The sequence below is a fragment of the Fluviibacterium sp. S390 genome, from assembly GCF_049800695.1.
Taxonomy (GTDB): domain Bacteria; phylum Pseudomonadota; class Alphaproteobacteria; order Rhodobacterales; family Rhodobacteraceae; genus Meridianimarinicoccus.
Map to the genome: position 1 here is coordinate 1 of NZ_JBNAFN010000007.1, position 111,993 is coordinate 111,993.

Here is a 111,993-nt window from a genome sequence, read left to right on the forward strand (position 1 = left end):
CTGGGCTGGCCGCCGAACACAGTGAAGAAAAGACCGTGATGATCGACGCGACGTATCTGAAGGCACACCGCACCGCGTCCAGCCTGGGCGTTAAAAAGGGGGGCGTGGCCGCCTGATCGGCCGAACCAAGGGCGGTATGAATACAAAGCTGCACGCCGTCTGCGACAGCCTGGGGCGACCAATCAATCTCTTCGTCACCGCCGGGCAGGTGAGCGATTACATCGGCGCACGGGCATTGGTGAGCAGCCTGCCGAATGCCGAGTGGCTGCTCGGGGACCGGGGCTATGACGCAGACTGGTTCAGAGAAGCATTGAAAGACAAGGGGATACGAGCCTGTATCCCCGGCCGAAAGCAGCGCAAGACAGCCATCAAGTATGACAAGCGTCGATACAAGCGCCGCAACCGCATCGAGATCATGTTCGGAAGACTGAAAGACTGGCGGCGTGTGGCCACTCGCTACGACCGATGCCCAAAAGTCTTCCTCTCAGCCATCGCATTGGCCGCAACCGTCATGTTCTGGCTTTGAGACAAGAACGAGTCCTGACCCTAGAAAGACAAAGCCTGTTGTTCTACTGATTCCAATATCCCAACGGTTTCTCAGGCCGCGAATTTGCTCCAGATAGCCTTTGGGGTTTGTGAGTATGGACTCGGAGTTTCTAATCCGTGCGTTCCAAAGTCCGGCTCGTTCGACAAAGAACTTCTCGTCTTCCGAAAGCTCAATCTTGACGAGCGTTGCAAATCTTCTTCCGAAGGTGCCCGAGGTAATATACCTTTTCCGATAATAGATCATCGTACATCGCCCTAATTGGCCATGATTTAGTCATTAACTGTAGCAGTTGGTGTTGGCGGTTGTCCAGAAAAAATTGACGACGCAAGTGGAGATTTAGGCTTCTTAAAGTTATATCCAGTAAAATGGGGATTAGAACCTGCAATCGGGTATAACTTGGCTTTTCCTCAATTTCTTGGGTCTATCTGGCCTTGGTCATCCAGCTTGTCATCAACGACAGGCCGACACAGCCGGTGAACAGCCACAACCCCCAGGCGGTCTCGATCCGGCCAACGCCGACGCCCTTGGCCACTACTACATACAGCGCGATCAAGAACACATCCGCCATTGCCAGCCGGCTGAGCTGTTTGACCAGTGGAAGGGCGCGGCGCGACAGGTAGCCCCATTGGATGCCCGCCAGCGTCAGGATCTTCAGGTAGGGTGCCACCATCGCCAGCGCCGCCACCAGCGCCGCCAGCGCCGGATCGGTTCCCCAAAGCGCGCGGATGCCGGACAGGATCGACACCTCGGACATGCCGAAGAACGGCAGCAGCCCGGCCCGCAACAGCGGCGCGGCCCAGGCTACGGGAAAGGCGATCAGAAGCACCAGGTTGAGCGCGGCCAGAAGGCGGGACAGGGGCATGGGCGGCTAGCGCACCGCCTCGATCGGTCCCTCGGCAGAGCCGTTGATGAACTGTTGCATGTAGGGATCGCCGGTGTTGTCCAGCTCGCTGACCGGGCCGGTCCACTGGATCACCCCGTCGTGCAGCATCGCCACCTTGTCGGCGATGGCCCGGACCGATGTCATGTCGTGGGTGATGGTCATGGCGGTTGCCCCCATTTCCACCACGATTTCACGGATCAGGTCGTTGATGACGCCCGACATGATCGGGTCGAGCCCGGTGGTGGGTTCGTCGAAAAAGATGATCTGCGGTTCGGCGGCGATGGCACGGGCCAGGCCCACACGCTTTTGCATGCCGCCCGACAGTTCTGCCGGAAACTGATCGGCGACGCTGGCACGCAGGCCGACGCGGCGCAGCTTCTCGATGGCGATCTCGCGGGCTTCCTCGCGCGGTTTCTTCAGGCGGCCGCGCAGCAGGCGGAAGGCCACGTTTTCCCAGACATGCATGGAATCGAACAGCGCGCCGCCCTGAAACAGCATACCGAAATGCGACAGGAACTCGTCCCGGTCTGCGCGGGTGATGTCCTCGCCATCGACGCGGATCACGCCCTTGTCGGGCCGGACCAGCCCCAGAACGCATTTCAGCGCCACCGATTTGCCGGTGCCCGAGCCGCCGATGATCACCATGCTCTCGCCCTTGGGCACCTCAAGGTTCACCCCACGCAGCACGGCGTTGTTGCCAAAGGATTTATGGACGTTTTCAAGCTGGATCATGACGAGAAGAACGCCTCGGTCAGAAGATAGTTGGAGGCCAGGATCAGCACCGACGCCGACACCACGGCGGCCTTGGTGGCCTTGCCCACGCCCTGCGCGCCGCGGCTTGAGTTCATGCCGTAGTAGCAGCCCATCAGCGCGATGATGAAGCCGAAGACTGCGCCCTTCACAAGGCCCGAGCCGATGTCCCAGAACTCCAGGAAGTTGACGGTGTTCTTGAGATAGTTGATCTCGTTGAAGCCCAGCCGCGTGGTGCCCACCAGATAGCCACCGAAAATGCCGATGGCATCGCCCACCGCCACCAGCAGCGGCACCGTCAGGGTGGCGGCCAGCACGCGCGGGGCGGTCAGGTATTTCATCGGGTTGGTGGACAGGGTCACCAGCGCGTCGATCTGCTCGGTCACTTTCATGGTGCCGATCTCGGCGGCGATGGACGACGCCACGCGCGCGGCCACCATCAGGCTGCCCAGAACCGGGCCAAGTTCGCGCACCATGCCGATGGCGACGATCTGCGGCACAACCGCCTCGGCCGAGAACCGGGCCGAGCCGTCGAAGATCTGCAGCGCCAGGGCTGCGCCGGTAAACACGGCGGTCAGGCCCACCACCGGCAGGCTGAGCCAGCCGATGGCGATCACAGCCGTCCAGAATTCGCGCGGATAGAAAGGTGGCGTCACAATATGGCGCAGGGTCTGGGCGATGAAGATCGACACCCGCCCAAGGCTGGCCACGGTGGCCAGCGTGCTGCGTCCGATCCCGGCAACGGGGGCCAGTGCGTTCATGATCTTTCCCTTTGCTCGGGTGCGGAAACGCAGGTCGAAGCCTGCCCCGTCAGGTTCTGTGCGCCCCGGCGGGGGTGCGGCTCAGAACCGATTGTAGCGCCGGTCATAGCGGGCTCCCAGCGAGGTCAGGATTTCATAGCCGATGGTGCCCGCGGTGTCCGCCAGAGCATCGACGCCTTGATAGGGGCCGAGGATTTCCAGCGTTTCGGGGTCTTCGTCAAGATGGGTCACATCAATGGTCAGCAGATCCATCGACACCCGACCCACCAGCGGGCAGGGGGTGGCGCCCGCGAACAGCGTGGCCTTGCCCGACAGCGACCGGAGCAGCCCGTCGGCATAGCCCACGGCGATCGTCGCGATGCGCGAGGGGCGCGAGGCCACCCAGGAATTGCCGTAGCCGACGGTTTCGCCCAAAGCCACGTCGCGGCACTGGATCACCGGGATGCGCAGTTGCACCGCCGGGACCGCGGCCGAGAACGGCGCGCCGCCATAAAGGCCAATGCCGGGGCGGGTCAGGTCAAAGTGATAATCCGGCCCCAGCAGGATGCCGCCGGTGGCCGCCAGCGACCGGCGCAGGCCCAGACCGTCGGTCATTGCCCGGAAGGCCGCCAGTTGCTGGGCGTTCATCGGATGATCGGGCTCGTCGGCGCAGGCCAGATGCGACATCACCAGCCACGGCCCGCGGTCCAGCAGGCGGGCTTTCTGGCTGTCCCATTCGGCGGGCTCCATCCCCAGCCGGTTCATGCCGCTGTCCAGTTGCACGCCGAAGCGTGCGTCGGGCAGGGCGTCCAGATGGCGGTCTACCTGGGCGGCGCTGTTCAGCATCGGGATCAGGTCGTTGGCGCGGATCAGGTCGGTGTCGCCGTCCATATGCCCCGAGAACACCGCGATGGCGGGCACCTCGCCCACGGTCTGGCGGACCCGCGCGCCTTCGGCGGCAGTGGCCACGAAATAGGTGCGCGCGCCGGTTGCGGCCAGCCGGGCGGCCACGCGCTCGGCCCCAAGGCCATAGCCATCGGCCTTGACCACGGCGGCGGTTTCGGTGTCCGGCCCGGTCCGGGCGTCCAGCGCCCGCCAGTTGTCGGCCACGGCGTCGAGGTTGATTGTCAGGTTTGCTTGAGCCATGGGGCCGTTTGTGGCAGCGCCTGTGAAAAGGTCAAGGTGGCGCGAATGCCTCGTGGCTTTTCTTTCACGCTCGGCTCCGGTAATCCCGCACGGAAACTCGCGCCACCACCCGCCGGAAGCAAGACGACCATGGTCCAGATTAGCCTATACAACACCAAGTCGCGGAAGCAGGAGCCTTTTGTTCCGCAGGACCCCCGGAACGTGCGCATGTATGTCTGCGGGCCGACGGTCTATGACCGCGCCCATCTGGGCAATGCGCGCCCGGTGGTGGTCTTCGACGTGCTGTTTCGGCTGCTGCGCCAGGAATATGGTGCTGAACACGTGACCTATGTGCGCAATTTCACTGACGTGGATGACAAGATCAACACGCGCGCTGCGCAATCCGGCCGTTCGATCACCGAGATCACCGACGAAACCATCGGCTGGTTCCTGGAAGACATGGGCGCGTTGGGAGCGTTGGAGCCGACCCACGCGCCGCGCGCCACCGACTACATCGGCCAGATGGTCACCATCTGCGCGGAACTGATCGCCAGGGGCCACGCCTACGAGGCCGAGGGTCATGTGCTGTTCGCCGTGGACAGCTATGCCGATTACGGCGCGCTGTCGGGGCGCTCGGTCGACGACATGATCGCCGGCGCGCGGGTCGAGGTCGCGCCTTACAAGCGCAATCCGATGGATTTCGTGCTGTGGAAGCCGTCCAGCGACGATCTGCCGGGTTGGGACAGCCCCTGGGGCCGGGGCCGTCCGGGCTGGCACATCGAATGCTCGGCCATGGCGCAGGAACTGCTGGGCGCCACGTTCGACATTCACGGCGGCGGCAACGATCTGCAATTCCCGCACCACGAGAACGAGATCGCCCAAAGCCGCTGCGCCCATCCCGAGGGCGATTTTGCCCGCGTCTGGATGCACAACGAAATGCTGCAGGTCGAGGGCAGGAAGATGTCCAAGTCGCTGGGCAATTTCTTCTCCGTGCGCGATCTGCTGGATCAGGGCGTGCCGGGCGAGGTGATCCGCTTTGTCTTCCTGTCCACCCATTACCGCAAGCCGATGGACTGGACCGCGAAGAAGGCAGACGAGGCCGATCGCACCCTGCGCAAGTGGTATGCTCAGGCGGCAGCGGCTGAAACCGGCGCGCAGGATGCCGAACTTCTGGCCGCACTGGCCGACGATCTGAACACCCACGGTGCGCTGACCGCCTTGCATCGCCTGTCGGGCGACGGGCAGGGTGGCGCATTGCGGGCGGGGCTTCAGCTTCTGGGCCTGATGACCGATGCGGTGCCCGACTGGGCAGCCACCCCGACGGTGGACCTGTCCGGCTGGGCCACACGGCTGGCCGATCTGCGCACGGAGGCCATGGCCAGCAAGGATTTCTCGGACGTGGACCGCCTGAAAGCCGCGCTGATCGACGCGGGCGTGGAAGTGCGCATGAGCAAGGCGGGCGTGGAACTGTCGCCGCAACCGGGCTTCGACCCGTCCAGGCTGGAGGCACTGGCATGACCATGTCGACCCACCGCGAATGGACCGCGCCGCGCGAACGGCTGTACCTGTTCGACACCACCCTGCGCGACGGCCAGCAGACCCAGGGCGTGCAGTTCCAGACCCCGGAAAAGCTGCGCATCGCCAAGGCGCTGGACGATCTGGGCATTGACTATATCGAAGGCGGCTGGCCCGGCGCGAACCCCACCGACAGCGAGTTCTTCGCCGCCCCGCCGCAGACCCGCGCCACCCTGACCGCCTTTGGCATGACCAAGCGGGCGGGACGCTCGGCCGAGAATGACGAGGTTCTGGCCGGGGTTCTGAACGCCAATACTCCGGCGGTCTGTCTGGTGGGCAAGACCCATGACTTCCACGTCACCACCGCGCTTGGCATCGAGTTGGAGGAGAACCTCGACAACATCAGCCGCTCGATCGCGCATATCGTGGCGCAGGGGCGCGAGGCGCTGTTCGATGCCGAGCATTTCTTCGACGGCTACAAGTCCAACCCGGAATACGCGCTGAACTGCCTGCGGGCGGCCTATGAGGCCGGGGCACGCTGGATCGTGCTGTGCGACACCAACGGCGGCTCGCTGCCCGGCGAAGTGGGGCGGATCACCGGGCTGGTCATTGACGCGGGCATTCCCGGCGACCGGCTGGGCATCCACACCCATGACGACACCGGCAACGCGGTGGCAAACTCGCTGGCGGCCATCGACGCCGGTGCGCGACAGGTGCAGGGCACGCTGAACGGGCTGGGCGAACGCTGCGGCAATGCCAACCTGGTGTCGCTGATCCCGACCCTGCTGATGAAGGACCCCTATCGCTCGCGGTTTGACACCGGGGTGAGCCTTGACGGGCTGAAAAGCCTGACACGGGTGTCGCGGTTGCTGGATGACATCCTGAACCGGGTGCCGCAGAAATCCGCGCCATACGTGGGGGCGTCGGCCTTTGCCCATAAGGCGGGGCTGCACGCCTCGGCCATCCTGAAAGACCCCACCACCTATGAACATGTCGAGCCGGGCACCGTCGGCAATGCCCGCGTGATCCCGATGTCGAACCAGGCGGGGCAGTCGAACCTGCGCCGCCGGCTGGCCGAGGCCGGGTTCGACGTGGCACCCGGCACGCCGGCCCTGGGCCGCATTCTGGACCGGATCAAGGAGCAGGAATCGGCGGGCTATTCCTATGACACCGCGCAGGCCAGTTTCGAGCTGATCGCCCGGCAGGAGCTGGGCGGGGTGACGGATTACTTCAGCGTCGACTGGTACCGCGTGGTGATCGCGCGGCGGCGGACCGACAGCGGGGTCGAGCATTCCTCGGAAGCTTCGGTTCAGGTGCGGGTCGGAGACGAGGCGCTGCGCCTGCACGCCTTCGGCAGCGACAGCCTTGGCCGCGACAGCGGGCCGGTCAGCGCGCTCTATTCGGCGCTGGTGCAGGGCCTGTCGCCTTATCGGTCGTCGATCGAGGACATGCGGCTGGTCGATTTCCGCGTGCGCATCATCGGCGCAGGCACCGAGGCCGTGACCCGCGTCATCATCGACAGCGTGGATCGCAGCGGCAACAGCTGGTCGACGGTGGGGGTTTCGGCCAACATCATCGACGCGTCCTTCGATGCGCTGCTGGATGCGATCAACTGGAAGCTGGCCCATGACGGGGCCGCGGTGGCGGCCGGGTCGACGGCGGTGCCGGATGCCGCGCCGGTCTGATCGGCAGGGCCGGGGATGAGCCTGCAAGCCTGCGCCGACCTGCTGGAACGCGGTGACCCCGACCGGTTCCGCGCGGTTCTGGCCGCCCCCGTGGCGGCGCGCCCGGTGCTGCTGCCGCTCTATGCCTTCAACCTTGAGGTCGCCCGCGCGCCCTGGGTCAGCGCCGAGGTGATGATCGGCGAGATGCGCTTGCAATGGTGGCGTGACCTTCTGGACGAGATCGTGGCGGGCGGTACCGTGCGCAAGCATGAGGTCGCCACCCCCCTGAGCGGTGTGCTGGATGCAGACGGGGCAAAGGTTCTGATCCCGCTGGTCGAGGCGCGACGGCTGGACCTGCAGCGCGACCCTTTCGAAGATCGCGCGGCTTTTGACCAGTATCTGCAGGACACCTCGGGCGCGCTGTTCTGGACCGCGGGCCGGGCGCTGGGGGCGCAGGCCGCGGCGGAACCGGTGTTTCGGGATGCCGGGCAGGCCTCGGGGCTGGCGGCATGGCTGCTGGCGGTGCCCGAGTTGGAAGCCCGTGGCCGTGTGCCGCTGCCGGATGGACGTGCCGCGGCCGTGCAGGCGCTGGCCCGCGACGGGCTGGGCTGGCTGGTCCGCGCGCGGCAGGGATTTGGTGCTGTGGATCGACTGGCCCGGTCCGCGCTGCTCAGCGGGTGGCGCGCATCGGTGGTGTTGGGTCGGGCCGCACAGGTGCCGGGCCGGGTCGCCGACGGCCAGCTTGCCGAAAGCGAAGCGGCACGGCGGCTGGCCCTGCTGCGGGCCTCCATGACACGGCGCATCTAGCGGCCGCGCGGCCTGTCCTGCCCGTCTGGGGCAGGCCCCTTGCAGCGGTTGTGCGGCGTCAGTCCTGCGGTCTGAGGGTCAGCCAGATCAGAGCGCCGCCGGCCAGGGTCAGGAAGGGCACCATGGCCAGGTTGACCGCGCTCCACCCGGCCTCGGCCGTGCCGCCCGAGCAGTTCATCAACCCGCCCGAGGCCAGCGAAGCCAAAACCACGCCGCCGAAAACCAGCGCATCGTTCATGCCCTGCACCCGCCCGCGTTCATGCGGTTCATGGGCGCTGGCCAGCATGGTGGTGGCGCCGATGAAGCCGAAGTTCCAGCCGATGCCCAGCAGGACCAGCGCCAGGAAGAAGTTCTCCAACTCTACCCCTTGCAGGGCGACCACGCCGGCGATGCCGAGGATCACGAGACCCAGGGCAACGATGCGCGTGGCACCGAAGCGCGCGATCAGGTGGCCGGTGAAGAACGACGGCGCGAACATGGCCAGCACATGGCCGGTGACAATGTCGGCGGCATTGCCTTCCGTGAAGCCACAGCCCACCACGGCCAGCGGGGTCGAGGTCATCACCAGGTTCATCAGCGCGTAGGAAACCATGGCGCAGATGACGGCCACCGCGATGGTCGGCTGGGACAGAAGCTCCAGCCAGCTGCGCGCCGGGGCATCGGTGGCGCGGCGTGGCGGTGCCTTGGGAATGTCGAGCAGGAAGAACAGCGCCATGCCGACAAGGTTCAGGCCGATGACCAGCGCATAGGTGCCCATGAAGGGAATCGCCGTGGCATTGGTCGTCACCTTCACCAGTTGCGGACCCAGCACCGCCGACAGCAACCCGCCCGCCATGACATAGCTGATGGCCTTGGGCCGGAACGCCTCGCTGGCGGTATCGGCGGCGGCAAAACGGTAGAACCCCTGCGCCGACATGTAGATCCCGGTCAGATACGAGCCCAGCAGGAACAGCGCGAAAGAGCCCTGCGACAGCGCCAGCACGCAGATCAGCGCCCCGATCATGCCGCCCATGGCGCCGATCAGGAAACCCGTGCGACGGCCCATCCGCTGCATCAGCGGGCTGAGCCAGGGCGCCGTGGTCATCGAGCCGAAGACGATCAGCGAAATGGGCAGCGTCGCGAGGCAGGCGTTGGGGGCCAGCATCTGCCCCGCCAGCCCGCCGATCACGAAGATCATCGGCATCTGGCTGCCAAGGATGGCCTGTGCGGCCACCAGAACCGCCACGTTGCGTTTGGCGCGGCGGTCGCTATCAGGGCTGGCGATGGGGATATCGGTGCTCATGCGTCGGGGATTACACCTTGCGCCGGGGCGGGAAAAGCCCGGTCGATCAGATGGGCGAAGGAGCCGCAGACAGCGCCCTGCACCAGCCCCATGTCGGGCAGGGGCGTGCCTTCGGCATCTCTGGCCGTGAACAGCGGCGCGCCTTCGGCCTTCACGGTGGTGGCGTAGTGAAATTCATGCGCGGCCCAGATGCCGGACATCGGCCCTTGGGAGGCCTGTACCGTGCGATAGCCCAGATGCAGCTTGCGGTGGGCAAAGCTGGTTTCAAGCCGCAGCAACCCGGCCATTTCGTGACGCGCACCCTGGGCATCGATCAGCCCGTCGCCCAGCACCATGTAGCCGCCGCATTCGCCATAGATCGGTGTGCCTGCCTGCGCCGCGGTCCTGAGACCGGACAGAAAGCGGGTATTGGCCGCCAGTCGCCCGGCGTGCAGTTCGGGGTAACCGCCGGGCAGAAAGACAAACCCCGCCTCGGGCACAGGGTCATCGGCCAGCGGGGAAAACGGGCGGATCTCGGCCCCTTGTGCGCGCCAGTCGGCCAGAAGATGCGGATAGGCAAAGGCAAAGGCCACATCCTGTGCCACCGCGATTGTCTGCGCTGGCGGTGAAAGGCGCGGCGCGGGGCTTGCGGATGGCAAAGGCGCGGACAGGGCCACAAGCGCCTCAAGGTCGCAATGGCTGGACACGGTGTCGGCGGCGCGGTCGAGGAAGCTTTCCAGATCACCGTGTTCCGCCGCCTGCACCAGCCCAAGGTGGCGCGAGGGGGTTTCCAGCCCCGGCAATCTTGGCAGCGCGCCCAGCACCGGCAGACCGAGCGGAGCCAGCGCTCGGCGCAACAGCGATTCGTGCCGGGGGCTGCCGACGCGGTTCAGGATAATTCCGGCCAGACGCACCTCGGGGTCATGACCTGCGAAGCCGGCCACAAGCGGCGCCACCGATTGTGCCATGCGGCCGGCATCGACGATCAGCACCACCGGCAGGCCAAGGTGCCGGGCCAGATCGGCACAGGCACCGCGCCCGTCTGGGGGCGCACCATCAAACAGCCCCATGGCCCCTTCGATCAACAGCAGCCCCGGTCCGGCGGCCAGCGCCCGCAGGCGTGCAGGCGACATCGCCCAGGCATCGAGGTTGACACAGGGCTGGCCCGTGGCGGCTTCGTGAAAGCGGGGGTCGATGTAGTCGGGGCCGGATTTGGCGCTGCGCACCGGCAGGTCCTGCCGCGACAGTGCCCGCAACAGGCCCAGCGTCACCGTGGTCTTGCCCGCGCCCGAGGAGGGGGCGGCCAGGATCAGGCCGGTGCCGCCGGTCACGACATCTCGGCTGGGCGTCCGCGTCCCAATGGATCCAGGTTGCGGGGTGTCTCGCCCGCAGCCAGTGCCTGCCAGTCCAGCACCTGCCGCATCAATACCGACCGGCCGATGCAGATGACCGCGGGCGGGGTCATCTCGGCAGCGGCAATATCGTCCGCGGCGGTCTGAAGGGTGGTTTCCAGCACCCGCTGGTCGGGCAGGCTGGCGGCGGTGATCACCGCGACGGGTTCGTCCGGCGCGCGTCCACCCGCCATCAACTCGTCGGCAATGGCGCGGATGTGCTTCATGCCCATGTAGATCACGATGACCTGTGCCGCTTTCGCCAGCGATGGCCAATCGACCGACCCGGGGGCCAGCCCCTGCCGGTCATGGCCGGTGACGAAGGCCACGGTCTGGTTCACATCGCGATGAGTCACCGGGATGCCGGCATAGGCCATCCCGCCGATCCCGGCGGTGATGCCGGGCACGATGCGCACCGGCACCTGGTGCTGGATCAGGGTCTGCGCCTCTTCCCCGCCGCGCCCGAAAACGAAGGGGTCGCCGCCTTTCAGCCGCAGCACGCGCTTGCCTGCGCGGGCCAGTTCGACCAGTTGCAGCGAGATGTCGCGCTGCTGGGCCGAGGGTTTGCCGCCGCGCTTGCCTGCATAGATACGCTCGGCCTCGGGCCGCGCCCAGGTCAGGATCTCGGGGTTCATCAAGGCGTCGTAGACGATCACATCGGCTTGGCGCAGCGCGTTCACCGCATGCAGGGTCATCAGGCCCGGATCGCCCGGACCCGTGCCGCACAGCCAGACCCAGCCGGGCAGAAGCTCGGGCCAGGGGCCATCGGGGAATTGAAGCGAGTCGGTCATGGCCTGCTTATGCCGTCCCTTGCGCCGCTGGGAAAGTCCGTCGCGGCCCCGGTGTTGCGAAACGCCGTCGATTGCGCGCAGGCCTGCCTTTCTTGTAGGCACGTTGGCATGACCGCTCGCACACCTCCCGCGCTGCGCCGTGGCTGGACCACGGGCGCCTGTGCCACCGCCGCCACCCTGGGCGCGCTGGAACGGCTGTGGGGCGGGGCGTTTCCGCCGACGGTGCGGATCGTGCTGCCCAAGGGCGAAACCCCGCTGTTCGACCTACAGGACTGCGCGACGGGGCCCGATTGGGCGGAATGCGGGGTCAAGAAGGACGCGGGCGACGATCCGGATGTGACCCATGGCGCGGTGATCCGCGTGCGCGCGCGGGCGTTGGCGCCGGGGGCGGGGGTGGTTTTCCGTGCGGGTGCGGGGGTTGGCGTGGTCACCATGCCCGGCCTGCCGGTGGCAGTGGGCGAGCCTGCGATCAACCCGGTGCCCCGGACCATGATGCAGGGCGTGGTGGCCGAACAGGCCGCACACTTTGGCCAGCGCGGGGATGTGGAACTGACCGTCTCGATTCCCGGCGGGGCGGAACTGGCGCAAAAGACGTGGAACCCGCGGCTGGGCATCAAGGGCGGGCTGTCGGTGCTGGGCACCACGGGCATCGTGCGGCCGTTTTCCTGCGCGGCCTGGATCGCCTCGATCCATCGCGGCATCGATGTGGCGCGCGCTGCCGGGCTGACCCATGTGGCGGGCTGCACCGGGGCCACCAGCGAGACAGCGGTGCAGCGCCTGTACGGTCTGCCGGATCACGCCATGCTGGACATGGGCGATTTCGCGGGCGGGTTGTTGAAATACCTCGCAAGGCACCCGGTGGCGCGCATCACAATCGGCGGCGGCATCGGCAAGCTGACCAAGCTGGGGCAGGGGGCGCGGGACCTGCATTCGGGGCGCAGCCAGGTGGACTTCGCGGTGCTGAACGGCTGGGCGCAGCAGGCCGGACTGGCCGATGTGTCCGCCGCCAATACCGCATTGCAGGCGCTGGAGATCGCCGGTCCGGGGCTGGCGCAGATGGTGGCCGACCGGGCGCTGGACACCGTGTTTGCGCTGCTGCGCGACGCGCCGGTGCAGGCTGATGTGGTGGTGATTGACCGCAAGGGCACGATCCTTGGTCGGGCCGGGGCGACATGAGCCTGCGCTTGCTGCTGCTGGCCGGTACCACCGAGGCTCGGCAGGTCGCCCGCGCACTGGCCGGGATGCCCGAAGTCGCGGCGACCGCCTCGCTGGCAGGAACCACTGCGCGCCCTGCGGACCTTGGGCTGCCGACACGGGTCGGGGGGTTTGGTGGGGATGCGGGGTTTGCCGATTATCTGGCGCGGCACCGGGTGCAGGCGGTAATGGTTGCCACCCATCCCTTCGCGCACCGGATCGCGGCCCGCAACGCGCGCCTGTGCCGCCAGAACGGCGTCGCCCATGCGCGGCTTCTGCGCCCCGCATGGCAGGCTGGACCGGGTGACCGCTGGACCGAGGTGGCCAGCGAAGCCGAGGTCGCCGCGCAGGTGCCCGAGGGTGCGCGGGTGTTCATGGCGACGGGGCCCGAGCATCTGGACGCCTATACCGGGATGGACCGGCACCACGTGATCTGCCGCCGCATCGATCCGTCCCCTGCGCCCTTCCCCTGGCCACGGGGTGACTACGTGGTCGGACGCCCGCCCTTCACCCGTGACGCCGAGATCGCGCTTTTCCGCAGGTTCCGGGTCGACCTGCTGGTGACCAAGAACGCAGGAGGGGCGGCAGGCCGGGCCAAGCTGGAAGCCGCCCGCGCGTTGGGCCTGCCGGTCGTCATGGTCGCGCGCCCGCCGCAGCCAGAAGGCCGGGTGCTGGCCTCGGTCACGCAGGCATTGGATTGGATCAGGGAGCAGACATGGACGAACGCATCATCATGACGCCCGATTGCGTGGCAGAAGGCGCCGCGCATCTGGCCCGGATCGAACCGCGCTTTGCCGACGCGCTGGCCCTGACCGGCCCGTTGCCGCTGCGCCGCCGCAAGGACGGGTTCGAGGCGCTGCTGGGCGCCATCGTCAGCCAGCAGGTCTCGGTCGCGGCGGCGGATGCGATCTGGGGCCGGCTGAAGGCGGCGCGGCTGACAGGCCCGCGCAAGATCCTCTGGGCCAGCGAGGAAGAGTTGCGGGCCTGCGGGCTGTCGCGCCAGAAGATCCGCTATGCCAGGGCGCTGGCCGAGGCGCGCATCCGCTATGCCGCCCTGCGCGACTGCCCCTGTGATGAGGTGATCGCCACGCTGGTCGAGGTGCCGGGCATCGGCCGCTGGACCGCCGAGATCTACGCCATGTTCTCGCTGGGCCGGGCGGATGTCTTTGCACCGGGGGATCTGGCGCTGCAGGAAAGCGCGCGCCTGCTGTTCGGTCTGGAGGATCGCCCCAGCGAAAAGGCCCTGCGCGAGATGGCCGCGCCCTGGACGCCATGGCGGTCGGTTGCCGCCCGGCTTCTGTGGGCCTACTACCGGGTGGCAAAGGATCGCGAGGGGATCAGATGACACGGGTACTGGAATTTGGCCGCAAGGACGCGGCATCGGGCACAGCCGATTCGATCGTGGTGTTCCTGCACGGCTATGGCGCCGACGGAAACGATCTGCTGGGCCTGTCCGAGCCGCTGGCGCAGCATCTGCCCAACGCCGTGTTCCTGGCGCCCAACGCGCCCGAGGTCTGCCCGATGAATCCGGCGGGCTTCCAGTGGTTCCCGATCCCCTGGATCGACGGCTCCAGCGAGGAAGCGGCGATGCAGGGCATGGGCCGCGCCATCGAGGATCTGAACGCCTTTCTCGACCAGGTGCTGGTCGACGAAGGCCTGCCGGCCAACCGCATGATCCTTGTGGGCTTTTCGCAAGGCACGATGATGAGCCTGCATGTGGCCCCCCGGCGAACCGAAGAACTGGCCGGCGTCGTGGGGTTCTCGGGCCGCCTGGTCGAGCCTGAAATGCTGGCCGCCGAGGTGGTGAGCCGCCCGCCGGTGCTGCTGCTGCACGGCGATCAGGACGACGTGGTGCCGCCACAATCCCTGCCCGAAGCCGCAAATGCGCTGACGGCCGCGGGATTCGAAGTCTACGCCCATGTCATGAAAGGCACCGGCCACGGGATTTCGCCTGACGGTCTGGGCGTGTCGCTGTCCTTCATCCGCAAGCAACTGGGTCTGGAACTGCCTGAATAGGCGTCACATTCGCGTTACAGCGACCCTCTATCCCGAAAGCGACCTCTACAGCATCTAGCGGGGGTTGTCGGATGGCGAACGCCATATATAGTCATGGTGCCGAAGGGGCGTTGGCGCCGTCCCGCCGGTCAGGCTAGGGATCAGCGCACAGATGAACGTGGAATTCAGGACCAACTTCGTTCGGGAACCTCAGAACCTCAAGCACCACCCGGCGCTTGTGCTGAACGCGGACTACCGTCCGCTGTCCTATTACCCGCTGTCGCTGTGGCCCTGGCAGGAGGCGGTGAAGGCGGCTTACCTGGATCGGGTGGACATCATTGCCGAATACGACACGGTGGTCCGAAGCCCCACGACCGAGATCAAGATCCCTTCGGTTGTTGTCCTCAGAGATTTCGTCAAACCTCAAAAGCGCGTGGCCTTCACGCGCTTTAATTTGTTTCTGAGGGATGAATTTTCATGCCAGTACTGCGGCGACAAGGGCGACCTGACCTTCGATCACGTGATCCCACGCGCCCGTGGTGGCATCACAAGCTGGGAAAACGTGGTTGCGGCCTGCGGGCGGTGCAACCTTCGCAAGGGCTCCAAGACACTCAAACAAGTGGGCTTTTCCCTGCGCAAGCCGGTGCGCGCGCCCACTGCGATGGAATTGCGCAACCTGGGCCGAAAATTCCCGCCCAACCATCTGCATCACACCTGGATGGACTTCCTGTACTGGGATGCCGAACTGGACACCGAGTTGGACGGCTGATCCGAACGGGCAGGGGTCAGGCGACCGGCGCAGGTTCGGAGGTCAGCCGAGCGCCGGTAGAGCCGTCGAAATAATGCAGATCCGCCGGATCATAACCCAGGGAAATCCGCTGCCGCGGGGCCAGCGGAATATGCGGGTCCAGTCGGGCGGTCAGTTCATGCCCGTCCAGTTGACAGATCGCCAGCGTGTCCGATCCCAAGGGTTCATAGACATCCACCGTCGGCGCGATCCGCCCCTTGCCCGCCTCGGCCCATGTGAAATGCTCAGGCCGCAGGCCCACGTCGATCCGGTCGCCGTCTTGCGCGGCCACCGCGCCCAATTCCAGCGCCGTCTCGCCGAACCGCAGTTTCGGGCGGTCGCCGCTGCGATCCACCTTGCCGGAAAAGATGTTCATCTGCGGCGAGCCGATGAATTCGCCGACAAAGCGGCAATTGGGGCGGGCGTATAGCTCCATCGGCGGGCCTTCCTGCACGATGTGGCCGCCCTTCAGAACCACCACCCGGTCCGACAGGGTCATCGCCTCGGTCTGATCGTGGGTCACATAGATCATAGTGGTGCCAAGCATCGCATGTAACCGCTTGATCTGGGTGCGCATTTCCACCCGCAGCTTGGCGTCGAGGTTGGACAGCGGCTCGTCGAACAGGAACACCGCGGGTTCCCGCACGATGGCGCGGCCCATGGCGACGCGCTGGCGCTGACCGCCGGACAATTGGCCCGGCTTGCGGTCAAGATAGTCATCGATCTTCAGGATGCGGGCGGCCTCGGCCACACGCGCGGCGATCTCGGCGGGTTTCCAGCCGCGCATCTTCAGGCCGAAGCCGATGTTGTCGCGAATCGTCATGTGCGGGTACAGCGCGTAATCCTGAAAGACCATCGCCACATCACGGCCCTTTGGTTCGATCTCGTTCACGATGCGGCCGCCGATTCGCAGGATCCCGCCCGAGATTTCCTCAAGCCCCGCGATCATCCGTAACATGGTGGACTTGCCGCAACCGGACGGGCCGACGAAAGCGACGAATTCGCCATCGTTTACAGACAGGTCGACGCCGTGAATGGCGCGGACAGCGCCGTAGTCCTTCACGATCCCCTCCAGCCGGATGTCCGCCATGTGCTGTCTCCTTCCGGGTGCAAGCCAACTGCAACCTTGCGTTATCGATAATAAGGATGTTATCGATAATGAGATGCACGAACAAGCCCGTTGACCGGGCGACGGGGAGCGCACGCAGGCCATGGCCATCGAAAGCTTTGACACATCCGCGGTCCCGACGCTGGTGCCGCGCCAGTCCAGCCGCCGCAGCCATGCGCTGTTCGTGGCGCTGCAAAAGGACATCGTGCTGGGCGATCTGGCGCCCGGAAAGGCCCTGACCGAGCTGGATCTGGCGCAGCGGTTTCAATGCAGCCAAAGCACGGTGCGCGAGGCGCTGATGCAGTTGCACGAGGAGGGGCTGGTGATCCGCCAACCCAATCGCGGCACTCATGTGGCGCCCTGCAATGCCGACGATGCCGCCGCACTGCTGAGGATCCGGCACGAGGTGGAATGCAGCACGCTGGACCGCGTTGTCGCGCGCACCGACGAACCATTGCTGGCCGATCTGCGCAATCTGCTGAATGCCATGCGCAATGCCGCGCGGGATGCGGATGAATACCTGCTTTCGGTCTATGACCGGGCCTTTCACCTGCGCCTGTTCGAAACCGCCGATCTGCCGCTGGTGACGCCGATCCTGACCCGCTGCCTGATCCACAACCACCGTTACAAGATCCAGCGGTCCCAGCCCAACCGCGCGCTGGAGGAAACCGCCGAACGCCATGTGCCGATCATCGAGGCGCTGGCAGCGCGGGATGCGCCCGCACTGCACCGGCTGCTGTCGCATCATATCCTGACCATCGTGGATTTCGGTCCCGACCTGACCCTGCAGGGAGTGTCCACATGACCCAGCCCAGCCCCTCGATGCGGCGGGTGCTTGACCGCCTGGCCCGCGAGGATGCGGACCTTGGCGATCCGACCCGGATGGCGCCGCAGCACGGGCGCACGATGGCCGCCCTGTGCAACCTGCGCTGGAACGATCCGCTGCCCGAAATGGCCGAGGCGCGCAATGTGCTTCATGCGGGTCTGCCGGCGCGCTGGGTGGTGCCCGCCAATGACAAGGGCACCCATGCGCTGCTGCATGTGCATGGCGGTGGATGGGCGTTCTGCTCGCCGATCACGCACGAAGGCGCGGCCCGGCGTCTGGCGCTGGCCTGTGCCTGCCCGGTTCTGACGGTGGACTACCGGCTGGCCCCGGAAAACCCCTATCCGGCGGGTCTTGAGGATGTTCTGGCGGCCTGGCGGGGGCGAGACAGCGCGCGTGTCTGGGGCATTTGCGGCGACAGTGCCGGCGCGAACCTGGCCTTCGCGGCGATGCTGCGCATGATCGACGCGGCAGAGTATCTGCCCGTCGCGGCCTTGCTGTTCTACGGCGTCTACGACGCGGATTTCGATACCGAAAGCTATGTCGCGCATGGCGAAGGGCCGGGCCTGACGCGGGACAAGATGAATCGCTATTGGAACTGGTACGCCGATCCCGATATGCGCGCCGATGCCTGTGTCGCCCCGCTGCGGGCAAGCGATGCGCAACTGGCCGCGCTGCCGTCGCTTTATCTCAATGCCGCCGAACTCGACCCGCTGCTGTCGGACACCGAACAGTTGGTTGCCCGCCTGCGCGGGCTGGGGCGGGACGATCGATATGACCGGATCGATGGCGTTGTGCACGGCTTCATGCAGATGGGGCAGGCGCTGCCGGAAGCGCGGGGCGCTTTCGACCGCGCCGGGCAGATCTTTCAGGACATCACCGCCTGAGAAGGGCGGACTAGCAAGGGAGGACTTCGAATGAAACTCGCGAAAACACTGGGGTTTGCCTCGGCACTGGCGCTGGTGGCCGGTCTGGCGCAGGCCGACAGCACGGTTCGGTTCTGGTATCACTTCGACAATGCCGACAACCCGATGGATGCGCTGATCGCAGCCTTTGAAGAGGCCAATCCCGGCATCAAGATCGAAGCCGACAACGTGCCATGGAACAGCTATTACGACCAGTTGTACACGGCGATCATCGGCGGCAACGCGCCCGATGCGGCCATGGTCAAGGCCTTCGCCCAGCCCCGACTGGTGGAAATGGGCGCGCTGGCTCCGATCGACGACGAACTGGCAAGCTGGGACGGGCGGGACCAGCTTCTGGACAACCTGCTGGAGCTGGCCAAGGGACCGGATGGCAAGCAGTACTACCTGCCGGTGCAATACGTGGTGCTGTACCTGTATTACCGCCCCGACATGTTCGAGGAACTGGGGCTGGCGGTGCCCACCACCTGCGAGGAATTCCGCGATGCGGCCAAGGCGCTGACCCGCGACACCGACGGCGATGGCCAGATCGATGTCTATGGCTTCGGGTTTCGCGGTGCCAAGGGCGGGCACGACCATTGGGCCAGTTTCACGTTGGGTCGCGAGGGCGTCAGCCTGACCGATGGGCTGACCTCCGAAGCGGGGGTGGCTGGCACGCAATTCGTAGCCGACCTGTTCCAGACCGACGAGGCCTTCCCGCCATCCGCGCCCAACGACGGCTTTCAGGAGATCATTGGTGGCTTCAAGGCCGGCAAGACGGCCATGACGATCCATCACATCGGCTCGGCCAACGGCATGGTCGAAGCCCTGGGCGACAAGGTGTCGGCCGCGCCGGTGCCGGAATGCGGCGGCGGACGCTGGACCGCCTTCGGGGACGAAAGCACCGCCGTGCTGGCCAACGCCGAAGACAAGGAGGCCGCCTGGAAATGGATCAGCTTCCTGTCCTCGGCGGGCAACAATTCCATGTTCAACGCGGCCACCGGGCAGCTTCCCGTGGTCAAGGCCGACAGCCAAAGCTGGTCGCTGCATCCGCAGCGCTTCGTGCAAGCCACCGTCGACAGTCTGCCGTTCGCGCAAATGCTGCCCAACAGCTCGGCCACGGCGGACTTCGTGAACACGGTCTGGCCGACCTCGATGCAACGGGTGCTGATCGGGGACATCACACCCGCCGAGATGAATGCCGAGATTGCCGAGCTTTTCGGCAAATAGGGTCCTCCCCTGGCCGGGGCGCCTGTCGCGCCCCGGCCGCTTGTCTTCCTTTCCCGAACGCCGCAGGTCATGACAGACGCATCCTTGCCCCCCGTCCAGAACGCCGATGTCCCGCCCGCGCGGGCCCTGTCGCGGCGGATCCTGCCCTATGCCATGCTGTCGCCTGCGGTGATCGTCACCCTTGCGATCGTGTTCTTTCCGATGGTGCAGACCGCCTGGATGAGCCTGCATGACTATGTCCTGTTCCGTCCCAATGACTTCGAATGGGTGGGCTTGGGCAACTTCAAGGCCGCCCTTCAGGACGAGGTGTTCTGGATTTCGCTGCGCCACACCATCATCTGGATGGCCACCACCATCCCCGCGCAATTGCTGCTGGGACTGGTCACCGCGCTGTTGCTGAACCAGCCGTTCCCGTGGCGGCCCGTCGCGCGTGCGCTGATCATCATTCCCTGGGCGTTGCCCTCGGTGGTGATCGCGCTGATGTGGGTCTGGATCTATGACAGCAACTACGGCATCGCCAACGAGTTCCTACTGCGGCTGGGCCTGATCCAGCGCGCCATCCCGTGGCTGGCCGATCCCGATACCGCGCTGGCGGCGATCATCCTGACCCTGACCTGGCAGGGCTTTCCCTTCTTCGCGGTGATGATCCTGGCCGGGCTGCAATCCATCCCGCGCAGCTATTACGAGGCGGCGTCGATCGATGGCGCCAGCACCTGGAACCAGTTTCGCTACATCACCCTGCCGGGCATCTCGGGGGTGATGATGACCGCCGTGCTGCTGCGGATGATCTGGGTCGCCAACAGTTTCGACGTGATCTTCGTGATGACCGGCGGCGGGCCGGGCTATGCCACCTACACGCTGCCGCTCTATGCCTTCGTGAAGGCGCGCACCAATCTGGACTTCGGCTATGGCTCGGCCATCGCGGTGCTGTTCACCCTGCTGTTGATGGTGGTCGTGGTGTTCTATCTGAAGCGGACCGGAAAGGCGGTGTCCTGATGGCGCTGCACAAACCGTCGCTGGGCAAGCGCCTGCTGACCGTCGATCTGCCGATGCTGGCGATCCTGACCTTTACGCTGGGCCCGTACCTGTGGATGTTCCTGACCTCGATCAGCCGCGAAAGCACCCTGTTCACAGAAGGCCCGTCGATCTGGAATGCCACCATCGAGAATTACACCCGCCTGTTCAATACGGTCGGCTTCGGTGACAACCTGCTGGACAGCCTGATCGTGGCCAGCGGCACCGTTCTGGTTGGCCTGTCGCTGAGCGTCACCGCCGCCTATGCGTTCTCGCGCTTCAACTTTCCGGGCAAGCGGCTGCTGATGCTGCAATTCCTGCTGATCAACATGTTTCCGCTGGTGTTGCTGATCTTGCCGCTGTTCGTGCTGATGCGGGTGCTGGGGCTGCTGGACACGCATCTGGCGCTGATCATCGCCAATTCCACCATCGCGATCCCGTTCTCGATCTGGATGATGGTCAGCTACATGAACGGCATCCCGCGATCGCTGGACGAAGCCGCGATGACCGACGGCTGTACCCGGATGCAGGCGCTGGTGCGGGTGGTGCTGCCGCTGTGTCTGCCGGGGATCATCGCCACCGGCATCTACATCTTCATCACCTCGTGGAACGAATACCTTTATGCGCTCACGCTGGGCGGGCGTAACGTGCGCACCATCACCGTCGCGGTGCAGACGCTGATCGGCGAATACGAAGTGCAATGGGGCTTGCTGACCGCAGGCGGCATCGTCGGGGCCATGCCCGCCACGGTGCTGTTCCTGCTGGTACAGAAGCGCCTGATCTCGGGGCTGACGCAGGGCGCGGTCAAGGGCTAGGAAAGGACAAGGCTTTGGACAATCCCATCGGCATCATCTCCATGCAGTTCACGCGTCCGTTCACCGGCCGCGACCTGCACTATTTCAAGACGGCCGCCGGGCTTGGCTTCGACTTCATCGAACTGCTGGTGCCCGAGCCGGAGGATGCGTTGCCTCTGGCCGATGTGAAGGCCGCCGCAGCCGAGGCGGGCGTGTTTCTTGTACTGGCCGCACGGGTGACGCCGCAACGTTCCATCGCTTCCGACGATCCGGCGCAGCGGCAGGGCGGGCTGGACTACCTGAAGCACTGTGTCGAGGTGGCGGCGGAACTGGGCGTGTCCATCGTCGGCGGGCCGCTGTATGGCGAACCGATGGTCTTTGCCGGTCGACCCCCGGTGCCGCGCACAGATGCCGAGATTGCGGCCCGTGCTGCCCACACGGTCGAAGGGCTGGCGCAGGTGGCGCCGATTGCCCGCGCCGCCGGGATCACCTTCGCGGTCGAGGCGCTGAACCGGTTCGAGACCGACATCCTGTCCACCACCCGGCAAGCCGTCGAGGTGGTGCAGGCCGTCAACGATCCGGGGCTGGGCGTGCTGCTGGACACCTTTCACATGAACATCGAGGATCGCTCGATCCCCGACGCCATCCGGCTGGCCGGGGGTCACATCGTGCATTTTCAGGCCAACGAGAACCATCGCGGCCATCCCGGCACCGGCCACATGGACTGGCCGGCCATCATGCGGGCGCTGCACCAGGTGGGCTATTCCGGGCCGATCTCGCTGGAGCCGTTCCGCCGTGCCGATGACCGCGTCGCCCTGCCCATCGCCCATTGGCGCGCCCCGCGCGAGGATGAAAGCGCCAAGCTGCGCGCCGGGCTGGGGGTGATCCGACATGCGCTCACACTGGCAGGGGTGGACCAATGATCAATATCGGCTGGATCGGGTGCGGCCGTCACGCACGGCAGATGCTGCTGCCGCAACTGGGGCGCAACGACATTCGCATCGCCGCCCTTTGTGATCGCGACGCGGCGGCGCTGCGCCGCACGGCCCTGGAATACGGGGTCACCGCCTGTCACAGCGGTTATCGCGACCTGATCGCCACGCCCGGTCTGGATGCCATCGGCATGGCGGTCGGCCCCGACCTGCATCAGGCCGCGGCCATCGCCGCGCTGGAGGCCGGGCTGCCGGTGTTCATGGAAAAGCCGCCCGCCGCCACCGCCCAGGGCGCGCGCGCTGTGGCCCGTGCCGCCGAAGCGGCCGGAAAACCGGTGATCGTGGGGTTCATGAAACGCTATTCCACCGGAAACCGCATCGCCCGTAACGTCTTGCAAGGCGGTGAATTCGGCGCGATTCTGGGCCTTGGCGGTACCTATATGACCGCGCCCACCTATTTCGAGGGCGCGCCGGACTATACCGGCTTCTATCTGCATCACTGCGTGCACTACATGGATCTGATCCCGTGGTTCATAGGCGAAGACTTTGGCGACATGCAGGTGCGCAGCGTTTCTCCCCAGCCCGGAAAACTGCTGCTGCACCTCAACTTCACCACCGGCGCCGGGGTGATCGGCAATGTGGTGATGGGCACGGTCCAGTCGCGCGGCACCCCGATGGAGGAATTGCGGATCATGGGCGATCACGCCCGCCTGCACGTGGACAATATCATCAATGTCGCCCTCTACCGCGATCCGCCCTTCAAGGCCGAAGATCCCGGTGCCACCCTGAACCCGGCCTGCGATACCCTGTCATGGACGCCGAATTTCACGGCCGCGGCGAACGAGGATCACAAGGGTTATGCCGCGTTGCTGCGCGATGCGGCGGCGGTCCTGCGCGGCGAGGCGCGCGATGTGCCGGAGATTGCCGATGGCGTGCGTGCGATGGAGCGTCTGGAACGCATGGTGGCCCAGATCGACGCCTGAGGCATTTTGGCTGGCCGGTCCTGTGGCCGTGTCGGCTGCGGGATCAGGCCGAGCAGCTGGCGCCGCCCAGAACGCAGAATTTCGCGCAATGGGGGTGGTTCAATTGCACCGGCTGTTCGGCCTCTTCCAGCGTGCGGCCCAATTCAAACTCTGGATCATAGGCCAGCAGCGTGCAGGCCAGCACCGTGGCATGATCCGACCCCTTGCGGCGCACCACCATCCGGCTTGAGGCGCACATCACGTCGTCGGGGCTTTTGCCAAGGATGTCCCAGCAGTCGGTCGTGATCTCGGGCACATCGACGCTGGCGTCCATCTCGGGAAACAGGATCAGGCGTCCGGGGTCAGTGGCGTCGATGTCGAAACCATGGGCATCGAACAGCCGGGCAAAGCCGTCCCGTGCTTCGGCTTCGGCCTCGCCCCACATGGTGCGCCCGGCCACATCCATCGCGATGCCTTGCTCGCGCAGCCAGATCATGCCCTCAAGGGTCTTGTCGAAACTGCCCGTGCCGCGTTCCTCGTCGTGGTGCGCGGGCGACCAGTGGTCAAGCGAGATGCGCAGGGTCAGCTTGTTGCCAAACGTCTCTTGCAGCCGTGTCAGACCGGCCCGGACCGTCGGGCGCATCATCGGGCGCATGGCATTGGTCAGGATCAGTACGGAAAAGCCGCGACCAAGGGCATCCTCGGCCATGGCGATCATCTGCGGGTTCATGAACGGCTCACCGCCGGTAAAGCCGATCTCGCGCACCGGCCAGCCGCGCGTGGCGATCTGGTCAAGGTATTCCGCGACCTCTTCGGCGGTCAGATAGACCAGTTGATCATTGGTGGGAGAGCTGTCGATGTAGCAGTTCACGCATTCGATGTTGCACAGGGTGCCGGTGTTGAACCACAGCGTCTGCGGATCGCGCAGCGCCACCGAAGCGCGCGTTTCGCCTTTCGCCGTGACGAACGGATCGGAGAACTTACCCGGTACCTGCGCTGCAACGTCTTTCATCCACTCGCCCCACGACTTTTTCGAATGACCGTTGTATTGCTGTGTCAGTCATATGGGAAGCATTGCAGCGATAGAGTGACACGCTTGTGATAATCTCAGGTTCTGCTAGTAACCGCTGGAATGGAAATGTTTGCGCTATCAGGGCGCGGATGCTCTGCTGCCCGACAAGGGCTTTCCAGGGAGGGAAAGGGTACCATGGTTTCTCGCACGATACCGGTCGACAGCTTCGACCTGGTGATTTTCGGCGCCACAGGCGATCTGGCGCGCCGCAAGATCCTGCCAGGTCTGTTTCGCCGCTTTGCCTCGGGACAGATGCCCGAGGATGCCAAGCTGATCGGGGCCGCGCGATCCCAAATGGATGTGACCGCCTATCGACAAGTGGTGCGCGAAGCCCTGTTGGAGTTCGCCGATCTGGAATCCAAGCCCGATGATGTGATCGAAGGCTTCCTGCGGCACCTGGAATTCGTCACCGTCGATGCCACCGGCGATGACGGCTGGGCGGAATTGCGCGGGCTGTTGCGCGACGGCGTGGTGCGGGCCTTCTATTTCTCGGTTGCACCGTCGCTGTTCGGGGATATCGCGGAACGGCTGAAAACCAAGGGCCTTGCCGATGAGGACAGCCGTATCGTGGTGGAAAAGCCCTTTGGCCGCGATCTGAAGTCTGCCAAGGCGCTGAACGCCGCGCTGGCGACCTATTTCGACGAAGGTCAGATTTACCGGATCGACCATTATCTCGGTAAGGAAACGGTGCAGAACCTGATGGCCGTGCGCTTTGCCAACATCCTGTTCGAACCGCTGTGGAACGCCCAGTTCATCGACCACGTTCAGATCACCGTGGCCGAAACCGTCGGTGTCGGCGGACGTGGCAGCTATTATGACAAATCCGGGGCCATGCGCGACATGGTCCAGAACCACCTGATGCAGCTTTTGTGCCTGATCGCGATGGAGCCGCCGTCGCGGTTTGAGCCCGACGCGGTCCGCGACGAGAAGCTGAAGGTGATCCGGGCGCTGGACCCGGTGCCGCCTACGGACGTGGTGCGCGGCCAGTATCGCGCCGGCAAGGATCTGACCGGTTATCTGGAAGACGTGGAGGATCCCGACAGCATCACCGAAAGCTTCGTGGCGATGAAGGTGCAGATCTCGAACTGGCGCTGGCAAGGCACGCCGTTCTACATGCGCACCGGCAAACGCCTGCGCAACCGCACCTCGGAAATCGTCATCCGGTTCAAGGAAACCCCGCATTCGATCTTCGGGCCGAACAGCGGCAGTGCGGCAAACGAGATGTCGATCCGGTTGCAGCCCAACGAAGGCATCGACCTGCGCCTGACCATCAAGGAACCGGGGCCGGGCGGCATGCGCCTGGTGGATGTGCCCCTCGACATGACGTTCTCTGAAATCCTGGGCGTCAAGCTGAAGGACATCCCGGACGCCTACGAACGGCTGATCATGGATGTGATCCGGGGCAACCAGACCCTGTTCATGCGCGGCGACGAGGTCGAGGCGGCCTGGGCCTGGTCCGATCCGATCATCGAAGCCTGGGAAAACGGGGATCAGCAGCCCGACGGTTATGATTCCGGCAGCGCCGGTCCCGAAAGCGCGCTGGAACTGATCCACCGTGACGGGCGCAGATGGAGGGAGTTGAGGGGATGAACCTGGAAGACTATCCCGATCGGGAATTTCTGATGATCGACCTGGCCCACAAGCTGGCCGGCGATCTGAACACCGCGCTGATGACCCATGACACCGTGACCTTCGCGGTGCCCGGCGGCACCACGCCGGGTCCGGCCTTCGACGCGCTCAGTGCGGCGGACCTGGACTGGAGCCGCGTGCAGGTGTTGCTGACCGACGAACGCTGGGTGCCGGAAACCTCGGACCGCTCCAACGCCCGGCTGATCCGCGAACGGCTGTTGCAGGACAAGGCGGCAAAGGCCCGGTTCATCGGCTATTACGACGGCAGCGACCTGTCCGACGCCGGTGTTGCCAAGGCGGCGGATCGCATCGCGCCGCTGCTGCCCATTTCGGTGCTGTTGCTGGGGATGGGCGCAGACATGCACACCGCTTCGCTGTTTCCCGGCTCGGACCAGCTTGCCGCGGCCCTGGACGATGACGCGCCTGCGCTGATGGCGGTGACCGCCCCCGGTGCGCCCGAGCCACGCGTTACCCTGACCGCACCGGCGCTGAAATCGGCACTGGCGGTTCATGTGCTGATTACCGGGCGCGACAAACGCGACGCGCTGGAAAAGGCCGTGGCGCTTGATGATCCGATGCAGGCACCGGTATCTGTCATTCTTGGGGCCGCTTCGGTCCATTGGGCGGAGTAACAAGTCATGTCGTATAACTGGAACGCACTGGCACAGCATCGTGCCGCAACCGAATCCCGGCCGATCCTGTCGCTGTTTGACGGCAATGGCCGGGCAGCGGAGTATTCCGTCCGCCTGGGCAATCTTCTGTTCGACTATTCCAAGACCAACATCGACGCCACCGCGCGCGGCCTGCTGCTGGACCTGGCACAAGAGGCCGAGATCGAGGCCCGCCGCGATGCCATGTTCGCCGGCGCAAAGATCAACGAGACCGAGGGCCGCGCGGTGTTGCACACGGCGCTGCGCAATCTCGATGGCGCCCTGATGGTCGATGGCGCCGATATCATGCCGGAAATTCGCACCACGCTGGCGCGGATGGACGCCTTTGCCGAGGATGTGCGCAACGGCGTGATGCTGGGGCAGGGCGGGCCGATCACCGATGTGGTCAACATCGGTATCGGCGGCTCGGATCTGGGACCGGCCATGGCGGCCATCGCGCTCAGCCCCTATTCTGACGGTCCGCGGCTGCACTTCGTGTCGAACGTGGATGGCGCCCAGATTACCGAAACGCTGGCCGGGCTGAACCCCGCCACCACGCTGGTGATCGTCGCCTCCAAGACCTTCACCACCATCGAGACCATGACCAACGCCGAAACCGCGCGCCGCTGGATGGCCGAAACCGTCAGCGACCCGGCGGCACAGTTCTGCGCGGTCTCCACCTCGGCCGAGCGTACCGCCGCTTTCGGCATCCCGCCCGAGCGGGTATTCGGTTTCGCCGATTGGGTCGGCGGGCGCTATTCCATGTGGGGGCCGGTGGGGCTGGCCCTGATGCTGGGCATCGGCCCGTCGAACTTCCGCCGCTTTCTGGCCGGCGGGGCGGCGATGGACACCCATTTCCGCGAAGCACCTTTGAACGCCAACATGCCGGTGCTGCTGGCGCTGGTGGGGCTGTGGCACCACCAGGTCTGCGGTCACGGCAGCCGCGCCGTGCTGCCCTACGATCAGCGCCTGTCGCGCCTGCCGGCCTATCTTCAGCAGCTTGAGATGGAGAGCAACGGCAAGCGGGTCAGCATGGACGGGCAGGACCTGACGCGGGTCTCCGGCCCCGTCGTCTGGGGCGAACCCGGCACCAACGGCCAGCACGCCTTCTATCAGTTGATCCACCAGGGCACCGCCGTTGTGCCTTGCGAGTTCATCCTGGGCGCCAAGGGGCATGAGCCCGATCTGGCGCATCACCAGACCCTGCTGGTGGCCAACTGCCTGGCCCAGTCCGAAGCCCTGCTGCGCGGCCGGACGCTGGAGGAAGCACGCGCCATGATGGCCGCCGCCGGTCTGCAAGGGGCCGAGCTGGACCGCCAGGCCCGGCACCGGGTGTTCCCGGGCAACCGGCCTTCGACGACACTGATCTACCCGCAGCTCACGCCCGAGGTGCTGGGCCAGATTATCGCGCTTTATGAACACCGGGTGTTTGTCGAAGGGGTGATCCTGGGGATCAACAGCTTCGACCAATGGGGCGTGGAACTGGGCAAGGAACTGGCCAACGCCCTGAAACCGGTGCTGGAAGGCCATGCCACCACCGAAGGCAAGGACGGCTCCACCACCCAGCTTGTAGAGTATGTGCGCGGGGCCTGAGGCTCAGTCCAACGACTTGCGCATGATGGGCCGCGTCCGAGACCGGCGCGCGATTTCGGTAAAGCCGGCGCTGCGATAGGCGCCGGCGAACCCCGTCCAGCCATAGACCGGCGGGTATTTGTCTTTCCCGTCGATGGGATAGCCCTCGATCGCCGGGGCACCGCGTTCAGACGCGAAGGCGCAGGCGGCCTGCAGCAGGTGTACGGACAGCCCCTGCCGCCGATAGGGCGGCATGACCAGAAAACACGACACGCTCCACACCGGCAGATCGTCCACCGGCTGCAGGATCCGCGAGGCCTTGAGCCGGGGAAACTCCGTCCGGGGGGCGACCGAAATCCAGCCCACCGGCGTTGCTCCGTCCATGGCCAGCAGACCCGGCACCGCGCCGCTGTCGAAGAGGGCGCGCATGGCGTCGCGGTTGCCGTCGCCCTTGTCGGCGTCATGGACTTTCTTCGGCACCCGCCACAATCGGCACCAGCAGCCGCCGCAACCGCCCTTGGGGCCCATGACGATCTGGAACCCGGACCAGTCGGCAGGGGTGATCTCAAACGTCACTTGCGGCCCCGCGCGGAATGTCGAAGCCCGCAGGTGCCAGTTCGAATCCGGCGAAATCGAACCCCGGCGAAACGGTGCATCCCACCAGCGTCCAACCGCCTTGGCTTTCCGCCGCCTGCCACCAGTGCGGCGGCACGATCCCCTGCGGCCTGTGCCCGGCGCCCAGATCGGGGCCCAGGGTCTGCGCGGTCGCCGGGCCAGCCTCGGATTCCGCCAGGTGCAGGGTCAGCGGCGCGCCCGCGTAGTGGTGCCAGATCTCTGTTGCATCCACCCGGTGCCAATGGCTGCGCTCGCTCGCTTTCAGAAGAAAATAGATCGCCGTTCCGGTCGGCCTCTGACCCGACCCGCTGGCCGCACGCCAGGTTTCGGCATACCAACCGCCTTCGGGATGCGGCGACAGATTCAACGCGGCGATGATCTGGTCGGCGGTCATCTGATCCATGCGATATTTCCCCTAGCTGGCCGGACACATCACGGCGTTGCCGCCCGGTCCCGTGCCCCCGATATCTTGGCCAAGCCTGACCCTTGGTCAACAGTATCCCCTGCGGCCCCTTGAAAACAAAAAAGAATTTTTTCGGAACCTTTTGCCGGTGTCTTCCGTTGTCAGCCTGTACAAAGCGAAAGGAGTACACGATGAAAAAGTTTACCGTTTCCGCCCTGGCCCTTGCTGCTTTTGCCCTGCCGGTCGTTGCCGACACCAAATCGACCATGGAAATCGACCCGTCGACGATGATCGTCGCCGATGACATTACCGGCGGCAATATCTACACCGACCTGTCGGATGTGCCGTGGAAGGACGATGGCCCCATCGACGCCGCGGTCCAAAGCTGGAAGGCCATCGGCGAGATCGAGGATATCGTTCTGAACTCCAGCGGCCAGATGGTCGGCATCGTCGCAGATGTGGGCGGCTTCCTGGGCATCGGCGACAAGCATGTGCTGCTGCCGATGGAAAATGTGCGCATCGTTCCGCTGGTAGATGGCGATGACGACTATGCGCTGGTCACACGCCACACCGAAGAGTCGCTGATGGGTCTGCCCGAGGTTGAAAAGGGCTGGTTCGAATAACCGCCCGTCCCGCTGCCTGTCTGCCAACCTGCCTTTCCCACACATGCAAAAGGGGGCCATTGCGGCCCCCTTCGTGGTGCCATGTCGGCAAGGATTACTTCAGGATCGACCGCCCGGCATATTCGGCGGTTTCGCCCAGCATCTCTTCGATGCGGATCAACTGGTTGTATTTGGCCAGCCGGTCCGAGCGCGACAGCGAGCCGGTCTTGATCTGGCCGCAATTAGTGGCAACCGCCAGATCGGCGATGGTCGCGTCCTCGGTCTCGCCCGAACGGTGCGACATCACGTTTGTATAGCGCGCGCGATGCGCCATATCGACGGCCTTGAGGGTCTCGGTCAGCGAGCCGATCTGGTTGACCTTCACCAGCATCGAGTTCGCCACGCCCTGCTTGATGCCATCCGCCAAACGCACCGGGTTGGTCACGAACAGGTCGTCGCCCACCAGTTGCACCTTGTCTCCGATGGCGTCGGTCAGGGCCTTCCAGCCGTCCCAGTCATCCTCGGCCATGCCGTCCTCGATCGAGATGATCGGGTAGTTGGCGCAAAGATCGGCCAGATAGGCGACGTTTTCAGCCGAGCTGAGAACCTTGCCCTCGCCCTTCATGTCGTATTTGCCGTCGCGGTAGTATTCGGTCGAGGCGCAGTCGAGCGCGAGATAGATGTCTTCGGCGGGCTTGTAGCCGGCCTTCTCGATCGACCGCAGGATGAAGTCCAGCGCCTCGTTGGTCGACGACAGCCCCGGTGCGAAGCCGCCCTCATCGCCGATGCCGGTGTTATAGCCCGCGCCCGACAGTTCCTTCTTCAGGGTGTGGAACACTTCCGACCCCATGCGCACCGCGTCGCGGATGTTGGTCGCGCTGACCGGCATGATCATGAATTCCTGGATGTCGATCGGGTTGTCGGCATGCTCGCCGCCGTTGATGATGTTCATCATCGGCACCGGCAGGACCCGGGCCGAGGTGCCGCCGACATAGCGATACAGCGGCTGGCCGGTGTAATCCGCCGCAGCCTTGGCAGCGGCCAGCGACACGCCGAGGATGGCATTTGCGCCCAATCGGCCCTTGTTGGGGGTGCCGTCCAGTTCGATCATGGTGCCGTCGATGGCGACCTGCTCGGTCGCATCCATGCCCACCAGGCTTTCGGCAATCTCGCCATTGACGGCGGCGACGGCGTCCAGCACGCCCTTGCCGGAATAGCGGGACTTGTCGCCGTCGCGCTTTTCCACGGCCTCATGGGCGCCGGTCGAGGCCCCCGAGGGCACGGCGGCGCGGCCCAGGGTGCCGTCCTCCAGGATCACGTCCACTTCCACGGTCGGGTTGCCCCGGCTGTCCAGGATTTCGCGGCCGACGATGTCGATGATGATGCTCATGAAGACGGTTCCTTCGCTGTGCGCAAGTTGATCTGCGCGTTGTTTACCCTGCTGCCCCTGCCGGGGGAAGCGTCAGTTGTGGGGCATGTTAGCGCAATCAAGGCGTCCGCCCAGCCAACGCCCGCTGCGCGGCCCGGCGGCGCATCTGTTCCCGCATCAAGGTGTACAGCCCCGACCCGATGATCACGGCCGATCCGATCAGCGTCCACAGGTCAGGCCGTTCGCCGAAAACCAGCATCCCGATGATGACCGCGAAGATCAGGCGGGAATAGCGAAACGGGGTCACAACCGCCACATCGCCCACCCGCATCGCCAGCGTGATGGCGTAATACGCCGCGACACCGCAGCCCAGGGCGCCGCCCAGCATCAGCCAGTGATCCGGCGCAGGCCAGCGCGGCGCGCCTGACACCGGGATCAGCACCAGACCGGCCACACCGGCGGCGACAAAGCCCCAGCAGGACAACACCGGCGAGGACAGATGCGCCGGGGCCGCGCGCGTGGCCAGATCCCGCGCCGCAAGGCAGAAGACCGCGCCAACGGCCAGCAACGACGCCGGATCGAACCCGGCCAGACCGGGGCGGACCACCATCAGCACCCCGGCGAATCCCACAAGGATTGCCGACCAGCGCCGCCAGCCGACCTCGGCCCCCATGAACAGCGCCGCGCCCAGCGTCACCGCCAGCGGCGTGGCCTGCAGGATGGCCGAGGCCGTGGCCAGCGGGATCAGCACGATGGCATTGACGAACATCACGGTGCCGATCATCTCGCCAAGGTTGCGCAGGATCATCAGGGGGTTCTTGATTTCCGGCGGCAGAAGACGCTCGCCGCGCAGTTTGGCCCAGATGCCGAAGATCAGGGCGCCCGCGAATCCCAGCAGGATCAGGATCTGGCTGACCGGCAGCCCGTCTGCCACCGATTTGACGAACATGTCTTCCAGCGCGAAGCCCGCCATCGAGGCGACCATCAGCACGATGCCGCGGATGTTTTCCATTGCCGTCACATGTTGTTAGGAGCGGCGCCATCGCGACCCTTGCCGCGCGCGCCGAATGCCTGTCCGACATCGCCGAAAGGCGACGGCGCTGCAAGCCACCGGATCGGGGGACGGCGGCGGACCGCTCAGCCGGGGCGCTTCTTGGGCACGCCGTAAAGCTCCAGCCGATGGCCCTTCAACTCGTAGCCCAGCTTGGCGGCAATGCGTTCCTGAAGCTCCTCGATCTCGGCATCGACGAATTCGATGACCTCGCCCGAGTTCATGTCGATCAGGTGATCGTGGTGATCGCGGTCGGCACTTTCATAGCGCGCCCGGCCATCGCCGAATTCATGCTTTTCGAGGATGCCGGCCTCCTCGAACAGTTTGACCGTGCGATAGACCGTGGCGATCGAAATGCGCGGATCCACCGCCGAGGCGCGGGTGTAGAGCTCTTCCACATCGGGGTGATCCGAGGTCCGCTCCAGGACCATGGCAATGGTCCGTCGCTGCTCGGTCATGCGCAGGCCCTTTTCTTCGCAGCGGGCTGTGATGGTGTCGGTCATCGCGTCGTCTCGTGGCTTCGATGGGCACTGACTTACGGGATTTGTGCCGCCGTCTCCACCTCTAAACCTGCGGCACCGGCGCTCAGGCGAAGGCAGGTTCAGGTGCCGCAGAAGGTCTGGCGCACTTCCTCGTCCGGTTCGGGCGGGCGGGTGAAGCTTTCGGGTGCGGCGTCAAAGGGCCGGGTGACGGTTTCCAGCAGGGCGCGAAAGGGGGCGAGGTCGCCCTCGACGCCACTGGAGATCATCGCCTCGATCATATGGTTGCGCGGAATGACCTGCGGGTTGGCGGCACCCATCGCCGCGGTGTCGGCACCGCCCTGTTGCGCCAGCCGGGCGGTATGGCGCGCTTGCCACGGGGCCAGCGGGGCGGGGTCGGCAAAGGCCTGCTCGGCGGTGCCGGTGGCCAGACCGGCGAAAGTGTTGGTGAAATCGGCGCGCCCGGTTTCCATCGCGGACAGCAGGTCGTTGATCAGATGGCTGTCAGCCTCGGCCAGATCCCCGTCGTCGGGATCGGCGGTCAGCCCCAGCTTGGCGCGGAACACCGCCAGCCATTCCAGCGCGAACACCTCCGGGAAGCGGTGCACAGCCTTGGTGGCGATCTCGACCGCGCGATCCTGGTCCGGGTTGATCAGCGGCAGCAGGCAGGTGGCCAGTTGCGCGATGTTCCACACCGCGATGTCGGGCTGGCGGTTGTAGGCATAGCGGCCGAACTGGTCGATGGAACTGAAGACCTTGCCGGACTCGAACCGATCCATGAAGGCGCAGGGGCCATAGTCGATGGTCTCGCCCGAGATCGTCATGTTGTCGGTATTCATCACCCCGTGGATGAACCCCACGCCCAGCCATTTCGCGATCAGCCGGGCCTGCGCGTCGATCACCGCGTTCAGCAGGTCCAGCGCGGTTTCGGCCTGCGGGTAGTGGCGGGTCCGCGCGTGGTCGGCCAACAGCCGCACGGCCTCCTCATCGCCACGAGCGGCGAAATACTGGAAGGTGCCGACGCGGATATGGCTGGCGGCCACGCGGGTCAGCACCGCGCCGGGCATTGCGCCGCCTTCGCGGAACACCCGGTCGCCGGTGGTGACGGCGGCCAGCGCGCGGGTGCTGGGGATGCCCATGGCGTGCATCGTTTCCGAGACCACGTATTCGCGCAGCACCGGGCCAAGCCAGGCGCGGCCATCGCCCATGCGCGAAAACGGCGTGCGGCCCGAACCCTTGAGCTGGATGTCGCGGCGGTTGCCGTTTCGGTCCAGAACCTCGCCCAGCAGCAGCGCCCGGCCATCGCCCAGTTGCGGCGACCAGCCGCCGAACTGGTGCCCGGCATAGGCCTGCGCCAGCGGTGCCGCACCCTCGGGCACGGCGTTGCCGGCGAGAACGGCGAGACCCGCCTCGCTGGCCAGGGCTTCGGCCTCGATCCCCAGATCCGCCGCAAGGGCGGCGTTGATCACGATCAGGCCGGGACGGGTCACCGGATCGGCGGGTTGCCGGACATAGAATCGGTCCGGCAGGCGGGCGTAGCTGTTGTCGAATGGGATCTGGAGCGTCATGGCGAGCCTCTAAGGGATACAGAAGATATAGGTTCTGCGGCCCCCGGATGCCATGCGCCTTTGGCAGGGGGCGGGACGCCTTCGACGAGAGTATTTAGGCCAAGAAGAAGTTGGGCCCCGGAAATGTGCGCCTAGAGCCGCGCGATGCGGTCGATCAGCAGTTTGAAGAAGCCGTCGGCATCCACATCTCCGATGAACAGGGCGTTGGGCGCCCGGTCGGTGACGCCCCACCAGTCGGCGACGGTCATGCCACGGGTCAACGCGCTTTGGGTCTCGATCTCGACGTTGATGAAGCGTCCTGAAAAGAGTTCGGGCCGGATCAGCCAGGCGATGACGCAAGGGTCGTGCAGGGGGGCACCGGGGCTGTCGTATTTCTCCATGTCGAAGCGTTCGAAGAAATCGGTCCATTCGGCCACGGCGCGGCCCACCGGGGTGCCCATGTTGCGGAAGGCCTCGACCCGCGGTTCGGTGGTCAGCGCCTTGTGGGTCACATCCAGCGGCATCACCGTGAGCGGCACGCCGGATGCAAAGACGATCTGTGCCGCTTCGGGATCGACGTAGATGTTGAATTCCGCCGCCGGGGTGATGTTGCCGACCTCGAAATAGGCGCCGCCCATCAGCACGATCCCGGCAATGCGGGGGGCGATGTCGGGCGCCTGTTGCAGCGCCATGGCGATGTTGGTGAGCGGGCCGAGGGGGCACAGGGTGACGCTGCCCGCGGGTTCGCGCCGCAGCGTGTCGACAATGAAATCCACCGCGGAGGTGTCCTGCAGCGGCATTAACGGATCGGGCAGGGCAGGGCCGTTCAGCCCGGTGTCGCCGTGGACATGTTCTGCCGTGCGCAGGAGGCGTTCGAGTGGTGCCTCGGCCCCGGCATAGATCTTCACGTCGCTGCGCCCGACCAGTTCGCAGATGATGCGGGCGTTCTTCGAGGTCAGTGCCAGCGGCACATTGCCGGCCACGGTGGTGATGCCAAGCAGATCGATCTCTTCCGGCGACGCCAGTGCCAGCAGGATGGCGACGGCATCGTCCTGTCCGGGATCGGTGTCGATGATGATCTTGCGCGGGGTGGGGGCGTTGTCTGTGCTCATGTGCGCAGTCTTGGCAGGTTGGGAGAAAAAGAAAAGCCCCGGCGGTGGGGACGCCGGGGCATATCGCGGGTCAGGTCCGCGATCAGCCGTCGAAATCGACGGTTTCGGTCAGGCGCAGGGCGGCCGGGCGCAGTTTGGCGAGATCCATGAGGTTCACGTCATCGGCGGTGAAGCTGCCCCACGAGGAGACCAGCTCCGAGGCCGGAACGCTCGGGTCGACAGGATATTCGTTGTTGATCTCGGAATAGAGTTCCTGGCCTGCGGTCGAGGACAGGAATTCCATCAGCTTGATGGCATTCTCGCGGTTGGGCGCGGATTTGGTCATTGCCATGCCCGAGACGTTCACATGGGTGCCGCCGTCCTCGAAGGTGGGGAAGACGATGCGCACGCTGTCGGCCCAGGCCTTCTGTTCGTCGTCCTTCAGCATCAGGCCCATGTAGTAGGTGTTGCCGATGGCGATGTCACATTCGCCGGCCCAGATTGCCTTGACCTGTGCGCGGTCATTGCCCTGGGGCTTGCGGGCCAGGTTGGATTTGACCCCTTCCAGCCATTCGGTGGCCCCGTCTTCGCCGTGATGCGCCAGCACCGCCGCCGTCAGTGCGACGTTATAGGCGTTGGTGCCCGAACGGGTGCAGATGCGGCCTTCCCATTTGTCCGAGGCCAGGTCTTCATAGGTGGTCACCTCGCCATCGGCGACACGGTCTTTCGAGGCATAGACGACCCGCGCGCGGCTGGTCAGGCCAAACCACTGGTTGCCGGGATCACGGAACAGCGCCGGGATCTGGGCCTCGAGCGTGGCGTTTTCGACCGGCTGGGTGACGCCTTCTTCCACCAGTTGCGACAGGCGCGAGATGTCGGTGGTCAGCACCAGGTCGGCGGGGGAGCGGTCGCCTTCGGATTTCAGACGCTCGACCAGACCCTTGCTGAGGAACACCGAATTGACGGAGATGCCGGTTTCCTCGGTGAAGGCGTCGAACAGCGGTTCCACCAGTTCGGGCTGGCGGTAGGAATACACGTTGACCTCATCCGCGAAGGCGGGAACTGCGGCAACGACCAGAAAGGCGGCGCTCAGGCCATGGTTCAGACGGGTCAGCATCAGGAAACTCCGGTTTTAGCTTGACTGTTTTTGTCGTGTTTGGCGGAGATAAATCGAAACTTGCGGGGCCGGTCAAGGCCCCGATCGGGATAACTGACAAAAAAAGTCGGAATGTCGCGCCGCGGATCTGTGCCGGGGCGATTGCCGGGCGCTCAGCCCTGGCGCGCGGCCTTTTCCGCGGCCTTGGTCGCGTTCCAGATGGCGTCCATTTCCTCCAGCGAGGAGTCCTCGGGGGCGCGGCCCTGCGCGGCCAGCGCGGCCTCGATGGCTTCGAATCGGCGGGTAAACTTGGCGTTGGCGGCGCGCAGGGCCGTTTCAGTGTCCACGCCCAGATGTCGGCCCAGGTTGATAACCACGAACAGCAGGTCGCCGAATTCCTCGGCAATCTCGGCGGCCCCCAGGGTGTCGCGGGCTTCGACCAACTCGCGGCTTTCCTCGGCCAGCTTGTCCAGAACCATGCTGGTGTCGGGCCAGTCGAAACCGACGCGGGCGGCACGGTTCTGCAGCTTTTGCGCCCGCATCGCCGCCGGCAGTCCCAGGGCCACATCGGCCAGCACACCGGCGCGTTGTCGGGACGCCCGTTCGCGCGCCTTCTGGGTTTCCCAGTCCAGCGTCTGTTGTTCCGCCGACTTGTCGCGGCTTTCATCGCCGAACACATGGGGGTGGCGGTCCACCATCTTGTCCGAGATGCCGTTGGCAATGGCGTCGAAATCGAAATGCCCGGCCTCGGTGCCGATCTCGGCGTGATAGACCACTTGCAACAGCAGATCGCCCAATTCGCCCTTCAACTCGCCCATGGCGCCGCGTTCGATGGCGTCGGCGACCTCATAGGCTTCCTCGATGGTATAGGGGGCGATGGTGTCGAAGGTCTGCTCGATGTCCCAGGGGCAGCCGCTGTCGGGGTCGCGCAGGCGGCGCATGATTTCCAGCAGGCGGGGCATGCCGCCCTTGGGGTCATGGATCAGGTCGTCGGTCATCGGGATCTCCACGGCAGGGGTTGCCGCAGATGGGCAGAGCCGGGCGGGCTTGTCCAGCCGGTTGCCCGATCCGCGCCGGAATGGGACGGGGTTGCGCAGGGCGGCGCAAGGCCTACCTGAATGTCAGGATCAGGAAAGCAGGCAGATGCGCGTGATGGTTTGGATTGCAATCGGATTGGCGATGCTGGTCGCCGCGGCGATGCTCTATGTCCGGCTGGCGCCGTCGGATCCGGCGGTCTGGCATGTGGACCCGCTGACGGTGACGCGTCCTCAGGACAAGGCACATGTTCTGTATCGTCCGGGCGATGGCGATCAGCCGGGTGTGGTGGTGGCCGCTGCACCGGATCAGGCGCTTGCAGCCCTGACCGAAGTGGCGTTGCAGACACCACGCGTGCGGGTTCTGGCCGAAAGCCCGGACCGCGTGACCTTTGTTGCCCGCTCGGCCCTTTGGGGGTTTCCCGATTACATCTCGGTGCGGGGCGTGCCCGAAAGCGATGGCGCGCGGCTGGTTGTCTTTGCCCGGCAACGGTTCGGCCGCGATGATCTGGGGGTCAACGCGGCGCGGGTCACCGCCTGGATGCAGGCCTTGCGGGCCCGGTCTCTGCCCAATCCCTCTTGACCCGATGGCTTGGGTCGGACAGATGCCACAGGCATGGTACCTGAAGACAAGCTAGAGCAGATCACGGCCCGGTTCGAATACCTCGAAGCCAGAATGGCCGACGGCACGGCGGGCGAGGATATCGCCGCGCTGGCCAAGGAATATTCCGACCTGCGCCCGGTAGTGACCCAGATCCACCGCTATCGCCAATTGCGCAAGGACATCGCCGAGGCGGAATCGATGCTGGACGATCCCGAGATGAAGGAGCTGGCCGAGGACGAACTGCCCGAGCTGACCGCGCAATTGCCCGAGGTCGAACACGCGCTGCAACTGGCGCTGTTGCCCAAGGATGCCGCCGACGAACGCGCCGCCCTGATCGAGATCCGTCCCGGCACCGGCGGTGACGAGGCGGCCCTGTTTGCCGGCGATCTGCTGCGCATGTACCAGCGCTATGCCGAGGCGCGCGGCTGGCGCTTTGAAATCCTGGAAGAAACCGGCACCGAATTGGGCGGCATATCCAAGGTTGTCGCCCGCATCGACGGCGCCGGGGTGTTTGCCCGGATGAAGTTCGAAAGCGGCGTGCACCGGGTGCAGCGGGTGCCAACCACCGAATCCGGGGGGCGGGTGCATACATCGGCAGCGACCGTGGCGGTGCTGCCGGAAGCTGAAGATGTGGACATCCACATAGATCCCGGCGATTTGCGCATCGACACCATGCGCGCCAGCGGCGCCGGTGGCCAGCACGTGAATACCACCGATTCGGCGGTGCGGATCACCCATGTGCCCACCGGCATCGTCGTCACCAGTTCCGAGAAGTCACAGCATCAGAACCGCGCCATCGCCATGCAGGTGCTGAAGACGCGTCTTTATGATGAAGAACGCCAGCGGCTGGCCGATGAACGCGCGGCGGATCGCAAGGGGCAGGTGGGGTCGGGCGACCGTTCGGAACGCATCCGCACCTATAATTTTCCGCAAGGGCGGGTCAGCGATCACCGCATCAACCTGACGCTTTACAAGCTGGATCAGGTGCTGGCGGGCGATCTGGATGACTTCATCGACGCGCTGATATCCGATGCGCAGGCCGCGCAACTGGCGGATATGCAGGCATGACCGGCGCCCAGGCGCTGCAGGCCGCTCTGCCGCGTCTGAAAGCGGCGGGGATAGTGGCCCCCATGGGCGATGCCCGCCGCCTTCTGGCCCATGCGATGCAGGTGCCGCCGGGCCGCCTGACCCTGCTGCTGCACGATCCGCTGCCCGAGACGGCGCAGACCCGATTCGAGGCCGCCATTGCCGCACGCGCGACCCGCCAGCCTGTGTCACAGATCACCGGCACCCGGGCTTTCTTCGGGCGCGATTTCCACGTCACCCCCGATGTGCTGGATCCGCGCCCCGAGACCGAGGCGCTGGTGCTGGCGGCCCTGGACCGGCCCGCCGCGCGCCTGTTGGATCTGGGCACCGGCAGCGGCTGTATCCTGTTGACCCTTCTGGCGGAATGGCCCAAGGCAACGGGGCTGGGCATTGACGCCTCCGAGGCCGCGCTGGCGGTGGCGGCGCGCAACGCGCGTGCATTGGGCGTGCGGGACCGCGCCGACCTGCGCAAGGGCGACTGGCTGACCGGCGTGGCCGGCCCCTTCGACCTGATCGTATCGAACCCGCCTTATATCACCGAAGCCGACCACGCGACCCTGTCGCCGGAAGTGCGCGATTGGGAACCGCGCGGTGCGCTGACGCCGGGCGGTGACGGGCTGGACGCCTATCGCCGCATCCTGCCGGGGGTGCCCGCGCTGCTGGCCGAGGGCGGGCGCGTCCTGCTTGAGATCGGGGTGGGGCAGGAAGACGACGTGGGCCGGATAGCCCGCGACGCCGGATTTGCCCGCGTGGCCTGCCTGCCGGACCTTGACGACCGGGGCCGGGTCATGACCCTGTCGTGCGGTTGAGGCCGCCAAAGGGTTCACCTTGTGCCCAATTTTTGCTTGTCTTGCCCCGCCGTGCATGGTTTACACCGAGAAGTCGGATGCTTGGAGCGCCAACGAAGGCTGTTCCCCCGACGCTAAGCCGTAAAATGGACAGCGCTGTATCGAGACCGGGCAGAATTGCCTCGCCGCGCTGAAGGCAGAAACTAAGGCCGAGAAAACTACGTATGAGATCTTCCAAGTCACGATCGCGGTCGAAGTCGAACCGCAACCGGTCGTCGGTCGGCAATATTGTCAATCGCGTTTTCGACAGCTCTGGCCCCGAGGGCAAGGTCCGTGGCACGCCGCAACAGATCATCGAGAAATACAACCAGCTGGCCCGCGACGCGCAGTTGAGCAACGATCGCGTGGCCACCGAGAACTTCCAGCAGCACGCCGAGCATTATACCCGCCTTGTGGGCGAGGCGCAGCGCGAAGCCGATGCCAAGCGCGAGCAGCAGGAACAGCAGAACCGTGATCGCCAGCGCGACCGGGACGAGCCGCGCCAGAATCAGCAGCCCGCGCAGGGCGACAATCGTGGCGACGACACCGGCGACAGGTCGCGGGACGCTGCCGCGCAGGACAACAACAGCAACAATACCAATACCAACAATACCAACAGCGACAACGTCGCCGTCGCACCCGAGCCGCAGAAGACCACCAGCAACGATGTGCTGGATCTGGCGCCCGCCGACAGCCAGGACAGCGGCTTGGTGGAGACGCCCGAAAGCGCTCCGGCCAAGCCCAAGCCGAAGCCCCGCCGCGCCCGCAAGCCCAAGGCCAAGGATCCCAAAGACGCCGCCCCCGGCGACGCCGTCGCCCCCGAGTCCGCCGCCAGTGATGCCGCGCCCAACGATGGTGCTGCAACCGACGCGGACAACGGCAATTCAGCCCCCGCCGCCGCGACCGAAGAGCCGCCGAAAGCCGCCGAATAGGCCCGCGATCGCCGCGAACTTGCCACAACGTTTTCAAGGCCATGCAGTCCGCTGCGTGGCCTTTTGCATGTGCGTAGGGCGTGGGGACTCTAGCTGCCGTCCAACTGCCGGGCCAGCGCGCAGAACCCTTCCAGCGAGATCTCCTCGGCCCGTGCGGTGGGGTCCAGTCCGGCAGCGCGCAGCTGATCTTCGATATCCGGGGCCATCCCCTTGAGGGCCGCGCGCAGCATCTTGCGGCGCTGGTTGAAGGCCGTGGCCACCACATGCGACAGGGTCTTTGGGTTGGCCTCGAACCGCGGCGCGTCCAGACGGGTCAGATGCACCACCGCCGAGCTGACCTTGGGCGGCGGCGTGAAGGCCTGCGGCGGCAGGTCCAGCACGATTTTCGCATCGCAGCGCCATTGCGCCAGCAAGGCCAGCCGCCCGTAGGTTTTCGAGCCGGGCTTGGCCACGATTCGCTGCGCCACCTCGCGCTGGAACATCAGGGTCAGGCTTTCCCAGAAAGGCGGCCAGCTGTCCGGGGTCAGCCAGCGCACCAGTAACTCGGTGCCGACGTTATAGGGCAGGTTGGCGGCGACCCGCACCGGGCCGGTCAGATGGCCCGACAGGTCCACCTCCAGCGCGTCACCCTCGATGATCTCCAACCGGCCGGGGTAGGCATCGGCAATCTCCTGCAAGGCGGGCAGGCAACGGCGATCCTTCTCGACGGCGACGACCTTGCGCGCGCCTTCGGCCAGAAGGCCCCGCGTCAGTCCTCCGGGGCCGGGGCCGATCTCCAGCACGTCACAGCCAGTCAGATCACCGGCCTTGCGGGCGATCTTGGCGGTCAGGTTCAGATCCAGCAGGAAGTTCTGGCCCAGCGACTTGCGCGCGCTCAAGCCGTGGTTGGCGATGACCTCGCGCAGGGGCGGCAGGGTGTCGATGGCGCTCATGCGGTGGCCTGGGCACGGAAGCGGGCCATGCGGTCGGCCTGGATCAGCGCCTCGATCAGGCTGGTGGGATCGGCCTGCCCCTGACCGGCGATGTCAAAGGCGGTGCCATGGTCGGGCGAGGTGCGGATGAACGGCAGCCCGAGCGTGATGTTGACGCCGGTGTCGAAACCGATGGTCTTGATCGGGATCAGCGCCTGATCGTGGTACATGGCCACCGCCACGTCATAGTTCCGCCGCGCGGCCGCATGGAACATCGTGTCGGCCGAGGCCGGACCCTTCAGATCCAGCCCCTCGGCGCGCAGCGCCTCCAGCACCGGCGAGATGATCGTGATTTCTTCGTGACCCATGGCCCCGCCTTCGCCCGCATGGGGGTTCAGCCCGGCCACGGCGATGCGCGGTGCCTGGATGCCAAAGTCGCTTTGCAGGGCGCGATGGGTCAGCCGCAGGGTGTCGCGCAACAGTTCCGCGGTCAGGGTGCGGGGCACGTCGCCAAGGGCGATGTGGATGGTGGTGGGAACCACCCGCAGCCCCTCGCAGGCCAGCATCATGACGACCCGTTCCACCCCGGCCAGCGCGGCCAGGTATTCGGTATGGCCGGGATAGGCGAACCCGGCGCCATCCTTCAGCGCCTTCTTGTGGATCGGTGCGGTGCACAGCGCCGCCGCACTGCCACGCTGCACCAGGTCGACGCCGCGCGCGATCACCTCGATCACCTGCGCCGCGTTGGCGGGCGAGGGCACGCCGGGATGGGCATGTTCGGGAAAGCGATGGGTCAGCACCGGCAGCGCGCGCTTGCAGGCGGTCAGGGCCTCCATCGGATCGGCGATCTCGGTCACCGGCGTGCCCGAGGGCAGATGCCGGGGATCGCCGATGTAGAAGAACGGCAACCGGGTGCGCAGGGCATCCCAGGCCTTGGCGGCGATCTCGGGGCCGACCCCCGCCGGTTCTCCGCAGGTCAGCGCCACCGGCAGCATTATCGCACGATCTCGATGAACGCGTCGGCGCGCAGCTCTTCAAGGTAGCTTTCGCCATAGCTGTCCAGGCGCCGCGCCAGCAGTTGCACCTGCACGTCCTCGCGGCTCAGGTCCTCGTTCGGAATGCCGGTGCGGGCACAGAGCATCACGATGCCGCTGCCCAGCGGCGCCATTTCGCCCTCGTCCAGAATATCCAGCGTACGGGTGATGTCGCCCGGAACCTTGGCGCGCGCTTCGGTGGTGCGTTGCAACTGCTCGGGCGGGCCGTTGAAGTACACCCCGTACAAATCTTCGCAACGATCGACCTCGGGCCGGATCCGGGCGATCTCGGCGGTCGGGCTGGTGCCGAGGGGCAGGGCGACCCGGATGAAATCCAGTGTCACATTGCCAGTCAGCGACGGCCGCGCGTCCTGCAGCGCGCGGAACTGGAACAGCACCAGTCCGCCATTGGTCATCAGCGGTTCGGTCACCTCACCGGGTTGCATGGACAGAAACAGCGGCGCGATCTGCGGCGGCAGTTCCGACAGTGGCCGCCAGGGCATCTCGCCGCCATTGACCCGCGACGGCGACACCGAATACTGCCGCGCCGCGTTCGAGAACTGCGAAAAGCTGGTCATCTTCTGGAAGGCCTCGGCGCGCACTTCGTTGATCTCGGCCACCTGAGGGTTCATCGGCAGCACGATCTCGGCCAGCTTGACCTGGGTCGAGCGATCCCCGGTGCCAAGCGCCATGGCGCGGTCGACTTCTTCCTCGGTCGGGCGGGCGCGGCTGGCGAACCGTTCACGCACCACGTCGCCCCAGGCCAGCAGGGCGCGCACATAGTCGCGGAAGGTCTGCTCCTGAATGCCCACATCGGCAATCGCGGCGACGAATTCTTCCTTGCTGACATTGGCGCGGCCCGCAAAATTCTCCATCGCGAATTCCAGCTCGTCGGTGGTCGGCAGAATCCCGGCGGTGGCGGCGGCGTCCAGCTTCAGACGATCCTCGATCAGCGACTCCAGCGCGACCTCGCGATCCGCGGCCAGAATGCTGAGAACGTTCAGGAACAACTCGCGCTGCTCGACCTCGAACCGGGTCACCACGCCATCGTTGACCCGCGCCACCGTGTCGAACGGCGATTGCGCCGCGGCCGCGACGGGCGCGAGGGCAAGGGAAGCAGCCAGGATCGATCGGCGCAGCAGGGGCAGGATGGCCATGGGTCTGTGGTCCTCAACTGGTGCAGCGGCGGCGGCGCGCAGCGGTCTCGTTGCTGCCGAACCCGGGCAGGCTGACGGACAGGCCGTAGCTGAGCGTGGGTTCGACATCTGTGGTTGCTCTAAATCTGCGGCGGGCGAAAAGATCAACCCTGACGCATTCGTTTTCATAGGCCAGGCCAAGCTCGGCAAAGTTTGTCCGTTTCGCGGTATAGTCCCGCCGGATGACCAGTTCGCTCGACCATCTTTCGTTGATCTGGTAGTCGAGATTGGCGGCGATTTCGTTCAGATCCTTGGTCTGGTCGCTGCTGCGATCTTCGCGCTGCCAGATGTAGCTGGAACTGAGATCAAGGTCGCCATAGGCCAACGACAGCCGGGTTTGCGACAGCGCCGGTTCAAAGTCGTTGTCCAGCAGCGTCAGGGTGCGCAGCGCCAGGTTGTTCGCAAAATCGATGTCCACTTGCGCCAGCCAGTCCGAGCGTGGCCCGCTCAGCCCCGATCCGTCGGGGAAGATGTCCCAGTCGTCATAGCGATAGATACGCCCGCTCGTCAGTGCCAGCGTCAGGCCTTCGGTGGACTGGCGGCTCCAGCGCAGGGCCAGGTTGACCCGGCCGCCGTCCTCGTAACGATCCAGCCCCGGAAAGCGGTTCAGGCGGAACAGGTTGCCCGTGTCCAGCGTCACCGCCCGGCTGTCGTCGTTGGGCGACCTGATCTGGCCCGCATCGGACCAGGCGAACTGGGCGACCGGTTCCAGCATGTAGGACACGCCGTCATTGGTCGGGCTGATCATCGGCCACGACAGGGTCACGGCGGCTTCGGGGATCAGCGCGGTCTGAAAGGTGGGGTAGCGATCGTCGTTGGTGATCTGCTTGGCCTCGGCGTTGAGCCGGGTGCGCGCCTGCATCCGCAACCCGTTCCACCCGGTCCAATCCCGCGCCCAGTCGACCCGGCCGCGCAACTGCGCCATGTCGCGGCCGATGATGTTCTGATCTGAATCACGCACGTGAAAATGGCCGATCAGATCCGAGTCCAGCCACCCACCGAAGGATGCGGGCTGATAGCGGCGGTTCCAACGCAGATCGCCCGAAAGCACGGGTTCGTATTCATCCTCGTTGGTCGTGTCGGCGCGCAGCGACTGGTAGTGGGTGATATTGGCCCAGATCCGCTCGTCCTCGCGGGTGCGCAGCAGCGAGATAGCGCTGTCCAGGCGGTCCTTCGCGGAATAGCCGTAGTCGCGCAAATAGGGGTCGTCCGACGTCGTCTCAAGATCGAAATTCAGCGAGAAGTCATAGGGCACCCGGAACGCCCCGTTGACGAACAGATAGCCACGGGTCTCTCCCGGCTCGATGGAATCCTGCGAAACCGCACCTTCGACGGTGATGTTCCCCTTGGCAAACGCCTGCCGGTACCGCGCCTCCAGCGTCGTGGTATGGTCGGTGGCGACATAGGGTGTCAGCTTCAGGTCGGAATGCTCGTTGATGACATAGAAATACGGCAGCTTGATGCCGTTGCCGAATTCCGTCGTCGAATAGAACGACGGGGTCAGGAAGCCCGACACCCGGTCTTCGGTGCCATCGGGCACGCGCAGGGTGGGCAAGTAGAACACCGGCACGCCCCAGATGCGAAAGCGCGCGTGGTAGAAGTAGATCTGTTTCAGTTCTTCATCATGGACGACACGCTTGGCACGGATTTCCCACAGCGGGGCGCGGCCATCCTCGCAGGTTTCGCAGCTTGAGGCCGCCACCTGCCGCAGATCGGAATAGCGGCCCTGGCGACGGGCCATTTCCGCACCGGTGATCTGCAATTGCCGGTCCAGGATCAGGCGCACGCCACTAAGCAGGCCGGTTTCCAGATCGGCTTGCAGTTCGGCCTGATCGGCCAGAAGGATGGTGCCGTCGGGATCGATGATGGTGATCGGACCGGAGACGAAAATCCGATCCTTGGCCCGGTCATAGCGCAGGCTGTCGGCGCGCAACTGGGTGTCGCCGTGGAAGATCTCGACGTTGCCGGTGGCCACCAGCACATCCTCGCCTTCGATCCGCACCAGGTCGGCGGCCAGCGCGGTCAGTACCGGGGCCTCCGCTGCGTCCTGCTGCGCCCAGGCAGGCGCGGCCAGCCCCAGACCGGTCAGGGTCACGACCAGCAGGGTCAGCAGGGCAGGTAGAAGGGGGCGTCGCGACACGATGCTCAACCGTCCTCGAAATGCAGCAATGTGGCCAGCGCCATGCAGATGGCGGCGGCGGGTGGGGCCCAGATGGCCACCATTACCGGCAACTGTCCACTGTCGCCCATGACCTGCGCCAGATTGCCGACGAAATGGACCCCGAAGCCACACAGCACCGCGGCCAGGACCATCAGCCCGGTGCGACCGAAACGCGTGTGGCGCAAGGTGAACATGGCCCCCACCAGAACCATCGCCAGAAAGCTGATCGGTTTGGACAGTTCCGCCTGGAACCACACCCGGTGCGACCGTGCCGAGAACCCGGCGGAGTCCAGCCGGGCGATGAATTCCGGCAATTCCCAGATCGGGATCGCCGAGGGGGTGCCGAAGCTGTCGCGGATCTGGTTGCGGGTCAGATCGGTGGGCACCGTGGTCGCCTGGATGATCTGGGCCCTGGCCTCGGGATTGCCCTCGGTGTCGAAATCCCAGCGCTTGGCCTGCATCAGCACCCACGCGCCATTGCCCAGTTCCGCCGAGGCCGCGTCGATCCGGTACAGCGGCCGATCCTCGCCGTCGAAGCTGAAGAAGGACACGCCAAACAGCTTGGTGCCGTCCATGTTGGCGCTTTCGGCATGGATGGCGACCTGTTCGCCGGGGCGGCCCTGGCGCAGCCACAGGCCTTCGCGGCTGACCGAGACGACCCGTTCCGAGCCGCGGATGCGGTTCTCGGTTTCGTTGTATTCCTTGGAAATCGTGGCCACCACCGGGTTGCCGATGGCCACCACCACGCAGCCCAGCAGCATCGCCGCCAGTGCCGGGGCCACAAGGCTGCGGATCGCCGAGCGCCCGGTGGCGCGGGTGATGACCAGTTCCGACGTGCGCGCCAGCGAGATGAACATGGTCACCGCCGTCAGCAGCACGATCAGCGACAGGATCTGGTACAGCACCTCGGGCAGATGCAGCAGCGCCATATAGGCCAGCATCCCGAAACTGACCTCGCCGGTGTCGAAGCGGCGGATATGCTCCAGCAGTTCCACCAGCCACATGAACAGGGTGAACCCGCCCAGGATCACCGCGAAGGTGGTCAGGAACTTGCGGGCGAAATACAGGTGCAGGATCATGCGCGCCCCCGCCGTCGCAGCAGTGCGCCCAGGGTGCTGTCGGCCACTGCCAGCAGCAGCAGGCACAGCGCCGCCGCCATCAGGCAGGGCACATAGACCAGCGGCCATTTCGACGGATCGGTCTTGGCCACGTCGATGGCGGCATTGTCCACCAGCTTGACCAGCACCACCAGCACGATGGCAAAGGCCACCTGCCGCCACAGGCCGAAGCGGCTGAAGCCGCCCAGCATCAGGGCCGCGAAGCCCACCACGGCGGCGGTGGCCGACAGCAGCGCCTGGGTGATCCGCAGATGCGCCTCGCGTTGCAGGTAGGCGGCGCTGCGGCGGGTCCGTTCCTCGATCTCGGGGGTGGGGTTCAGCAGGGTCAGGGTCGACAGTTGCCGCTGATCCAGCCGCCGCTGCGCAGGGGTGGTGGCCAGATCGCCGATGGCGACGGTGAAATCGTCGAACACCGTGGTGGCCAGCCGTCCGGTGCTGTGGGTCAGGGTCTGGGCCATGCCGTCGAACATTACCAGCCGTGGTCCGTCTTCGTGCCGGACCAGCAGGGCCTGATGAGCGCTGTAGGTGGTCTCGCGCACCGGCTCGCGGCGATCGGTGACCAGCAGCCCCTCCAGCGTGCCATCCTGCGAGATGTCGCGGACATAGACGGTGACGCCGCGTGTCGGGCTCTGGAAGGTGCCGGGCACCAGCAGCCTCGACGAGATCGCATCGGCCAACTGGGCCTCCAGACGGTTCAGCTCGCGGGCGGCGGCGGGCACCACCAGATGCGCCAGCAGGGACATCAGCAGCAGCACGATCACCCCGAACATCGCAAACGGCCGCACCAGCCGGAAGGCGGAATAGCCGGTCGCCTGCACCACCACCAACTCGCTGTCCGCATGCAGACGGTTGGTGGTATAGGCGGCGGCCACGAAGCCCGCCACCGGCAGCACGATCAGCATGATGCCGGGCACGCTGAGCAGCGTCAGTTGCAGCACAAGCCCGCCGCCCTGGCCTTCGGCCAGATAGCGGTCCAGCAGGATCACCGCGCGGTTGACCCAATAGATCCCGACCAGCACCAGTGCAAAGAAGCCGAAGACCCGCATCAGCTGGGACAGGATATACCGGTCGAAACGCCCCACTCACCACCCTTTCCGTGTTCGTGACCCCGGTCTTAACCGATCCCGCCGCAATGGAAAACTGGTCTCTGGCCATCGCGGCGCGGCACGATTACTGAAAAGGGGCAGACAACGCTGGAGATTGCCCCATGACCACCCCCGTCGCCATCCGGTTCGAAGAGCTTGATCTGGACAGGATCGCCCAGGCCGAAGGCCGTGTCGTCGTTCTGGTGGGCGCCGAGGCCAAACTGGATCCGGCCGCGCGCCGGGTCAACAAGCTGACCCGCGGGGCCTTGCTGCGCGCGGTGGAAAGTGCGGGCTTTGCCGATCTGAAGGCCGGGCAGGCGTTGGAGATGGGCTTTCCCGCCAATATGGCCGCCACGGCGGTGCAGGTGATCAAGCTGGACCGCAAGGCCGATGCGCTGTCGGTGCGCAAGGCCGGGGCCACCATTGCCGGGGCCAAGGATGGCAAGCCGCTGCTGGTGCTGGCCGGCGCTCATCCGCGCGCCGCAGATCTGTCCTTCGGGCTGGCGCTGCGCACCTATGCCTTCACCGATCACAAGTCCGAGGCCGCGCCGGTCGAAGGCGGGGTTTCGGTGATGGTCACACGCCCCGAGGCTGTGGCCGCCGCCGCCCGCGACATGGCCGCCCGCGCCGAGGGCGTGTTCTTCACCCGCGACCTGATCAACGCGCCCGCCAACATCCTGACCACCGACGATTTCGCCGCCCGCCTTGCCGCCATGCAGGAGATCGGGCTGGACGTGGAGATTCTGGAAGAACCCGAGCTGGAAAAGCTGGGGATGCGCACCCTGCTGGCGGTGGGGCAGGGCTCGGAAAGCCCGTCCAAGGTGGTGGTGAGCCGCTGGAACGGCGGTGCCGAGGGCGAACCGCCGCTGGCGCTGGTCGGCAAAGGCGTGGTCTTCGACACCGGCGGCATCAGCATCAAGCCTGCCGGCGGTATGGAAGAGATGACCGCCGACATGGGCGGCGCGGGCGTCGTGGCGGGTGTGATGCGCACCCTGGCCCTGCGCAAGGCGCGCGCCAATGTGGTGGGTCTGGTCGGGCTGGTCGAGAACATGCCCGACGGCAAGGCCATCCGTCCCGGCGATGTCATCACCTCGATGAAGGGCGACACGGTCGAAGTCATCAACACCGATGCCGAGGGGCGGCTCGTTCTGGCCGATGTGCTGTGGTACGCGCAGCAGCGGTTCGAGCCGCGCGGCGTGATTGATCTGGCCACCCTGACCGGGGCGGTCATCATCGGGCTGGGCCATGCCAGGGCTGGGGTGTTTGCCAATGACGACGCGCTGGCGGGCGCCTTCCTGAAAGCCGCCGAGGCCGAGGGCGAGGGCGCCTGGCGGATGCCGCTGGACCCGGCCTATGACAAGCAGCTGAAATCCCAGATCGCCGACATGAAGAACGTCGGCGGCCGCCCGGCGGGATCGATCACCGCCGCGCAGTTCCTGCAACGCTTCATCAAGGACGGCACGCCTTGGGTGCATCTGGACATTGCCGGGGTCGCACGCACCCCCGAGGCCACCGCCTTTGCCCCCAAGGGTGCCAGCGGCTGGGGCGTTCTGGCGCTGGACCGGCTGGTGCAGGACATGCTGGAAGACTGATGGGCGTCGTGCGCTTCTACCACCTGACCAAAAGCCCGGTCGAAAACGCGCTGGCCCGTCTGCTGGAACGCGCCATCGGCGCCGGGCTGCGGGTCGAGGTGCGCGGGCGCAGCGCCGAAAAGCTCGACTGGCTGGATCAGAAGCTCTGGCTGGGAGATGAGGCCGCCTTTCTGCCGCATGGCATCGCGGGCGGGCCGCAGGACGATCTGCAACCGGTGCTGCTGACCCTGTCCGAAACCCTATCGCCCACCACCCGCTGCCTGATGAGCATCGAGGGCGCCCCGGTAGGGGAGGGGGAGGCCGCCGTGCTGGATCGGGCGTTTATCCTGTTCGATGGCGGCGATGCCGATGCGCTTGGCCATGCTCGTGGACAATGGAAGGCGCTGACCGCCGCCGGGGCCGAGGCCGAATACTGGAGCGAGGAAAGCGGCCGCTGGGAACGCAAGCGCTGAGCGCGCGGGCAGGGGGCCGTCAGCGGGTCAGCACCATGCGGTCGCCGTTGATGGTGATCTGCTCGAACCGCGACAGATAGGACATGCCCAGAAGCGAGCCCGGCATCTCGCCCCGGCTGACCTGTGCGGGCACCTTGGTTTCCACCTGTCCGGCCAATTCGACCCGGTCCAGCCAGACCCGCGCGGTTTCGATCTGGCCGTTGGCGGTGCGGGCGCGCCCCAGGAAGGCCAGCTTGCCGGTGTCGATCCCGACCTTCTCGGCATCCTCAAGGCTCAGCACGATCTCGGTGGCGCCGGTGTCCACCAGGAAGTTGACCGGCGCGCCGTTGATCTTCAGCGCCATGTGGAAATGCCCGTCGCGCAGCCGGTTCAGGGTGATGGTCTCGCCCTCGGCCTGTACGCTTTGCTGCAGGGCGCTGCCCTGCCGGATGTCCTGCCACAGCCCGGCCCCGACGGCGATGCCCAGAAAGATCAGCCCCCAAAGCACCGCGTGCCGGGTCATCTGTCCCAGGTTGCGCCGGTTCGCCACCAGCACATAGCTGCCCACCAGCAACCCCAGAAGAATGAGATAGATCAGCGATCCGATCTGGTCAGAACCCATATGCGCCTCCAAGCCTGCCCTTTCAGATAGGTACTGCCGGGGCCGAAGTCACGTCAGGCTCAGCACCCCGAGGTCGCGCAGCCCGTCCAGCACGAATTGCACCGCCAGTGCGGCCAGCAGCATCCCCAGCAGGCGGGTGACCACCAGAATGCCGGTGCGGCCCAGGATATGCTCGATCACACCCGAGATCAGGAACAGCAGCAGCACCAGCCCGATGACGGCGGCCAGCACCAGATGAACCTCGAGAATGCCCAGCCAGCCCGGTGTGCCGCTGCCGGTCAGCAGGACCATCGCCGCCATCGAGCCGGGCCCGGCGATCAGCGGCGTGGCCAGCGGAAACACCGACGGATCGTGATCGGCATCGGTGGTGCGTCCCTCGCGGCGTTCGGTCCGGCGTTCGAACAGCATGTCCACGGCAATCAGGAACAGCATCAGCCCGCCCGAGATCCGGAAGGCGGCCAGTGAAATGCCCAGCCCTTCCAGCACCGCGTTGCCGAACAGGCCGAAGATCGTCAGCACCACGAAGGCGATGGCGCAGGCGCGGAAAGCGATGCTGCGGCGGCGCGCCTTGTCCATGCCGCTGGTCAGCGCCAGAAACAGGGGCGACATGCCGATCGGGTCGATGACCAGAAACAGCGTCACGAAAGTGCTGAGCGCAAAGGCAAGATCCATCCGGTCCTCCGGCGTTGTGGCAAGGCTGGGCGCGCCGGGTCAGCCTCCTGCCTTTTCCAGTTTGTCCTGTGCATCCAGCCACAGGCTTTCGGCGCGGTCCAGCGCCTCCATCACCTCGGCGTATTTCTTTTGCCAGACCTCGGCTTCGTTGATGCGCGGCGCGTCGTACAGTTCCGGGTCGGCCAGCTTGCCGGCCAGCCGGTCACGCATCGCGTTCAGCTTGCCGAGACGCTCCTCGCATTTGCGGACCTCGGCCCGCAACGCAAGGATGCGGTCGCGCGACGGCTTCTTCGGCGCCGGTTTCGCTGCCGCAGCGGCCCTGGCCCTGGACTCGGGCTTGGGTTCGCCCGCCAGCAGCATCTTGCGATAGGCTTCCAGGTCGTCCTCATAGGGCGTCACGCGGCCATCCTTGACCAGCCACAGGCGATCGGCCACCAGACTGAGCAGATGCATGTCATGGCTGACAAGGATCACCGCGCCGGAATAGGCGGCCAGCGCTTCGACCAGCGCCTCGCGGCTTTCCATGTCCAGGTGGTTGGTCGGTTCGTCGAGGATCAGCATATGCGGCGCATCCAGCGTCGCCAGCAGCAGCGACAGCCGCGCCTTCTGACCCCCCGACAGCCGGGCGACCACCGTGTCGGCCTGATCCGCGCCCAGCCCGAACCCCGCCAGTTGTGCCCGCAGCTTCGCCGGCGGGCTGCCGGGACGCTCGCGGCGCAGGTGGTCCAGCGGGGTTTCGTCGATCTCCAGCTCGTCCAGCTGGTGTTGCGCGAAATAGCCGATGCGCAGCTTCGACGCCCGCACGATGCGCCCCGACATCGCCGGCAGGCGGTCCGACAGCAGCTTGGCCAGCGTCGACTTGCCCTGACCGTTCTTGCCCAGCAGCGCGATGCGGTCGTCCTGGTCGATGCGCAGCGACAGCTTGCGCAGCACCGGTGTGTCGCCATAGCCCACCTCGGCGCCCTCCATGGCGATGATCGGTGGCGACAGTTCTTCCGGCGCGGGGAACGAAAACGCCCGGCTTTTCGCTTCCTCGGGCGAGGCGATGGGCGTCATCTTCTCCAGCATCTTGACCCGGCTTTGCGCCTGTTTGGCTTTGCTGGCCTTGGCCTTGAAGCGGTCCACGAAGGCTTGCAGATGGGCGCGCCGCGCATCCTGTTTCTTGGATTGCGCCGCCAGCACTGCCCGCTGTTCGGCGCGCTGGCGCACGAACTGGTCATAGGGACCCTGGTAGAAGGTCAGCTTGCGGTTTTCCAGGTGCAGGATCGCGCCCACCGCCCGGTTCAGCAGCCCGCGGTCGTGGCTGATGATGATGACCGAATGGGGATAACGCGCCAGATAGCTTTCCAGCCAGACCGCGCCTTCCAGGTCCAGATAGTTGGTCGGTTCGTCCAGCAGCAACAGGTCGGGTTGGGAGAACAGCACCGCCGCCAGCGCCACCCGCATCCGCCAGCCTCCCGAAAAGGCCGAACACGGCATCCGCTGTTCGGCATCGTCAAAGCCCAACCCCTTGAGGATGGCCGAGGCGCGGCCTTCGGCTGACCAGGCGTCGATATCGGCCAGCCGGGTCTGGATGTCGGCGATGCGGGTCGGATCGCTGGCGGTCTCGGCCTCGGCCAGCAGGGCGGCGCGCTCGGTATCGGCGGCCAGCACCGTGTCCAGCAGCGAGGTTTCGGAAGACGGCACCTCTTGGGCGACGCCGCCGATGCGGGCGCGCTCGGGCAGGCTGATGCGCCCGCCTTCCAGCACCAGTTCGCCGCGGATCAGTCGGAACAGCGTGGTCTTGCCGGTGCCGTTCCGGCCGACAAGGCCAACCTTGTGGCCAGTGGGTATGACGGCGCTGGCCCCTTCAAACAGGGGACGGCCTTCGACGGAATACGAGATATCTTCGATGCGCAACATGAGGGGCGGTTATCACCCCGGACGGCCCGGCAAAAGGGGGGATCAGCCCCAATCCTCGGTTCCGGGCACATGGCGCACCTCGCCCAGGGCATGAGCGACGAAGCCGGGGATGCGGCCGGGCAGGATCTCGGCCTCGGACCACAGCGCGGTCAGCGGTGCCAGATCGAAACGATGATCCGCCAGCACCGGCACCAGTTGGCCGCGATCCAGCGCCGGGGCCAGCGCCCATTCCGGCCCGAACAGCACGCCTTCGCCGCTGCAAGCGGCCTCGACCGCCGTGGACAGGGCACCCAGGCTGAGCGCGCCGTTGCGGCGGACCGAATGGCGGCGCCCGTCACGCCCGGTCAGGCGCAGCTGCGCGGTCATCTCGCTGCGGTGGCGGAACACATGCTGGTGGCCCGCCAGATCGGCGGCCTCGCGCGGGGTGCCGTGGCGTGACAGATAGCCGGGGGCGGCGACCAGCATTTGCCGACATTGGGCCAGTTTCTGTCGCCCCAGCCCCAGCCGCCGCGCCACCGGATCGCAGGTCAGCACCAGATCGGCGCCGGTCTGGTCCGGGGCCGGTGTCGGATCGCCCAGCACCAGGTCGATCTCAAGCCCCGGATGCCGGGCGCGGAACGACAGCAGCCAGGCCGCCACATGGGCACGGCCGAAATCGGCCGGCGCCGCCACCCGCAACAGCCCCTTCAGGCGCTCGGGCTGCCGGGCGATGCCCGCTTCCAGCATGTCGATCTGGGCCAGCAGGCGGCGCAGCGCCTCGTAATACTGCCGGCCGGCCTCGGTCGGTTCGGTCGCCCCGGTGCCGCGTTCCAGCAGGCGCACGCCCAGCCGGGTTTCCAGCCGTGTCAGCCGCCGCGAGACCGAAGAAGCCTCCAGATCCGCCTCCCGCGCAACCGCGCGCAGGGAGCCAAGTTCGATGACCCTCAGAAACAGGCGTTGATCGAGATATCCGCGGGTCATTCTGCCAAACTGTTGCAATTTAAACAACAAACTGCGTCTGACTGCATGATTTTGCAAGAAAATATGCAACACTCGGCGGTTCCGGCGGACTCTGGCCCAAACTCTGCTCCGGCCCGGAATCCGACCGCACAATGAAAGCCCGCCGTCGCCATCACAACAGGTGACTTTTCAACCGCCCGCGCGCGTGTTAGCAGACGCGCGATTTCGTCCGGACACGGCGTCCGGCACGATCCAATCTTCTGAAGGATTTTCCAACATGGCGACCGAACGCACCCTGTCGATCATCAAACCCGATGCCACCAAGCGCAACCTGACCGGCAAGATCAACGCCAAGTTCGAAGACGCGGGCCTGCGCATCGTCGCGCAGAAGCGCATTCACCTGACCAAGGCGCAGGCCGGCCAGTTCTATTCGGTACACGCCGAACGCCCGTTCTATGACGAACTGTGCGAGTTCATGGCCTCCGAGCCGGTGGTCGTGCAGGTGCTGGAAGGGGAAAGCGCCATTGCCAAGAACCGCGAAGTCATGGGCGCCACCAACCCCGCCGATGCCGCCCCCGGCACCATCCGCGCCGAATTCGCGGAATCGGTCGGCGAGAACTCGGTCCACGGTTCCGACGCGCCGGAAACCGCGGCCGAGGAAATCGCCTATTTCTTCTCGGGTCTTGAACTGGTCGGCTGATCGGTCCGCCTGATCACCCCGATTTCGGCAAGGGCCGCGTCCATCCGGGCGTGGCCCTTTTGCTGTGCGGGGGGCGCGCTGGCCGCCGCTTTCAAGGCGTCGAATCGCGCGCGCAGGGCGGTTTTCTCGGCGCCCTGGCAATCGTTCCACGGGCGGCCCTGCAGGCCCATTACCATGGCATAATAGGCAATGAAATGGGGGCGGTGGCCCTGGGCCAGCAGACGGCCATAGGCGGCGTCTGGGCCCAGTTCATGCAGGTCCTCGGCGGACTGGATGCCCACCTTGGCAAAAGCCTCGGCCATGGCCGGACCAAGATTGCGGATCTGGTCAATCGGGGTGGGCATGAGCGCGTCCTCTTACGCAGGGCATAGCCCGGACGCGCCCACAAGGGAAAGGGTCAGATCATGGCCCAGTCGGTGAAGACAAAACCGGGGCGCCGGCTTTCCTGGCCGGGTTTCTGCGCAGGGGTCGGGCGGGTCGGCGCGGCTGTCTTTTTCATGTCGTGTCCTTTCGATCACTCACGGTCACTGAAGCCTCAACGCCGACGACGCGGGGATGTTCCCCGGCCTCGGGTCAGGCCGCGCCTGAGATAAGCAGAGCAGACGCCACTCCAAGGGGCACGGGGCGAAAAAGGTTCAGATTGACGCCCAGTCACGAAATTGAACCGGCGGGTTTTGCACGGGCGCAGAGGGTGCCTGCGAAGTTGTCGGTCGTTGCGGGTCAGGCTGTGTGACGGGCGTTGGCATTGGAACCTTCCTTGATCCTTTTGTCCCATTCAATAATTACAGAGTAATATAATTACAAAATCAATGTCAATTTAGACTAATGGTTACCGTTAAGATTTCCAGTCGGGAAAGCCTCACTGTCATCCAACGGCAACAGGTTGCGCCAAGGCACTGACATCTATGTGTTTTCAGAGGGGGTGTCGAGCGGAGCGTGGCGGTGGACCAGGGAGGAGCAATGGGACATGCCACCTCCGCTTGACAGGACCAGTCTGCCAGATTCGGGGGCGTGCACACAACGCGCTTGCAGCATTGTTCGGGGTCGGCGCGTTCACAATGCCGTAAAACGGGCGTGCACATGCCCATATGATGAAGTTTCAGGCGGTGCCGGTGCCGGGATTTGGCCCGCCCTGAACGTCGGGGCAAGAACGGAAAGACCCGGCGCGATGGCCGGGTCCGGTCTGTGAGCCCTGGTCCGTGGTCCTACAGGTTTTCCGGCTGCGCCATGCCCAGAACGTGGAAGCCGCCATCAACGCGGACGATCTCGCCGGTGGTGCAGGCGCCGTAATCCGACGCCAGGTAGACCGCGGTGCCGCCCACGGCCTCCAGCGTTGCGTTGGCGCGCAGCGGCGCGTTCATCTCGGTGTTGCGATAGGTCTTGCGTGCCCCGCCGATGGCGGCGCCGGCCAGGGTTTTCATCGGGCCGGGCGACACCGCGTTGACGCGAATCCCGTCCGGGCCCAGGTCATTGGCCAGATAGCGCACCGAGCTTTCCAGCGCCGCCTTGGCCACGCCCATCACGTTGTAGAACGGCGTCACCCGGTTCGACCCCTGGTAGGTCAGGGTCAGGATGGTGCCCCCGTCGGTCATCATCGGCTTGGCGCGCCGCGCCAGTTCGATCAGCGAATAGCACGAGATGTTCAGGGAGTTCAGGAAGTTGGCACGCGAGGTGTCGGAAAACCGGCCGTTCAACTCGGCCTTGTCCGAAAACGCCACCGCATGAACCAGGAAATCCAGCCGATCCCAGCGCGCCGACAACTGCTCGAAACAGCGATCCATCGACGCGTCGTCGGTCACATCCACATCGACCAGAAAGTCGGATCCCACCGACTCGGCCAGCGGCGCCACGCGTTTTCCAAAGGCCTCGCCCTGATAGGTGAAAGCCAGTTCCGCGCCCTCGGCGGCCATGGCCCGGGCAATGCCCCAGGCGATGGAACGTTCGTTGGCAACCCCCAGGATGAGGCCGCGCTTTCCGGTCATCAGATCCGCCATGATCGCGTTACCCGTGATATTTGCTCATGATGAGAGTTGCGTTGGTGCCACCAAAACCGAAGCTGTTGGACAGAACCGTGTCCAGGTCGACGTTGTCGCGCCGCTCGGTCACGATCTCGTCGGGCTTCAGGGCAGGGTCCAGTTCGGTGACATTGGCCGAGGCCGCGATGAAGTTGTTCTCCATCATGATCAGGCTGTAGATCGCCTCATGCACGCCGGTTGCGCCCAGCGAATGGCCGGTCAGCGACTTGGTCGAGGCGATGGGCGGGGTGTTGCCTTCGCCAAAGACCCGGCGCACCGCTTCCACCTCGGTCACATCGCCCGCGGGGGTCGAGGTGCCATGGGCGTTGATGTAGTCGATCTTGCGATCGCCGACGGTGGCCAGCGCCTGCCGCATCGACCGTTCGCCGCCCTCGCCGGACGGGGCCACCATGTCGTGGCCATCCGAGGTGGCGCCATAGCCGGTGATCTCGGCATAGATCTTGGCGCCGCGCGCCTTGGCGTGCTCCAGTTCTTCCAGAACCACCATGCCGCCGCCGCCGCCGATGACGAAGCCGTCGCGGGTGGCATCGAAGGGGCGCGAGGCGGTTTCGGGGGTGTCATTGTACTTCGACGACATGGCGCCCATGGCGTCGAACAGGCACGACAGGGTCCAGTCGACTTCCTCGCCGCCGCCGGCAAAGACCACGTCCTGCTTGCCCATCTGGATCAGCTCTGCACCGTTGCCGATGCAATGGGCCGAGGTCGAGCAGGCCGAGGTGATGGAATAGTTCACGCCCTTGATCTTGAACGGCGTCGCCAGGCAGGCCGACACGGTGGACGACATGCAGCGGGTGACCATGAACGGCCCCATCCGCTTGGGCGCGCCCTTTTCGATCACGGTCTTGTGGGCCGAGAAGAAGTTCGACGTGGAGGGCCCGCCAGACCCGGCCACCAGGCCGGCGCGCTCGTTGCTGACCTGTTCGTCGGTCAGGCCGCTGTCGGCGATGGCCTGCTGCATCGCCAGAAAGGCATAGGCGGCGGTCGGCCCCATGAAGCGCAGCTGGCGCTTGTCGATGGCTTCGGTCAGGTCGATCTGCGGGATGCCCGCAACCTGGCTGCGGAACCCGTGTTCGGCATAGACCTCTTCTTTGCGGATGCCGGATTTGCCGTGGTACAGGCTGTCCTTGACCTCTTCCACGGTGTTGCCGATGGGCGAGATGATCCCGATCCCGGTGATGACGACGCGGCGCATGGCGGTCTCCTTGTGGTCGGTTGTGGGCGGGTGGCTCAGCCTTCGGCGGCGGCCAGGCCCACTTTCATGTTGGTGACGGCACAGACCAGTTCACCATCGGCCAGAACCCGGCCATCCGCCACACCCATTTTCAGGCGGCGGTCGATGACGCGGGTGAAATCCACCTCATAGGTGACCAGCGTGCGATCGGGACGGATCATGCCCGACAGTTTCACCTCTCCGGCCCCCAGGGCAAAGCCCTGGCCCTGCCAGCCGCGCCAGCCCAGGTTGAAGCCGGTCAACTGCCACAGCCCGTCCAGCATCAGGCAGCCGGGCATCACCGGGTTGCCGGGGAAATGGCAGGGGAAGAACCACAGGTCGTCGGTGATATCCAGCTCGGCGCGGATATGGCCCTTGCCGTGTTCGCCCCGGTCCGCGGACACATCGGTGATGCGGTCCATCATCAACATCGGGGGTTCAGGCAGTTGCGCGTTGCCGGGGCCGAAAAGCTCTCCCCGCGCGCAGGCGATCAGCGCATCCTTGTCAAACGTGGTCGGATAGTCGGCCATGGAAGCCTGCCCCTTCGTCGTTTTTATCGGTTGGTTCCCATTAGCATCTGCTTTCGCCGGGATTCAAGGGCGGCGCGACGGAGCGCCGGCCCCCGCAGGTTTGCGATTTCAATTGAAAATAACTCGCAACGCCCTTTATAAAGGCAGTGATGACACAGACGCCATTTCCCTCGACCACATCCCCGGCTGCACGGGCTTCCGACTGGCTCAAGACCGCCGGGCTGCGCCCGACGCGGCAGCGCCTGATCCTGGCCGACCTTCTGGTCGGCGACGGGCAGGACCGCCATGTGTCCGCCGAAAGCCTGTTTGCCGAGGTTCTGGGCCGGGGCGAGCGTGTGGCGCTGGCCACGGTCTACAACACCCTGCGCGCCTTTTGCGAGGCCGGGCTGCTTCAGGAAATCACCGTCGATGGTTCGAAAAGCTACTTCGACACGCGCACCGACGATCACCCGCATTTCTACTGGGAAGACACCGCCGAACTGACGGATGCCCCCAGCGGAGAGCTAGAGATCACGCGCCTGCCCACGCTGCCCGAAGGGGCGCGTATCGCCAAGGTGGATGTGGTCATCCGTCTGCGGCGCGGCTGACCTTCCCCCCGGTTCTTCGTTGATCCATCGCGCGGGGCCGAGCCGCTGATGATGTCCGGCCTTCTGGATGAAATGGTGACGCTGCTGGCGGCGGGGCTGGCGATCACGCTGGGCACCAATCTGGACAATATTGTCGTGCTGACCGCACTTGCCGGCACGCTGGCCGATGGCGCGCGGCAGGGGCGGCGGGCATTGTGGATTGCCGCGGCGCTGGTTCTGGCCGCGGCCTGGGTCCTGTCGCTGCTGGCCGCAGGTCTTCCGGCGCATCATTCCCGCTGGATGGGGCTGGTGCCGCTGGGGCTGGGGCTGTTTGCCGGATGGCGCGCGCTGCGTGGCGGCGCGTCCGCAGACGAGGCGCCGGTTGCGGCGGGCGGCTCCATGGTGGCGCTGTTGCTGGTCAACAGCACCGATACGCTGGCCACGCTGACGCCGCTGCTGGCCGAAACCGCCAGCCCGCTGCGGCTGGCCATCGTCGTGGGCATGGCCATGGGCACGGCGGTTCTGGCGGCGGTGTTGGGCCGGGTTCTGGGCCACGATCGGCTGCGCGCGGCGCTGGAACGGCATGGCGCCTGGCTGGCGCCGCTCATCATGATCTGCGTAGGCCTGTATATCCTTGCCGACACCGGCACCGACCTGGTCTGACCCGCCGGTCATTGCGTCGCAGGCCGGCTTTCGCTACACCGCGCCAATCCCGCATCCCCGCCAAAGGCCCGCATCCCATGTCCGACCCCCGGAAGCTTTTCATCAAGACCTACGGCTGTCAGATGAACGTCTATGACAGCGAGCGTATGGCCGAGGCCCTTGGCCCCTCGGGTTATGTCACCACCGACACGCCCGACGATGCGGACATGATCCTGCTCAACACCTGCCACATCCGCGAAAAGGCCGCCGAGAAGGTCTATTCCGAACTGGGCCGGCTGAAGGCGCTCAAGGTCGACAACCCGGATCTGAAGATCGGCGTCGCCGGGTGCGTCGCCCAGGCCGAGGGGGCCGAGATCCTGCGCCGCCAGCCCTCGGTGGATCTGGTGGTCGGCCCGCAAAGCTATCACCGCCTGCCGGATCTGGAAGCCCGCGCCCGCAAGGGCGAGGCGGCGCTGGACACCGATTTCCCCGAGGAAGACAAGTTCGACAAGCTGGCGGACCGCCCCAAGGCCAAGCGCGGAGCGACCGCCTTCCTGACCGTGCAGGAAGGCTGCGACAAGTTCTGTGCCTTCTGCGTGGTGCCCTATACGCGCGGCGCCGAGGTGTCCCGCCCGGCATCCCGCCTGATCGCCGAGGCCGAGGATCTGGTGGCGCGCGGCGTGGCCGAGATCACCCTGCTGGGCCAGAACGTCAACGCCTACCACGGGCCGGGGCCGGATGGCGGCGAATGGGGGCTGGCCCGGCTGATCCGCCGCCTGGCCGAGATCGACGGGCTGGAGCGTATCCGCTTCACCACCTCGCATCCCAACGACATGGAAGACGACCTGATCGCCGCCCATGGCGATTGCCCCAAGCTGATGCCCTATCTGCATCTGCCGGTGCAGTCCGGCTCGGACCGCATCCTGAAGGCGATGAACCGCAAGCATACGGCGGCGGACTATATCGCGCTGATCGACCGCATCCGCGCCGCGCGTCCCGATCTGCTGCTGTCGGGCGATTTCATCGTCGGCTTCCCCGGCGAGACCGATCAGGACTTCGAGGACACGATGGATCTGGTCCGCACCGTCGGCTACGGGCAGGCCTATTCGTTCAAGTATTCGCCGCGCCCCGGCACCCCCGCCGCCGAACGCAAGGGGCAGGTGCCCGCCGAGGTCGCCTCGGACCGCCTGCAACGGCTTCAGGCGCTGCTGACCGAGCAGCAGAAAGCCCGGCAGGATGCGATGGTCGGGCAAGTGGTCGGCGTTCTGTTCGAAAAGCCCGGACGTCTGGACGGCCAGCTTGTCGGCAAATCCGACCATCTGCACGCGGTCCATGCGCTGGCCCCGGCGGACCTGATCGGCAAGGTCGCCCGCGTCCGTATCGTCGAAAGCGCGCCGAACTCGCTGAAGGGCGAGTTGATCTGACCGGGCGGCTGGCGCGGGTTTCTGCGCCTGCACTGCCATACGCCGGCCATACCTTTTCCAGACGCTTGCCAACCGGCGGGTTTGCCGCCAATGCTGCGCCCGCATCCGCGCCGCCCGCCGCAGGGGGCTCTGGCGCCGGAGGTGGGGAAAACCATGGCGTTGTCGTGACAAATCGCGCACCGCGCTTGCCTTGCCGCCGGGGAGTTGGCAGGCTGGCCTCAAGCCCCCTGCAAGGAGACGTCTTTGACCACCAGCATGCTGACCCCGCCCACGGAAGGGGCGGAAGTTCCCGAGGTCCAGGTCGAGTTTCAGGACAACCGTCTGCTCATTGATCTTTGCGGCGAATATGATCGCAACCTCACCCAGATCGAAACCGCCCTGGGTGTTCAGATCCTCCGACGTGGCAACCAGCTTGCTCTGTATGGTCCCAAGGACGCGCAGTCGCGCGGGATCGAGGTTCTTGGCGCACTCTATCACCGTCTGGAATCGGGCCGAACCGTCGGCCCCGGCGACATCGACGGCGAATTGCGAATGACCAACACGCCGGTGCCGCCCGAAGAGGGCGACGGCGATCAGCTTGAGATGTTCCGCCGCGAAGAGGTCGAGATCAAGACCCGCAAGAAGACCGTCGAGCCGCGCACAGACGCCCAGAAAGCCTACGTCAAGTCCTTGTTCGACAACGAACTTGCATTCGGCATCGGCCCGGCGGGCACCGGCAAGACCTATCTGGCCGTGGCGGTGGGCGTGTCGATGTTCATCGGCGGTCATGTGGACCGGATCGTGCTCAGCCGCCCGGCGGTCGAGGCCGGCGAAAAGCTGGGCCATCTGCCCGGCGACATGAAGGACAAGGTCGATCCCTTCATGCAGCCGCTGTATGACGCGCTGAACGATTTTCTGCCCGGCAAGCAGGTCACCAAGCTGATCGAGGAAAAGAAGATCGAGATCGCGCCGCTGGCCTTCATGCGCGGCCGCACCCTGTCCAATGCCTTCGTGGTGCTGGACGAGGCGCAGAACGCCACCACCATGCAGATGAAGATGTTCCTGACCCGTCTGGGCGAAGGGTCGCGCATGGTGGTCACCGGCGACCGCAGCCAGGTCGATCTGCCGCGCGGGGTAAAAAGCGGGCTGCGCGATGCCGAAAGCCTGCTCAGCGGCGTCAAGGGAATCTCGTTCAACTACTTCACCGCCAAGGATGTGGTCCGCCACCCGCTTGTGGCCCGGATCATCGAGGCCTATGACGCTGCGGATGCCAGAAAAACCGGTTGAAACCACCCTCGACGCTGACGGCTGGAGCGCCCTCGATCTCGACGCCCGCGCCAATGCGGCGGCGCGCGCCGTGCTGTCGCATCTGGGCCATGACCCGGCAGGGTTCGAGATCAGCCTGCTGGGTTGCGACGACGCCCGTATCGCCGATCTGAATGCCGAGTTTCGCGGCAAGCCCGCACCCACCAACGTGTTGTCGTGGCCCTCGGACGAACGCGCCGCCGATGTGCCGGGCGGCGCACCGCAACCGCCACAGGGATTGTTTCCCGATGAGCCGATCGAATTGGGCGATGTGGCCATCGCCCTGGAAACCTGCCTGCGCGAGGCCGAAGCCGTCGGCCGCAGTGCCGACGATCACGTCACACACCTTCTCGTGCATGGCATCCTGCATCTTTTGGGGTACGATCATGAAACCGATGCAGATGCAGCCTTGATGGAAGGGCTCGAGACCACGATACTTGCGAAGCTTGGGATCGCAGACCCATATGCCGAGCAGGGTGGATTCCCTGATCAAAACGGATGAGACAATGAACGACGGAGACGGGTCCAGTCCGGAGACGGCCGACTCGCAAGACGACCAAACCAGCCGATGGGGCCTTCTGGGGCGCGTGTTCAGTCGCGCCGACCGGGCCTCGGACCCTCACGTGAAAAACGGCCACGCCATCGACGCAGGCGATCAGAAGGAACGGCCCGGCCTGTCCAACTTGCGGGGCATGCAGATCTCGGATGTGGCGGTGCCCAAAGCCGAGATCACCGCCGTGACGATGGAATGCCCGCTCACCGATCTGGTGGACCTGTTCCGAACCAGCGGCTATTCGCGGCTGCCGGTCTATGACGGCACGCTCGACAGCCCCATTGGCATGGTGCACCTGAAAGACGTGGCGCTGAAGCACGGCTTCGATCACGACAACAACGGGTTTGACCTGCGCGATCTGGTGCGTCCGCTGATCTATGCGCCGCCCTCGATGCCCATCGGCGTGCTGCTGCAGAAAATGCAGACCCAGCGCACCCATATGGCGCTGGTGATCGACGAATACGGCGGCACCGATGGGCTGGTGACGCTGGAGGACCTGATCGAACAGGTCATCGGCGAGATCGAGGACGAGCACGACGAAGAAGAAGTTCAGCCCTGGACCGAAGAGGCGCCGGGCACCTTCGTCGCATTGGCGCGGGCCCCGCTGGACGAGTTCTCGGAGGCTATCGGCGTTGATCTGCACATGCCGGGTGTGGACGAGGATATCGATACCCTGGGCGGCGTCGTTTTCCTGCTCATGGGCCGGGTGCCGGCACGGGGCGAAGTTCTGAAGCATCCCGCCGGGGTCGAGATCGAGGTTGTCGATGCCGACCCGCGCCGAATCAAGCGGTTGCGCATTCGCACACCCAACAGCAAACCGGATGCGGGCTGAGCTTTCGGGCCGCAGGCTCTGGCTGGCACTGACGCTCTGCGGGGCGGCGGCGGCGCTGGGGCAGGCGCCCTTCGGCTGGCCGCTGGTGGCGCTGCTGGTGCTGGCCGTGGGGCTGGGGCTGGCCTTGCCCGCGCCGACCCCGCGCGCCGGGTTCTGGCGCGGTTGGGGACTGGCGTTGGGCTATTTCCTGGCCACCCTGCATTGGATCGTCGAGCCGTTCCTTGTGGACATCGCCCGCCACGGCTGGATGGCGCCCTTCGCGCTGGTGCTGCTGGCCGGCGGCATGGCGTTGTTCTGGGGTGTGGCGATGGCGGCTGCGGTCTGGTTGGGGCGCGGGGCAGGGCTGGGCCTGCGGGTGCTGGCACTGGCCGCCACCCTGCCGCTGGCCGAGATGATCCGCGCGGTGCTGTTCACCGGCTTTCCCTGGGGCATGGTGGCCAGCTTCTGGATCGACACGCCGGTGCGCATGGGCGCGGCCTGGGGCGGGCCCTACGCCCTTGTGGCACTGACTGTTCTGGCCGCAGGCGGCATTGCGGTGCTGCTGTTCGGGCAAGGGGCCAGACGCTGGCGCGGGGCCGCGGGCCCGGTGCTGCTGCTGGCGGTCTGGGTCGGCGGGACGGCCAGCTTGCCCGCTGAGTCACCCGTGGCGCCCGAAGGCCCGGTGGTGCGGGTGGTGCAGCCCAACGCGCCCCAACACCAGAAATGGCAGCCCGACATGATCCCGGTGTTCTGGCGACGCAAGCTGGAGTTGACCGGCCAGCCCGGCACGCTGACCCCGGATGTGGTGGTCTGGCCCGAGGTGACGCTTCCCTACCTCTGGGGCGGCGAGACCGAGGGCAATGCCCAGATCGCTCGCGCGGCAGGTGGGGCGGTGACGCTGGTGGGCGCGCAGCGGTTCGAAGGATCTGAACTGCGCAATGCGGTCGGGGTGCTGGATGGCGATGGCAAGCCTCTTGCGGTTTACGACAAGTTCCATCTGGTGCCCTTTGGCGAGTATTTTCCCGGCGGCGCGCTGGCGGCCCGTCTGGGGCTGGCGGGGCTGGCCACCGACATGCTGGGCGGTTTTACCTCTGGTCCGGGCCCGCAGGTGTTGGACCTGCGCGGGCAGGGGCTGGGCCGGGTGCTGCCGCTGATCTGCTATGAAGCCATCTTCCCGCGCCACGGCTTCGCGCCCGGCCCCCGCGCCGACTGGATCGTGCAACTCACCAATGACGCCTGGTTTGGCGAGTTCGCGGGCCCGCAGCAGCATCTGGCGCAGGCGCGGATGCGGGCAGTGGAACAGGGCGTGCCGCTGGTGCGCGCCGCCAACACCGGCATATCGGCGGTGATCGGTCCGGCAGGCCGGATGCTGGCCGAGATCCCATTGGGCGTGGCCGGGGTGATCGACGTGGCGCTGCCCGCGCCGCTGCCGCCGACGCTCTATTCCCGCACCGGGAACTGGCCGGTGCTGATCGCGGCCCTGGTCCTGATCGCCGGTCTGGGGTTGCGCCGCGTGCGAGGGGCTTGACCTTTCGTCGCCAGCCGCGCACATCCCCGGCCCATGACCGACAGCAATTCTCCCTCCGGCGCTCCGTGGCGCAATTTCTATGGCCGCCGTCGTGGCAAGGGCCTGCGGGATAGCCAGAAGGGCTATCTGAACGAAGACCTCGTGGCGCTTTCGCCGGGCAAGGTGGACTGGGACGCCAACCCCGAACGCGTGCCACTGGATCTGGACGCCATGTTCGGCGGCAAACCGGTCTGGCTGGAGATCGGTTTCGGCGGCGGCGAGCACATGGTGCATCAGGCGGCCCAAAACCCCGATGTCGGCATCATCGGTTGCGAGCCCTATATCAACGGCGTCGCGATGCTGCTGGGCAAGATCCGCCGCGCCGGGGTCGAGAACCTGAAGGTGCATCCGGGCGACGTGCGCGACATGTTCGATGTTCTGCCCGAGGCCAGCATCTCGCGCGCCTTCCTGCTGTATCCCGATCCCTGGCCGAAAAAGCGCCACCACCGACGCCGGTTCGTGACGCCCGAGCATCTGGATCCGCTGGCGCGGGTGCTGAAGCCCGGTGCCATCTTCCGCATCGCCACCGACATTCCCGACTATGTGCGGCAGGCGCTGGAACAACTGATGGCGCGGCCCGATTTCGAATGGCTGGCCGAAGGCCCCGAGGATTGGCGCGCGCCCTGGGACGACTGGATTTCGACCCGCTATGAACAAAAGGCGCTGCGCGAGGGGCGCACGCCGCATTACCTGACCTTCCGCAAGATCTGACCGCAGCGGGACCGCCGTCTGCCCAATCGTTTGCGCCCCCATGGACCTTGCCGCAGCAGGCCGCTAACAGATGGCCGACCCATTCAAGAGGAGCCCCCGATGTCGTCCCATGGACCCGCCGCCCCGATGACCGCGCACCGCGCGGGCCCGCTGACCGGAACCGCACATGTCCCGGGTGACAAGTCGATCTCGCATCGGTCGCTGATCCTTGGGGCCATGGCCGTGGGCGAAACCTGCGTGACCGGTCTGCTGGAAGGGCAGGACGTGCTGGACACCGCCAAGGCCATGCGCGCTTTCGGCGCCGATGTGGCCCGCGATGCCGATGGCACCTGGCGGGTGCATGGCGTCGGCGTTGGTGGGTTTTCCGAACCCGAGGATGTGATCGATTGCGGCAACTCCGGCACCGGGGTGCGGCTGATCATGGGCTGCATGGCGACCACGCCGATCTCGGCCACCTTCACCGGCGATGCCTCGCTGCGCAGCCGTCCCATGGGGCGGATCACCGATCCCATCGCCCTTTTCGGGGCACAAAGCCATGGCCGCAAGGGCGGGCGTCTACCAATGACCATCGTCGGGGCTGCCGCCCCGGTGCCGGTGCGCTATGTCACGCCGATGCCTTCGGCACAGGTCAAATCGGCGGTTCTGCTGGCCGGCCTGAATGCGCCGGGCCAGACCGTGGTGATCGAAAAGGAAGCCACCCGCGATCATTCCGAGCGGATGCTGGCGGGGTTCGGGGCGGTGGTGACGACCGAGGACACCGACGAGGGCCGGGTCATCACCCTGACCGGCCAGCCAGAGTTGAAACCGCAGACCATCGTGGTGCCGCGCGATCCCTCCTCGGCGGCCTTCCCGGTCTGTGCGGCGCTGATCACCGAAGGCTCGGACGTGCTGATCCCCAATATCGGGCTGAACCCGACGCGGGCCGGGCTGTTCGCCACCCTGCGCGAGATGGGCGCGGATCTGACCTATGAGAACGAACGCACCGAGGGCGGCGAGCCGGTAGCCGATCTGCGCGCCAGATTCTCGGACAGCATGCAGGGCATCGAGGTGCCGCCCGAGCGCGCCCCGTCGATGATCGATGAATACCCGATCCTGTCGGTGGTGGCGGCGCTGTCCACGGGCAAGACCGTCATGCGCGGGGTAAAGGAACTGCGGGTCAAGGAAAGCGACCGGATCGACGCCATGGCGCGCGGTCTGGAAGCCTGTGGCGTGACCATCGAGGAAGATGAGGACACCTTCATCGTGCACGGCATGGGTGCGGGCGGGGTACCGGGCGGGGCCACGGCGGCCGCGCGGCTGGACCACCGGATTGCCATGTCCTTCCTGTGCCTTGGCATGGCCGCGCAAAACCCGGTGACGGTGGATGACGCCGGGCCCATCGCAACGTCCTTCCCGATCTTCGTGCCCCTGATGCGGGAGTTGGGCGCGCGGCTGGAGGACGACGGCGCGCGCTGACGCGCGGATTTCATGCCTCCGGCGGGAGTATTTTCGCCAAGAAGAATGAGTGCCGTCTCGGAAACGCTCCGGGGGAGCGGTTCAGGCGCGAATGGGCGGAGCCCCAGCCGTCTCGGAAACGCTCCGGGGGATCGGTTCAGGCGCGAATGGGCGGAACTTCAGCCGACCCCGCGACGGGTCGTGAGTGTGTATCTGCCAAGCGTCAGGGCGCCTCGGGGGCCGGGGGGGCACTGTCCCCGCCTTCGAACAATTCGGATTGATCGGTGTCGCCGGTGTCCTGATCAGGCAGGTCCGCGCCCGGTGGCGGGCGGTTGTCGAGCAGGCCGGCGGCGCGCAATTCCTTGAGGCCGGGCAGGTCGCGGGCGCTTTCCAGGCTGAAGTGATCGAGGAAGGTTTCCGTGACCACGAAGGTCACCGGGCGGCCCGGGGTCATGCGGCGGCGGCCGAGCCGGATCCATTCCATCTCGAGCAACTGGTCGATGGTGCCGCGGCTGACGCCGACGCCGCGGATTTCCTCGATCTCGGCGCGGGTGACCGGCTGGTGGTAGGCGATGATCGCCAGGGTTTCGATGGCCGCGCGCGACAGCTTGCGGGTTTCCAGCGTCTCGCGGCTCATCAGGAAGGCCAGGTCCGGCGCGGTGCGGAAGGCCCAGGCCTCGCCCAGTTTCAGCAATTGCACCCCCCGGCCTTCGTAGCGTTTTTGCAGATGCACCAAGGCGGTGACCGGGTCGGAGCCATGGGGCAGGCGGCCGTACAACTCCTTCAGGGTGACCGGCGCGGCAGAGGCAAAGAGCACCGCTTCGACCATCCGTTCCTGTTCGCCCATGGGGGGGGCCGTGAACAGGCTGGGGTCGTCCTTCGGGGTGTCCTCGGTCATGGGTCATCCTTTCGGCGGCGCAGGCGGATGGGGGCGAATGTGTCGGACTGGTCCAACTCGACCTGGCCGCGTTTGACCAGTTCCAGTGAGGCGGCGAAGGTGGCGGCCAGGGCCGAGCGGCGCTTTTTCGGATCCTCCAGCCAGCCGTCGGGCAGATAGCTGGACAGATCGGTCCAGTCGCCGGCGAAGGCGACCAGCGGGCGCAGACGGTCCAGCGCCTCTTCCATGGTCAGCACCGGGCCGCGATCCAGCACGAAGGGGCGGAAGTCGTCCTTGGTGCGCAGGCGGGCATAGGCCTGCATCAGGTCCAGCAGCGAGGCGGTGAAGCGGGTACGGCGCAGGCGGGCCACGCTTTCTTCCTCGCCACGGGCAAAGACATCGCGGCCCAGCCGGTCGCGACCCATCAGCTTGGCGGCAGCCTCGCGCATGGCTTCCAGCCGCTGCAACTGGAAGGCCAGATGGGCGGCCATATCCTCGCCCGAGGGGCCGTCGTCCTCGGGGTCGGGGGGCAACAGCAGGCGCGATTTCAGGAAGGCAAGCCAGGCGGCCATGACCAGATAGTCGGCGGCCAGTTCGATGCGCAACTCCTTGGCCTTGTCGACAAAGACCAGGTATTGCTCGGCCAGTGCCAGCACCGAGATCTTGCGCAGGTCCACCTTCTGGGTGCGCGACAGGGTCAGCAGCAGGTCGAGCGGGCCTTCGAACCCATCCACATCGACGATCAGCGCCTCGGAGGCGAGGCGGGCTTCCAGCGGCGTGACGTTGTCGTCCGACGATGTGCCCGTGGGCGTCATGCGGCCGGGTCCAGCAGGGCGGCCATCTGCGCGGTCAAGGCGTCCGCATCGGCCTCCTCGGGAGCATGGCGCAAGGCCAATGCGGCCTCGGCGCGGGCCTGTCCCCTGGCCGAGAAGGTGCCAGAGGCCGCGGCGACCGTCTGCATCTCGGCCATTTCGCCGTTGCAGTGCAGGATGGCGTCGCAACCGGCGGACAGGGCGGCGGTGCAGCGGTCGGCCAATGCGCCGCCAAGGGCGCCCATGCAGATGTCATCGGTCATAAGCAACCCATCAAAGCCGATCTCGTCGCGTATCAGGCGGATCAGCCGGGGCGACAGGGTGGCGGGCAGGTCGGGATCGATGTTGGGAAACAGCAGATGCGCGGTCATCGCCAGGGGCAGATCCGCCAGTGGCTTGAAGGCCGCGAAATCGGTGGTGGCGAGTGTCGCCTTCGGCGTGTCCACCCGTGGCAGCGCCTTGTGGCTGTCCAGCGTGGCGCGGCCGTGGCCGGGCAGGTGCTTGAGCACCGGCAGCACGCCACCCTGAAGAAAGCCTTCGGCCATGGCGCGGGCATTGGCGGCGACCTGCGCGGCCTCGGTGCCCAGACAGCGGTTGCGCAGGAAGGGATGGGTGTCGTCGGTGGCGACATCGGCAGCGGGCGCACAGTTCACATCGATGCCAACCGCGCGAAGCTCCTGCGCGATGACGCGGGCGCGCAGGGTCAGGCTGGCGGCGGCATGGGGACCGGCCCGGTCCACCTGGTCCAGCGGCGGCAGCCATTGCCGCCAATGCGGCGGCACCATGCGCTGCACGCGTCCGCCTTCCTGGTCGATCAGCACCGGGGCATCGCGGCCCACAGCCGCGCGCAGGTCGGCGGTCAGGGCGCGGACCTGATCGGGGGTGTCGATGTTGCGGGCAAACAGGATGAAGCCCCACGGGTCGGCCTCGCGATAGAACGCCGCCTCGGAGCGGGTCAGGGCAAGCCCCGAACAGCCGAATATCGTTGCCCCCTGGGCCATGATCGCCTCCGTCATTCTGCCCGGCAGGATTGCCTGTTCAGGGCCGGGATGCAATCGCTCAGCGCATCCGCACCGGGATGCATTCGGCGCGTTCGGCCAGAAGGGCGGCGCAGAAGTTGCGGGCGTCGGCCAGGCCGACAAAGCCATAGGCGCGCAGGCGGTAACGGGTGGTGCCGGCCAGGGTGACGGGTTCGATCACCCGCGCCTTGGGCGCCAGGAAATCTGAAAACCGCAGGCCCAGGCGATCCCAGGCAGCGGCGGCTTCGGCCTCGGTGTCGTAGTCGCCCAGTTGCACCAACCGGGTGCCCGAGGCGATCAGGCTCGGGTCAACTTCGCTGGTGGTGGCGACGGCGGTCAGCAGCAGAGGCGGAGAGGTGTCGGTGGCGGCCCGCGTTGCTACGTCCTGATCGGGGCGCTGCAACGGACGCGGCCCGCCGGGGGTCGGGTCGGCCTGCGGCACGGCCAGACCTTCCAGATCGGGCAGGGGGGCGTCGGCCTCCAGCCCCAGAACCTCGCTCAGCGCGCCTTGTACCGCGTCGCGCATCGAGGCGAGGGGATCGGCGGGCTCGCCGGGGGCCTTGTCCTCGGGTGTGGGGCCAACGGCTTCGGGTGCCAGCACCAGCCGTTCGGCCAGCGGTTCCTCGACATCCTCGGAGGCGATCGCGTTGACCGAGTAGCCCTGATGCGCGGCTTCAAACCCGCCGGGTTCCTCGGGGGACACGCGCGGCGGGCCGTCCATGGCCTGGATCACCGGCACCCGGGTGATGTCGCGGGTGGCCAGGTCGTAGACCCAGTATCCAAGCCCCGCGACCAGCGCGACCGAGGTCGCAGCCCCCAGCCAGCCCACGATTGCCGAAACACCGGGTCCCTGCGGATGCGAGTCCGCCGGCCCCGAACCATAGCTGTCCGAATACGCCATCATTTGCCCCAATATCCTGTCCGGGTCCCGAAAGCCCCGGCCTGTGCCTGCTCGCGACCCGTGGGGCGGCCGTTATCTCAGCGCATTTCCTCCACGGGCGTCACGCCAAGAATACCAAGACCGGTCGAAATAACAACGGCAACCGCCCGAGGCAGCACGATTTTTGCAGCCGTTGCTTGCGGGTCATCCTGCAAGAAGCGCAGCGCCGGGTTGTCGTTGCCGCGGTTCCACAGCGCGTGGAATTCCGAGGCGAGGTCATAGAGGTAGAAGGCGACGCGGTGCGGCTCGCTGCCCGAGGCGGCGATCTCGACCAGGCGCGGCCACTCCGCCAGCTTGCGGATCACGGCCAGTTCCGCCGGATCGGTCAGCACCGAAAGGTCCTGTTGCGCCAGATTGGCGTCGGACACATCCACGCCCATTTCAACCGCCTTGCGCAGCACCGAACAGACGCGGGCATGGGCGTACTGCACGTAGAAAACCGGGTTGTCCTTGGACTGTTCCAGCACCTTGTCGAAGTCGAATTCGAGCGGCGCGTCGTTCTTGCGGGTCAGCATCACGAATCGAGTCACATCGGCGCCCACCTGATCGACCACATCGCGCAGGGTGACGAAGGTGCCGGCGCGTTTCGACATTTTCACCGGCTCGCCATTCTGGGTCAGCTTGACCAGCTGGATCAGCTTGACATCCAGCGGCACCTTGCCATCCGACAGCGCCGACACGGCCGCTTTCATGCGTTTGACATAGCCGCCGTGGTCGGCGCCAAATACATCAACAAGCGCGTCGAAGCCTCTGGAAACCTTGTCATAATGATAGGCGATGTCCGGCGCGAAATAGGTCCAGCTGCCGTCGGATTTCTTCACCGGGCGGTCCACGTCATCGCCATGGGCGGTGGATTTGAACAGGGTCTGTTCGCGCGGTTCCCAATCTTCGGGGGTCTTGCCCTTGGGCGGTTCCAGAACGCCTTCGTAGATCAGGCCCTTGGCGCTGAGCGTTGCCAGGGCGGTCTCGATCTTGCCGGTGCCATACAGCGCCTTTTCCGAATAGAAATTGTCCATGGTCACGCCAAGGGCGGCCAGATCGGCGCGGATCAGATCCATCATCGCCTCGGTGGCGAAACTGCGCACCGCGTCGAGCCAGACGTCTTCACCCTTGTCGAGATAAGCGTCGCCGACCTTGGCCTTCAGCGCCTGACCCACGGCGATCAGGTAGTCGCCGGGATAGGTGCCGTCGGGAAAGGCCACCTCCTGCCCGAAGGCTTCGAGGTAGCGCAGATAGACCGAGCGGGCGAGCACATCGACCTGCGCGCCGCCGTCGTTGATGTAGTATTCGCGGGTCACATCGTAGCCGGCGAAGGCCAGAAGGCTGGCCAATGCGTCGCCGAAAACCGCGCCGCGAGTGTGGCCCACATGCATCGGTCCGGTGGGATTGGCCGAGACATATTCGACGTTCACCCGCTTGCCGGTGCCAAGGGTCGAGCGGCCATAGGTGTGGCCCGCTTCGATAATCCCGGTGACCAGACCCTGCCATTGCCCGGCGGCCAGCCGCAGGTTCAGGAACCCCGGTCCGGCCACTTCGGCGGTGTCGATGCGCGGATCGTCGGCCAGCAGGGCGGCCAGCGCCTCGGCAATGTCGCGCGGCTTCATCTTCGCCGGTTTGGCCAGCACCATCGCCGCGTTGGTGGCCATGTCCCCGTGCGCCGCATCGCGCGGCGGCTCGACCGAGACCGCGCGGCGCTCCAGCCCCTGCGGCAGAACGCCGTCGCGCTCCAGCGCGTCGAGGCTGTCCAGAACAAGGCTGCGGATCTCGTCAAAAAGGTTCATGGCTCATCTTCCCGTCGTTTGCGCGGGGTTTAGCACGGCTGGCGCGGGGCGCAATCCGTCATTGGCTGGCCGGGCCGCCCAGGTATTTCGCGTGGACCTGCCGGGCGAAGCGATCGGTCATCCCGGCGATATAGTCGGCCACGATGCGGGCCAACTGAGTTTCGGTCTCGGCCTCGGCCACGTCCTTGCGCCACTGGCGCGGCATCAGTTCGGGGGTGTTCATCAGCAGCGGGAACAGATCCATCACCACCTGGGTGACCTTCTCGCGGACCACCACCACCGACGGCGCGCGATACATGCGGTGGAACAGGAACTGGCGAATCACCGTCAGATCCTTCCAGACCCCGTCCGAGAACACGACCATGGGCCGGCCGGCATTGCGGATGTCCTGCGCGGTGGCGGGGTCCAGATCTGTCAGACGGCCGCGCGCCTGCGCAATCACATCCTCGACCAGAATGCCGAAGAACCGGCGCAACGCCTCGTGCCGCCGCCGGTAGTAGTTCAGGTCGGAAAACCTGCGGTCCACCTCGGCAAAACAGTCCTTCAGGATCGGCATTTCCGCCAGTTCGTCGGTGGAAAACAGCTCGGCCCGCAGCCCGTCGTGCAGGTCGTGGTTGTTATAGGCGATGTCATCCGACAGGGCCGCCACCTGGGCCTCGGCACTGGCATAGGTGTTCAGTTCCAGATCGTGGCGGGCGTTGTAGTCGGCCAGCGCATAGTGCAGATCGCCGGTGACCGGCCCGTTGTGCTTGGCCAGCCCCTCCAGCGTCTCCCATGTCAGGTTCAGCCCGTCGAATTCGGCATAGTGGCGTTCCAGGCTGGTGACGATGCGCACCGCCTGCGCGTTGTGATCGAAGCCGCCATAGGGCGCCATCAGCACGTTCAGCGCATCCTCGCCGGTGTGGCCGAAGGGGGGATGGCCCAGATCATGGGCCAGCGCCACCGCCTCGGTCAGGTCGGTGTCCAGCCCCAGCACCCCGGCGATGGTGCGGGCCACCTGCGCGACTTCGATGGAATGGGTCAGCCGGGTGCGGAAGTAATCGCCCTCGTGTTCTACGAACACCTGCGTCTTGTGCTTGAGCCGCCGGAACGCGCTGGAATGGATGATCCGATCCCTATCCCGCTGGTAGGGCGAGCGGAATGTGCTCAGCCCCTCGGGGTAGAGTCGCCCCCGGCTGTGGGCCGGGTCAGAGGCATAGCTTTGGCGCATTTGGGCCCTTCGTCTTGTGGCATCCCTTGGGCGTGCATATATTTCTCATTAACCGAAGCAAATCCCCCGTGACGATATGGACCTTTCCCTGCCTCCCAAAGTGACCGACCGGGCGTTTGCGCGTCTGGCCGAGATCAACGAAACCAGCACGGCGCCCAAGGCGCTGCGGGTGGCCGTCGAAGGCGGCGGCTGCTCGGGCTTTCAATACGACATCAAGCTGGATGACCCGGCCGAGGATGATCTGGTGATCGAAAGCAGCGGTCAGCGCGTGGTGGTCGACCGGGTGTCGTTGCCGTTCCTGGAAAACGCCGTGATCGACTTTTCAGAAGAGTTGATCGGCGCCCGCTTCATCATCGAGAACCCGAATGCCACGGCCAGTTGCGGCTGCGGCACCTCGTTCTCCATGTAGCCCAGCGTCTGGCGGGCAGATCCCTCAGATCTGCCGCCCGACGTAGCGTGCGCAGCCGGTCAGGGCGGCGTAATCGTCTTCCACAAGATACAGGCTGAAATCCGCCATGAACTCGCGGAACCGGCCCTTGTCGGCGAAAGCCTCGGGCAGGGTGCCTTCGACGAAGAAGGGACTGACCGCGCGGGCCAAGCCGCCGATCAGGTAGATGCCGCCGAAGGGCAGGTGCACCAGCGCCAGATCGCCCAGAACCCGGCCCAGCAATTGGCAGAACAGCCGCATTGTGTCGCGATCGACATCGCGCACTTCCAGCCCCTGCAAGGCCTCGATCAGTTCCACCGTGGTGGCCCAGGCGGCCTCGCCCGCCACATGGGCGTGCACGGCCATCAGCCCGCGCCCGGACAGCGCCTCTTCCACCGAGGCGAATTCATGAACCGCCGCCAGTTCCATCGCCAGCGCCATCGAGGCCTCGTCCCAGACCGGCAGGCTGATATGGCCGCATTCCGACGGCACTACGGTGTATTGTGCGCCTTCGCCGGCGTGCACGGGGGCGGCGTTGAAGCCGGTGCCAAGCCCCACCACCAGGCGCGTCTCATCGGTTTCCTGCGGCATCGGTGTGCCCATCAGGCAGCGCGTCGGCACGTTTTCCAGCGCATGACCCTGCGCTTCCAGATCATTGATGACATAGCCGCGCGCCGCCCCGGTGGCCGCGCACAGGCGTTCGCTGTCCATCTCCCAGGCCAGGTTGGTCATGCGCCCGACGCCATTGCGTACCGGACCCGCCACCGCCACGCAGGCGGCCGTGCAGGGCGGGCGGCCCAGATCGGTCAGGTAGCGATCCAGCACCGCCTCAAGCGAGGAAAACTCGGCATTGCGGAAGCGCGCCACGCTGTGCGGCGCGGTGGCGTCCTCTTTGACAAGGGCGACGCGCGTGTTGGTTCCGCCGATATCGGCGACAAGAATGGTCATGACATGCGGTCCCGGCTGAGCATCATGTTTGCGCCCCAACAAGCAGGTTCCGCATCCAGTGCCAAGACTGTTTCGGGGTGCGGGTCAGGGTTTCGAAATCCACATGCACCATCCCAAAGCGCTTTTCATAGCCCAGGGCCCATTCGTAGTTGTCCAGCAACGACCAGACAAAATAGCCCTTCAGCGGCACGCCTTCGGCGATCGCGGTCGCGGCGCGATCCATATGCTGCGTCAGATAGTCGATGCGTTCGGGATCCTCGACCGCGCCATCGCGCAGCACGTCCGGGTTGGCCATGCCATTCTCGGTGACATAAAGCGGCAGGTCGCCGGTATAGTCGCGCGCCGTGGCGGTCAGGAAATGCGACAGCCCGTCGGGGCAGATCTCCCAGCCCATCTGGGTCTTGGGCAGCGGGCCGTCCAACTCGTCACAGGCTGGCCACGGGCCGTCGTTCGCGCCGATGCGCTTGCAGGTGTAGTAGTTCAGCCCCAGCCAGTCGAGCGGCGCCTGTATCGTGGCGAAATCGTCCTGCCAGCCTTTCGGTAGATGCGGTTCCAGTCCTTCCAGCACCCGTTCGGGATAGGTCTCTCTGAACAGGCCCGACAGGAAGAATTGGTTGTAGATTGCATCATAGCGCGCGGTGGCGGCTGCAGCCTCGGGGGTGGTGTTGGCGGGCAGGGCGTATTCGAAATTGCACACCGCGCCAAGGTTGGTCATCCCGTGGTCGCGCATCACCGAAATGGCGGTGCCATGGGACACCAGAACATGATGCATGGCGCGGGCGGCGGCGCGGATGTCGCGCAGGCCGGGGGCGTGATGGCCCATGAAATGCGACAGCCAGGCGACGCACCAGGGTTCGTTGATCGGCGCCACGCTCCACAGCCGGTCACCCAGCCGGCGGGCGATCACATCCGCAAATTCGCCGAACCATTTCGGCATGTCGCCATTGCGCCAGCCGCCCTGATCGGCCAGCGCCTGCGGCAGTTCCCAATGGTACAATGTGGCAGCGGGCTTGATGCCGCGTTCCAGCATGGCGTCGACCAGCCGGTCGTAGAAATCCAGCCCGTCGCTGTTGGGCGTGCCGCGCCCCTCGGGCAGCACCCGCGCCCAGGAGGTCGAGAACCGGTAGGCGTCGAACCCCGCGGCGGCCACCAGGTCGAGATCCGCTTCATAGCGGTGATAGTGGTCGCAGGCCCGCGCGCCATCCTCGGCGCGCACGACATTGCCGGGGGTGGCGGCGAAACTGTCCCAATGAGTCGGCCCGGCGCCGCCCTGGGCATGGCCTTCGATCTGATAGGCCGAGGTGGCGGTGCCGAAGATGAAATCCTCGGGAAACTGGCTACGTGTCAGCATGTGCGTGGGGTTCCTTGTTCAGGACGGGGCCGGAGGAGGTGCCTTGCACCAGTTCCGCCTCCATCAGCGTTTGAAGCGGGCCGCAACCCGGAGCGTCGATCAGCTGCAACAGCATTTCCAGCGCCTGTTCCCCGGCCCGCCGGACCGACGACCGGGTGGCGGTGAACATCGGCGGATCGCCGGTGTTGGGCAGATAGGTCAGCACGTCATCATGGGTGACGATCGAGACATCGCGCCCGACCTTCAGCCCCTTCGCCTCGATCGCCCGGCGGGCACCGAAGGCCACCAGCACCGAGGCCGTCAGGATCGCGGTGGGGGCGTCTTCAGCCTCCAGCATGGCGGTTGTGGCGGCATAGCCGAAATCCTCGGTCATGGGCGCGTTCTGGATGTGCCGGGCCAGGGGCGACAGTCCGCGCGCCGCCATGCCCTGCAAGAACCCATCCTCGCGCCGGTGCGCGAAATCCATGTCGCGCAGCCCGTTCAGCAGGGCGATGCGGGTGTGGCCCAGATCCAGCAGGTGATCGGTGGCCTTCCGGAAGGCGCGGCGGTTGTCCATGTCGATCCAGGAATAGGCCGCGTCCTCGCCCGAGATGCGGCCATGCACCACGAAGGGCAGGCCCAGGTCGCGCAGCATCTTGATCCGCCAGTCGCGGATCAGCGGCGCCTGCACGATCACCCCGTCGACGCGCCCGCGTGCGGCCAGCGAACGATAGGTTCCGGCCTCATCCTCGCCCGAAGCCAGCGACAGCATGATGTCATAGCCGCGGGCCGACAGGATATCGCCAGCGCCAGCAATGAAATCGGCGAAGATCGGGTTCACGCGTTCGTGGCGCGAATTCACCGGCACGACCAGACCCACGGCCATGGCGCGCCCGGTGGCCAGCGACCGGGCGCGGCTGTCGGGGCGGTAGCCATGGGCGGCGGCGGCTTCCAGCACCCGCGCTCGGGTGGCTTCCGAAACCTCCGGATAGCCGTTCAGGGCGCGGCTGACCGTGGTCGGGCTGAGGCCGAGAAGGCTGGAGAGATCTTTCAGGTTCATCGCGGCGTCCGTGCTATGGTCGACGGCAAGACTAGCCGGAGTTTTCAAATTCGTCAAAGCGCTTTGAATCCATGGAGGCAATATTCGATACCGCTAACATACCTTTGTTTTCAGGATCAAACACGAAACCGTCGCCGTTGACAGATTGTGAAACTGCTTTATGACTATTCGATATCCAAAGCGCTTTGGCCTGCGATTCGAACGCAGCCCTGAAATTGCACATAGGGTGCGGCGCTTTATGACCTTGGGAGGGTTGGAATGAAGAACCGTTATTTGGCCACTGTGGCCGCCGTCGCCTTGTTCGCGGGCGCTGCCGGGGCGCAGGACCTGAAGTTCCCTGTCGGAGAGGGTGACTTCAACTGGTCCAGTTACGAGAGCTTCGCCGCCGAACATGATTATTCCGGCCAGGAAATGACGATGACCGGCCCCTGGACCGGCCTGGACAAGGAACTGGTGGAAAGCGTCATTGCCTATTTCGAGGCCGCGACCGGTGGCACCGTGAAGTATTCCGGCTCGGAAAGCTTCGAGCAGGACATCGTGGTCAGCGCGCAGGCCAACTCGGCCCCCAACATCGCGATCTTCCCGCAGCCGGGTCTGGCCGCGGATATGGCGGCACGCGGTTACCTGTCGGCGCTGGATGACGACACCGTGTCGTGGATCGGCGAGAACTACGCGGCGGGTCAGTCCTGGATCGATCTGGGCACCTACAACAATGCCGACGGTGCGCCCGAGACCTTTGGCTTTTTCTACAAGATCGATGTCAAGTCGCTGATCTGGTACGTGCCGGAGGCCTTCGAGGAAGCTGGCTATGACGTGCCCGAAAGCCTGGAGGATCTGAAGGCGCTGACCGACCAGATCGTCGCCGACGGCGGCACCCCCTGGTGCATCGGCCTGGGCTCTGGCGCGGCGACTGGCTGGCCGGCGACCGACTGGGTCGAGGACATGATGCTGCGGACCCAATCGCCCGAGACCTATGACGCCTGGGTGCGCAACGAGATCCCGTTCAACGATCCCGCCGTGGTCGGCGCGATCGAGGAATTCGGCCATTTCGCCAGGAATGACGCCTATGTGAAGGGCGGCGCGGCCTCGGTCGCCAACACCGACTTCCGCGACAGCCCCGGCGGTCTGTTCACCTTCCCGCCGGAATGCTACATGCACAAGCAGGCCAGCTTCATCCCGACCTTCTTCCCCGAAGGCACCGAAGTGGGCGAGGACGTCGATTTCTTCTACTTCCCGGCGTATGAGGGCAAGGATCTGGGCAAGCCGGTTCTGGGGGCAGGCACGCTGTTTGCCATCACGCAGGACAGCGATATCACCCGCGGCTTCATCGACTTCCTGAAGACCCCCATCGCGCATGAAGTGTGGATGGCGCAATCGGGCTTCCTGACCCCGTTCAAGGGCGCCAATTCCGAGCTTTACGCCAACGACACGCTGAAGGCCCTGGGCGACGTTCTGCTGAACGCGACCACCTTCCGCTTCGACGCGTCTGACCTGATGCCGGGCGAGATCGGTGCCGATGCCTTCTGGAAGGGCATGGTGGCCTACACCGGTGGCGAGGATGCGACCTCGGTGGCCGATGGCATCCAGGACCGCTGGGACTCCATCAAGTAAGTCAGTCTTCGACGGGGCCGGCCTTTGGGGGCCGGTCCCAACCTTCATTTCCCGAAAGGACAGGCCATGTCCCCGCTAGTGCAAGGCGCATTGACCATATTTCTGGGGGTCGGCGGCTGTGTGGGCTATTTCTACGGCTCCAACCTGTTGATCGACAAGGTGCTGTTCCCGGCACGCGGCCCCAACATCGCCCGCAACATCAACCGGGCGAACATGATCCGGCCCTGGCTGTTCCTGTTCCCGGCCATCTTCGCGGCGGGTCTGTATCTGGCCTATCCGGTGGTCGGCTCGTTCATCCGTTCGCTCTACAACCGGGCCGGCACCGACTTCGTGGGGCTTGGAAACTACACCTTCCTGATGGGCGACGACGGGTTCCGCACCGCGCTGTTCAACAATTTCCTCTGGCTTCTGTTCGTCCCCGCCGCGGCCACCGGCTTTGGCCTGCTGGCCGCCCAGCTGACCGACCGGCTGCGCTGGGGCAACATCGCCAAGTCGCTGATCTTCATGCCGATGGCCATCTCTTTCGTCGGTGCCTCGCTGATCTGGAAATTCGTCTACGCCAATGACGCCGATATCGGCCTGATCAACGCGATCCGCGCGGCCCTTGGCGCCGAAAGCGCGGTGGACGTCCTGCAAACGCCGTTCTGGAACAATTTCTTTCTGATGTTCATCCTGGTCTGGATCCAGACCGGTTTTGCCATGGTGATCCTGTCGGCTGCCCTGCGCGGCATCCCCGAGGAAACCATCGAGGCAGCGATCATCGACGGTGCCAACCCGTGGCAGGTCTTCTTCCGTATCAAGGCGCCGCAGATCATGGGCACCATCGTGGTGGTCTGGACGACGATCACGCTGCTGACGCTGAAGGTCTTCGACATCGTCTACACGATGACCGGCGGCAACTTCGGGACCGAGATCCTGCCCAGCTACATGATGTCCTTCATGTTCCGCGACGACGGGCGGGCGACGGCGGTGGCCTTCGTCATCATGATCCTGGTTCTGCCGGTGATGATCTGGAACATCCAACAGTCCCGCAAGGAGATGCGCTGAGATGGACAATATCGCAGGACAGAAGGCCGGGCTGAGCTGGGCCGTCAATATTTCAGTGGTGGTCATGGTGGTGCTATGGCTGATCCCGACCGTGGGGCTGTTCGTGTCCTCCTTCCGGGACCGTGACCAGATCTCGGTCTCGGGCTGGTGGCAGGCGCCATTTTCCATCGAACAGACCTACCGGGGCCGGGTGTCCACGGACACGCCCACCCGCGAGGGCGATCTTTATGTGCTGACCGGCAACATCTTCGAGGAAGGGGAGGCCAAGGGCACGCTGAATGCGTTCGGCATCAACGGCCGCGCCCCGACCGAGTTTACCGCCGGCACGACCGCTGATCTTGGCGACGGCGCGACCCTGACCATCGCGACCAACGGCGACTATCGCTTTGCCTCGCCCGAGGAACCCGGCAAGCGCGGCCAGAGGATCTATTTCGGGGCCGAGACGCCACCCGATTTCAGTCTTGATAACTACCGCACGGTGCTGAGTTCCGACGGCATGGACGTGGCCTTCATCAACACACTGACGGTGACGATCCCGGCCACCATCATCCCGATCCTGATCGCGGCCTTCGCCGCCTATGCGCTGGCCTGGATGGAGTTTCCCGGTCGCGGGTTGCTGATCGCGGCCGTGGTCGGGCTGCTGGTGGTGCCGCTGCAACTGGCGCTGGTGCCTTTGCTGAACCTGCACAACAAGGTCGGCATCGGGCAAAGCTTCGTCGGCATCTGGCTGGCGCATACGGGGTTCGGTCTGCCGCTGGCGATCTACCTGTTGCGCAACTACATGGTCGGCCTGCCGCGCGACATCATCGAAAGTGCCAAGGTCGATGGCGCCACCGATTTCGAGGTCTTCACCAAGATCGTCCTGCCGCTGAGCTTCCCGGCGCTGGCCTCTTTCGCGATCTTCCAGTTCCTGTGGACGTGGAACGACCTGCTGGTGGCCAAGGTGTTCCTGCCCTCGGCGGACGAAAGCAAGGTGATGACCGTCAAGATTGCCGACGACCTTCTGGGTTCCCGCGGCGGGGACTGGGGCATTCTGGCGACGGCGGCCTTCGTGTCGATCGCCGTGCCGCTGGTCGTCTTCTTCACGATGCAACGTTATCTGGTGCGCGGTCTGCTGGCCGGCTCCGTCAAATAGGAAGGGCTCTGCCTGATGAGCTTCATCGACTCGCAACCCGGCCACGCCGGGCAATCGGACGGGCCGGTCGACAAGGACTGGTGGCGTGGGGCCGCGATCTATCAGATCTATCCGCGCTCGTTCCAGGACAGCAACAACGACGGTATCGGTGACCTGGCCGGGATCATCCACCGGCTGGACTACGTGGCGAAACTGGGCGCGGATGCGATCTGGATCTCGCCGTTCTTCAAGTCGCCGATGGCCGATTTCGGCTATGACGTCAGCGACTATCGCGACGTGGACCCGATGTTCGGCACGCTGGGGGATTTCGATGCGCTGATCGCGCGGGCGCATGATCTGGGCGTCAAGGTGCTGATCGATCTGGTGCTCAGCCACACCTCGGCCGAACATCCGTGGTTCCGCGAAAGCCGCTCCAGCCGCGACAACGCCAAGGCCAACTGGTACGTCTGGGCCGATGCCAAGCCGGACGGCTCGCCACCCAACAACTGGCTGTCGATTTTCGGCGGTTCGGCCTGGGAATGGGATGGCGAGCGGATGCAGTATTATCTGCACAACTTCCTGACCTCGCAGCCGGACCTGAATTTTCACGAACCTGAAGTGCAGGAGCAACTACTGGACGTGGCCCGCTTCTGGCTGGAGCGGGGGGTGGACGGGTTTCGTCTGGATACCGTCAACTTCTATGTCCACGATCAGGAACTGCGGGACAATCCCCCGCTGGCGCCGGAAGACCGCAACGACAGCACCGCACCTGCCGTGAACCCCTATAACTTCCAGAACCATCTGTACGACAAAAGCCGGCCCGAAAACCTGGCGTTCCTGCGCCGTTTCCGCGCCCTGATGGAGGAATTCCCCGCCATCACCGCCGTGGGAGAGGTTGGCGAAGGTCAGCGCGGCATGGAAGTGCAGGCCGAGTATACCGAAGGCGATGACCTGCTGCACATGTGCTATGGCTTCGATTTCCTGTCAGGCGGCAGGCTGACCGGCACCAGGGTGGCCGATGTGCTGGGGCGCTTTGATGCCATCGCGCCCGACAGCTGGGCCTGCTGGGCCTATTCGAACCACGATGTGGAACGGCACGCCAGCCGCTGGGATCTGAGCGGTGATGCCTACAGGGTCTACACCGGCCTGCTGATGGCGCTGCGTGGCTCCATCTGCCTGTACCAGGGCGAGGAACTGGGCCTGACCGAAGCCTATGTCGGCTACGAGGATCTTCAGGATCCCTACGGCAAGCGGTTCTGGCCCAAGTTCAAGGGCCGCGACGGCTGCCGCACGCCGATGCCCTGGACTGCAGGTGCCAGCAACGGCGGGTTTACCGAAGCCAAGTCCTGGCTGCCCGTCGCCGCCGAACATCTCGACCTGGCGGTGCACGAGCAGGAGGCCGACCCCGACAGTACGCTGGCCTTCTATCGCGCCATGCTGGCCTTCCGCCGGGACCAGACCGCCTTGCGCAAAGGCAAGCTGGAGATTCTGGACGCGGACGACGGGCATCTGTCCTTCCTGCGCAGCCACGGCAACCAGATGATCTTCTGCGCCTTCAACTTGACCCCAGAGGAACAGCCGCTGAACTTGCCAGATGGCGACTGGACCATTGTCCGGGATCTGCCCCTGCACCCCGAAGACGGCGCAGACGGGCTGGTCCTGCCGCCCTATCAGGCCTGTTTCGCCCTTCGCCAGACCGATGAACCGGGAGAGTCCGCATGACCGAACTCAAGCTGAACGACGTTGCCAAGGCCTATGGAGATGTCCAGGTTCTCAGCAACATCAACCTGGACATCGCCGAGGGAGAGTTGATCGTTTTCGTTGGCCCCTCGGGCTGCGGGAAATCCACCCTGCTGCGGATGATCGCCGGGCTGGAAAAGATCACCGGGGGCACGCTGGAAATCGGCGGCGCGGTGATGAATGACATCCCGCCCGCGCAGCGTGGCATTGCCATGGTGTTCCAGTCCTACGCGCTGTACCCGCACATGACGGTGCGCGACAACATGGCCTTCGCCCTGAAGCTGGCCAAGAAATCCAAGGACGAGATTTCCGCCGCCGTCGACAAGGCCGCGCAGATCCTGCAACTGACCCCCTATCTGGATCGTCTGCCCAAGGCGCTGTCGGGGGGGCAGCGGCAACGTGTGGCCATCGGCCGGGCCATCGTGCGTGACCCCAAGGTCTTCCTGTTCGACGAACCGCTGTCGAACCTCGATGCGGCGCTGCGCGTGGCGACGCGGATCGAGATCGCCCAGTTGAAAGAGGCGATGCCCGACCGCACCATGATCTATGTGACCCACGATCAGGTGGAAGCGATGACGCTGGCCACGCGCATCGTGGTGCTGGCCGGCGGCGGCATCAGCCAGGTCGGCACGCCGATGGAACTGTACCAGAAACCCGAGAACACTTTCGTGGCACAGTTCATCGGCTCGCCCGCCATGAACCTGATGAAGGCCGAGATCGTGGCCACCGGGGAAAACACGCGGGTCAAGGTTGCCTCGGGGGCCGAGGTGGAAACCAATATTCCGTCGCGCGGCGACATGATGGGCGCCACCGTGGAACTGGGCGTGCGCCCCGAGCATCTGGCCATCGCGCCGGAAGGGCAGGGGTTCCTGGATTTCGAGACCGAGATCTCGGAACGGCTGGGCGATGTGACGGTGCTGTATTCCACCGTCGATGCCGATGGCGCGCAGATGATCGCCAAACTGCCGGGGCTGGTGCACAGCCAGCGCGGCTCGAAGGTGCGGCTGTCCGCCGAATCCGGCGACCTGCATCTGTTCCTGCACGGCAAGTCGCTGCTCTATCCCTGAGATGCCCGCAACGGCGCGCGGGGCTCACCAGAAGCCCCCGCCCGCGCGATTTTTTCCAACCTCGGAAAGCCCCGGCGCAGGTCGGGGCTTTTTGCCATGCAGCGATCCCTCTGCCGCGCGGGCCGAAACTGTGCCCGCGAGCGCATCCAAGCCTTTCCTTTCGGGGCGGTCCATGAAATAGGGACGTGCCAAACGACCCCTCCGGGAGATGATTATGGAGATTCGCGAGGCCCTGACCTTCGATGACGTGTTGCTGGTTCCTGCTGCCAGTTCGGTTCTGCCGTCCGACGCCAATACGTCGTCCCGTGTTACCCGCTCGATCAGACTGAATGTGCCGCTGCTCAGCTCGGCCATGGACACCGTGACCGAAAGCCAGATGGCGATCACCATGGCGCAATTGGGCGGCATGGGAGTGATTCACAAGAACCTCGATGTGGAAGAACAGGCCCGGCAGGTGCGCCGTGTGAAGCGGTTCGAATCCGGCATCGTCTACAACCCCATCACCCTGACCCCGGACCAGACCCTGGCCGACGCCAAAGAGTTGCAGGAACGCTATCGCGTGACCGGGTTCCCGGTGGTGAATGGCGACGGTCGAGTCGTGGGGATCGTGACCAACCGCGACATGCGGTTTGCCAGTGACGACAGCACGCCGGTCAAGGCCATGATGACCAGCAACAACCTGGCCATGCTGCGCGAACCGGCCGAGCTGGAAGAGGCCAAGAGCCTGATGAAGGCACGCCGGATCGAGAAGCTTCTGGTGGTCGATGGCAACGGCAAGCTGACCGGCCTGCTGACCCTGAAAGATACCGAACAAGCCGTGCTGAACCCCAGCGCCTGCAAGGATGATCTGGGCCGCCTGCGTGTTGCGGCGGCCAGTTCCGTGGGCGATAGCGGGTTCGCACGGTCCGAGGCGCTGATCGACGCCGGCGTGGACATCGTGGTGGTGGACACCGCACATGGCCATTCCGCCGGCGTGATCGAGGCCGTGCGCCGGATCAAGGCGCAGTCGAACCATGTTCAGGTCATCGCCGGCAATGTCGCCACCGGCGAGGCCACCCGTGCGCTGATCGACGCGGGTGCCGATGCGGTCAAGGTCGGCATCGGGCCGGGCTCGATCTGCACCACCCGCATGGTGGCCGGCGTCGGCGTGCCGCAACTGACCGCCATCATGGATTGCGCCCGCGCGGCCAACGAGTTGGACGTGCCGGTGATCGCCGACGGCGGCATCAAGTTCTCGGGCGATTTCGCCAAGGCCATCGCGGCGGGGGCTTCCTGCGCCATGGTCGGCTCGATGATCGCGGGCACCGATGAAAGCCCGGGCGAGGTGATCCTCTATCAGGGCCGCAGCTTCAAATCCTATCGCGGCATGGGCTCGCTGGGCGCCATGGCGCGCGGCTCGGCCGACCGCTATTTCCAGAAGGATGCCGCCAGCGACAAGCTGGTGCCGGAAGGGATCGAGGGGCAGGTGCCTTACAAGGGTTCGGCCAACCAGGTGATCCACCAGATGGTGGGCGGTCTGCGCGCGGCCATGGGCTATACCGGCTGCGCCACGATCGAAGACATGCGCACGGCCTGCGAATTCGTCCGCATCACGGGCGCCGGGCTGAAGGAAAGCCATGTGCACGACGTGGTCATCACCCGCGAGGCGCCGAACTACTCGGCCTGACGCGGCGCAGCGCATCAGAAACGCCAAAGGGCGCGGGGATCATCCCGCGCCCTTTGCTGTTGGGGAAGGCCGGTTATTCGGCCGGGATCGGATCGGGACCGGGATCCTTCGGTTTGCCCTTGATCCGTTCGCGCAGGGTCTGCAGCAGGACATAGAGCACCGGGATCACGATGATCCCGACCACCGTGGCCGCCAGCATGCCGCCGAAAACCGCGATGCCGATGGCGCGCTGGCTGGCCGCCCCGGCGCCGTCGGCCAGCAACAGGGGCACGACACCCAGCAGGAATGACAGGGCCGTCATCAGAACCGCGCGGAAGCGCAGCGCAGAAGCCTGTAGGGCGGCCTCGCGAATGCTCAGCCCGGCGGCGCGCTGCTCCATGGCGAATTCGACGATCAGGATCGCGTTCTTCGCCCCCAGTCCCACCAGCATGATCATCCCGATCTGCGTATACAGGTTGATGTCATTGCCCGTTGCGCCGACCACGGCCACAGCCCCGAACAGGGCCACGATCACTGACAGCAGGATCGCCGCGGGCATGGTCCAGCTTTCATATTGGCCAACGAGGAACAGGTATGCGAAGACAACGGCCATCACGAGGATCACCTGCACCATGCCGGCGCTGTCCTGCTGCTGTTGCGCCGTCCCGGTCCATTCAAAGGAATAGCCCGGCGGCAGCGCGGTTCGGGATTCCTCCTCCAGCACGCGGATCGCATCGCCCGTGGACAGGCCCGGCGCCGGAACCGCCGTGACCGTGGCCGCCCGGAACATGTTGAACCGCGTCAACAGGGTTGGCCCCAGCACGTTTTCCACGTCGATCAGCGTACCCAGCGGCACCATCTCGCCGGTTTCCGATCGCACGTACAGCGCCTCAAGATCCTCCACCGCGTTGCGATAGCTGCCATCGGCCTGGATCATCACCTTGTAGACCCGCCCGAACAGGTTGAAGTCATTGACGTAGTACGAGCCCAGATAGGCCTGCAACGTCAGGAAGACCTCGGACACGGCCGTGTTCAGGGACTTGGCTTTCTCACGGTCCAGATCGACGAAGATCTGCGGCACGTTCGAACGGAAGGTGGTATAGGCCTGCCCGATCTCGGGCCGCTGGTTGGCGGCATAGACCAGCCCGCCAAGAGTGGCAGAAAGATCCTGCGGAGAGCCGCCCCCGGTTTGCTGCACCATCATCTCGACGCCCGCGCTCATCCCCAGTCCGCTGATCGGCGGGGGGTTGAAGGCGATGATGCTGGCGGCGGCCTCCTGATTGGCGATGCCGAAGATCTGGGCGATGATGCCATCGGCATGCAATTCGGGCGTGTGACGCTCTTCCCAATTTTCGAGGTTGACGATGATCATGGCGCCGTTCGACCCGGAGCCATTGAGCATCGAGTATCCGTTCACCAGAACGGTAGAGGACACGCCGGGGATCTGGAGGATCTTTTCCTCGACCCGGCCGGTCACGGTTTCAGTGCGGTTCAGCGCCGCCGCATCGGGCAGTTGGACATCGACGAACACATAGCCGTTGTCCTCGAGCGGCAGGAAGCCTTTGGGGATCGCGGTGAACAGGCCGCCGGTGGCGATGCCCAGCCCGATGACCACGACCAGTCCCACGATCGAGATCCGCACCAGTTGCCGGACCAGCCCGACATAGGCGCCGCGTCCGGCACCGATGCCGCGCTCGAACACCGCGAGCAGACCTTTCGGCGGGCCCGAGCGGGCGCGCAGAACGATCCCGCAAAGGGCCGGCGACAGGGTCAGCGCGTTGATCGACGAGATCACCACCGCGGTCGAGATCGTCACCGCGAATTGCGAATACAGCCGCCCGGTGATGCCGGGCATGAAGGTGACCGGCACGAACACCGCCAGCAGCACCAATGTGGTGGCGATGATCGGCGTTGTGATCTGGCCCATCGCCTTGCGGGTCGCCTCCTTGGGGCTGAGCCCCTCTTCGGCGATGATCCGTTCTACGTTTTCCACCACGACGATGGCGTCATCCACCACGATGCCGATGGCCAGCACCAGCGCGAACAGCGAGATGGTGTTCAGCGACATGCCAAGTGCCAGCAGCAGCGCGAAGGTGCCGATCAGCGAGACCGGAATGGCCACCATGGGAATGATCGTGGCCCGCCAACTGCCAAGGAAGATGAAGACCACGACCATCACCAGTGCAAAGGTCTGCATCAGGGTGGTCTGCACATCGGCCAGAGACGATTCCACAAAGGCGGTCGAATTGAACGGCACCTCGTAGACTACGTCGTCGGGGAAGGTGGCGGACAGGCGCTCCAGTTCGGCCAGCACGCTTTCGGACACCGACAGCGCGTTGGCGCCAGGTGCCTGATAGACTGCCATGACGGTCGCGGGTTGTCCGCCGAAACGGCCCGAGGCGTTGTAGTAGCTGGCCCCGCGTTCGATGCGGGCCACGTCACGCATCCGCACGATGGCGCCGGCATCGCCGGTGCGGATCACGATATCACTGAATTCCGCAGCCGTTGTCAGCCGGCCCTGTGCGGTGATCGTGTACTGGAACTGCTGGTCGCCGGGCACCGGCGGGGCCCCGATCTGGCCGGCCGAAACCTCGAGGTTCTGGTCGCGGATCGCGGCAATGATGTCGCCGGGCGTCAGCCCGAGACTCGCCATCTTGTCAGGATCCATCCAGATCCGCATGGCATAGGCGAAATCGGTCAACACATCGGCCTTGCCGACGCCGTTCACGCGCGCCAGCGCATCCTTGAGGTTGATCGAGGCATAGTTCGACAGGAACACTTCGTCATAGGTGCCGTTGGGCGAGGTCAGAACCGCCACCAGCAACATGTTGGTCGAGGCTTTCTGTGTCACAACGCCATTGGCATTCACGTCCGTGGGCAGCTGCGAGGACGCCTGTCCCACCCGGTTCTGCACGTTGACCGACGCGATATCGGGATCGGTGCCGACCTCGAAGGTCACGTTCAGGGAATAACCGCCGTTGTCGGCTGAGGTGGACTGCATGTAGATCATGTCGTCCACGCCGTTGACCTGCGCCTCGATCGGCGCGGCAACGGTGTTTTCCACGGTCTGCGAATTGGCGCCGGTGTAACTGGCGCTGACGTTCACCACCGGGGGTGTGATGTCGGGGAACTGTTCGACCGGCAGCACGGAATAGGCGATGCCGCCCATGATCGTCAGCACCAGCGAGATGACCAGCGCCAGTTTGGGGCGGTCGATGAAGACAGAGGAGAACATGGCTGTCTACTCCTCGGTGCCGGTCAGCACGGGATCGACGGGAACCCCCGGGCGTACCCGTTGCAGGCCCTCGACGATCACCGCTTCGCCTTCCTGCAGGCCACGGGTCACGATGACCGATGTCTCATGGTTGGGGCCGGTTTCGATGTAGCGTTGCTCGACGATCTGCTGGTTGGTGACAACCAGCACGAACTCGCCACGCTGGTCGCGCTGAACGGCGGCCTGTGGCACGGTCAGGGAAGGCGTCGGTTCTTGCGCCGTGATGTCGACGTTCACGAAAGAGCCATCGACCAGCAGGTGGTCGGCATTGTCAAAGATTGCGCGCACCGCGATGGTGCCGGTTGAAGGGTTGACCCGGTTGTCGCGAAAGGCCAGCCGGCCGACTTCATCCAGAACCGTGCCTCCGGGCAGAGTGACATAGACCGGGTAGCCGTCGCCGACGTCCTCGTTGGTCGCATCGTCGGCCTGCGCCTGTTGCCGCACATCGATCATCTGCCGCTCGCTGAGCGAGAAGGTGACGTACATGGGTTCCTGCCGGACGAGGGTGGCCAGCGTCCCGGTGGTCGGCCCGACCAGATCTCCGACGCTGCGTTCGGTCCGGCCAATGGCCCCGTCGAATGGCGCAACGATCAGGGTATAGCTCAGTTCCAGTTCCGCCTGCTTGATCGCCGCTTCCGCTGCGGCGATCTGGGCTTCGGCGACCTGCCGGTTGGCGCGTGCCACGTCCAGTTCCGACTGCGCCACCGCCTCTTTCTCGACAAGTTGCGATTTCCGGTCAAATTCGACCTGCGCCAGCGCAAGATTGGCATTGGCCTGGGCCAGATCCGCCTGCCGGGCCGCCAGCGTGGCCTCGTATTGTTCGGGTTCGATGTGGAACAGAATGTCCCCCTCGGACACCGTGGCGCCATTGGCCACGTTCACCTCGCGGATGAAGCCGGTGACGCGGGCCACCAGATCGACCTTATCCACCGCTTCGGCCCGGCCGATGAAAGTGATGTCGTCCAGAATCTCCTCGGTTACCGCCGCCGCGACCGAGACCTTGGGGGCTGGCTGACCGCTGCCCGCGTCCTGTGCAAGGGTCATCGGGGCTGCCAGCAGGGCCAGTGACAAGGCCGAGATACGTAGTCCGGAATAAGGAGGAAATGGCATAAAGACGGGGTCCTTCAGGCAAGACTGACTGGCGCCGCGTGTATCGCGGGTCGACTCGTCCCCAAGGTAGGACTATTGACGCCGCGAATGCCACCGCAAACCGCGAGGCCAACTGCCATCAGGCGCGCGGCCCCGGATTTTTCGCAGCCACCCGTGCCCCCGGGCCGTGGCCAAAGCCCGGAGACGCGATGACCCCCGCCGCCAGAATTGCCTCAGCCATCGACATCCTTGACGATATCCTGTCGGGCACATCAGCCGAGAAAGCGTTGAAGGACTGGGCGCGGGGCCACCGGTTTGCCGGATCGAAGGATCGCGCGGCGCTGCGCGACCATGTCTTCGATGCGCTTCGACAGCGTCGCAGTCTGGCGGCCCTGGGCGGCGCCGACACCGGTCGGGGGCTGATGATCGGCTGGGTGCGGGCCTCTGGCGGGGATGTGGACCAGATCTTCAGCGGCGAAGGCTATGGACCCCTGGCCCTGAGCGACGCCGAACGGGATGCGGGCCGCACCCCCGACAGCCCGGCCGAGCGTCTGGATCTGCCCGACTGGCTGTATCCCGAGGTCACCGGGTCTCTGGGCGACGCCGCCGGGCCTTGTCTTGAATTGCTGCGCCAGCGCGCGCCGGTTTTCCTGCGGGTCCATTTGCGCAAGGCACCCCGGTCCGAAGCCATGACGCAGCTTGCCAGCGAAGGGATCACCACCGAGCCGCACGACCTGTCGCCATCGGCGTTGAGGGTGATCGAGGGCGCACGCCGGATCCGCACCAGCGCGGCCTATCTTGACGGGAAAGTCGAATTGCAGGACGCGGCCTCGCAGGCGGTGTCGGACAGGGTGCCGCTGGAAGAAGGCCAAAGTCTTCTGGACTATTGTGCGGGCGGCGGCGGCAAGACGCTGGCCATCGCCGGCCGGGTGCAGGGGCGGTTTGTGGCGCATGACGCCAATCCCGCGCGGATGAAAGATCTGCCGGCCCGTGCCGCCCGTGCGGGCCTGTCGGTGCGCTGCCTGACGTCCGATGAGCTGAAACTCGCCGGTATCTTCGACACGGTTGTCGTCGATGCCCCTTGTTCGGGCAGCGGCTCGTGGCGTCGTGATCCGGAAGGCAAATGGGGGCTGACCGCGCAGAAGCTGGCCGAGACGGTGGCGCTTCAGGCGCGGATTCTGGACCAGGCCGCGGCATATGTAGGGGTTGGGGGGCATCTGACCTACATGACCTGCTCTATCCTGCAGCGGGAGAACGCCGCGCAGGTGGCCGATTTTCTGGCCCGCACCCCGGGTTGGTCGCAGGCCGACAGCCACCAGTTCCTGCCTCAGGACGGCGGCGACGGCTTCTTTTTCGCCGACTTGACACGGAATGCCTGAAATCCAACCATTCCGGCCAGCACCGGAACCGTGCTTAAGCCGTGATTAACCCCCTGCGCGGTACGAAACCCCGGTAGATTGCTGGGAGGCATCATGACCCGTATCGCTGGTTTGTCGCAGCACGGTTTGGACGGTGTGCTGTCGTATCATCACAAGGAACGGGTGGCGCTCGGTCTGGCGCTGGGGCTGACCGCCCTGGGCATCCTGGTCGCCAGCGGCACGCCGCGGGTGTTGCTTCTGGCCGCCGGCCTGGGTGCCGCGGTCGCGCTAGTGATCGTCAAACTGGCCGAGGGACTGCGCGGACGCGTTGCGCGGGCCGAGTTGAACCGCGTCAGCCGGTTCTTCGCCCGCGATGCAGCGGTCTGGGTGGTCACGGATTTCTCGGGACGTGTGATCAGTTGCAATGCTGCCGCGCAGGGGGAGCTTGGCTTGTCCGAAGGGCAGATGCTCTCGGACAGGCTCGACCGCCTGTTCGCCGCCCCGGTGCGCCGCGTGGCCGAACTGCTGGACCGCGCGCGGGCCACCGGATCCTCGGCGCTTGACCGGGCCAGCCACAGCGGCAAGGTGCGCCTCGCGGCGACGCTGGCGCCAGGCAATCTGGTGGTCTGGCGGCTGGAAAACCTCACCTCCCGCTCGGCCTCGGTGGGGCGCGGCGAGGTCGGCTTGCCGGTGTTGGTCGCCGGCCCGGACGGGCGGGTGCTGGGTCAGAACGCGGCGATGACCGCGTTTCTGGGGCGTGAAGTTGCGGTATTGGACGAAGCATTCGGCAAGCGCCCGCTGGTGTCGGGCGGCATGTGCCAGGTCAAGGCCGAAAGCGGCCGCACGCAGGTGCGCGTGGTGGTGGTTGACGATGCCGAGACCGGCTGCCGCGAAGTCTTCATCCTGCCCGAAAATCTCGACGATGCTGCCGATGCGCGCAAACTGTTCGAATCCTTGCCGGTGCCGATGCTGAAACTGTCGATCGACGGCAAGATCATCTGGGCCAACCAGGGCGCCCGCAGCCTGCTTGGCCGGGATGTCCCGCCGTCGACCCATTTCAACGACCTGGTCTCGGGCCTTGGCCGCCCCCTGGGCGACTGGCTGCGCGATGCGAGTAGCGGCGGGGGGGTGTCGCAGTCGGAGTTCCTGCAGGTGCGCTGCAACGACAGTCACCGGTTCGTTCAGGTGTCGCTGAAAGCTGCCGACGAATTGGGCGAACCGGCGTTGCTGGCGGTGCTCAGCGATGCCACCGAACTCAAGACGCTGGAAGCGCAGTTCGTCCAGAGCCAGAAGATGCAGGCGATCGGGCAACTCGCCGGAGGGGTGGCGCATGATTTCAACAACCTGCTGACCGCCATCTCGGGCCATTGCGACCTGTTGCTGCTGCGCCACGACGAGGGCGACCCGGACTATGGCGATCTCATCCAGATCAACCAGAACGCCAACCGGGCCGCCAGCCTTGTGGGGCAGCTTCTTGCCTTCTCGCGCAAGCAGACCCTGCGACCGGAAGTGGTTGACCTGCGTGACGCCCTGTCGGACCTCACCCATCTGCTCAGCCGCCTCGTGGGCGAACGCGTGCGCCTGACCCTCAAGCACGATGACAAGGTGCCCGCCATCCGCGCCGACAAGCGGCAGTTGGAGCAGGTCATCATGAACCTCGTGGTCAATGCCCGCGATGCCATGCCCGAGGGCGGCGAGATCCTCGTCCAGACCTCGGCCGTCACGCTGGAGACCGAATTGTGCCGCAACCGCGCGGTGATCCCCGCAGGCTCCTATGCGGTGGTCAGCGTGCAGGACGAAGGCAGCGGCATCCCCTCCAGCCAGTTGCAGAAGGTGTTCGAGCCGTTCTTTACCACCAAGAAGACCGGCGAGGGCACAGGGCTGGGCCTGTCCACCGCTTACGGCATCATCAAGCAGAGCGGCGGCTTCATCTTTGCCGACAGCACGCCGGGGGTGTCGACGGTCTTCACCATCTATTTCCCGGCCTTTACCGAAACCCAGGTGTTGCCGGCCCCGGCCGCGAAAGAGGCCAAGCCCGTCCCTGCCACCCATCGCGACGGCGTGGTCCTGCTGGTCGAGGACGAGGCACCGGTGCGGGCCTTTGCCTCGCGTGCCCTGCAGCTGCGTGGCCTGACGGTGATCGAGGCGGAAAGCGCCGAAGAGGCGCTGGAACTGCTCGAAGATCCCGACCTGGATGTGGATGTCTTCGTGACGGATGTGGTCATGCCGGGCATGGACGGTCCGAACTGGGTGCGCCGCGCTTTGCAGGAACGTCCCGACACCCGGGTCATCTTCGTGTCCGGCTATGCCGAGGATGCGCTGAGCGATCATGAAACCAAGATCCCCAACTCGGTCTTCCTGCCCAAACCTTTCTCGCTGGAGGCGCTGACCTCGACGGTTCAGGCGCAACTGCATTGAGGCGCGCCGGGTAAGGGAAAATTTACCCTCGCCGCACCACACTGGGTCTTGCGAATTTTCATTGATTTGTGCGTGTTCTCTCGCCATACAGGGGAGAACAAGAGCAGAACATCTGGCAGCGTTGCCGCCCGCGTGCGGGTATGGAATAAGGATCAGGACCAATGGCTATCGCTAACCTTCTCGACCTGGGCGGATCACGGAAAATGGACAAGCAGAAAGCGCTCGATTCAGCGCTGGCGCAAATCGAGCGGCAGTTCGGCAAGGGCTCGATCATGAAGCTGGGCCAGGGCGCGGTGCAGGAGATCGAATCTACCTCGACCGGCTCCTTGGGTCTGGACATCGCCCTGGGCATCGGCGGTCTGCCGAAAGGGCGGATTATCGAGATCTACGGCCCCGAAAGCTCGGGCAAGACCACCCTGACCCTGCATTGCGTCGCGGAAGAGCAGAAAAAGGGCGGCGTCTGCGCTTTTGTCGATGCCGAACACGCGCTGGACCCGCAGTATGCCAAGAAGCTGGGCGTCAACCTGGACGATCTGTTGATCAGCCAGCCTGACACCGGCGAACAGGCGCTTGAGATCACCGATACGCTGGTCCGCTCTGGCGCCGTCAGCATGGTGGTGGTCGATTCGGTCGCCGCGCTGACGCCCAAGTCGGAACTGGAAGGCGATATGGGCGATCACCAGGTGGGTGCACAGGCCCGGTTGATGAGCCAGGCGATGCGCAAGCTGACCGGGTCGATCAGTCGCTCCAACTGCATGGTGATCTTCATCAACCAGATCCGCATGAAGATCGGTGTCATGTTCGGAAGCCCCGAAACCACTTCGGGCGGCAACGCGCTGAAGTTCTACTCCTCGGTGCGCCTCGACATTCGCCGCATCGGCTCGGTCAAGGATCGCGACGAGGTGGTCGGCAACGCCACGCGCGTGAAAGTCGTCAAGAACAAGGTCGCCCCGCCGTTCAAACAGGTGGAATTCGACATCATGTATGGCGAAGGCATCTCGAAAATGGGCGAACTTCTGGATCTGGGCGTGAAGGCGGGCGTCGTCGACAAGTCCGGGTCGTGGTTTTCCTATGGGGACGAGCGGATCGGGCAGGGGCGCGAGAACGCCAAGACCTATCTGCGCGAACACAGCCGCACCGCGCTGGAGATCGAAGACAAGATCCGCGCCGCCCACGGGCTGGAATTCGACATGCCGCCGGGCAGCGCCGAGGATGACGTCGTCGACAGCTGAACCGCCGTCGCACGATGCCCCGAACCCCGGCCCGATGGCCGGGGTTTTTTCGTTTGGGGCGCTGCCAGTGGACACCCGCGCGCCGCAGGGCTAAACGGGTCCGAACTTGACCTGACAGAGACCGGATCATGGCCAGCCTGAACGATATCCGAAGCACTTTCCTGGACTATTTTGGCAACAACGGCCACGCCGTGGTGGACAGTTCTCCACTGGTGCCGCGCAACGACCCGACGCTGATGTTCACCAACGCGGGCATGGTCCAGTTCAAGAACGTCTTCACCGGCGTCGAACACCGCGACTACACCCGTGCCGCGACCAGCCAGAAATGCGTGCGTGCCGGTGGCAAGCACAACGATCTGGACAACGTCGGCTATACCGCACGCCACCATACCTTCTTTGAAATGCTAGGAAATTTCTCGTTCGGCGACTATTTCAAGGACGATGCCATTCCGCTGGCCTGGAACCTTCTGACCCGCGAATTCGGCATCGACAAGGACAAGCTGCTGGTCACCATCTATCACACCGATGACGAGGCCGCCGAAATCTGGAAGAAGGTGGCCGGTCTGAGTGACGACCGCATCATCCGCATCCCGACGTCTGACAACTTCTGGTCCATGGGCGCCACCGGTCCCTGCGGCCCCTGCACCGAGATCTTCTATGACCACGGCGATCACATCTGGGGCGGGCCTCCGGGCAGCCCCGAGGAAGATGGCGATCGGTTCATCGAGATCTGGAACCTCGTCTTCATGCAGTTCGAGCAATTCGAGGATGGCAGCCGGGAAGACCTGCCCAAGCCGTCGATCGACACCGGCATGGGGCTGGAACGCATCGGTGCGCTGCTGCAGGGCAAGCACGACAACTATGACACCGACCTGTTCCGGGCGCTGATCGAGGGGTCGGCCAATGCCACCAGCACCGATCCTGCCGGTCCCGGCAAGGTGCATCACCGGGTGATCGCCGATCATCTGCGCTCGACCTCATTCCTGATCGCTGACGGGGTGATGCCGTCGAACGAAGGCCGCGGCTACGTGCTGCGCCGGATCATGCGCCGTGCCATGCGCCATGCCCACCAGTTGGGCGCACAGGATCCGCTGATGTACCGGCTGGTGCCGAACCTGGTGGCGCAGATGGGGCAGGCTTATCCGGAACTGACCCGCGCGCAGGCGCTGATCGAGGAAACCCTTCTGCTGGAGGAAACCCGGTTCCGCCAGACCCTGGATCGCGGTCTGCGGCTGCTGGATGACGAACTGGCCGGTCTGCCCGAGGGCGCCGATCTGCCCGGAGAGTCGGCCTTCAAACTGTACGACACCTATGGCTTCCCGCTGGACCTGACCCAGGATGCGCTGCGCGAAAAAGGCCGTGCGGTGGATACCGACGGCTTCGACGCGGCGATGGAAGAACAAAAGGCCAAGGCCCGCGCGGCCTGGGCGGGTTCCGGCGACACCGCCGATGCCGCCATCTGGTTCGACATCGCGGAAACCCACGGCACCACCGAATTCCTGGGCTATGACACCGAAACCGCCGAAGGCCAGATCCTGGCCATCGTTCGGGACGGTGCGGCGCAGGACAAGGCGGCCAAGGGCGACGCGGTGCAGATCGTTCTGAACCAGACCCCGTTCTATGCGGAATCCGGCGGCCAGATCGGCGATACCGGCGTGCTGAAGACCGACACCGGCAAGGCCACCATCACCGACTGCCGCAAGGTGGCCGGGGTGTTCATCCATTTCGCCGAGGTGACCGAGGGCGAGATCGCCAAGGCCACCGGTGCCGAACTGACCGTCGATCACGACCGCCGCACCAACATCCGCGCCAACCATTCGGCCACCCACCTGTTGCACGAAGCCCTGCGCGAGGCGCTGGGGGATCATGTGGCGCAGCGCGGCTCGCTGAATGCGCCGGATCGTCTGCGGTTCGACTTCAGCCATTCCAAGGCCCTGACGCTGGAAGAACTGGACCGGGTGGAGCGCGAAGTGAACGCGTTCATCCGCCAGAACGACAAGGTCGAAACCCGGATCATGACCCCGGACGAGGCCCGCGATCTGGGCGCGCAGGCATTGTTCGGCGAGAAATACGGCGACGAAGTGCGCGTCGTGTCGATGGGCAAGCAGGCCGGCTCGGGCAAGGGCAGCGACAAGCAGACCTATTCGCTGGAGCTTTGCGGCGGCACCCATGTGCGGCAGACCGGCGATATCGGCCTGTTCGTGACGCTGGGCGACAGCGCTTCCTCGGCCGGGGTGCGGAGGATCGAGGCGCTGACCGGGGCGGCGGCCTTCGACTATCTGGCGGCACAGGATCACCGTTTGGCGGAAATCGCGCTGACCCTGAAGGCCAAACCCGAAGAGGTGCCGGACCGCGTCAAGGCGCTGCTGGATGAACGCAAGGCGCTGCAGGCTGAACTGGCCGATCTGCGCCGCGAACTGGCCATGGGCGGCGGCGCGCAGGGCAGCGGTCCTGCGGCGAAAGAGGTGGGCGGTGTGCCCTTCCTGGGCCAAAGCCTGTCGGGCGTGACCGGCAAGGATCTTCCCGCGTTGATCGATGCGCACAAGGCCAAGCTGGGCTCGGGCGCGGTGCTGCTGATCGCCGATACAGGCGGCAAGGCGGCGATTGCGGCGGGCGTCACCAAGGATCTGACCGACCGTGTTTCGGCGGTGGATCTGGTCAAGACGGCCGCGCAAGCCCTCGGTGGCAAGGGGGGCGGCGGTCGTCCCGACATGGCGCAGGCCGGCGGCCCGGATGCCACCAAGGCGGAAGCAGCCATCGCCGCTGTCGAATCTTTGCTGGAAGGAGGTGCCGCATGAGCACGGCTTTGTGGATCGCCCATGTGGATGTGAAAGACGCGGAGGCTTATGGCCGGTACGCAGCCCTGGCCACCGAGGCCATCGCCAAGCACGGCGGTGTCTTTCTGGCACGCGCCTCCCGCTATATCCAGAAGGAAGGCGCGGATCGCCCGCGCAACGTGGTGGCGCGGTTTCCGTCGCTAGAGGCGGCCGATGCCTGCTACGAATCTGCGGAATACCAGGAAGCGCTGAGACATGCGCGCGGCGCGGCGGTGCGTGAACTGGTGATCGTGGAAGAACAGTAACAGCCTGGCGCCGGTCTGGTGCCGGGCTTGCCTCCTAGTTGCGCGCGGTCGGAAAGTCGGCCTTTGCCTTCGCGGCCTGGCCGACCCACGCGGGACGGGCCACGGGGTGTGGGGCCTGAGACAGATCCAGAAATTCGCTGGACATGAACCGCTGCGCCGTGGGGGGCGCAATGTCGGGCGCCCCGGTCGGGGCCTCTTCAAGCGGCAGAACGATCTCGGGGCCATCGTCCAGCAGCGTCAGCGATGCGGCCTGTCCCGCCCCCGCCGCGCCGCACAGCCACAGCACGCTGGCAACTACCTGTTTCATCGGAAACTCTTCCACAAATGACGACTCGACCTTGCCGCCCGGTGCGCGGGCGACTGCCGAAGTGTCTCATGCATCGGGGGCGCGGCGCACCGTTGAACCGGAACCATGATTAAGGCAGGGTTGACGGGCGAAACCCGGCCAAAGCGGGGGGGCACAGGTGGCGTTGCGCTTGCCCCACCCCCCTTGGCCAAGCTATGTGAGCAATTCAGGCAGGGATCCAAGTGCAGGAGCGAAATATGCGGCGAGTGGTCGTGACAGGTCTGGGAATGGTCTCGCCGCTGGCGTGCGGTGTGGAAACTTCGTGGCAGCGGTTGCTGGCAGGACAATCGGCGGCGGGGCCCATCACCCGTTTCGATGCCAGCCATCTGGCAACGACCTATGCGTGCGAAATTCCACTGGGCGACGGCAGCGACGGCACCTTCAACCCCGATGACTGGATGGCGCCGAAAGAGCGCCGCAAGGTGGATGACTTCATCCTCTACGGTCTGGCGGCGGCGGAAGAGGCCGTGAAAGACGCAGGCTGGATGCCCGAGGATGAGGAAGCCCGGTGTCGTACCGGCGTGATGATCGGGTCGGGCATCGGCGGGCTCAGCACCATCGCGGACACCTCGATCGTGCTGAAAGAGCGCGGGCCGCGGCGGGTGTCGCCGTTCTTCATTCCCGCGTCGTTGATCAATCTTGTCTCGGGCCAGGTGTCGATCCGTTTCGGGTTCAAGGGACCGAACCACGCGGTTGTAACCGCCTGTTCCACCGGCGCGCATGCCATCGGCGACGCGGCGCGGCTGATCCAGTGGGACGACGCGGACGTGATGATCGCGGGCGGTGCCGAAAGCCCGATCTGCGATCTCGGGATCGCGGGGTTCAACGCCTGCAAGGCACTGTCGACCAAGCGCGGCAATGAGCCGGAACGGGCCAGCCGCCCCTATGACGCGGATCGGGACGGGTTCGTCATGGGCGAGGGCGCGGGCGTCGTGGTTCTGGAGGAATACGAACACGCCAAGGCGCGCGGCGCCAAGATCTATGCCGAGGTTCTGGGCTATGGCATGTCGGGCGATGCCTATCACATCACCGCCCCGTCCGAGGACGGCGACGGGGCCGAGCGGTCCATGCGCGCGGCGCTGAAACGGGCCGGGCTGGAGCCCGAGGCCATCGACTATATCAACGCGCATGGCACATCGACCATGGCCGACACCATCGAACTGGGCGCGGTCGAACGGATGATGGGGGAGGCAGCGTCGAAAGCGACGATGAGTTCCACCAAATCCTCGATCGGCCATCTTCTGGGCGCCGCGGGCGCGGTAGAGGCGATCTTCTCGATCCTCGCTATCCGCGATCAGGTGGCGCCACCGACCATCAACCTGGACAACCCGGCGGTCGAGACAAGCCTTGATCTGGCGCCCAATGCCAAGCGGGAGCGCGAGATCAACGTGGCCCTGTCAAACTCCTTCGGCTTCGGCGGCACCAATGCCTCGCTGGTGCTGGGGCGGGTTGCTGACGGATGCTGATCTGGCGCTCGGTTGCGTCCAATGCGTTGACGCTTCTTATCGTTCTGCTGGCCGGAGTCGGGATTGCCGTGGCCCTGGCGCAGAACTCCTATCGTGCCGAGGGGCCGTCCACCGAGGCGGTCTGCCTGAGTGTGCCGCGCGGGGCGACCATGACGTCCGTTAGCGACGACCTGGCCGAAAAAGGCTTGATCAAAATCCCCGCACTGATGCGCGTGGGCGCGGACTACGAAGAGAAGGCCGACCGTCTGAAGGCCGGAAACTTCCTGATCCCGCCGGGGGCCTCGATGCAGCAGATCGTCGATCTTGTGACCCGCAGCGGTCAAAGCACCTGCGGCAGCGAGATCAACCTGCGGATCGGCGTGGCCACCACCACGATCCGGGTGCGGGAACTGGATCCGGCCAGCTCGGAATACCAGATCACCGCCGATTTCACGCTGGGTGATCCCACGCCCGATGCCTATGACGACCTTCTCAGCCGGGGGTTTGCCCGCACGCGGGTGACCATGGCCGAGGGCGTGACCAGCTGGCAGGTGGCCGACAGCCTGAACAAGGCGGGGTTCCTGGTTGGTGCGCCCGTGGAGGTTGCCCCGGAAGGCTCCCTTGCGCCGGGCAGCTACGATGTGGCCATGGCCTCGGACCGGGCCGAGTTGCAACAGCGCATGCGCGAGGAACAGGAAGCCATCCTGGCCGCTGCCTGGGCCGGACGCGCCGAGGGTCTGCCGCTGGAAAGCGCGGAAGAGGCGCTGATCCTGGCCTCGATCATCGAGAAGGAAACCGGCGTCGCGGAGGAGCGGCCCTGGGTGTCGAGCGTCTTCATCAACCGGCTCAACAAGGGGATGCGCCTGCAGACCGACCCGACGGTGATCTATGGCATCACCGGGGGCGAAGGGGTGCTGGGGCGCGGGTTGTTCCGCAGCGAGCTGGCCCGGCCGACGCCGTACAACACCTACACCATCGACGGGCTGCCGCCGACACCCATTGCCAATCCCGGACTGGAGGCGATCGAGGCTGCGGTAAATCCGGCCGAGACCGACTTCCTGTTCTTCGTGGCCGATGGCACCGGCGGGCATGTGTTTGCCCGGACATTGGATGAGCACAACATCAACGTGCGCCGCTGGCGCCAGATCGAACAGCAGCGCAGCCAATAGCGAGTCGCGGGCGGGACGAATCCCCCGCGCAGCCTGAAAATCGTCGTCAACAAGTTGGGGATCCCTGCACCGATGGTGTGGGGATCCTGTCTTTTTGGGCTCGTGCCCTGGCAAGGCCCCGTTAATGTTCCTGAACACGCCGCGGGGTTTTCCATCGCCCGCAAAACAAGGGCGCCCGCGATGTCTCGGGCCCGTGTTAACCGATTCGAAGCCTTTGAAACCTTAACGGTTCGAACGGTTCCGTTTTGTTCTAAAAGTCTGTTTTCATTGACAAAACGGCCTGTTCCTTTTATCAATTACTGCAAGCTGGAAGACATGGACAAGACGCCGGAAAGACTTGGTGGATGTCGCGTTCATGGCTCTCTCGACGGGATACCGGGAGAGGCGGGTTAACAAGAATGGTGATGATCATCCCCGAAACGGGGGAGAACACCGCAGGGCATGTGCGCTCTGCGGCACGCAAGCAACTCGACCGCGCCACAAGCGCGCTCGACAAACTGGTGGACCAACTGGACGACGGCGAGATCGGCAAGATCGGAGAGGCGGGCAAGCTTCTTCGGGAGCTGAAGAACGCCCTGCAGTCGGCAATCGCGGAAAGGGAACGTCTTGAAAAGGAACAGCGGGAACAAGCTGGCATTGTCCACGACTATGCCCTCGACTTCGACGCCGCGAGACTTGAAATCGGGCGGCGTCTTGCTTGCCTCGGCGCCGCCGGAGGTGCGGGAGGCGTTTCTGAATGACCTGTCGCCGGGCACGCTTCTGGCCTTGCCCTATCTCTTCGAGTTCTGGGCGCTGGAGCACCAGTTGCCGCCAGAAGGCGAGTGGCGAACCTGGGTCATCATGGGTGGTCGTGGCGCGGGCAAGACCCGCGCCGGGGCCGAGTGGGTGCGCCGTGAAGTCGAAGGCTCCCGCCCGCTGGATCCGGGCCGCTCGCGGCGCGTGGCGCTGGTCGGCGAGACCATCGAACAGGTGCGCGAGGTGATGGTGTTCGGCGACAGCGGCATCCTGGCCTGCTCGCCCCCCGATCGCAAACCAGTCTGGGAAGCGACGCGCAAGCGGTTGGTCTGGCCCAATGGGGCCATCGCCCAGGTGTTTTCGGCGCATGAGCCCGAAAGCCTGCGCGGCCCGCAGTTCGATGCGGCCTGGGTCGACGAGTTGGCCAAGTGGAAGAAGGCGGAGGATGCCTGGGACATGCTGCAATTCGGGCTGCGACTGGGCCAGACGCCCCGGCAGGTGGTGACTACCACGCCGCGCAACGTCGGCGTGCTGAAGCGCATCCTCGACAATCCGTCGACGGTGGTGACTGCTGCCGCGACCGAGGCCAACGCCGCCTATCTGGCCGACAGCTTCCTTGCGGAAGTGCGGGCCCGTTATGCCGGAACGCGGCTGGGACGGCAGGAGCTGGACGGGGTGCTGCTGGAGGAAGTCGAGGGGGCCATGTGGACCCAGCCGATGCTGCAGACTTGTCAGGTCGAGACGCTGCCGGATCTGGATCGCGTGGTGGTGGCGGTGGATCCGCCGGTGACCGGGCACAACACTTCGGACGAATGCGGGATCCTTGTTGTGGGGGTGCGCATGTCGGGGTCGCCGCAGGACTGGACCGCCTATGTGATCGAGGATGCCTCGCTGGGCAAGGCCAGCCCCACCGGATGGGCTGAAGCGGCACTGGCGGCCATGGCGCGGCACAAGGCCGACCGCATGGTGGCCGAGGTCAACCAGGGCGGCGACATGGTCGAGACCGTGATCCGCCAGGTCGATCCGATGGTGCCCTTCCGGGCGGTGCGGGCCAGCCGGGGCAAGGCCGCACGGGCCGAGCCGGTGGCGGCGCTGTATGAACAGGGGCGGGTGAAACACCTGCGGGGTCTGGGCGATCTGGAAGACCAGATGTGCCAGATGACCATACGCGGCTTCGAGGGGCGGGGCAGTCCCGACCGCGTCGATGCTCTGGTCTGGGCCCTGACCGACCTGATGATCGAACCTGCCGGGCGGTTCCTTCGCCCGCGCGTCCGGGGCCTGTAGCACCCCCCGGACCCGACACATCCGAGACCGAAAAAGTACACACCGCGGCGCAGGTCGCTTGCGGTCAAGGAGGGCCTTTGCCGATGATCAAGGAATTCTTCAAACGTGAGCCGAACCAGGCGCCGATGACCCCGCCCGCGCCAGAGCGCAAGGCGTCTGCCACCGGATCGGTGCTGGCGGCGGTGCAGGGGGCGGGGCGGTCGGTCTGGGGACCGCGCGATGCCACCAGCCTTATCCGCAACGGGTTCTCGGGCAATCCGGTGGGCTTCCGGTCGGTGAAGCTGATCGCCGAAGCCGCCGCCGCCCTGCCGCTGGTGGTGCAGGATGCCGAGCGCCGCTATGACGCGCATCCGCTGTCGGATCGGCTGGCGCGGCCCAACGGCGCGCAGGGACGGGCCGAGCTTCTGGAAATGCTCTATGGCCAGATCCTGCTGTCGGGCAACGGCTATCTGGAAGGCGCGGGCGGTGGTCTGGGCGTGATGCCGCTGGAGCTGCATGTGCTGCGGTCGGACCGGATGCGGGTGGTGCCGGGCGGCGATGGCTGGCCTGCGGCCTATGAATACTCGGTCGGCGGGCGCAAGCATCGCTTCGACATGACCGGCGATGTGCCTCCGATCTGCCACATCCGCAGCTTCAGTCCACTGGATGATCACTATGGGTTCTCGCCCTTGCAGGCGGCGGCGAACGCCGTGGATGTGCACAATTCGGCCTCGCGCTGGTCCAAGGCGCTGCTGGACAATGCGGCGCGGCCTTCGGGCGCCATCGTCTTCACCGGCCCCGAGGGGCAGGGGACCATGTCCAACGATCAGTACGAGCGGCTGGTCGACGAGATGGCCGCGAATTATCAGGGCGCACGCAATGCCGGGCGGCCGATGCTGCTGGAAGGCGGGCTGGACTGGCGGCCGATGGGGTTCAGCCCCTCGGACATGGAATTCCAGAAGACCAAGGAAGCCGCCGCGCGCGAGATCGCCCTGGCCTTCGGGGTGCCGCCGATGCTGCTGGGGATCCCCGGCGATGCGACTTATGCCAACTACCAGGAGGCCAACCGCGCCTTCTATCGTCTGACGGTGCTGCCGCTGGCCACGCGGGTTTCGGCCGCCATCGCCGACTGGCTGGCGCGTTTCACCGGCGAGGCGGTGCGGCTGCAACCGGATCTGGACAAGATCCCGGCCCTGTCGGCCGAGCGCGAGGCGCAGTGGCGCCGGGTCCGCGAGGCCGACTTCCTGACCCGCAACGAAAAGCGCGGCCTGCTGGGTCTGCCGCCCATCGTCGAGGGCACGGGAAAGGGCGCGTGAGCGAGATGCCCAGACCAGCGCCCGGCGGTTCGCGCTTTCTGTACGAGCCCTTCGACCACAGTCCGGTGAAGGTGCACGAGGTGCAGGAGAAGCTTCTGGACCTGAAGTTTTCCGGCATCGACGGGCGGCTGGAACGGATCGAACAGATGATGGAGCGGCTGGAGCGCCGGTTGTGGCTGACCGTCTATGGGGTCGTCGCGACAATCCTGGCGCAGGCCATCCGCTCGCTTCTGACTTTGGCTCCCAATGGAGGATTTGGATCATGACCACGCAGAGCCCCTCGGGGTTGGAACACAAGTTCTGCCGGTTCGACGGAGAGGTCGCGCTGGAGGACGGTTGCCGGATCGAGGGCTATGCCTCGCTGTTCGGGCGCACGGATCAGGGCGGCGACGTGGTGGCGGCGGGGGCCTACGCAAGGTCGCTGGAGCGGCTGGGCAAGGCGGGCCGTGCGGTCAAGCTGCTGTGGCAGCATGATCCGGCCCAGCCCATCGGTATCTGGGACGAGGTCCGCGAGGACGCCACCGGCCTGTTCGTCAAGGGCCGCCTGCTGACCGAAGTGACCCGGGGCCGCGAGGCCGCCAGCCTGATCGAGGCCGGGGCCATCGACGGGTTGTCCATCGGCTACCGCACCGTCGCGGCCACCAAGGATGCCGAGGGCCGCCGGGTGCTGACCGAGCTGGAGCTGTGGGAAGTGTCGCTGGTGACCTTCCCGATGCTGCCCGAAGCCCGCATCGGCGCCAAGGCCGAGGATCGCAACGACACCCTTTGCCGGGAGCTGGCCGAGATTTTCGGCGCCGCCCGTCAGACCCTGGCCGCGGCGGACTGAGCCTCCGCGCCCAACTTATCAGAAAGGACATCGGATGATTGAACCCGAGACCAAGGCTCGGGGCGGGGAAGTTATGCCCGCCGCCCAGCCGGTGCCGCCCAGCGGGGTGGCCGAGATGAAGTCCGCCTTTGTCGGGCTCATGCAGGACCTGACCGAGTTCCGGCAGGGGATTTCCAACCAACTCAAAGCACAGGAAGAGAAACTGACCATGCTGGATCGCAAGACCGCCTTTGCCGGGCGCCCCGCCCTGTCCGTCACCGCCGAAACCGAGGTGCCGCATCAAAAGGCCTTCGAAGGCTACCTGCGCAGCGGCAACGAGGAAGCGCTGCGGTCGCTGGACCTGGAAACCAAGGGCATGACCACCACCAGCGAGGGCGTGCTGGTCGACCAGGTCACTTCGGAGGCCATCCAGAGCGTGCTGCAGTCGACGTCGTCGATCCGGTCTATTGCCACCGTGGTGCACGTCGAAGCGAACTCCTACGACGTGCTGGTGGATCACGAGGACATGGGCTTCACCTGGGCCAATGAGACCGCGACGCTGACCGACAGCACCACGCCGCAGATCTCGCGCATTCCGATCAACCTGCACGAGCTGAGCGCCCTGCCGAAGGTCAGCCAGCGCCTGCTGGACGACAGTGCCTTCGACATCGAGACCTGGCTGGCCGGACGCATCGGTGAAAACTTTGCCCGTGCCGAGGCCGATGCCTTCATCAATGGCGACGGGGTCGACAAGCCGCGCGGGTTCCTGACCCATCCGATGATCGACAACGACAGCTGGGCCTGGGACAGCCTTGGCTATGTCTTTACCGGCGCGGCTGGGGATTTCTCGTCCACCAATGCCTCGGACGCGATCATCGAACTGGTCTACGCGCTGGGAAGCCGTTACCGCGCCAACGCGAGCTTCGTGATGAACTCGAAAACCGCCGGTGCCGTGCGCAAGATGAAGGATGCCGATGGCCGCTTCCTGTGGTCCGACGGTCTGGCGGCGGGCGAGCCGTCGCGCCTGATGGGCTATCCGGTGCTAATCTCGGAAAAGATGCCCGACATCGCGCCCGGCGTGGCCGCCATCGCCTTCGGTGACTTCGGGGCGGGCTATACCATCGCCGAGCGTCCGGACCTGCGGGTGCTGCGCGATCCGTTCTCGGCCAAGCCGCATGTGCTGTTCTATGCCACCAAGCGCGTCGGCGGTGACGTCAGCGACTTCGCGGCGATCAAGCTGCTGAAGTTCGACATCTCGTAACCGCAGCGCAGAACAAGGCCGGGCTCTGCAGGGGGTCCGGTCTTCAGGGGTGGCCGTTCAGGAATTGGTCGCGTTGTCCAGCTTTCCCATCCGTTCGAGCAGCGCGGCGGGAGGGCGGCCACCCTGCCTTGGCCTCTGGCCCAACCCCCCAAGTGGAGGACAGTTCATGAAGCTTGTCGAGCTAGCCCCGGTTTCCGTTTTCGATCTGCCCATGGCCGAATTGCGCGAGCATCTGCGCCTGGGCACCGGTTTTGCCGATGACGACATTCAGGATCCGGTTCTGGAGCGGGCCCTGCGGGCGGCGCTGGATGCCATCGAGGCGCGAACCGGCAAGGTTCTGTTCGCCCGCGCGTTCCGCTGGACGGTGTCGGCCTGGCGCAGCCCGGTGGTGCAGGCGCTGCCGGTGGCGCCGGTGACCCAGATCACCGCCCTGTCGCTGGTCGAGGCCACCGGTGCCGTGACGCCGCTGAGCCCCGCCGACGTGACCCTGGAGGAAGACTTGCACCGCCCGCAGCTTCATCCCGCCCAGGGCTGCCTGCCGACGATCCCGATGCGGGGCAAGGCCGAGGTGACCTTCGTGGCCGGGTTTGCCGCCAACTGGTCCGGGATCCCCGCCGATCTGGCGCAGGCGGTTTTGTTGATGGCCGCGCATTTCTACGAAGCCCGGCTTGACGGTGGTGACGACGGCAACCTGCCCTTCGGGGTTGGCGCGCTGATCGCGCGGTATCGCACCGTGCGCATCCTGGGAGGGGCCAGCGCATGAGCCCGCATCTTCTGAGAACGCGTCTGGGGCTGGAGCGTCCGGTGGCGCTGGCCGATGGCGCCGGCGGTGCCTCGGTCAGCTGGAGCCAGGAGGGTCTGTTGTGGGGCGCTCTGGAGCCGTTGTCGGGCCGTGAAGCCGGCCATGACGGTGCCGCGGTGTCGCGGGTGCGCTATCGCATCACACTGCGCGGGGCGCCGGTGGGCGCGCCGTCGCGGCCAAGGGTGCGCGACCGGCTGCGCGCCGGCGTGCGCTGTTTCGAGATCACCGCGGTGCGCGAGGCCGACCCGGCCGCCCGCTTCCTGATCTGCGACGCGGTCGAGGAGGTGAGCGCATGAGCTATACCACCGCTCCGGCCCTGCAGGCGGCAATCTATGGCCACCTGACCGCCGATGCGGCTTTGGCCGCACTGGTCGGCCCGGCCATTTTCGATGCGCCGCCCGACGAGGGCGCCTTGCCCGCCACCTATGTGCTGCTGGGCGACGAAGAGGCGCGGGACCGCTCGGACAAGGGCGCGCGCGCCACGATGTACCGGCTGACCCTGTCGGTGGTGACCGATGCCGCCGGGTTCCACCGCGCCAAGCAGGTGGCGGCGGCGGTGGATGCGGCGCTGACCGGTGCCACGCTGAACCTGGGCAGCGGCCATCTGGTCGCCATGACTTTCGAACGGGCGCGCGCACGGCGCACCCGCAATGCCTCCGGCCGCCGGATCGACCTGCGATTCCGCGCGCTGGTGGATGAGACCCCTTAACGAAACGGGAGAGTTTCCATGACGGTACAAAGCGGCAAGGATCTGCTGATCAAGATCGATTTCGACGGCAATGGCGATTTCCGCACCCTCGCGGGGCTGCGGGCCACGCGCATCGGGTTCAACGCCGAAACGGTGGATGTGACCAGCCTGGACAGCGCGGGCGGCTGGCGCGAGCTTCTGTCCGGGGCGGGGGTGCGTTCGGCCTCGCTGACCGGGGCGGGGGTGTTCCGCGACGACAGCACCGACCTGCGCGCCAAGGACATGTTCTTCGGCTCTCAGGTCACGGTCTATCAGGTGGTGATCCCCGACTTCGGCGTGGTTCAGGGGGAATTCCAGATCACCGCGCTGGAGTATTCGGGCAATTACGACGGCGAGGCGACCTATGAGATGTCGCTGGCTTCGGCTGGCGCCCTGAGCTTCACGGCGATCTGATGGCAAATCCGTGGCGAGGCGAGGTGGCGCTGACCATCGACGGGCAGGCGCGGGTGTTGCGGCTGACGCTGGGGGCGCTGGCGGAACTGGAGGCGGAGCTGGACAGCGGCTCGCTTCTGGATCTGGTCGGGCGGTTCGAGAGCGGCGCGTTTTCAAGCCGTGATGTGCTGGCCCTGATCGTCGCCGGGCTGCGGGGCGGCGGGTCCGATCTGGACCCGCGCGACCTGCTGCGCGCCGAGATCGACGGCGGGCCGCTGGCGGCGGCGCAGGCGGCGGCGCTGTTGCTGGCGCGGGCCTTTGCCCTGCCGCAGGAGCCGGGTGGATGAGCGGGCTGGACTGGCCCGGCCTGATGCGCGCGGGGCTGTGCGGGCTGGGGCTGACGCCGGACCGGTTCTGGGTCCTGACGCCCGCAGAGCTGTGGCTGATGCTGGGCCAGTCCGACAGCGCCGACGCCCGCATGGGGCGCGACCGCCTTGGGGCGTTGATGGCGCAATTTCCCGACACGACAACAGGATGATACAGGATGGACAGCTTGGAAGTGGAAGATTTCAACCGGCAGGTGGATGCGCTGGAAGACAGCCTGGCGGGGGCGCAAAGCGTGGCCTCGGTGTTCACCGGCGAGTTGCAGCAGATCCGCACCACCATGGCCGACACGGGACGCGAGGTGCGCAACCTGTCGGGCGGCATCAGTCGCGGTCTGCGCGGGGCGTTTGACGGGCTGGTCTTCGACGGGATGAAATTGTCGGACGCCATGAAGAAGGTCGGCGAGTCGATGCTGAGCGCCACCTATTCCTCGGCCATCAGCCCGGTGACCAAGCATTTCGGCAAGATCGCTGGGGCCGGGATCGAGTCGATGATCTCGGGAGTCTTGCCTTTCGCCAAGGGCGGCGCCTTCAGCCAGGGGCGGGTGACGCCCTTTGCGCGCGGTGGCGTGGTCTCGGGGCCGGTGAGTTTTCCCATGCGCGGCGGCACCGGGTTGATGGGCGAGGCAGGGCCGGAGGCCATCATGCCGCTGACCCGAGGGGCCGACGGCAGCCTGGGCGTCAAGGCCGAGGGCAGCGCGGCGCGGCCGGTCAATGTGGTCATCAACGTCTCGACCCCGGATGTGGCCGGGTTCCAGCGCTCGCGCACCCAGATCGCGGCGCAGATGGGCCGTGCGCTTGGCGCCGGACAACGCAATCGCTGAACAGGAGACAGGCCATGGGCTTTCACGAGATCAGATTTCCGACCTCGCTGAGTTTCGGCTCGGCAGGCGGGCCGGAGCGGCGGACCGAAGTGGTCACGCTGGCCAACGGCTTCGAGGAGCGTAACACACCCTGGGCGCAGTCGCGCCGCCGCTACGACGCGGGCATGGGCGTGCGGTCGCTGGACGATGTGGCCGCGCTGATCGCCTTTTTCGAGGCGCGGCAGGGACGGCTGTACGGGTTTCGCTGGAAGGACTGGGCGGATTTCAAAAGCTGCCTGCCCTCGGCGGACCCGGCGCCGGGGGATCAGGTGATCGGCACCGGCGACGGGGCGACGGCGGTGTTCGGGCTGACCAAGCGCTATGTCTCGGGCAGCGAGAGCTATCAGCGGCCCATCGCCAAACCCGTGACCGGCACCGTGCGGGTTGCCGTGGCGGGCACCGAGGTGCCGCCCGGCGGGTTCAGCGTCGATGATGCCACCGGGCAGGTCACGCTGGGCGTGGCGCCGGGGGCGGGGCAGGTGGTGACGGCGGGGTACGAATACGACGTGCCGGTGCGTTTCGACACCGACCAGATTGTCACCTCGGTCGCCAGTTTCCAGGCGGGCGACGTGCCCGATGTGCCGGTGGTCGAGGTGCGGGTCTGATGGCGGTTTCGGCAGCCTTCCAGGCGCATCTGGACACCGGCACCACGACGCTGTGCCGCTGCTGGCGCATCCGGCGGCGCGACGGGCGGACACTGGGCTTCACCGATCATGACCGCGATCTTGGGTTTGACGGCACCACCTTCAAGGCCGACACCGGTCTGACCGCGCAGGCGTTGGAGCAATCCACGGGCCTGTCGGTGGACAACTCCGAGGCTTTGGGCGCGCTGAGTGCCGCCGCCGTGACCGAGGAAGATCTGGCGGCGGGCCGCTTCGACGGGGCCGAGGTCGAGGCCTGGTTGGTGAACTGGGCCGATCCGGCCACGCGCCACCCGGTGTTTCGCGGTCATCTGGGCGAGGTGCGCGCCGGCGGCGGGGTGTTCCGGGCCGAGTTGCGCGGGCTAACCGAGGCGCTGAACCAGCCGCAGGGCCGGGCGTTCCAGCCGTTGTGTGCGGCGCATCTGGGCGATGGCGCCTGCAAGGTGGCCCTGGGCAATCCGGCCAATTCCGTCACCGTCACCCTGACCGAGGCGCGCAGCCCGCAGGAGTTGCGCGTGACCGATCCGGGGGCGCATGCGGAAGGGTGGTTCACGCGCGGCGAGATGTCAGTGCTGAGCGGGGCGGCCAAGGATCTGTCGGTGCAGATCAAGGACGACCGTTTGACCGGGACGGGGCGCATTCTGCATCTGTGGGAAGACCTGCGCGCGCCTCTGGTGCCGGGCGATCAGCTGCGCCTGACGGCAGGTTGCGACAAGCGGCCCGCGACCTGCCGCGGGAAATTCGGTAATTTCCTGAAC

At 65.7% G+C, this 111,993-nt stretch carries 108 protein-coding genes and 1 pseudogene (1 of these 109 only partly in view); 65 read left to right on the forward strand and 44 right to left on the reverse strand.

Annotated features, from left to right (window positions below; all coding sequences use genetic code 11):
• A pseudogene (locus ACP15K_RS07315) lies at positions 1-526 on the forward strand (IS5 family transposase); the annotation flags it as partial.
• 442 nt (positions 527-968) lie between these two features.
• On the opposite strand, the gene ACP15K_RS07320 reads toward ACP15K_RS07315, so the two are convergent.
• The 4 genes from ACP15K_RS07320 to alr form a co-directional block, all read right to left on the reverse strand.
• Entirely contained in the window at positions 969-1,409 is a 441-nt protein-coding gene (locus tag ACP15K_RS07320; RefSeq protein WP_424990162.1) for a paraquat-inducible protein A, read from the reverse strand.
• 6 nt (positions 1,410-1,415) lie between these two features.
• Entirely contained in the window at positions 1,416-2,162 is a 747-nt protein-coding gene (locus tag ACP15K_RS07325) for an ABC transporter ATP-binding protein (RefSeq protein WP_193141729.1), read from the reverse strand.
• Positions 2,159-2,941 carry an MlaE family ABC transporter permease gene (locus ACP15K_RS07330; protein ID WP_193141728.1) on the reverse strand — a complete coding sequence of 261 codons (783 nt, stop codon included), beginning with the start codon at positions 2,939-2,941 and terminating at the stop codon, positions 2,159-2,161. The genes ACP15K_RS07325 and ACP15K_RS07330 overlap by 4 nt, the downstream gene beginning before the upstream one ends.
• An 81-nt stretch (positions 2,942-3,022) precedes the next feature.
• Positions 3,023-4,066: an alanine racemase gene (gene alr, locus ACP15K_RS07335; protein ID WP_424990163.1), complete on the reverse strand. Its 1,044-nt coding sequence runs from the start codon at positions 4,064-4,066 to the stop codon at positions 3,023-3,025.
• Between the two features lie 129 nt (positions 4,067-4,195).
• On the opposite strand from alr, the gene cysS reads away from it, so the two are divergent.
• The 3 genes from cysS to ACP15K_RS07350 are packed head-to-tail and all read left to right on the forward strand — an operon-like array spanning position 4,196 to position 8,031.
• Positions 4,196-5,563 (forward strand): cysteine--tRNA ligase, encoded by a 1,368-nt coding sequence (gene cysS, locus ACP15K_RS07340; protein WP_424990164.1) that lies wholly within the window; start codon positions 4,196-4,198, stop codon positions 5,561-5,563.
• Positions 5,560-7,245 carry a citramalate synthase gene (gene cimA, locus ACP15K_RS07345; protein ID WP_424990165.1) on the forward strand — a complete coding sequence of 562 codons (1,686 nt, stop codon included), beginning with the start codon at positions 5,560-5,562 and terminating at the stop codon, positions 7,243-7,245. Before cysS ends, cimA begins: the two co-directional genes overlap by 4 nt.
• A gap of 15 nt (positions 7,246-7,260) precedes the next feature.
• On the forward strand, positions 7,261-8,031 hold the full coding sequence (locus ACP15K_RS07350) for a squalene/phytoene synthase family protein (protein WP_424990166.1): 771 nt from the start codon (positions 7,261-7,263) through the stop codon (positions 8,029-8,031).
• 58 nt (positions 8,032-8,089) lie between these two features.
• On the opposite strand, the gene ACP15K_RS07355 is transcribed toward ACP15K_RS07350, so the two are convergent.
• From ACP15K_RS07355 to cobA, 3 genes are read right to left on the reverse strand one after another with little or no spacing between them, the layout of a single operon-like run.
• Positions 8,090-9,313 carry an MFS transporter gene (locus ACP15K_RS07355; RefSeq protein ID WP_193141725.1) on the reverse strand — a complete coding sequence of 408 codons (1,224 nt, stop codon included), beginning with the start codon at positions 9,311-9,313 and terminating at the stop codon, positions 8,090-8,092.
• Positions 9,310-10,623 (reverse strand): cobyrinate a,c-diamide synthase, encoded by a 1,314-nt coding sequence (locus ACP15K_RS07360; RefSeq protein ID WP_424990167.1) that lies wholly within the window; start codon positions 10,621-10,623, stop codon positions 9,310-9,312. Before ACP15K_RS07360 ends, ACP15K_RS07355 begins: the two co-directional genes overlap by 4 nt.
• Positions 10,620-11,474 carry a uroporphyrinogen-III C-methyltransferase gene (cobA, locus tag ACP15K_RS07365; RefSeq protein ID WP_193141723.1) on the reverse strand — a complete coding sequence of 285 codons (855 nt, stop codon included), beginning with the start codon at positions 11,472-11,474 and terminating at the stop codon, positions 10,620-10,622. The genes ACP15K_RS07360 and cobA overlap by 4 nt, the downstream gene beginning before the upstream one ends.
• A gap of 108 nt (positions 11,475-11,582) precedes the next feature.
• On the opposite strand from cobA, the gene ACP15K_RS07370 reads away from it, so the two are divergent.
• From ACP15K_RS07370 to ACP15K_RS07390, 5 genes are all read left to right on the forward strand, one after another.
• The gene (locus ACP15K_RS07370; RefSeq protein WP_424990168.1) at positions 11,583-12,650 is read left to right on the forward strand and encodes a cobalt-precorrin-5B (C(1))-methyltransferase; all 1,068 of its coding nucleotides are present in this window, start codon (positions 11,583-11,585) and stop codon (positions 12,648-12,650) included.
• Positions 12,647-13,405 (forward strand): cobalt-precorrin-6A reductase, encoded by a 759-nt coding sequence (locus tag ACP15K_RS07375; RefSeq protein WP_424990169.1) that lies wholly within the window; start codon positions 12,647-12,649, stop codon positions 13,403-13,405. Before ACP15K_RS07370 ends, ACP15K_RS07375 begins: the two co-directional genes overlap by 4 nt.
• The gene (locus tag ACP15K_RS07380; RefSeq protein WP_424990170.1) at positions 13,384-14,013 is read left to right on the forward strand and encodes a DNA-3-methyladenine glycosylase family protein; all 630 of its coding nucleotides are present in this window, start codon (positions 13,384-13,386) and stop codon (positions 14,011-14,013) included. The genes ACP15K_RS07375 and ACP15K_RS07380 overlap by 22 nt, the downstream gene beginning before the upstream one ends.
• The gene (locus ACP15K_RS07385) at positions 14,010-14,684 is read left to right on the forward strand and encodes an alpha/beta hydrolase (protein ID WP_193141720.1); all 675 of its coding nucleotides are present in this window, start codon (positions 14,010-14,012) and stop codon (positions 14,682-14,684) included. Before ACP15K_RS07380 ends, ACP15K_RS07385 begins: the two co-directional genes overlap by 4 nt.
• Positions 14,685-14,835: 151 nt before the next feature.
• Positions 14,836-15,432 carry an HNH endonuclease gene (locus ACP15K_RS07390; RefSeq protein WP_193141719.1) on the forward strand — a complete coding sequence of 199 codons (597 nt, stop codon included), beginning with the start codon at positions 14,836-14,838 and terminating at the stop codon, positions 15,430-15,432.
• A gap of 16 nt (positions 15,433-15,448) precedes the next feature.
• Here the strand turns inward: ACP15K_RS07390 and ACP15K_RS07395 are convergent, their stop codons facing one another.
• Positions 15,449-16,540: an ABC transporter ATP-binding protein gene (locus ACP15K_RS07395; protein WP_193141718.1), complete on the reverse strand. Its 1,092-nt coding sequence runs from the start codon at positions 16,538-16,540 to the stop codon at positions 15,449-15,451.
• A 121-nt stretch (positions 16,541-16,661) separates the two neighbouring features.
• On the opposite strand from ACP15K_RS07395, the gene ACP15K_RS07400 reads away from it, so the two are divergent.
• From ACP15K_RS07400 to ACP15K_RS07430, 7 genes are all read left to right on the forward strand, one after another.
• Positions 16,662-17,363, forward strand: a complete 702-nt coding sequence (locus ACP15K_RS07400) for a GntR family transcriptional regulator (RefSeq protein ID WP_193141717.1) — start codon at positions 16,662-16,664, stop codon at positions 17,361-17,363.
• Positions 17,360-18,268, forward strand: a complete 909-nt coding sequence (locus tag ACP15K_RS07405) for an alpha/beta hydrolase (protein ID WP_193141716.1) — start codon at positions 17,360-17,362, stop codon at positions 18,266-18,268. Before ACP15K_RS07400 ends, ACP15K_RS07405 begins: the two co-directional genes overlap by 4 nt.
• A 30-nt stretch (positions 18,269-18,298) precedes the next feature.
• Complete coding sequence (locus tag ACP15K_RS07410) at positions 18,299-19,513, forward strand: ABC transporter substrate-binding protein (RefSeq protein WP_193141715.1); 1,215 nt, start codon at positions 18,299-18,301, stop codon at positions 19,511-19,513.
• 69 nt (positions 19,514-19,582) lie between these two features.
• Entirely contained in the window at positions 19,583-20,509 is a 927-nt protein-coding gene (locus tag ACP15K_RS07415; protein ID WP_424990171.1) for a carbohydrate ABC transporter permease, read from the forward strand.
• Positions 20,509-21,342, forward strand: coding sequence for a carbohydrate ABC transporter permease (locus ACP15K_RS07420; protein WP_193141713.1), 834 nt, complete (start codon positions 20,509-20,511; stop codon positions 21,340-21,342). The genes ACP15K_RS07415 and ACP15K_RS07420 overlap by 1 nt, the downstream gene beginning before the upstream one ends.
• A gap of 14 nt (positions 21,343-21,356) precedes the next feature.
• Positions 21,357-22,244 carry a sugar phosphate isomerase/epimerase family protein gene (locus ACP15K_RS07425; RefSeq protein WP_193141712.1) on the forward strand — a complete coding sequence of 296 codons (888 nt, stop codon included), beginning with the start codon at positions 21,357-21,359 and terminating at the stop codon, positions 22,242-22,244.
• Positions 22,241-23,236 carry a Gfo/Idh/MocA family protein gene (locus ACP15K_RS07430; RefSeq protein WP_424990172.1) on the forward strand — a complete coding sequence of 332 codons (996 nt, stop codon included), beginning with the start codon at positions 22,241-22,243 and terminating at the stop codon, positions 23,234-23,236. The genes ACP15K_RS07425 and ACP15K_RS07430 overlap by 4 nt, the downstream gene beginning before the upstream one ends.
• 43 nt (positions 23,237-23,279) lie before the next feature.
• Here the strand turns inward: ACP15K_RS07430 and ACP15K_RS07435 are convergent, their stop codons facing one another.
• On the reverse strand, positions 23,280-24,227 hold the full coding sequence (locus ACP15K_RS07435; RefSeq protein ID WP_193141710.1) for a radical SAM protein: 948 nt from the start codon (positions 24,225-24,227) through the stop codon (positions 23,280-23,282).
• A 195-nt stretch (positions 24,228-24,422) separates the two neighbouring features.
• On the opposite strand from ACP15K_RS07435, the gene zwf reads away from it, so the two are divergent.
• From zwf to pgi, 3 genes are read left to right on the forward strand one after another with little or no spacing between them, the layout of a single operon-like run.
• Positions 24,423-25,877 (forward strand): glucose-6-phosphate dehydrogenase, encoded by a 1,455-nt coding sequence (gene zwf / locus ACP15K_RS07440; protein WP_193141709.1) that lies wholly within the window; start codon positions 24,423-24,425, stop codon positions 25,875-25,877.
• A complete protein-coding gene (pgl, locus tag ACP15K_RS07445; RefSeq protein ID WP_424990173.1) occupies positions 25,874-26,548 on the forward strand; it encodes a 6-phosphogluconolactonase in 675 nt (224 codons plus the stop codon). The genes zwf and pgl overlap by 4 nt, the downstream gene beginning before the upstream one ends.
• Positions 26,549-26,554: 6 nt before the next feature.
• A complete protein-coding gene (gene pgi / locus ACP15K_RS07450) occupies positions 26,555-28,159 on the forward strand; it encodes a glucose-6-phosphate isomerase (RefSeq protein ID WP_424990174.1) in 1,605 nt (534 codons plus the stop codon).
• A gap of 3 nt (positions 28,160-28,162) precedes the next feature.
• On the opposite strand, the gene ACP15K_RS07455 is transcribed toward pgi, so the two are convergent.
• A complete protein-coding gene (locus ACP15K_RS07455) occupies positions 28,163-28,714 on the reverse strand; it encodes a GNAT family N-acetyltransferase (protein ID WP_424990175.1) in 552 nt (183 codons plus the stop codon).
• Positions 28,704-29,147 (reverse strand): cupin domain-containing protein, encoded by a 444-nt coding sequence (locus ACP15K_RS07460; protein ID WP_424990258.1) that lies wholly within the window; start codon positions 29,145-29,147, stop codon positions 28,704-28,706. Before ACP15K_RS07460 ends, ACP15K_RS07455 begins: the two co-directional genes overlap by 11 nt.
• Positions 29,148-29,347: 200 nt before the next feature.
• Between ACP15K_RS07460 and ACP15K_RS07465 the strand changes: the two genes are divergently transcribed.
• The gene (locus ACP15K_RS07465) at positions 29,348-29,779 is read left to right on the forward strand and encodes a PRC-barrel domain-containing protein (RefSeq protein WP_193141706.1); all 432 of its coding nucleotides are present in this window, start codon (positions 29,348-29,350) and stop codon (positions 29,777-29,779) included.
• Positions 29,780-29,873: 94 nt separating this feature from the next.
• Here the strand turns inward: ACP15K_RS07465 and eno are convergent, their stop codons facing one another.
• The 7 genes from eno to mazG all read right to left on the reverse strand — a co-directional run bounded on the left by eno (position 29,874) and on the right by mazG (position 37,389).
• Positions 29,874-31,148, reverse strand: coding sequence for a phosphopyruvate hydratase (eno, locus tag ACP15K_RS07470; protein ID WP_424990176.1), 1,275 nt, complete (start codon positions 31,146-31,148; stop codon positions 29,874-29,876).
• A 97-nt stretch (positions 31,149-31,245) separates the two neighbouring features.
• Entirely contained in the window at positions 31,246-32,139 is an 894-nt protein-coding gene (locus ACP15K_RS07475) for a DMT family transporter (protein WP_193141704.1), read from the reverse strand.
• Between the two features lie 125 nt (positions 32,140-32,264).
• Positions 32,265-32,681 (reverse strand): Fur family transcriptional regulator, encoded by a 417-nt coding sequence (locus ACP15K_RS07480; protein WP_193141703.1) that lies wholly within the window; start codon positions 32,679-32,681, stop codon positions 32,265-32,267.
• 98 nt (positions 32,682-32,779) lie between these two features.
• Positions 32,780-34,225, reverse strand: coding sequence for a protein adenylyltransferase SelO (locus tag ACP15K_RS07485; RefSeq protein WP_424990177.1), 1,446 nt, complete (start codon positions 34,223-34,225; stop codon positions 32,780-32,782).
• Positions 34,226-34,356: 131 nt separating this feature from the next.
• Positions 34,357-35,316: a nucleoside hydrolase gene (locus ACP15K_RS07490; protein WP_424990178.1), complete on the reverse strand. Its 960-nt coding sequence runs from the start codon at positions 35,314-35,316 to the stop codon at positions 34,357-34,359.
• Positions 35,317-35,398: 82 nt separating this feature from the next.
• Positions 35,399-36,412 (reverse strand): Fe(3+) ABC transporter substrate-binding protein, encoded by a 1,014-nt coding sequence (locus ACP15K_RS07495; protein WP_424990179.1) that lies wholly within the window; start codon positions 36,410-36,412, stop codon positions 35,399-35,401.
• Positions 36,413-36,564: 152 nt separating this feature from the next.
• Complete coding sequence (mazG, locus tag ACP15K_RS07500; protein WP_424990180.1) at positions 36,565-37,389, reverse strand: nucleoside triphosphate pyrophosphohydrolase; 825 nt, start codon at positions 37,387-37,389, stop codon at positions 36,565-36,567.
• A 154-nt stretch (positions 37,390-37,543) separates the two neighbouring features.
• Here mazG and ACP15K_RS07505 point away from each other — a divergent pair, with 154 nt between their 5' ends.
• From ACP15K_RS07505 to ACP15K_RS07520, 4 genes are all read left to right on the forward strand, one after another.
• On the forward strand, positions 37,544-38,008 hold the full coding sequence (locus ACP15K_RS07505; RefSeq protein ID WP_424990181.1) for a DUF1499 domain-containing protein: 465 nt from the start codon (positions 37,544-37,546) through the stop codon (positions 38,006-38,008).
• Between the two features lie 33 nt (positions 38,009-38,041).
• Positions 38,042-39,097, forward strand: a complete 1,056-nt coding sequence (gene prfA, locus ACP15K_RS07510) for a peptide chain release factor 1 (protein ID WP_424990182.1) — start codon at positions 38,042-38,044, stop codon at positions 39,095-39,097.
• Positions 39,094-39,924, forward strand: a complete 831-nt coding sequence (gene prmC, locus ACP15K_RS07515; protein ID WP_424990183.1) for a peptide chain release factor N(5)-glutamine methyltransferase — start codon at positions 39,094-39,096, stop codon at positions 39,922-39,924. The genes prfA and prmC overlap by 4 nt, the downstream gene beginning before the upstream one ends.
• A 203-nt stretch (positions 39,925-40,127) precedes the next feature.
• On the forward strand, positions 40,128-40,874 hold the full coding sequence (locus ACP15K_RS07520; protein ID WP_193141696.1) for a DUF4167 domain-containing protein: 747 nt from the start codon (positions 40,128-40,130) through the stop codon (positions 40,872-40,874).
• An 89-nt stretch (positions 40,875-40,963) separates the two neighbouring features.
• Here ACP15K_RS07520 and rsmA read toward each other — a convergent pair whose 3' ends face one another.
• The 6 genes from rsmA to lptF are packed head-to-tail and all read right to left on the reverse strand — an operon-like array spanning position 40,964 to position 48,376.
• Positions 40,964-41,806 carry a 16S rRNA (adenine(1518)-N(6)/adenine(1519)-N(6))-dimethyltransferase RsmA gene (gene rsmA, locus ACP15K_RS07525; RefSeq protein WP_424990184.1) on the reverse strand — a complete coding sequence of 281 codons (843 nt, stop codon included), beginning with the start codon at positions 41,804-41,806 and terminating at the stop codon, positions 40,964-40,966.
• Positions 41,803-42,780 carry a 4-hydroxythreonine-4-phosphate dehydrogenase PdxA gene (pdxA, locus tag ACP15K_RS07530; RefSeq protein ID WP_424990185.1) on the reverse strand — a complete coding sequence of 326 codons (978 nt, stop codon included), beginning with the start codon at positions 42,778-42,780 and terminating at the stop codon, positions 41,803-41,805. Before pdxA ends, rsmA begins: the two co-directional genes overlap by 4 nt.
• A complete protein-coding gene (locus tag ACP15K_RS07535) occupies positions 42,780-43,976 on the reverse strand; it encodes a peptidylprolyl isomerase (RefSeq protein WP_193141694.1) in 1,197 nt (398 codons plus the stop codon). The genes pdxA and ACP15K_RS07535 overlap by 1 nt, the downstream gene beginning before the upstream one ends.
• A 13-nt stretch (positions 43,977-43,989) precedes the next feature.
• The gene (locus tag ACP15K_RS07540; protein WP_424990186.1) at positions 43,990-46,155 is read right to left on the reverse strand and encodes an LPS-assembly protein LptD; all 2,166 of its coding nucleotides are present in this window, start codon (positions 46,153-46,155) and stop codon (positions 43,990-43,992) included.
• A 5-nt stretch (positions 46,156-46,160) separates the two neighbouring features.
• A complete protein-coding gene (gene lptG, locus ACP15K_RS07545; RefSeq protein WP_193141692.1) occupies positions 46,161-47,255 on the reverse strand; it encodes an LPS export ABC transporter permease LptG in 1,095 nt (364 codons plus the stop codon).
• Complete coding sequence (gene lptF / locus ACP15K_RS07550; RefSeq protein WP_424990187.1) at positions 47,252-48,376, reverse strand: LPS export ABC transporter permease LptF; 1,125 nt, start codon at positions 48,374-48,376, stop codon at positions 47,252-47,254. Before lptF ends, lptG begins: the two co-directional genes overlap by 4 nt.
• A 125-nt stretch (positions 48,377-48,501) precedes the next feature.
• Here lptF and ACP15K_RS07555 point away from each other — a divergent pair, with 125 nt between their 5' ends.
• Positions 48,502-49,971, forward strand: a complete 1,470-nt coding sequence (locus ACP15K_RS07555; RefSeq protein WP_424990188.1) for a leucyl aminopeptidase — start codon at positions 48,502-48,504, stop codon at positions 49,969-49,971.
• Positions 49,971-50,423, forward strand: a complete 453-nt coding sequence (locus ACP15K_RS07560; protein ID WP_193141689.1) for a DNA polymerase III subunit chi — start codon at positions 49,971-49,973, stop codon at positions 50,421-50,423. Before ACP15K_RS07555 ends, ACP15K_RS07560 begins: the two co-directional genes overlap by 1 nt.
• Before the next feature lie 19 nt (positions 50,424-50,442).
• Here ACP15K_RS07560 and ACP15K_RS07565 read toward each other — a convergent pair whose 3' ends face one another.
• Genes ACP15K_RS07565 through ACP15K_RS07580 form a run of 4 tightly spaced genes read right to left on the reverse strand, consistent with a single transcriptional unit; the run spans position 50,443 to position 54,558 of the window.
• On the reverse strand, positions 50,443-51,024 hold the full coding sequence (locus tag ACP15K_RS07565) for a retropepsin-like aspartic protease family protein (protein ID WP_193141688.1): 582 nt from the start codon (positions 51,022-51,024) through the stop codon (positions 50,443-50,445).
• Between the two features lie 48 nt (positions 51,025-51,072).
• Positions 51,073-51,696, reverse strand: a complete 624-nt coding sequence (locus ACP15K_RS07570; RefSeq protein ID WP_193141687.1) for a MarC family protein — start codon at positions 51,694-51,696, stop codon at positions 51,073-51,075.
• Between the two features lie 39 nt (positions 51,697-51,735).
• Positions 51,736-53,598, reverse strand: a complete 1,863-nt coding sequence (locus tag ACP15K_RS07575; RefSeq protein ID WP_424990189.1) for an ABC-F family ATP-binding cassette domain-containing protein — start codon at positions 53,596-53,598, stop codon at positions 51,736-51,738.
• Between the two features lie 42 nt (positions 53,599-53,640).
• Entirely contained in the window at positions 53,641-54,558 is a 918-nt protein-coding gene (locus tag ACP15K_RS07580) for a LysR family transcriptional regulator (protein WP_193141685.1), read from the reverse strand.
• A gap of 256 nt (positions 54,559-54,814) precedes the next feature.
• Here ACP15K_RS07580 and ndk point away from each other — a divergent pair, with 256 nt between their 5' ends.
• Entirely contained in the window at positions 54,815-55,237 is a 423-nt protein-coding gene (gene ndk, locus ACP15K_RS07585) for a nucleoside-diphosphate kinase (RefSeq protein ID WP_193141684.1), read from the forward strand.
• On the opposite strand, the gene ACP15K_RS07590 is transcribed toward ndk, so the two are convergent.
• The 4 genes from ACP15K_RS07590 to fabA form a co-directional block, all read right to left on the reverse strand.
• On the reverse strand, positions 55,204-55,581 hold the full coding sequence (locus ACP15K_RS07590; RefSeq protein WP_193141683.1) for a TfoX/Sxy family DNA transformation protein: 378 nt from the start codon (positions 55,579-55,581) through the stop codon (positions 55,204-55,206). The two genes, ndk and ACP15K_RS07590, sit on opposite strands and share 34 nt — an antisense overlap.
• A gap of 861 nt (positions 55,582-56,442) precedes the next feature.
• Positions 56,443-57,231: an enoyl-ACP reductase FabI gene (locus ACP15K_RS07595; protein ID WP_424990190.1), complete on the reverse strand. Its 789-nt coding sequence runs from the start codon at positions 57,229-57,231 to the stop codon at positions 56,443-56,445.
• Between the two features lie 7 nt (positions 57,232-57,238).
• The gene (gene fabB / locus ACP15K_RS07600; protein WP_424990191.1) at positions 57,239-58,465 is read right to left on the reverse strand and encodes a beta-ketoacyl-ACP synthase I; all 1,227 of its coding nucleotides are present in this window, start codon (positions 58,463-58,465) and stop codon (positions 57,239-57,241) included.
• A 35-nt stretch (positions 58,466-58,500) separates the two neighbouring features.
• Entirely contained in the window at positions 58,501-59,013 is a 513-nt protein-coding gene (fabA, locus tag ACP15K_RS07605; RefSeq protein ID WP_424990192.1) for a bifunctional 3-hydroxydecanoyl-ACP dehydratase/trans-2-decenoyl-ACP isomerase, read from the reverse strand.
• 149 nt (positions 59,014-59,162) lie between these two features.
• Here fabA and irrA point away from each other — a divergent pair, with 149 nt between their 5' ends.
• From irrA to aroA, 9 genes are all read left to right on the forward strand, one after another.
• The gene (gene irrA, locus ACP15K_RS07610; RefSeq protein WP_193141679.1) at positions 59,163-59,600 is read left to right on the forward strand and encodes an iron response transcriptional regulator IrrA; all 438 of its coding nucleotides are present in this window, start codon (positions 59,163-59,165) and stop codon (positions 59,598-59,600) included.
• Between the two features lie 48 nt (positions 59,601-59,648).
• The gene (locus tag ACP15K_RS07615) at positions 59,649-60,242 is read left to right on the forward strand and encodes a hypothetical protein (protein WP_193141678.1); all 594 of its coding nucleotides are present in this window, start codon (positions 59,649-59,651) and stop codon (positions 60,240-60,242) included.
• A 77-nt stretch (positions 60,243-60,319) separates the two neighbouring features.
• On the forward strand, positions 60,320-61,645 hold the full coding sequence (gene miaB / locus ACP15K_RS07620; RefSeq protein ID WP_193141677.1) for a tRNA (N6-isopentenyl adenosine(37)-C2)-methylthiotransferase MiaB: 1,326 nt from the start codon (positions 60,320-60,322) through the stop codon (positions 61,643-61,645).
• 243 nt (positions 61,646-61,888) lie between these two features.
• Positions 61,889-62,911 (forward strand): PhoH family protein, encoded by a 1,023-nt coding sequence (locus ACP15K_RS07625; protein ID WP_394355462.1) that lies wholly within the window; start codon positions 61,889-61,891, stop codon positions 62,909-62,911.
• Positions 62,892-63,431, forward strand: coding sequence for an rRNA maturation RNase YbeY (gene ybeY / locus ACP15K_RS07630; protein WP_424990193.1), 540 nt, complete (start codon positions 62,892-62,894; stop codon positions 63,429-63,431). The genes ACP15K_RS07625 and ybeY overlap by 20 nt, the downstream gene beginning before the upstream one ends.
• 4 nt (positions 63,432-63,435) lie before the next feature.
• Positions 63,436-64,314, forward strand: a complete 879-nt coding sequence (locus tag ACP15K_RS07635; protein WP_193141675.1) for a hemolysin family protein — start codon at positions 63,436-63,438, stop codon at positions 64,312-64,314.
• On the forward strand, positions 64,304-65,821 hold the full coding sequence (lnt, locus tag ACP15K_RS07640; RefSeq protein ID WP_424990194.1) for an apolipoprotein N-acyltransferase: 1,518 nt from the start codon (positions 64,304-64,306) through the stop codon (positions 65,819-65,821). The genes ACP15K_RS07635 and lnt overlap by 11 nt, the downstream gene beginning before the upstream one ends.
• A 33-nt stretch (positions 65,822-65,854) precedes the next feature.
• A complete protein-coding gene (gene trmB, locus ACP15K_RS07645) occupies positions 65,855-66,571 on the forward strand; it encodes a tRNA (guanosine(46)-N7)-methyltransferase TrmB (RefSeq protein ID WP_193141673.1) in 717 nt (238 codons plus the stop codon).
• A gap of 99 nt (positions 66,572-66,670) precedes the next feature.
• On the forward strand, positions 66,671-68,026 hold the full coding sequence (gene aroA, locus ACP15K_RS07650; RefSeq protein WP_424990195.1) for a 3-phosphoshikimate 1-carboxyvinyltransferase: 1,356 nt from the start codon (positions 66,671-66,673) through the stop codon (positions 68,024-68,026).
• A 202-nt stretch (positions 68,027-68,228) separates the two neighbouring features.
• Here aroA and scpB read toward each other — a convergent pair whose 3' ends face one another.
• From scpB to ACP15K_RS07680, 6 genes are all read right to left on the reverse strand, one after another.
• Positions 68,229-68,903: an SMC-Scp complex subunit ScpB gene (scpB, locus tag ACP15K_RS07655; protein ID WP_424990196.1), complete on the reverse strand. Its 675-nt coding sequence runs from the start codon at positions 68,901-68,903 to the stop codon at positions 68,229-68,231.
• Entirely contained in the window at positions 68,900-69,697 is a 798-nt protein-coding gene (locus ACP15K_RS07660; protein ID WP_193141670.1) for a segregation and condensation protein A, read from the reverse strand. Before ACP15K_RS07660 ends, scpB begins: the two co-directional genes overlap by 4 nt.
• Positions 69,694-70,710: a glycoside hydrolase family 3 N-terminal domain-containing protein gene (locus ACP15K_RS07665; RefSeq protein WP_424990197.1), complete on the reverse strand. Its 1,017-nt coding sequence runs from the start codon at positions 70,708-70,710 to the stop codon at positions 69,694-69,696. Before ACP15K_RS07665 ends, ACP15K_RS07660 begins: the two co-directional genes overlap by 4 nt.
• Positions 70,711-70,753: 43 nt before the next feature.
• On the reverse strand, positions 70,754-71,617 hold the full coding sequence (locus tag ACP15K_RS07670; RefSeq protein ID WP_424990198.1) for an SPOR domain-containing protein: 864 nt from the start codon (positions 71,615-71,617) through the stop codon (positions 70,754-70,756).
• A 74-nt stretch (positions 71,618-71,691) separates the two neighbouring features.
• Positions 71,692-73,434: an arginine--tRNA ligase gene (gene argS / locus ACP15K_RS07675; RefSeq protein ID WP_424990199.1), complete on the reverse strand. Its 1,743-nt coding sequence runs from the start codon at positions 73,432-73,434 to the stop codon at positions 71,692-71,694.
• A gap of 58 nt (positions 73,435-73,492) precedes the next feature.
• Positions 73,493-74,644 (reverse strand): deoxyguanosinetriphosphate triphosphohydrolase, encoded by a 1,152-nt coding sequence (locus tag ACP15K_RS07680; protein WP_366190871.1) that lies wholly within the window; start codon positions 74,642-74,644, stop codon positions 73,493-73,495.
• A 76-nt stretch (positions 74,645-74,720) separates the two neighbouring features.
• Here ACP15K_RS07680 and ACP15K_RS07685 point away from each other — a divergent pair, with 76 nt between their 5' ends.
• A complete protein-coding gene (locus tag ACP15K_RS07685) occupies positions 74,721-75,053 on the forward strand; it encodes a HesB/IscA family protein (RefSeq protein WP_366190873.1) in 333 nt (110 codons plus the stop codon).
• A gap of 24 nt (positions 75,054-75,077) precedes the next feature.
• On the opposite strand, the gene ACP15K_RS07690 is transcribed toward ACP15K_RS07685, so the two are convergent.
• The 3 genes from ACP15K_RS07690 to ACP15K_RS07700 are packed head-to-tail and all read right to left on the reverse strand — an operon-like array spanning position 75,078 to position 78,409.
• Positions 75,078-76,019, reverse strand: coding sequence for a glucokinase (locus ACP15K_RS07690; protein ID WP_424990200.1), 942 nt, complete (start codon positions 76,017-76,019; stop codon positions 75,078-75,080).
• A gap of 22 nt (positions 76,020-76,041) precedes the next feature.
• On the reverse strand, positions 76,042-77,370 hold the full coding sequence (locus ACP15K_RS07695) for a GH1 family beta-glucosidase (RefSeq protein ID WP_424990201.1): 1,329 nt from the start codon (positions 77,368-77,370) through the stop codon (positions 76,042-76,044).
• The gene (locus ACP15K_RS07700; protein WP_424990202.1) at positions 77,357-78,409 is read right to left on the reverse strand and encodes a LacI family DNA-binding transcriptional regulator; all 1,053 of its coding nucleotides are present in this window, start codon (positions 78,407-78,409) and stop codon (positions 77,357-77,359) included. The genes ACP15K_RS07695 and ACP15K_RS07700 overlap by 14 nt, the downstream gene beginning before the upstream one ends.
• 258 nt (positions 78,410-78,667) lie before the next feature.
• Here ACP15K_RS07700 and ACP15K_RS07705 point away from each other — a divergent pair, with 258 nt between their 5' ends.
• From ACP15K_RS07705 to guaB, 6 genes are all read left to right on the forward strand, one after another.
• Positions 78,668-80,020, forward strand: a complete 1,353-nt coding sequence (locus ACP15K_RS07705; RefSeq protein WP_424990203.1) for an ABC transporter substrate-binding protein — start codon at positions 78,668-78,670, stop codon at positions 80,018-80,020.
• A gap of 66 nt (positions 80,021-80,086) precedes the next feature.
• Entirely contained in the window at positions 80,087-81,067 is a 981-nt protein-coding gene (locus ACP15K_RS07710; RefSeq protein WP_424990204.1) for a carbohydrate ABC transporter permease, read from the forward strand.
• Position 81,068: 1 nt separating this feature from the next.
• A complete protein-coding gene (locus tag ACP15K_RS07715; RefSeq protein WP_424990205.1) occupies positions 81,069-82,202 on the forward strand; it encodes a carbohydrate ABC transporter permease in 1,134 nt (377 codons plus the stop codon).
• Between the two features lie 15 nt (positions 82,203-82,217).
• Positions 82,218-83,903, forward strand: a complete 1,686-nt coding sequence (locus ACP15K_RS07720) for an alpha-glucosidase family protein (protein ID WP_193141658.1) — start codon at positions 82,218-82,220, stop codon at positions 83,901-83,903.
• Positions 83,900-84,988: an ABC transporter ATP-binding protein gene (locus tag ACP15K_RS07725; protein WP_193141657.1), complete on the forward strand. Its 1,089-nt coding sequence runs from the start codon at positions 83,900-83,902 to the stop codon at positions 84,986-84,988. Before ACP15K_RS07720 ends, ACP15K_RS07725 begins: the two co-directional genes overlap by 4 nt.
• Positions 84,989-85,202: 214 nt before the next feature.
• The gene (guaB, locus tag ACP15K_RS07730) at positions 85,203-86,654 is read left to right on the forward strand and encodes an IMP dehydrogenase (protein ID WP_424990206.1); all 1,452 of its coding nucleotides are present in this window, start codon (positions 85,203-85,205) and stop codon (positions 86,652-86,654) included.
• Between the two features lie 73 nt (positions 86,655-86,727).
• On the opposite strand, the gene ACP15K_RS07735 is transcribed toward guaB, so the two are convergent.
• The gene (locus ACP15K_RS07735; RefSeq protein ID WP_424990207.1) at positions 86,728-89,868 is read right to left on the reverse strand and encodes an efflux RND transporter permease subunit; all 3,141 of its coding nucleotides are present in this window, start codon (positions 89,866-89,868) and stop codon (positions 86,728-86,730) included.
• A gap of 6 nt (positions 89,869-89,874) precedes the next feature.
• On the reverse strand, positions 89,875-91,017 hold the full coding sequence (locus ACP15K_RS07740; RefSeq protein ID WP_193141654.1) for an efflux RND transporter periplasmic adaptor subunit: 1,143 nt from the start codon (positions 91,015-91,017) through the stop codon (positions 89,875-89,877).
• A 188-nt stretch (positions 91,018-91,205) separates the two neighbouring features.
• On the opposite strand from ACP15K_RS07740, the gene ACP15K_RS07745 reads away from it, so the two are divergent.
• From ACP15K_RS07745 to ACP15K_RS07765, 5 genes are all read left to right on the forward strand, one after another.
• A complete protein-coding gene (locus tag ACP15K_RS07745; RefSeq protein ID WP_424990208.1) occupies positions 91,206-92,375 on the forward strand; it encodes an RsmB/NOP family class I SAM-dependent RNA methyltransferase in 1,170 nt (389 codons plus the stop codon).
• 93 nt (positions 92,376-92,468) lie between these two features.
• Positions 92,469-94,772 carry an ATP-binding response regulator gene (locus ACP15K_RS07750; RefSeq protein ID WP_193141652.1) on the forward strand — a complete coding sequence of 768 codons (2,304 nt, stop codon included), beginning with the start codon at positions 92,469-92,471 and terminating at the stop codon, positions 94,770-94,772.
• A gap of 161 nt (positions 94,773-94,933) precedes the next feature.
• Positions 94,934-96,004 (forward strand): recombinase RecA, encoded by a 1,071-nt coding sequence (recA, locus tag ACP15K_RS07755; protein ID WP_193141651.1) that lies wholly within the window; start codon positions 94,934-94,936, stop codon positions 96,002-96,004.
• 128 nt (positions 96,005-96,132) lie between these two features.
• Positions 96,133-98,802: an alanine--tRNA ligase gene (gene alaS, locus ACP15K_RS07760; protein WP_424990209.1), complete on the forward strand. Its 2,670-nt coding sequence runs from the start codon at positions 96,133-96,135 to the stop codon at positions 98,800-98,802.
• Positions 98,799-99,086 (forward strand): DUF1330 domain-containing protein, encoded by a 288-nt coding sequence (locus ACP15K_RS07765; RefSeq protein ID WP_424990210.1) that lies wholly within the window; start codon positions 98,799-98,801, stop codon positions 99,084-99,086. The genes alaS and ACP15K_RS07765 overlap by 4 nt, the downstream gene beginning before the upstream one ends.
• A 34-nt stretch (positions 99,087-99,120) precedes the next feature.
• Here ACP15K_RS07765 and ACP15K_RS07770 read toward each other — a convergent pair whose 3' ends face one another.
• On the reverse strand, positions 99,121-99,393 hold the full coding sequence (locus ACP15K_RS07770) for a hypothetical protein (protein WP_193141648.1): 273 nt from the start codon (positions 99,391-99,393) through the stop codon (positions 99,121-99,123).
• 236 nt (positions 99,394-99,629) lie between these two features.
• Here ACP15K_RS07770 and fabF point away from each other — a divergent pair, with 236 nt between their 5' ends.
• From fabF to ACP15K_RS07855, 17 genes are all read left to right on the forward strand, one after another.
• A complete protein-coding gene (fabF, locus tag ACP15K_RS07775; RefSeq protein ID WP_193141647.1) occupies positions 99,630-100,898 on the forward strand; it encodes a beta-ketoacyl-ACP synthase II in 1,269 nt (422 codons plus the stop codon).
• Positions 100,898-102,046 carry an endolytic transglycosylase MltG gene (mltG, locus tag ACP15K_RS07780; protein ID WP_424990259.1) on the forward strand — a complete coding sequence of 383 codons (1,149 nt, stop codon included), beginning with the start codon at positions 100,898-100,900 and terminating at the stop codon, positions 102,044-102,046. The genes fabF and mltG overlap by 1 nt, the downstream gene beginning before the upstream one ends.
• A 398-nt stretch (positions 102,047-102,444) precedes the next feature.
• Positions 102,445-102,786 carry a hypothetical protein gene (locus ACP15K_RS07785; protein ID WP_193141646.1) on the forward strand — a complete coding sequence of 114 codons (342 nt, stop codon included), beginning with the start codon at positions 102,445-102,447 and terminating at the stop codon, positions 102,784-102,786.
• Positions 102,695-104,065, forward strand: coding sequence for a DNA-packaging protein (locus ACP15K_RS07790; protein ID WP_193141903.1), 1,371 nt, complete (start codon positions 102,695-102,697; stop codon positions 104,063-104,065). The genes ACP15K_RS07785 and ACP15K_RS07790 overlap by 92 nt, the downstream gene beginning before the upstream one ends.
• Before the next feature lie 83 nt (positions 104,066-104,148).
• The gene (locus tag ACP15K_RS07795) at positions 104,149-105,360 is read left to right on the forward strand and encodes a phage portal protein (protein ID WP_424990211.1); all 1,212 of its coding nucleotides are present in this window, start codon (positions 104,149-104,151) and stop codon (positions 105,358-105,360) included.
• Positions 105,361-105,365: 5 nt separating this feature from the next.
• Entirely contained in the window at positions 105,366-105,626 is a 261-nt protein-coding gene (locus ACP15K_RS07800) for a GTA head formation protein, RCAP_rcc01685 family (protein WP_193141902.1), read from the forward strand.
• Positions 105,623-106,186, forward strand: coding sequence for an HK97 family phage prohead protease (locus tag ACP15K_RS07805; RefSeq protein ID WP_193141644.1), 564 nt, complete (start codon positions 105,623-105,625; stop codon positions 106,184-106,186). The genes ACP15K_RS07800 and ACP15K_RS07805 overlap by 4 nt, the downstream gene beginning before the upstream one ends.
• Positions 106,187-106,220: 34 nt before the next feature.
• Positions 106,221-107,426, forward strand: coding sequence for a phage major capsid protein (locus ACP15K_RS07810; RefSeq protein ID WP_424990212.1), 1,206 nt, complete (start codon positions 106,221-106,223; stop codon positions 107,424-107,426).
• Positions 107,427-107,592: 166 nt separating this feature from the next.
• Positions 107,593-108,189 carry a head-tail connector protein gene (locus ACP15K_RS07815; RefSeq protein ID WP_193141642.1) on the forward strand — a complete coding sequence of 199 codons (597 nt, stop codon included), beginning with the start codon at positions 107,593-107,595 and terminating at the stop codon, positions 108,187-108,189.
• Complete coding sequence (locus tag ACP15K_RS07820; RefSeq protein WP_193141641.1) at positions 108,186-108,524, forward strand: head-tail adaptor protein; 339 nt, start codon at positions 108,186-108,188, stop codon at positions 108,522-108,524. Before ACP15K_RS07815 ends, ACP15K_RS07820 begins: the two co-directional genes overlap by 4 nt.
• Complete coding sequence (locus tag ACP15K_RS07825; protein ID WP_193141640.1) at positions 108,521-108,937, forward strand: DUF3168 domain-containing protein; 417 nt, start codon at positions 108,521-108,523, stop codon at positions 108,935-108,937. The genes ACP15K_RS07820 and ACP15K_RS07825 overlap by 4 nt, the downstream gene beginning before the upstream one ends.
• 18 nt (positions 108,938-108,955) lie before the next feature.
• The gene (locus ACP15K_RS07830; RefSeq protein ID WP_193141639.1) at positions 108,956-109,369 is read left to right on the forward strand and encodes a phage major tail protein, TP901-1 family; all 414 of its coding nucleotides are present in this window, start codon (positions 108,956-108,958) and stop codon (positions 109,367-109,369) included.
• Positions 109,369-109,695 carry a gene transfer agent family protein gene (locus tag ACP15K_RS07835; protein ID WP_193141638.1) on the forward strand — a complete coding sequence of 109 codons (327 nt, stop codon included), beginning with the start codon at positions 109,369-109,371 and terminating at the stop codon, positions 109,693-109,695. Before ACP15K_RS07830 ends, ACP15K_RS07835 begins: the two co-directional genes overlap by 1 nt.
• Positions 109,692-109,886: a rcc01693 family protein gene (locus ACP15K_RS07840; RefSeq protein ID WP_193141637.1), complete on the forward strand. Its 195-nt coding sequence runs from the start codon at positions 109,692-109,694 to the stop codon at positions 109,884-109,886. The genes ACP15K_RS07835 and ACP15K_RS07840 overlap by 4 nt, the downstream gene beginning before the upstream one ends.
• Positions 109,887-109,892: 6 nt before the next feature.
• Positions 109,893-110,555 carry a phage tail tape measure protein gene (locus ACP15K_RS07845; protein WP_193141636.1) on the forward strand — a complete coding sequence of 221 codons (663 nt, stop codon included), beginning with the start codon at positions 109,893-109,895 and terminating at the stop codon, positions 110,553-110,555.
• Between the two features lie 14 nt (positions 110,556-110,569).
• Positions 110,570-111,199, forward strand: a complete 630-nt coding sequence (locus ACP15K_RS07850; RefSeq protein WP_424990213.1) for a phage distal tail protein, Rcc01695 family — start codon at positions 110,570-110,572, stop codon at positions 111,197-111,199.
• A protein-coding gene (locus ACP15K_RS07855) for a DUF2163 domain-containing protein (protein WP_193141634.1) crosses the window boundary here: on the forward strand, positions 111,199-111,993 show its 5' portion. It continues 93 nt past the right edge of the window; the window shows 795 of its 888 coding nt (coding positions 1-795); it begins with the start codon at positions 111,199-111,201; the stop codon falls past the right edge of the window. Before ACP15K_RS07850 ends, ACP15K_RS07855 begins: the two co-directional genes overlap by 1 nt.

Coding starts and splice junctions, on each gene's coding strand:
- ACP15K_RS07745 (WP_424990208.1), top strand. CDS start 91,206: ATGACCCCCGCCGCCAGAATTGCCTCAGCCATCGACATCCTTGACGAT.
- ACP15K_RS07835 (WP_193141638.1), top strand. CDS start 109,369: ATGGCAAATCCGTGGCGAGGCGAGGTGGCGCTGACCATCGACGGGCAG.
- ACP15K_RS07765 (WP_424990210.1), top strand. CDS start 98,799: ATGAGCACGGCTTTGTGGATCGCCCATGTGGATGTGAAAGACGCGGAG.
- ACP15K_RS07355 (WP_193141725.1), bottom strand. CDS start 9,313: ATGAGCACCGATATCCCCATCGCCAGCCCTGATAGCGACCGCCGCGCC.
- fabA (WP_424990192.1), bottom strand. CDS start 59,013: ATGGCCGACTATCCGACCACGTTTGACAAGGATGCGCTGATCGCCTGC.
- ACP15K_RS07435 (WP_193141710.1), bottom strand. CDS start 24,227: ATGAAAGACGTTGCAGCGCAGGTACCGGGTAAGTTCTCCGATCCGTTC.
- fabB (WP_424990191.1), bottom strand. CDS start 58,465: ATGCGCCGCGTCGTCATCACCGGGATCGGGATCATCTCGCCCATCGGC.
- lptG (WP_193141692.1), bottom strand. CDS start 47,255: ATGATCCTGCACCTGTATTTCGCCCGCAAGTTCCTGACCACCTTCGCG.
- ACP15K_RS07320 (WP_424990162.1), bottom strand. CDS start 1,409: ATGCCCCTGTCCCGCCTTCTGGCCGCGCTCAACCTGGTGCTTCTGATC.
- ACP15K_RS07670 (WP_424990198.1), bottom strand. CDS start 71,617: ATGATGGCGTATTCGGACAGCTATGGTTCGGGGCCGGCGGACTCGCAT.
- ACP15K_RS07680 (WP_366190871.1), bottom strand. CDS start 74,644: ATGCGCCAAAGCTATGCCTCTGACCCGGCCCACAGCCGGGGGCGACTC.
- ACP15K_RS07330 (WP_193141728.1), bottom strand. CDS start 2,941: ATGAACGCACTGGCCCCCGTTGCCGGGATCGGACGCAGCACGCTGGCC.
- rsmA (WP_424990184.1), bottom strand. CDS start 41,806: ATGAGCGCCATCGACACCCTGCCGCCCCTGCGCGAGGTCATCGCCAAC.
- ACP15K_RS07720 (WP_193141658.1), top strand. CDS start 82,218: ATGAGCTTCATCGACTCGCAACCCGGCCACGCCGGGCAATCGGACGGG.
- alaS (WP_424990209.1), top strand. CDS start 96,133: ATGGCCAGCCTGAACGATATCCGAAGCACTTTCCTGGACTATTTTGGC.
- ACP15K_RS07740 (WP_193141654.1), bottom strand. CDS start 91,017: ATGCCATTTCCTCCTTATTCCGGACTACGTATCTCGGCCTTGTCACTG.
- ACP15K_RS07815 (WP_193141642.1), top strand. CDS start 107,593: ATGAAGCTTGTCGAGCTAGCCCCGGTTTCCGTTTTCGATCTGCCCATG.
- ACP15K_RS07580 (WP_193141685.1), bottom strand. CDS start 54,558: ATGACCCGCGGATATCTCGATCAACGCCTGTTTCTGAGGGTCATCGAA.
- ACP15K_RS07375 (WP_424990169.1), top strand. CDS start 12,647: ATGAGCCTGCGCTTGCTGCTGCTGGCCGGTACCACCGAGGCTCGGCAG.
- ACP15K_RS07830 (WP_193141639.1), top strand. CDS start 108,956: ATGACGGTACAAAGCGGCAAGGATCTGCTGATCAAGATCGATTTCGAC.
- ACP15K_RS07405 (WP_193141716.1), top strand. CDS start 17,360: ATGACCCAGCCCAGCCCCTCGATGCGGCGGGTGCTTGACCGCCTGGCC.
- ACP15K_RS07845 (WP_193141636.1), top strand. CDS start 109,893: ATGGACAGCTTGGAAGTGGAAGATTTCAACCGGCAGGTGGATGCGCTG.
- ybeY (WP_424990193.1), top strand. CDS start 62,892: ATGCCAGAAAAACCGGTTGAAACCACCCTCGACGCTGACGGCTGGAGC.
- guaB (WP_424990206.1), top strand. CDS start 85,203: ATGGAGATTCGCGAGGCCCTGACCTTCGATGACGTGTTGCTGGTTCCT.
- ACP15K_RS07685 (WP_366190873.1), top strand. CDS start 74,721: ATGGACCTTTCCCTGCCTCCCAAAGTGACCGACCGGGCGTTTGCGCGT.
- lnt (WP_424990194.1), top strand. CDS start 64,304: ATGCGGGCTGAGCTTTCGGGCCGCAGGCTCTGGCTGGCACTGACGCTC.
- alr (WP_424990163.1), bottom strand. CDS start 4,066: ATGGCTCAAGCAAACCTGACAATCAACCTCGACGCCGTGGCCGACAAC.
- ACP15K_RS07710 (WP_424990204.1), top strand. CDS start 80,087: ATGTCCCCGCTAGTGCAAGGCGCATTGACCATATTTCTGGGGGTCGGC.
- eno (WP_424990176.1), bottom strand. CDS start 31,148: ATGAGCATCATCATCGACATCGTCGGCCGCGAAATCCTGGACAGCCGG.
- ACP15K_RS07475 (WP_193141704.1), bottom strand. CDS start 32,139: ATGGAAAACATCCGCGGCATCGTGCTGATGGTCGCCTCGATGGCGGGC.
- ACP15K_RS07370 (WP_424990168.1), top strand. CDS start 11,583: ATGACCGCTCGCACACCTCCCGCGCTGCGCCGTGGCTGGACCACGGGC.
- ACP15K_RS07495 (WP_424990179.1), bottom strand. CDS start 36,412: ATGCTGACCCGTCTGAACCATGGCCTGAGCGCCGCCTTTCTGGTCGTT.
- ACP15K_RS07790 (WP_193141903.1), top strand. CDS start 102,695: ATGCCCTCGACTTCGACGCCGCGAGACTTGAAATCGGGCGGCGTCTTG.
- prfA (WP_424990182.1), top strand. CDS start 38,042: ATGGTACCTGAAGACAAGCTAGAGCAGATCACGGCCCGGTTCGAATAC.
- ACP15K_RS07735 (WP_424990207.1), bottom strand. CDS start 89,868: ATGTTCTCCTCTGTCTTCATCGACCGCCCCAAACTGGCGCTGGTCATC.
- ACP15K_RS07380 (WP_424990170.1), top strand. CDS start 13,384: ATGGACGAACGCATCATCATGACGCCCGATTGCGTGGCAGAAGGCGCC.
- ACP15K_RS07810 (WP_424990212.1), top strand. CDS start 106,221: ATGATTGAACCCGAGACCAAGGCTCGGGGCGGGGAAGTTATGCCCGCC.
- ACP15K_RS07535 (WP_193141694.1), bottom strand. CDS start 43,976: ATGGCCATCCTGCCCCTGCTGCGCCGATCGATCCTGGCTGCTTCCCTT.
- ACP15K_RS07430 (WP_424990172.1), top strand. CDS start 22,241: ATGATCAATATCGGCTGGATCGGGTGCGGCCGTCACGCACGGCAGATG.
- irrA (WP_193141679.1), top strand. CDS start 59,163: ATGACACAGACGCCATTTCCCTCGACCACATCCCCGGCTGCACGGGCT.
- ACP15K_RS07700 (WP_424990202.1), bottom strand. CDS start 78,409: ATGAACCTGAAAGATCTCTCCAGCCTTCTCGGCCTCAGCCCGACCACG.
- trmB (WP_193141673.1), top strand. CDS start 65,855: ATGACCGACAGCAATTCTCCCTCCGGCGCTCCGTGGCGCAATTTCTAT.
- pgi (WP_424990174.1), top strand. CDS start 26,555: ATGTCGTATAACTGGAACGCACTGGCACAGCATCGTGCCGCAACCGAA.
- ACP15K_RS07795 (WP_424990211.1), top strand. CDS start 104,149: ATGATCAAGGAATTCTTCAAACGTGAGCCGAACCAGGCGCCGATGACC.
- ACP15K_RS07465 (WP_193141706.1), top strand. CDS start 29,348: ATGAAAAAGTTTACCGTTTCCGCCCTGGCCCTTGCTGCTTTTGCCCTG.
- ACP15K_RS07415 (WP_424990171.1), top strand. CDS start 19,583: ATGACAGACGCATCCTTGCCCCCCGTCCAGAACGCCGATGTCCCGCCC.
- ACP15K_RS07590 (WP_193141683.1), bottom strand. CDS start 55,581: ATGCCCACCCCGATTGACCAGATCCGCAATCTTGGTCCGGCCATGGCC.
- ndk (WP_193141684.1), top strand. CDS start 54,815: ATGGCGACCGAACGCACCCTGTCGATCATCAAACCCGATGCCACCAAG.
- ACP15K_RS07480 (WP_193141703.1), bottom strand. CDS start 32,681: ATGACCGACACCATCACAGCCCGCTGCGAAGAAAAGGGCCTGCGCATG.
- ACP15K_RS07660 (WP_193141670.1), bottom strand. CDS start 69,697: ATGACGCCCACGGGCACATCGTCGGACGACAACGTCACGCCGCTGGAA.
- ACP15K_RS07460 (WP_424990258.1), bottom strand. CDS start 29,147: ATGACCGCCGACCAGATCATCGCCGCGTTGAATCTGTCGCCGCATCCC.
- zwf (WP_193141709.1), top strand. CDS start 24,423: ATGGTTTCTCGCACGATACCGGTCGACAGCTTCGACCTGGTGATTTTC.
- ACP15K_RS07750 (WP_193141652.1), top strand. CDS start 92,469: ATGACCCGTATCGCTGGTTTGTCGCAGCACGGTTTGGACGGTGTGCTG.
- prmC (WP_424990183.1), top strand. CDS start 39,094: ATGACCGGCGCCCAGGCGCTGCAGGCCGCTCTGCCGCGTCTGAAAGCG.
- ACP15K_RS07485 (WP_424990177.1), bottom strand. CDS start 34,225: ATGACGCTCCAGATCCCATTCGACAACAGCTACGCCCGCCTGCCGGAC.
- ACP15K_RS07595 (WP_424990190.1), bottom strand. CDS start 57,231: ATGGCGGATCTGATGACCGGAAAGCGCGGCCTCATCCTGGGGGTTGCC.
- ACP15K_RS07390 (WP_193141719.1), top strand. CDS start 14,836: ATGAACGTGGAATTCAGGACCAACTTCGTTCGGGAACCTCAGAACCTC.
- ACP15K_RS07705 (WP_424990203.1), top strand. CDS start 78,668: ATGAAGAACCGTTATTTGGCCACTGTGGCCGCCGTCGCCTTGTTCGCG.
- ACP15K_RS07520 (WP_193141696.1), top strand. CDS start 40,128: ATGAGATCTTCCAAGTCACGATCGCGGTCGAAGTCGAACCGCAACCGG.
- ACP15K_RS07505 (WP_424990181.1), top strand. CDS start 37,544: ATGGTTTGGATTGCAATCGGATTGGCGATGCTGGTCGCCGCGGCGATG.
- ACP15K_RS07555 (WP_424990188.1), top strand. CDS start 48,502: ATGACCACCCCCGTCGCCATCCGGTTCGAAGAGCTTGATCTGGACAGG.
- ACP15K_RS07400 (WP_193141717.1), top strand. CDS start 16,662: ATGGCCATCGAAAGCTTTGACACATCCGCGGTCCCGACGCTGGTGCCG.
- ACP15K_RS07395 (WP_193141718.1), bottom strand. CDS start 16,540: ATGGCGGACATCCGGCTGGAGGGGATCGTGAAGGACTACGGCGCTGTC.
- ACP15K_RS07560 (WP_193141689.1), top strand. CDS start 49,971: ATGGGCGTCGTGCGCTTCTACCACCTGACCAAAAGCCCGGTCGAAAAC.
- ACP15K_RS07725 (WP_193141657.1), top strand. CDS start 83,900: ATGACCGAACTCAAGCTGAACGACGTTGCCAAGGCCTATGGAGATGTC.
- ACP15K_RS07325 (WP_193141729.1), bottom strand. CDS start 2,162: ATGATCCAGCTTGAAAACGTCCATAAATCCTTTGGCAACAACGCCGTG.
- pgl (WP_424990173.1), top strand. CDS start 25,874: ATGAACCTGGAAGACTATCCCGATCGGGAATTTCTGATGATCGACCTG.
- ACP15K_RS07615 (WP_193141678.1), top strand. CDS start 59,649: ATGATGTCCGGCCTTCTGGATGAAATGGTGACGCTGCTGGCGGCGGGG.
- fabF (WP_193141647.1), top strand. CDS start 99,630: ATGCGGCGAGTGGTCGTGACAGGTCTGGGAATGGTCTCGCCGCTGGCG.
- pdxA (WP_424990185.1), bottom strand. CDS start 42,780: ATGCTGCCGGTGGCGCTGACCTGCGGAGAACCGGCGGGGGTCGGCCCC.
- aroA (WP_424990195.1), top strand. CDS start 66,671: ATGTCGTCCCATGGACCCGCCGCCCCGATGACCGCGCACCGCGCGGGC.
- ACP15K_RS07770 (WP_193141648.1), bottom strand. CDS start 99,393: ATGAAACAGGTAGTTGCCAGCGTGCTGTGGCTGTGCGGCGCGGCGGGG.
- ACP15K_RS07565 (WP_193141688.1), bottom strand. CDS start 51,024: ATGGGTTCTGACCAGATCGGATCGCTGATCTATCTCATTCTTCTGGGG.
- ACP15K_RS07715 (WP_424990205.1), top strand. CDS start 81,069: ATGGACAATATCGCAGGACAGAAGGCCGGGCTGAGCTGGGCCGTCAAT.
- cimA (WP_424990165.1), top strand. CDS start 5,560: ATGACCATGTCGACCCACCGCGAATGGACCGCGCCGCGCGAACGGCTG.
- recA (WP_193141651.1), top strand. CDS start 94,934: ATGGCTATCGCTAACCTTCTCGACCTGGGCGGATCACGGAAAATGGAC.
- ACP15K_RS07850 (WP_424990213.1), top strand. CDS start 110,570: ATGGGCTTTCACGAGATCAGATTTCCGACCTCGCTGAGTTTCGGCTCG.
- cysS (WP_424990164.1), top strand. CDS start 4,196: ATGGTCCAGATTAGCCTATACAACACCAAGTCGCGGAAGCAGGAGCCT.
- ACP15K_RS07690 (WP_424990200.1), bottom strand. CDS start 76,019: ATGACCATTCTTGTCGCCGATATCGGCGGAACCAACACGCGCGTCGCC.
- ACP15K_RS07840 (WP_193141637.1), top strand. CDS start 109,692: ATGAGCGGGCTGGACTGGCCCGGCCTGATGCGCGCGGGGCTGTGCGGG.
- scpB (WP_424990196.1), bottom strand. CDS start 68,903: ATGACCGAGGACACCCCGAAGGACGACCCCAGCCTGTTCACGGCCCCC.
- ACP15K_RS07420 (WP_193141713.1), top strand. CDS start 20,509: ATGGCGCTGCACAAACCGTCGCTGGGCAAGCGCCTGCTGACCGTCGAT.
- ACP15K_RS07820 (WP_193141641.1), top strand. CDS start 108,186: ATGAGCCCGCATCTTCTGAGAACGCGTCTGGGGCTGGAGCGTCCGGTG.
- ACP15K_RS07665 (WP_424990197.1), bottom strand. CDS start 70,710: ATGACGGAGGCGATCATGGCCCAGGGGGCAACGATATTCGGCTGTTCG.
- ACP15K_RS07410 (WP_193141715.1), top strand. CDS start 18,299: ATGAAACTCGCGAAAACACTGGGGTTTGCCTCGGCACTGGCGCTGGTG.
- ACP15K_RS07805 (WP_193141644.1), top strand. CDS start 105,623: ATGACCACGCAGAGCCCCTCGGGGTTGGAACACAAGTTCTGCCGGTTC.
- ACP15K_RS07570 (WP_193141687.1), bottom strand. CDS start 51,696: ATGGATCTTGCCTTTGCGCTCAGCACTTTCGTGACGCTGTTTCTGGTC.
- argS (WP_424990199.1), bottom strand. CDS start 73,434: ATGAACCTTTTTGACGAGATCCGCAGCCTTGTTCTGGACAGCCTCGAC.
- ACP15K_RS07695 (WP_424990201.1), bottom strand. CDS start 77,370: ATGCTGACACGTAGCCAGTTTCCCGAGGATTTCATCTTCGGCACCGCC.
- ACP15K_RS07785 (WP_193141646.1), top strand. CDS start 102,445: ATGGTGATGATCATCCCCGAAACGGGGGAGAACACCGCAGGGCATGTG.
- miaB (WP_193141677.1), top strand. CDS start 60,320: ATGTCCGACCCCCGGAAGCTTTTCATCAAGACCTACGGCTGTCAGATG.
- ACP15K_RS07575 (WP_424990189.1), bottom strand. CDS start 53,598: ATGTTGCGCATCGAAGATATCTCGTATTCCGTCGAAGGCCGTCCCCTG.
- ACP15K_RS07800 (WP_193141902.1), top strand. CDS start 105,366: ATGCCCAGACCAGCGCCCGGCGGTTCGCGCTTTCTGTACGAGCCCTTC.
- ACP15K_RS07635 (WP_193141675.1), top strand. CDS start 63,436: ATGAACGACGGAGACGGGTCCAGTCCGGAGACGGCCGACTCGCAAGAC.
- ACP15K_RS07350 (WP_424990166.1), top strand. CDS start 7,261: ATGAGCCTGCAAGCCTGCGCCGACCTGCTGGAACGCGGTGACCCCGAC.
- ACP15K_RS07490 (WP_424990178.1), bottom strand. CDS start 35,316: ATGAGCACAGACAACGCCCCCACCCCGCGCAAGATCATCATCGACACC.
- ACP15K_RS07385 (WP_193141720.1), top strand. CDS start 14,010: ATGACACGGGTACTGGAATTTGGCCGCAAGGACGCGGCATCGGGCACA.
- ACP15K_RS07825 (WP_193141640.1), top strand. CDS start 108,521: ATGAGCTATACCACCGCTCCGGCCCTGCAGGCGGCAATCTATGGCCAC.
- mazG (WP_424990180.1), bottom strand. CDS start 37,389: ATGACCGACGACCTGATCCATGACCCCAAGGGCGGCATGCCCCGCCTG.
- cobA (WP_193141723.1), bottom strand. CDS start 11,474: ATGACCGACTCGCTTCAATTCCCCGATGGCCCCTGGCCCGAGCTTCTG.